Here is a 115,343-nt window from a genome sequence, read left to right on the forward strand (position 1 = left end):
AAGCACACAATCCGGCGTCCAGGATTTACCTGGATGTTAAAAGTCGTTAGTAGTCGTTTGTGTTGTATGGTCAAGCGACTAAGCGTATACGGTGGATGCCTTGGCAGCTGGAGGCGATGAAGGACGTAGGAGCCTGCGAAAAGTCTAGGGGAGCTGGCACACAAGCTTTGATCCTAGAATGTCCGAATGGGGAAACCCACTCCTTTTAGGAGTATCCATAACTGAATACATAGGTTATGGAGGCGAACCCGGGGAACTGAAACATCTAAGTACCCGGAGGAAAAGAAATCAACCGAGATTCCCTTAGTAGCGGCGAGCGAACGGGGATTAGCCCTTAAGCTCTTTATGTTTTAGTGGAAGGTTCTGGAAAGTACCGCGATACAGGGTGATAGCCCCGTACACGAAAAGGCATTTAGAGTGAAATCGAGTAGGTCGGGACACGTGTTATCTTGACTGAATATGGGGGGACCATCCTCCAAGGCTAAATACTCCCAGCTGACCGATAGTGAACCAGTACCGTGAGGGAAAGGCGAAAAGAACCCCGGAGAGGGGAGTGAAATAGAACCTGAAACCGTATACGTACAAGCAGTAGGAGCCCTTCGGGGTGACTGCGTACCTTTTGTATAATGGGTCAGCGACTTATTGTCTGTAGCAAGGTTAACCGCTTAGGGGAGCCGTAGAGAAATCGAGTCTTAATAGGGCGTTTAGTTGCAGGCAATAGACCCGAAACCCGGCGATCTATCCATGGGCAGGTTGAAGGTTGAGTAACATCAACTGGAGGACCGAACCCACTAATGTTGAAAAATTAGGGGATGACCTGTGGATCGGAGTGAAAGGCTAATCAAGCCGGGAGATAGCTGGTTCTCCTCGAAAGCTATTTAGGTAGCGCCTCGCGTCTCACCCTCGGGGGTAGAGCACTGTTTGGGCTAGGGGGTCATCCCGACTTACCAACCCCATGCAAACTCCGAATACCGAGGAGTGCAATCGCGGGAGACACACGGCGGGTGCTAACGTCCGTCGTGGAAAGGGAAACAACCCAGACCGCCAGCTAAGGTCCCAAATATCAGTTAAGTGGGAAACGATGTGGGAAGGCCCAGACAGCTAGGAGGTTGGCTTAGAAGCAGCCATCCTTTAAAGAAAGCGTAATAGCTCACTAGTCGAGTCGGCCTGCGCGGAAGATATACCGGGGCTCAAACTGATAACCGAAGCTGCGGATGCTCTTAGGAGCATGGTAGAGGAGCGTTGTGTAAGCCGTTGAAGGTGGATCGGGAGGTCTGCTGGAGGTATCACAAGTGCGAATGCTGACATGAGTAACGATAAGGGAGGTGAAAAACCTCCCCGCCGGAAGACCAAGGGTTCCTGTCCAACGCTAATCGGGACAGGGTTAGTCGACCCCTAAGGCGAGGGCGAAAGCCGTAGTCGATGGGAAACAGGTTAATATTCCTGTACTCGCTATTACTGCGACGGAGTGACGGAGAAGGCTAGGCCAGCATGGCGATTGGTTGTCCATGTTTAAGGTTGTAGGCTGGGGACTTAGGCAAATCCGGGTCCCTAAGGCTGAGAACTGATGACGAAGCCCACTTAGTGGGTGAAGTGGTTGATGCCCTGCTTCCAGGAAAAACTTCTAAGCTTCAGGTAATAGTGAATCGTACTCTAAACCGACACAGGTGGTCAGGTAGAGAATACCAAGGCGCTTGAGAGAACTCTGGTGAAGGAACTAGGCAAAATGGTACCGTAACTTCGGGAGAAGGTACGCCGGTTTTGGTGATGGGACTTGCTCCCTAAGCTGAGGCCGGTCGAAGTGACCAGGTGGCTGCGACTGTTTATTAAAAACATAGCACTCTGCAAACTCGTAAGAGGACGTATAGGGTGTGACGCCTGCCCGGTGCCGGAAGGTTAATTGATGGGGTTAGCTTCGGCGAAGCTCTTGATCGAAGCCCCGGTAAACGGCGGCCGTAACTATAACGGTCCTAAGGTAGCGAAATTCCTTGTCGGGTAAGTTCCGACCTGCACGAATGGCGTAACGATGGCCACGCTGTCTCCACCAGAGACTCAGTGAAATTGAAATCGCTGTTAAGATGCAGTGTACCCGCGGCTAGACGGAAAGACCCCGTGAACCTTTACTACAGCTTTGCACTGAACTTTGAGCCTATTTGTGTAGGATAGGTGGGAGGCTTTGAAGCAATGACGCTAGTTGTTGTGGAGCCGTCCTTGAAATACCACCCTGGTATGTTTGAGGTTCTAACTCTGGTCCGTTATCCGGATCGAGGACAGTGTATGGTGGGTAGTTTGACTGGGGCGGTCTCCTCCCAAAGAGTAACGGAGGAGTACGAAGGTGCACTCAGCATGGTCGGAAATCATGCAATGAGCATAATGGTATAAGTGCGCTTGACTGCGAGACAGACATGTCGAGCAGGTACGAAAGTAGGTCATAGTGATCCGGTGGTTCTGTATGGAAGGGCCATCGCTCAACGGATAAAAGGTACTCCGGGGATAACAGGCTGATACCGCCCAAGAGTTCACATCGACGGCGGTGTTTGGCACCTCGATGTCGGCTCATCACATCCTGGGGCTGAAGCCGGTCCCAAGGGTATGGCTGTTCGCCATTTAAAGTGGTACGCGAGCTGGGTTTAGAACGTCGTGAGACAGTTCGGTCCCTATCTGCCGTGGGCGTTGGAGATTTGAGAAGAGTTGCTCCTAGTACGAGAGGACCGGAGTGAACGAACCTCTGGTGTTCCGGTTGTCACGCCAGTGGCATTGCCGGGTAGCTATGTTCGGACGGGATAACCGCTGAAAGCATCTAAGCGGGAAGCCTCCTTCAAGATAAGATCTCCCTGAGGCCTTGAGCCTCCTGAAGGGCCGTGGAAGACTACCACGTTGATAGGCTGGGTGTGGAAGCGTTGTGAGGCGTTGAGCTAACCAGTACTAATTGCCCGTGCGGCTTGACCATACAACAGAGATGGTTACTAACGACTAGCTAAGCTAGCGGATTGTGAGTTAGAGACATACGATCGCTTGCGGTGTATTACTACAGATTGTTTTACCGACTTATTTGGGGTTATCGCCGGTCAATAACATGACCGAGGCAAACAGCGATAACGCGGCAGGCCAAGCACATTGCTTATAAGACCAACGCCAACCCAAGCCAGTTTGCCTGACGACAATAGAGTTGTGGAACCACCTGATCCCTTGCCGAACTCAGAAGTGAAACGCAACATCGCCGATGGTAGTGTGGGGCTTCCCCATGTGAGAGTAGGTCATCGTCAGGCTTCTAATCCGAAAAGGGCCACCCAATAGGGTGGCCCTTTTTTTATGGCTAAAAAATATTTTAAAAAAACAAAAATAAAAAAACTAAGAAAGGGAAAGCAGGAATTACTTAGTCGAAATTAAATAGAAAAAATAAAATAGTTCTGAAAAACTTTAGTACTCAACTTTCTATTTAAAAAATCAGTCAGTAATTAAAAAAAGAAAAACCTAAAACTACCTGAGCACCTTAAACAGGCGCTCTCCTAAAAAGCCTATAAAAATAGGTCTTTACCGATCTTCTCTCCAAACGCCTTTGCACTCACTCAAAAAATAATCCAACAAAAATAACCCGCGTAAAAACTAGAAAAGTACCCATACCACTCCCGCCAAAAATTAAAATTAGCCCATAAAAATATCGGTGATTTTTTAGTCTCTGCAGTAATCCCCTGTAACCACGGGGCCTGTAGCCCGTTTATTAAAGTTATGCACAACTCTATCCAGACTTTCTGTTAGTAACACCTGGCTGTGGAAATCCGCGCAAAAAGTGCTGCTTTTTTACCCGCCTTCAATAGAGCCAAGGAAACACGGGGCTGGCAGGGGATATCCCGGAGTTATACACAGCTCTATCCATGGTTTCTGTTGGTAACAAAGACGCCATAAAACGGACATCAGTTATTAACAGTGTTATGAGCGATAAATCTGTGGATTACTGCGGCTGATTGGTACGCCAGTATGCGAGAGAAGAAAAGTTTGGGGATAAAAAAAGCCCCACCAGGCGGGGCTTTAAAAATATCGTCTGTATCTTTTATTTATTCAGAGGCAGTAGGTACTCGCCCCAGGTCTCCTTCCATCTCGGTGGTCAGGAAAGACATTACAACCCAGGCCGCTACATTCTGGCGAAGATTCTCAGGGTCGACTTTATCCAGGGTATCGTTGGGTGTGTGGTGATAATCGAAGTAGTCGGTGCCGTCCTGGTATAGACCAAAGGCTGGTACACCGCGCGCAACAAACACACTGCTATCTGGGCCACCATAAGATTCATTATTTCCGCGCTCAATACCCAGGGGGGCGAGGAGTTGCATCATTTGATCTGCAATATCAAATTTGCTCTCAGGGAGGCGGGTATCGAAACGCCAGACTTTCCCTGCTCCAAAGTCTGATTCGGAGACGGCAATAATATTGTCCAGCTCTTTTACGTGCGCCTCAACATATTGCTTAGCACCTACCAGACCAATTTCCTCTGCACCAAATAGCACGACTCGCAGTGTACGACGGGGGCGCTGTGGTAGCTCAGCAATGAGACGTGCAGTTTCCATAACAATGGCAACCCCAGCTCCGTCGTCCAAGGCCCCGGTGCCTTCATCCCAGGAATCCAGGTGTGCACCAATAATCATGACTTCTTCAGGTTTCTCACGGCCAGTAATTTCACCGATGACATTAAAAGAGGGGCCGTCACTCAGTCGCTCAGTTTCAACATCAAGTTTTACCTGGACTGGCTTGCCGCGTTGGAGCATAGCCTCGAGCAGGTTTGCATCAGGAGCGGAAAGTGCGAGTGCAGGAACTGGGTTTTCCACATTATCAACCGACATCATACCGGTGTGGGCAAATCGGTCTGAGTCGGTTCCTACGGAGCGCAACAGCATGGCAACAGCCCCTTTTTCAGCGGCAGCACGCATTCCCAGCTTGCGACCTTGCGCTGCAGGGCCGTAGCCATCCCCCGTGCGCGCTCTCTCCATACGCTTATTGATAAAAGCGATTTTACCTTTCACTTGGCTGGCCGGGGCCTTCAACAGGGCCTGCACATCGGGAAACTCAATAATTTCCGCTGTTAACCCTCCCTCAGGAGTGGCGGCGCCATAGCCGAGGGAGGAGACAACTAGTGGCTGGGGGAAAGGGGATATGACTTCGGCGTGAGCATGGCCACGAATCCAGCGGGGCACCTCAATTTGCTCGGTATAGACGCGATCAAAGCCAAATGCCTTCATTTTGTCTTGTGCCCAGGCAACGGCTCTTTCATCGCCCTCAGTGCCTGTCCGTCGTGGTCCAACCTCGACGGTCAAAGACTCTACAATACTGTAGGCGTCGGAGCTTTCCAGTGCCCGGTCACGTAATACTTCCGCCACAGATACATCTTCCTGTGACAGAGGGACTGCCTGGGCTATTCCCAGTGCCATGGTAGTGATCAGTCCCCCGGTAAGGGAAAGCAGTGGTTTCAACATCGGTCTATCCTTTGTTAATACTCTTCAGTCTTAAGCTTTTGGCTCGTTATTTGATGAGGCCGCGATCAGTTGCTCGCGAATTTCACGTAACTTACGCAGACCTTTTTCTGTAAATAAGTAGGGCGGTTCGCCAGTATATTCGCTGTCTTCAATATTGAGGCAACGTTGTCGCATCTCTTCAAGCTTTGGGTCGTGTCGCATTGGGCAGGCGAGGAGTGCTCGCCATTCAGTATCGCTGGCTTGCCCGGTGATTACATCTTCAAGGCCCTTAACAAAACTGCCTCGGTCCATTCGAAATCTGGGTCTGCGCAGGTGCATAAGAACCCAAACCACAATAACAAAGGCAATGAAAGAAAGAATAAGCGTTGCCAGCCAGGTCACGATATCAATCCTCCACTAATAGTTTTATTGCCACAGCAATGGTGGCAATAATGATTACCGGTTTGATAATACTGGCACCTCTTGCAATCACGAGGTTGGAGCCGAGACGAGCTCCTACAACCTGGGCAAAAGACATAGCGATAGCGAGCAATAGAAAAATATGGCCTCCAGCGATAAAAATTAGCATAGAGGTCACATTGGTAGCGAGCACAATAGGTTTTGTTGATGCCGTAGCCGCACGCATATTGTAGCCGAGTAGCGCTGCGAAGGCGGCTGCACAGATAGATCCCATCCCAGGGCCAAAGAAGCCCCCGTAAAAGCCGAGCCCACCGCCAACAACTAGATTAAAAGTAACGTTACTGATTCTGGGTTTTGAGTCAATGTCGGAAATGCGAGGGGACAGAATAAAGTAGAGGGCAATAGCAATGAGCAGGATAGGAAGTAAGGTATTGAGACCAGCCTCCCCAAGTGAAGCGACTGTTAAGGTGCCTAGGCAGGAACCGATAATTGCAGCGAGTAGTCCTGGCCAGAGGGGGCGTAAATTCAACTGGCCTTTTTGCAGGAAGTTAATGGTGGATGATAGGGTGCCAAAGACGCTTTGAAACTTATTGGTACCGAGAGCATCGAGTGGGGGAATGCCGGCCCAGAGTAAAGCGGGGAGGGTGATTATTCCCCCTCCCCCGGCGATCGCACTGACAAAGCCTGCGGTAAAGGCGATTACTGTCAGTATCAGGTAGGTATAAGTAGAAAGCTCACTACTTAACTGTATCACGAGTGGACTGGTTACCCCTTTTCAAGAGTACTTTCATTATCGTGGTAATACCCCTGATACTTGCTAAAGCGCTTTTGGATCTCTGCCATATCCTGTTCCAGATCACCGATAGGCTGGTACAGGGAGTCAATGCAAATACGCTTATTGGGAAAGTCCCAGGCAACAAGCAAAATAGGAACTTGAGCGGTATAGGAAATCCTTAAAAAACCGTTCTTCCAGCGCCCTACTTTTTTGCGGGTCCCCTCGGGAGTAATCCCCACCCACATTTTTTCATTTTCCCGGTAACTCGATGCAACTTGTAGAGCGATATTACCTGCGGCGCGCCTATCGGTAGGAACACCTCCAAGCCACATAAATAGTCCTTTAAACGGGAAGAAAAAAGCTTCCTTTTTCATGAGCCAGGAAATTTTAATACCCAATGCCATAATAAATGGCATGGCAACCACAAAATCCCAATTGGATGTGTGGGGAGCCAAAGCCACCATGACTTTTCTTTCTGGAGGGATTTCCCCATCCATTCGCCAGCCGAGCACCTTGATTATCAACTTGCCAATAGCTTTGGTGATGCGATTGCCCAGCCGAGGTACTTCATTGGGTACTTCAGTAGGTATTTCTACAAACTGACTCATTATTTGCCTCTTTCTTACTGCTGTCACACTAAGGTTTCAACAAAGGTGCTTAGCCTTGCTGCTTTAGTGTTCCCGCGTGGCATAAAAGCGAACTTCCGGATAGCGCTCTTCAGCCAATTGTAAATTAACGCGCGTCGGTGCCAGGTAGGTCAGGTGTCCGCTGCCATCGAGTGCCAGGTTGGTACTGGCCTTGCGCTTGAAATTCTCTAGTTCTTTGGCACTTTCACTATCTACCCAGCGCGCAGTGTTCACGTTGACGTTTTCGTAGATGGCTTCAACTTTGTATTCGTCTTTTAATCGGTAAGCGACTACTTCGAACTGTAGTACACCAACTGCGCCCACGATAATGTCGTTGTTATCCAGCGGGAAAAATACCTGGGTGGACCCCTCTTCAGAAAGCTGCTGAAGCCCTTTTTGTAATTGCTTTAATTTGAGAGGGTCTTTTAAACGTATGCGACGGAACAGCTCCGGGGCGAAATTGGGAATGCCGGTAAATTTCAGTGCTTCGCCTTCGGTAAAGGTATCGCCGATCTGGATAGTACCGTGGTTGTGCAAACCAATAATATCGCCGGCAATGGCCTCTTCTACGTGGGTTCGGTCGCCAGCCATAAATGTCACCGCATCGGCAATTTTTACATCCTTGCCAATGCGCACATGCTTCATTTTCATACCGCGATTGTAGGTGCCGGAGCAGACACGCATAAAGGCAATTCTATCGCGGTGTTTGGGATCCATATTCGCTTGGATTTTAAAAACAAAGCCGGAGAATTTATCTTCGCTGGGCTCTACTTTTCTCTCTTTGGTTTCCCGAGATTGGGGTGAGGGCGCCCATTCAACGAAACCATCGAGCATTTCCCTTACGCCAAAGTTACCCAAGGCCGTACCGAAAAATACCGGGGTCAGTTCACCGGCAAGATAAGCTTCCTGGTCAAACTCATGAGTGGCTCCACGAACCAATTCAATCTCTTCCCGAATATCCTCGGCGTACTCGCCAAGTAGTGCGTCAGCCTCAGCGGAGTCCAGACCCTTAATTTGAATATCATCGGGAATTCTGTGGCCCTGACCTTGGGAGAATACATGGATGGTATCGGTGTAGAGGTTATAGACCCCCTTGAAACCTTTTCCTGAACTCAAAGGCCAATTGATAGGGGCAGCCTGGATATTCAGAACTTCTTCAATCTCATCCATTACCTCGATCGGGTCGCGAATATCCCGGTCGAGTTTGTTGATAAATGAGAGAATCGGCGTTGTTCGCAAGCGGCACACATTCATCAACTTGATGGTGCGGTCTTCCACACCTTTGGCCCCGTCAATCACCATCAGTGCGGAGTCGACGGCGGTGAGTACCCGGTAGGTATCTTCAGAGAAGTCTTCGTGCCCCGGTGTATCCAGTAGGTTTACAGTCCTCTCTTTGTAGGGGAACTGCATAACGGAAGAGGTAACAGAAATACCGCGTTCCTGTTCCATCGTCATCCAATCAGAGCGTGCGTGGGGACCTTTTTTCCCCTTAACGGAGCCCGCTTGCTGGATTGCATTCCCGAACAAAAGAAGCTTTTCGGTCACGGTTGTTTTACCGGCGTCCGGGTGGGAAATAATGGCGAAGGTGCGGCGGCCGGCAAAGCCTGCCAGGGAAGAACTTTGACCCATACTTTAAGATTCGATCACTGGATATTCGAAAAAAATAGGGGCGTATTATACACGCAGGCGTTGCTCCGAGGGTGGGGTATACTGCGAAATTAGACTTGTCAGTTTACCAGCTCGGCGAATGGGGTCATGTCAATGGGCTGAGTTGCCAGCGGGACTGGCACACCTGGACAATTTGCTCAAATCCATTTGGATTAACGCTGTACTCTGCTGTGGCCAACAGTCATCGAGGGGCTTTTAGCGGTGCAGTGGCAAACTCAGTTATTGAAGGGGAGAGGTTATGAGCCGGGAGCGTTTACAGGCATTGCGGGAAGAGTTGCAGCGGCAGAGTGTCGATGCTTTCTTGATACCCCGGGCTGATGAGTACCAAAATGAAAGTGTGCCTGCGGCAGATGAGCGACTGCCCTGGCTGACTGGTTTCACTGGTTCCGCAGGAATGGCTGCGGTAGGCAGTCGAGAAGCGGCATTATTTGTTGATGGTCGCTATACCTTGCAGGCGCAGCAACAACTTGGTGATCAACCCATTGAGTTGATGAGCCTCAGTCAAGTCGCGATCATTGAGTGGCTGTGTAGTCAGCTGGATGCCGGTCAGTCTCTGGGGTATGACCCGCGACTGCACACGGAGCCGGGATTGGCCTTGATCAAGAAGCGATTGGCCGAAAGGGATATCCAACTACAGCCGATGGAACAGAGCCCGATTGATGCCATCTGGAATGACCGCCCCGCATCTCCTTGTGGGCCTGCGCGCCCACACCCCTTCATCTTTACTGGTGAGCATTCCAAAGAGAAACGGCAGAGGATTGCCCGACGTCTCGCAGAAAAACGAGCCGATGCTTTATGGCTACCAAATCCTGAAAGCTGTGCTTGGCTTTTTAATATCCGTGGAGAGGATATTCCGCACTTACCAGTGGCCTTGGCCAATGCAGTCCTTTACCGGGATGGCAGTGCCACTCTTTATTTGGGGGAGGGCGCTGTAGGGGATGCGTTGATTGAGCACTTGGATAAAGATGTAAGTCTAGTCGTGGCCAAAGGGGAATTATTTGAAAATATTAAGCGCCGCCACGTCAATAAAATATGGATAGATCCCCTGATTAGCAACAGTTGGACTTTACAGCAATTGCGGGCACTGGATATTGAACTAATGCTGGAAGGTGACCCGGTCACAGAAGCCAAGGCCTGTAAGAATGCGATTGAACTGGCAGGCAGCCAGGCTGCACACGAAAGGGATGGTGCTGCGGTGTGTGAATTCCTGGCGGAAATACCTGAACAGGTTGCCACAGGCCATTTTGACGAATTGTCTGCAGTAAAGCTTTTACGAAGTAAAAGGGAGGCTCGCGAAGGCTTTCAGGGCAACAGTTTTGAGACAATTTCCGGCTATGGTCCGAATGGGGCCATTGTGCACTATCGGGTGAGCCCTGAATCCAGTTTGGCTATAAAGCCAGAAGGGGTATATCTGTGCGATTCTGGAGGCCAATATCCAGATGGCACCACTGATATTACCCGAACTGTTGCTCTGGGTGAGTTCCCGCCCTCGGCAAAAGAAAACTTTACCCGGGTTTTAAAGGGGCATATAGCAATTGCGACTTTGCGATTCCCCAGGGGGACTTGTGGAGAGCAAATTGATGCGCTTGCACGCCGTTCGCTGTGGGAGGTGGGTCTGGATTATGCCCACGGTACCGGTCACGGTGTTGGTAGTTTCTTAAGTGTTCACGAGGGGCCACAGCGGATAGGTAAGGCTGTAACAGGTGTTGCTCTTCAGCCGGGGATGATCGTTTCCAACGAACCGGGGTTTTATCTCACTGGGCAGTACGGCATCCGTATTGAAAATTTGGTGTTTGTGAAAAAGAGCGAAAATTATCCAGATTTTCTAGAATTTGAAGAACTTACGTTAGCTCCGATCGATCGTAATTTGATTGACGTGGCACTACTCACTGAGACTGAACGGGAATGGCTGAATCGCTACCACCAGAGGGTGCGAGATGTGATTACCCCGCTGGTTACTGAAAAAACTGCTGAATGGTTAAAATTGGCTACTGAAGCTTTGTAGTGTGAATCTGGGGGCTGCGTGCCCCCAGGCATAATTAATTTATCTCAAACTTATAGCCAGCACCGTAGACAGAGTGAATTAACTCTTTTTCAGGCATAAGCACTGATATTTTCTTGCGCACTTTTTTGATGTGGCTATCAATAGTTCGGTCGCTGATTACGCGGTAGTCGGAATAGATACGGTCCATGATTTGTTCGCGGGAAAAAATTCGACCGGGCTCACTGTAAAGTAGGTCAAATAGGTGGAACTCCAGCGCAGTAAGATTGGCGTCTTTACCTCCGATTCGCAGTTGCCCGGTATTTCTATCTAGTTCGATGCCACCATTTCCGACTTCGCCCTTTTGTGGTCGACGGCGCAAGACCGCTTTCACCCGTGCGACGAGTTCCCTGGGGCTGTAGGGTTTACAAACATAGTCGTCGGCACCGGATTCCAGGCCGCGCAAACGATCGGGTTCCTCAATTTGCGCAGTCATTATAATAATTGGAACGTCGTTGCCTTTTTGGCGAATCTCTTCGCAAATCTCCATCCCATGCCGCCCAGGTAGCATCAGGTCGAGAAGGATCAAATCCGGTTTCATAGTTTCCACTTTGGGGACAACCTGATTACCATCAGAAATGATCTCGGCTTGATAGTCGGCGGCATGAAGATAATCCAGTAGTAGGTGCGCAAGTTCGGTTTCATCTTCGACTATTAATATTTTGGCGCTCATAACTTCCTACCATTTAATCCTTTGGCTTAGGGGTAAAAAAATACTTATTTCAAGGCCGCCCATAGTGGACGGAGTTGCAGAAATGCTACCCTCGTGTGCTGTAACAATATTTTGGCAAATTGATAGCCCCAAACCCGCACCGCCGGTTTCCCGGCTGCGTGAACTATCTGCTCTATACAGGCGCTCGAACAGGTGTGGTATATCAGCACTGGCAACACCGGGGGCGGAGTCGGCGAAAGTGATAATGGCTGTTCGGGCTTCACAGCGCGCAGTTACTTTGAGTTGTCCCCCACTATCGGTGTAGCGTAGGCTGTTGGTTAACAGGTTGCTAAATAACTGATTGAGGCGTGCTTCATCTGCGTAGACTAACTTATCTTCCGATAGTTGGAGGTCGCTGCCCAAGCGAATACCTTTCTGGTCGAATGGAATTTCAAAGTCTTCGATAACACTTCGTAGGATATTTTCCAGGGAGATGTCGGACTTGCAGTAACTTAGTGCCCCCGCGTCGGAGAGAGACAACTCATAGAGATCATCTATCAGGCGGCTCAATTGTTGAATTTTGCTGTGCAGTATACGCAGGTTCTCTGGTGTGGCAGATCTGATACCGTCTTGAATGGCTTCAATCTGCCCTTTTAATACTGCGAGAGGTGTGCGCAGCTCATGCGAAATATCTGCCATCCATCGGTTTCGAGCATGTTCGTTTGCTTCCAGCGTTGCGGCGAGCCGATTAAAGTCAGCACTTAATTGGCCCAGCTCATCTCGTTGCTCTATATCAATACGGGTTTTAAAGTTGCCGGATGTAAGATGGGATGTTGCTTCGGTCAGCTTACGGATGGGCCTTACCAGCTGCCAGGCAAGGGGGATGGCAATGGCTAGTGCCAGAATGAAGGTGGCAACAGAGATAAGAGCGAAAGTCCGCGATTGCTCTTTAACAAACCCTACGGCCAAATCATCATCTAACACCGGTAGTGGATTGATAGCCAGGTAACCAACGGTTTCTCCATCCACAACCAGAGGCTGCATTACCATGTTCTCAGATCTTGAATAACGACCTATCAGAGGTCTTTTCTCTTTGTTCAACAGGACCAGGCGGGCATTAAGCGACTTGCCCACTGCGTGTTCAGGTGGGGGCTCAGGCGGGCGGCGGGGGCCCCTCGTACCCGGAGGTGGACGATGTGGGGGTGGCATATCCTCAAAGTGACTGGACATCACGCGTCTGTGGAGTCTTTGCCAGCGCCTGCTATTGCCGTCGATAGATTGCCAGCTTCCTTCGCTGGCGTAGATTTCTTGTAACTCATCTACTAAATCGCCGACCTCGCGAAGCTCCTGAGACTGGATATAGGTCATAAAACCATGCTTAAAGCTCCACTGAAAGAATACGAACATTCCGCCAACAGTAATTGCTGTAGTCAATAAGAAAGCGAGGCTTAGTTTATAGCGAATATTTAACGACATAGCCGGTAGCTTGGATTTCAGTAGCCTGTGTTCACAGTGAGCTCAGGTGCATTTTACTCTGTTTCCACTGAGGAAACGCGGCTCAGAAGATCAAGCCTACACTTACTGTAAATATCAGGGCAATCTTTTAACACTCCGAGAGTCTCACGATAAGAGCCCAAGCTAAGGAGCCTCTGAATAACTCCGTAATACCTCTGCGGGTCTTGAAGTCTGCAGATGTTAGGCGCAGCTCGCCGCGAATGGCCGTAGCCCTTTGCAAGAGCTGCAACGCAGCAGATGCGGACTTCAAGGCCCGCCCTTCGGGGCTTGCAGAGCGATTCACACTCCGCGTTGCGACTTCTTGAAAGGTCTAGACATTCCTGCGAAGCCGCGCCTTGATTGTGAACCGTTCTGCATGCCAGAGGCATCACGGAGTTATTCAGAGGCTCCCTAAGTGCCAATAAGCTTAGCTTGGTTATCCAAAGCTGTTCTTGGGGCCTCCATGCCCTGAGCCGGTAGGAGAGATTGAGTCCTTACTGGTAGTTACTTCTATTATTATCCCGGTTTGCCTGTGCTTACTCCCGGCTTTATTGGAGATGTAGAAAAACGATGCAATATCAGATCGGGCTTATCGAGCCGGATAAATAGAGTTGCAAGAATTCTCTTCCCTCCCCGGCTCCAGGTACTGTGGTCATGGGCGTTAAGAGTGACAGTAATTTGGTTGAAGCCCGATTTAAACAGCTTGTCGGGAAGGTGTAAGTCTGGACCATAGATTCGCTGTATTTTCTTACCGTTGATATAGAGATGGGCATGACCTTCCAGATATTGCTTTGAGGCATCATTGGCGTGGCGAGGGGATTCTAATTCGAACCGGTCGTAGTCTATATGTAGGTTATATCCGGACATTTTATCGCGACTAATGTCCAGTTCGATGCGCGGTGCAGCATTGTGTAAAGGGATCTCGACTACTGGGTGTTGGTCGCCGTTATGGCCCGTGTGTGAGTCTGGCTGTGCTGTAGCAAGGTTGGTTATTCCCCAGATAAAAGACCCGATAAGAACGGCTCGAAGAATTTTCATTATTGTCTCACTCCCAGGTTTGGCGATGGGGCAACATACTTCATTCAAACTGCTGTTGCTGTGAATACTTCTGGTTACCAGTGCTTTTAGTCTATCGGGTGCTATTGCTCCAGTTACTTCCATTACCTGGGGTGTCGGTCCCCGTAAAAACAAGGGACCGCAAAGCTTACACTTACTGCGACTCCAGGGAGATTTCCGGCGTATTAGGAAAGTGGCTTGGCCTTCAATGTTAGTGCACCGCTGAACTACTGTGTTGAGCACTCATTGACAATAGTTTGATCATCTAGCTTGCCGTAAAAGCGGGGGCCAAAAGTATATGGGAAGGCGGGGACAAGCTCACCATCATCATCGACAGTGACAGTCAGGTGGTAATGGTATCCCCTTTCGTCATCTGAGTGACCGTTATGCTGGTCCAAATATACTCCGCCTTCATTAGTCAGGTCTTCGTCCCAGTAATAGTCCTCGTAGAAAAAGCCCGCCGCCGTAGTGAACTCATTGCCTGACAGGGAGGTATAAGAGCCACTTGTCGTGGGACCGGTATTCGATGTTGTTTCGACTCCTTGGGAGAGGTCGTATTCATCCACCAAGAGACAGCTTCTCTCGCCTGCTACGCCGCAACCGCTCTCGGAGCTGGGGTCGTCATAATCTCGTACAGCCCAGCTGCTTTCTGCGAGTTCTCCTTCACTCTGCCAGGGGCCATAGATTGCATAGCCGTCGGCGGTATAGCCGTAGATAGGGGAGTGGTCGTCACCTATATCGCCAACAAGATCGGCTAGGCAATTGCTATAAAAGTGATGGTGGTAATCTCCGTTTGCGGCGTGTCCACCACAGATATCCACATCGTAGACCTCAGCAACCGGTGCCAGGGTTTGCCAGGTGCCATCCACTGATTGACCATCACCCCAATCATAAATAGAGACGCCATTTACCCAGTAGCCCTGTACGCCGAGCCCCGTTGCGCACTCCTCCGTTGCGGGCTCGGGTTCGACAGGGATGTATCCGACATGAGAGACATTCTCTGGGCAAACGAGCCCTGGTGGCCAAAATCCATAGCCGGCATCTACATCACAGGTGCCAATACCCGTATAGCCAATATCTTGCCCAAAGCTGACAATATCTCCAACGCTGACAGTGGGGCTGCCGGTTTCGAAATCAGAGGAGGCTAATGGACGTTCAAGTAGTTCGTCTAGAATACTTTGAGTAATTTCAATCTCGTAGTCGGGAACACCGGTTGCTGAGACAACGGTGTATTCCCGGCCATCTACGGTTTCTGATGCTACGCTCTGGACGTTGACCAGAACCTGCTCATTGCTGTTACTTTCATAAATGTAAGGCGCGCGTTCGTCATCAGTATTCATAATCCAGACACCAGAATCAGTGCTGGAATCTGACTCTTCAGAGGAGGTCTCAGAAGAGTCATCGCCATCCTCATCTGAGGAAGAGCCACTATCGCATCCCTGAAGAACTCCGAGAGATATTATCAACGCTAGTGTATAAGAGAGTGTAGGCTGGCCATTCCGGTCAAAAATTTTAATTATTTTCATATCACACCGTGGCATATGGAGGAGTTGCTCCCCGAACCTAGCGCACAAAAGTGAATGAAATGTGGATGGCCTGCTAGCTACATTTTATATCCTCTTTATCGCCTTAATTTTTTTCAGATTTGTGCACTGCGTTCAAAATCGATACTCCGTGAGTCAGGCAAAAATATCTTATTGCTTTATTGTAAATAGCCTAAGTAGCCTTTAATTAGTGGGCCGGCTATTAATTAAATATTTTTTTGGGTATTAGCTCCAATTCTTTCTTTGAAAAATTCCAGGTCTTAATCTAATGATCAGGTCGGCTGACTTTGGCTATTTGTTTGTTGCCCCCGATAGGTGATGTTGAAAAGCGGTGTAATACAAGCTCTTTCTTATCGAGGTGCACAAATAAGGTTGCCAGTATTCGCTTTCCACCGCGGCTCCAGGTGCTGTGGTCGTGTGCATTGAGAGTTACGGTGACTTGGTTAAAACCGGGTTTTAGTAATTTTCCGGGAATATGTAAATCCGAGCCGTAAAGACGTTGGATTTTTTCCCCATTGATGTAAAGGTGGGCGTGCCCCTCCAGAAACTGCTCAGAATCGTCATTGGCAAAGCGAGGGGATTCCAGCTCAAACCGATCGTAGTCAATATGTAGATTATAGCCGGACATATCGTCGCGGCTCATGTCCAGTTCGATTCTGGGAGCGGCAACATGCAGAGGTATCTCTATCACCGGATGCTGATCGCCATTGTGGCCCGCGTGAGGATTTGGCTGTGCCGCATACGCGGTCATAGAGGCTGAAACAATCCAGGCCAAAGACCCAGCGATAAAGAACCTGTGCATTTTCATTTAACTCTTACTCCCAAGCTTGAATATGAGTTAGCGGCCAACGGTGGTTGAGCAGCGATTGACGATAGTTTGGTCATCCAGCTTGCCGGCAAAGCGCGGGCCGAAGGTAAATGGGAAAGCTGGAATTAGTTGGCCATTGTTATCCTGCGTCACTGTCAGGTGGTAGTGATAACCTCTTTCACTGTCAGTGTGTCCATTGTATTGATCCAAGTATTCGCCACCTCGCGCTGTCAGGCTTTCATCCCAGTAATAATCCTCGTAGAAAAAACCTGCCGGAGTTTCAAATTCGTTTCCAGATTGAGAGGTGTAGCTACCGCTGGTAGTGGGGCCGGTGTTATTTGTATTGGATACGCCGCGATCAATATCATATTCATCGACTAGCAGACAGCTGCGTTGCCCGGCAACGCCACAGCCGGTGTCTGAACGGGGATCGTCGTAATCTCGTATTGCCCAGCTGCTTTTAGCTAGCACACCTGTGCTTTCCCATGGACCGTAAATTGCGTAGCCATCGGCGGTATAACCGTAGATAGGGGAGTGGCCATCGGCGGTGTCCCCGGCAATTTCAGCCAGGCAATTACTGTAAAAGTGATGGTGGTAATCGCCGTTAGCTGCATGGCCGCCACAGATATCTACGTCATAGACTTCTGCCATGGGAGCCAGGGTATGCCAAGTGTTATTTACTGACTGCCCGTCACTCCACTGGTAAATTGAGGTTCCATTTACCCAGTAACCCTGTACACCGAGCCCAGTTTCACAGCTGTCAGTGGATGCCTCAGGCTCAGCAGGAATATAGCCTACATGGTCGACGTTTTCGGGGCACACGGGACCTGGGGGCCAGAAGCCATAACCGGCTTCTGAGCCGCAGCTGGAATTACTGCGATAGCCGATATCCTGGCCGAAGCTAACAATCTCACCAGTTTGTACCAAGGGGTAGCCATTGACGAAGTCTGTAGAGGCTTTTGGACGGCTGATGAGTGCGTCTAGTATTTCCTGGGTTATTTCAATCTGGTAGTCCGGGATACCGGTAGCAGATACGCGGGTATATTCTTTTCCGGCAACGGTTACAGATTCAACACTTTGCACATTAACCAGAACCTGCTGATTACTGTTACTTTCGTAAATATAGGGGGCGCGTTCGTTAGTTGAATTGATAATCCAGGTAGTACCGGAGCTCTCTGTTACCGAGCTTTCCTCGTTACCTGAAATGGTCGAATTATCTGAGGAGCCGGAATTCTCTTCGTTAACGTCCGAAGAAGTGTCCTCGTTATTATTCGATGTATTGCTTGTTTCGTCGGTAGTTGTTTCTGTTGGATTATCTATCGTAGTATCTGTTGGACTTTCCTCTTCAACTGTATTGCTGCTTGAGTCGGTGGAGGAATCTGCAGTGTTATTTCTAGTGTTTTCTGAATTTATCGAGTTGTTGTTTTGCCAGTTTCTTCCATTGCTATTGCGAACAGGTACTTCCCTAACCGAACGTTGATCGTTGTTATGCCCAGAGTTGGGATTAGGTTGAGCCACAACACTGGCTGCAGTTAGCCAGGCTAATGAGCCGGCAAGAAAGTACCCGTTAATTTTCACGAGAAGGTTACCTCAATTTATCTTTATTGGTTACCGCCCCACGGTTGTTGAGCATCGGCTGACAACAGTTTGGTCATCCAATTTTCCGTAAAAGCGCGGTCCAAAAGTGAAGGGAAAGGCGGGGATTAATTGTCCATCGCTATCGACAGTGACGGTAAGATGATAATGGTATCCTCGCTCATCATCCGAATGGCCATTGTACTGATCTAAATAGACTCCACCTTGAGCTGTAAGTTCTTCGTCCCAATAATAATCTTCGTAGAAAAAACCAGCAGCTGTTTCAAATTCATTTCCGGAGGCGGAGGTATATGAATCACTTGTAGTTGGGCCAGTATTAGAAGTAGTTTCCACGCCTTGGGAAATATCATATTCATCGATTAATAAGCAGCTGCGCTCGCCGGCGACACCACAGCCACTTTCGGATGAGGCATCATCGTAATCTCGAACAGCCCAACTACTTTCCGCTAATTCACCCTCACTTTCCCAAGGGCCATAAATTGCATAGCCGTCGGCCGTGTAGCCATAGATTGGAGAGTGGTCGTCACCAATATCGCCGACCATCTCTGCGAGGCATTCACTGTAAAAATGGTGGTGATAATCACCGTTTGCCGCGTGACCACCGCAAATATCAACGTCGTAGACTTCAGCTAGGGGGGCGAGTGTATGCCATGTATTATCAACACTCATCCCGTCACTCCATTGATAAATAGAGGTTCCATTTACCCAGTAGCCCTGTACCCCTAAACCAGTTTCACAACTGTCAGTTGCAGGTTCAGGTTCAACGGGAAAATAGCCAACATGGGAAACATTTTCAGGACAGACAGGCCCCGGTGGCCAAAAGCCATAACCAGCTTCTGCACCACAGGACGAATTACTTTTATATCCAATGTCCTGCCCAAAACTGACAATATCGCCAACGCTGACATAGGGGCTGCCGGTTAAAAAGTCAGAGGATGCTTTTGGGCGTTCCAGGAGTGCATCGAGAACAGTTTGCGTAATTTCGATAGTGTAATTTGGAATGCCGGTTGCTGATACAACAGTGTATTCTTTACCGTCGACAGTTTCAGATTCAACGCTCTGAACATTGACCAGTACTTGTTCATTGCTGTTACTTTCATAGATATAGGGTGCGCGCTCATCATCAGTATTTAGAATCCAAACCCCGCTATCGGTGCTCGAGTCTGAGCTGTCACTATCATCTGATGAATCGTCATCGTCATTATCGTCACCGGAATCTGAGCCGCTGTCGCTAGTATCTTCAGATGACGAATCTGAATCAGATGAAGAGCTGCCGCCTCCACCGCATGCCTGGAGTACGCCTGAAAGCAATATCAGAGATATTACATAAGGCAAAATGGACTTTCGATCCGTGTCAAAAATTTCCGTTAATTTCATAGCACACCGTGAATTAGATGGGGGTTAATCCAGAAATTAGCGGATAAAAGTGGATAAAATGTGGATAAATATTAACCTAATTTGCAAAGGGTTAAATTGGCTCTCTATTTCTGCCTAGTTTGTGCGTAAGTTCAAAAGGATAGCTTTTCTTTTGGCATCAACAGTTAAAAAGTTATTTGCTGGAAAATTACTTATCTCGTTAATGACTTTCTTTGTATTTAATTTAAATAAAATATTATTCTTTCGATATTTTTTTGACTAAAAGGTCTAGTAGTTGGTTGGCTGTATCTAGTGAAGCCAGCTACTGAAAGCAGAGGCCTGGATTCTGAGACTGTATTTGGGAGAGTCGCCAGTCTGGAAGCTTTAACCGGTTCCAGGCTGGCGTGGGGCTTTATCAATGATTTATAGGTGATATAGGTAAGCTGTTTTCTGCTGGCCTAGCTACATGGGCGGTGGGCCAGGGGGAAAACCTCCGCCGACTTCATCGGAGCAAACATTCACAATTGTCTGGTCATTGAGTTTGCCGTAAAAGCGGGGCCCAAAGGTGTAGGGGAATGATGATGTCAGCTGCCCTTCATCATTCAGCTCTACCGTTAGGTGGTAGTGATAACCACGCTCGCTGTCACTGTGCCCATTGTATTGATCCAGATAAGCGCCCTCCTGATTGGTCAAATTGGAGTCCCAGTAATAGTCTTCATAAAAAAAACCGCTGGTGGTTTGAAAAAGGTTGCCTGATAGGGACGTAAATGTATCGCTGGTACTGGGGCCGGATTGGGCAAGTGTATTTGTGCCCTGTGATAAATCGTATTCATCTACCAGTAAACAACTGCGCTCACCGGCAATCCCGCAGCCGCTGGTAGAGTCGGCATCGTCATAGTCTCTAGTGACCCAGCTACTTACTACAAGTACACCATCGGCCTCCCAAGGGCCATAAATGGGATAGCCATCAGCGGTAAACCCGTAGATGGGGGAGTGGCTATCTCCAGTGTCTCCAACCAAGTCGGCCAGGCAATCGCTGTAGAAGTGGTGGTGATAGTCTCCCCGAGCAGCGTGTCCACCGCAGATATCAACATCATACATCTCAGCGACCGGTGCCAGAGTATGCCAGGTACCATTCACGGACTGTCCATCGCTCCACTGGTAGATAGAGGTGCCGTTGACCCAATAGCCCTGCGGTCCGAGTCCACTTTCACAAGCTTCTTCTGAGACCTCTGGCTCAGTTGGAAAATAGCTGTTGTGGGAAACATTTTCTGGGCAGACAGGGCCCGGCGGCCAGAATCCAAAACCCGCTTCGGCGTAGCAGGTATGTGGATTGCTGCTAAAGCCGATATCCTGACCAAAACTCACGATATCGCCAATTTGTACCGTGGGGCTGCCGTAGACAAAGTCGGTGCTCGCCTTGGGGCGATTGATTAGCTCGTCGTAGATAGCGGTGGTGATTTCAATTTCATAATCCGGGATGCCGGATGCTGTGACTTGAGTGTATTCCCTGCCGTCGACAGTGATGGTTTCAATGCTTTGCACATTGACCAGGACCTGCTCATTACTATTGCTTTCGTAGATGTAAGGCGCCCGTTCATCGTCGATATTTAGCACCCAGGGGCTGCTGTCATCGCCAGTATCGTCATCTGATGGGGGTGGATCTGAATCGTCATTGTCGCACCCTGTTAAAGGTGTACAAACCAGAAGTATTGTCAGTGCGCTGATTAATTGGGTGCGGGTTTGAAGGGGGGAAATCTCCTGAAGCCTCATCGAATCACCATCCATGTTTCGCAGTAAGAAGAAGGCGGGCTATGCTGCTGTCTGCCGGGGTTTGGAGGAATTTGAAGTTATCGGCAAAAATGGCAAGTAATGTGTACGCTGCCCGTTAAGGCACTGATTTCCTTGTGTTGTGTTTTTAGGGGGGGGGATAGATATGGGCCCAATCAGGAGTGATTCGGCCCATAGATTGATCAGTTGGTTGACAGCTCGGGGCTGGATGTTGTCTCTGCTGTGCGCTGGTGCGTATCGCGGCGCAGCCACCACCAGGAAACAAAGCCGAGAATCAGGTTGGATGCTGCTGTAGCGACAAACAGGCCGGTCATGCCCCACAGGCTGTTCCCAATCCAGGCCAGGGGTAGGTAGAGACCCAGTACCCGCAGGAAAGAAATGACAGTTGCTGGCAGCGGTTTCCCGAGTCCATTGAATGCGGCATTGGCAGACATCACAAAGCCGTACCCGGCATAGCTGAGAGGCACCAGGGTCAGGTAGGCAACAGCGACAGCGAAAACCTCAGTGGAATCACTGAACAGACTTACGATAGGTTTTGCAACAAAGTAGAGAAGCACCGCCAGTCCCGCTCCAAATGCCAGGCAGAACCTTGCCAGTACGCTCACGGTTTCCCGCAGGCGGTCGGTCTTTTCCGCCCCGGCATTCTGTCCCATAAAGGGGCCGACCACAGAGGAAAGTGCGTAAAACACAATGAGTGCCAGGGGTTCTACTCTGAGTGCGACTCCCAGGCCTGCGACGGCGTCTTCGCCGTGCACGGCAACGAGTGCAACGACAACGCCCCCCGAGACGGGAATAATGACATTGGTGAGCACAGCGGGAAGCCCGACAGCCAACACTTTGCGCCAGGATTCGAGTAGGCCGCTCAGCCGCCATTGTGGGGCTGTCATTAGGTGTTCTTTTTTGATGATGAAGTAAAGTGCAGCAATAAAGCTCAGGGCGCGCACGATAATCGTAGCGATAGCTGCTCCCTGGAGCTCAAGCCGGGGAAAGCCGAAAAGCCCAAAAATCAAAATGGGGTCGAGAATCAGGTTCAGTAGGGCTACCGCCACCATGATACGGCCGGTTACCGCGCTGTTACCAATGGCGCGAAGAGCAGCGAGCGCGACGGTCGGAACAATGACAAAGATGGTTCCCAGATACCAGGGGGTCATGTAATCGGCAATAAGCGGAAGCATATCGGGGCCGGCGCCCAGCAGCTCAAATAGAGGGCGCATGGTGGCCAGGCCGACTGCAGTAATCACAATAGCAATCAGCAGTGCCAGTACAGATGCGTCAGTTACCAGGCGGCGAACGTTCTTTATATCTCCAGCGCCGTAAACCCGGGCTACTGCCGAAGAAGTACCTGCGCCGAGACCGATAGCAAAGCTGTTTATGGCCATCACTACCGGGAAGGTGAAACTCATCGCCGCCAGGGGGCCATCGCCCAGCTGGGAGACAAAATAGGTATCGGCGATATTAAAGGACATGGCGGCGAGAATTCCCCAGACCATGGGTAGTGCCAGTCTCTGTAAGTGACTGGAAACTGAACCTTCCAGCAGTGATGGGCTGCTTTTTGATAGAGGCATGTATAACTCTTGTTAATCCAACGAGGGGGTTGGGAAGTCGGGAATAGTGTTACAGAGCAGGAGTGGCTGCCTGCCGTTCAAGGCCTTGTCGGTAAGGCGGGAATTCCGAATGAGAGGCTCATTCTACGACTGAGTGTCATTCAGAGCGAGACTCATGAGTACGGCGTCCTCGCGCATGCCGTTTTGCGCGGGGTAATAATTTTTGCGTATCCCGTCTTCAGAGAAACCCAGTTTGCGATAGAGGGAGCGCGCAGCGAGATTGGATACCCGCACCTCGAGCAAAATTCGCTCAACTTCGCAGGGTAATTCCGTTTTCACGCTGTTCAGCAGTGCCTCAGCGAGGCCCTGTCGGCGTCGCGCTGGCGATACGGCAATGTCCAGGATTTCTGCCTGGTCAAATAGGCTACTGATCACGCAACAGGCGATAATGTCATCGCCTTGGATCAGGACCCAGCAGTAGTGGCCGGCGCTGAGACTCTGCTGGTATTGGGCTTCACTCCACGGATGACTGTGGGCACTTTTTGCCAGCTGGGCCAGAGATGCACAGTCGTCGGCATCGGCGGAGCGCAACTGTAGCTCAGTGTAATTTAAATAGGTCATTCTGCGCGGGTTTCAGTCGGGTAACTAGTGCGCAACAGGTTCCACAGGGGGCGTTTTAGTTCGGGGGCTCGCAGTAGTTGCGAGAGGCTGGGCATACTAATTAAGCGGGCCTTCTGCCATTCGACAACCTGGCTCTCCAAAGGGATTGGAGTGCAAAAATCTTGAGCCTCACTACCCATCAGCCAGATAGATTTAACCGGCATGCGGGAATAAGAGGCCTCTAACCAGCTGGAGAATGTATCGCGAGCCTGTGAGGCGTCTTCGGCTGGACCAAAGCGATTTTCTGTTAAAGGCCATTGCAGGCGCTCCTGTTGCCGGGGGAGCTGGTGCCAGTGCAAGGCGCGGAGAATATTGTTGAACAGGGCTTCCAGGGGGAGAGCTGCACCGGGCTCGTGGCTGTCCACGGCCAGGAGTTCCTCCCCAATACGCCAGCAGTTCAAAACAAAAGGTTTAACACTTTGCTGGGGGGGGGCAACAGGAGCCGGTGTCACTGCCACCGTCTCTTGTGGGCGTTTTGTCTGGTCGGTGAGAGCGCTTATTTCATCTAGCACACGGGCGTTGCGCTCCGGATTCTGCACCGGCTGGGTAATTATCTGATCTGCTGAATGGGGCAGTGGGTTTTGAGCTATTCCACTTGCAACCGGAGGCTGCTGAATCCCAGCAGCCTCTTCGGCGGGAGGCAGTTCGGCCTGGAGAGGATCGGGTGCGAGCGGCAATACGAATCGGGGTACATAGCTTGGAACCCCAAGTACTGATAAATATTCCGCTCGCTGAAGCTCGTTCACTTATACGCCCTGTTTCTTACTCTCACTGCTGGCGAGCAAGTTTAACGCATCCATGTAGGCTTGTGCTGAGGCAATCAGGATATCTGTATCTGCGCCAACGCCGTTGACCAGGCGGCCGTCTTTTTCCAGGCGCACTGTGACGGACCCTTGGGAGTCTGTTCCTTGGGTGACCGCATTTACAGAATAAAGTTTTAAGTCGGCGCCGCTGTTTACCAGCTGTTCAATAGCTTTGAAGGTGGCATCTACGGGGCCGCCACCGCTGGCTTCAGTCTGCCGGAGTTCTCCGTCAATGGTGAGGCTGACAAAGGCCTGTGGGGCTGAGCCGATTTTGGTGCGCACATCCAGGTCGCTCAGTTGGAATCGCTCCACCGGTGACTCACCTCCGCTCACCAGAGAGTGCAGATCTTCGTCAAAGATCTCATGTTTCTTGTCGGCTAGGTCTTTAAAGCGGGCAAATACCTGCTGGAATTCTTCGGTATCGGCGAAATCTACCCCCAGCTCTTCGTAACGGGCGCGGACGGCAGCCCGGCCGGAGTGTTTACCGAGAACCAGACGGTTTTGACCCCAGCCGACATCTTCTGCGCGCATGATTTCGTAGGTCTCGCGGTGCTTCAGAACACCGTCCTGGTGAATACCAGACTCATGGGCAAAGGCGTTGGCGCCGACAATGGCCTTGTTGGGTTGCACTGGGAATCCGGTAATCGACGACACCATTCTCGAAGTGGGCACGATATGGCTGGTATCCAGCCCTGTTTCTACCGGGTAGAGATCCTGGCGGGTTTGTACCGCCATAACGATTTCCTCCAGGGAAGCATTACCGGCGCGCTCTCCCAGGCCGTTGATGGTGCATTCCACTTGGCGCACACCGTTCATCACGGCTGACAGGGAGTTGGCAACGGCGAGGCCCAGGTCGTTGTGACAGTGGGTCGAAAAGATGGCTTTGTCGGAGTTGGGGACGTTCTCGATAACACGGCGGAACATAGCCCCATACTCTTCCGGTTCCCCGTAACCAACGGTGTCGGGAATATTGATAGTGCCGGCCCCTGCCGCGATAACCGCTTCGATGATGCGATACATAAATTCCGGCTCGGAGCGGCTGCCATCCTCGAGGGAGAATTCCACATCGTCGGTAAAGTTGCGCGCTGTTTGAACCGCTTTCACTGCCTGCTGCAACACCGCTTCCGGTTCCATTTGCAGCTTGTATTTCATATGGATTGGAGAAGTGGCAATAAATGTATGGATACGCGAGGCGTTGGCATTCTTCAGGGCTTCGCCAGCGCGCACGATATCGGCATTGACCGCTCGGGCCAGGCTGCAAACCCGTGATTCGGTAACGGCTTCAGCGACGGCCTTGACCGACTCGAAGTCCCCGGGACTGGCAATCGCGAATCCAGCCTCAATGACATCGACACGCATTCTCTCAAGCATGCGGGCGATGCGAATTTTTTCCTCTCTCGTCATAGAGGCGCCAGGACTCTGCTCACCATCGCGCAGAGTGGTATCAAAAATGACTAACTTATCTTTTTTAGTGCTCATTTTCGTTTGTTCTCCTTATTTGCTTTGAGGCTAAACAGGGGGCCTTGCCGCTGTCTATGCATCGCTCAAATAAAGTTTGGAATTCTGTTGGGGGTGGGGGGGAGAAAAATTATATGCCGCGCAGGGGCAGTCGTAGCGAGAAAGCTAGGGCAAGAAAAGACTGGCGCTGAGTGATAAATGGAGTCTTCATATACAACAGTTTCCGCATTAGGTCGGATTCAGGGCATTATGAAGCGGAATCAATCGAGAGGTCAATATATATCCTAATATTGGCGTGCTATTTTCTTATTTTGTTATATTATTTTCGTTGCTGGCTATTTTTTAGTGTTTATATCCTTCTTTTGAAGGGCTGCCCCACTGAGGGTTTCAATGGGGTCCGCTTTTAAGGGGTGGTATCGGTCAATTTATGCAGAAACTGCCACAAGTCTCCGTGTAGTTGCTCTACCTCGCTGCGGCTGATACGGCTGTTGTCCAGCTGTGCTGTCACCCACTCTCTGGCTCTTGGTTTAAGGGCAAGGCCTTCCTCTGTCACAGTGATCAGGGTTATCCGTTCATCCTGATTGCTGCGGCGACGCTTGACCAGGCCGTTTTGCTCCATCCGCTTAAGCAGCGGGGTCAAGGTGCCGGAATCCAGCATCAGCCTCTGCCCCAGAGCACTGACGCTCTGCTCTTCTTCCGATGGCGCCTTGGTGTTGGCCCACTCCCACAGAACCATTAAAACCAGATATTGCGGATAGGTGATCCCCAATTCCTTTAGCATCGGCTGGTAGGCGCGGGTCATGGCTCGGGATGCGGCGTAGAGGGCAAAACATAGCTGGCGGTTCAGTGCCAGCTCGCCGGAATCGTCATCACAGACAACCATCAGAGCATACGCTCGATTTCTGTCTCCAGGGATGCCGGTGCATCCTTTGGCGCGTAGCGTTTAACATTCTCGCCATTCTTACCGATCAAGAACTTAGTGAAATTCCACTTAATGCCCTCGGTTCCCAATAGGCCCGGCGCACGTTTCTTGAGCTCCACAAACAGCGGGTGAGCTTCATCGCCATTGACGTCCAGCTTGGCGTAGACGGGGAAGCTGACTCCAAAGTTCAGTTCACAAAACTCCTGAATTTCCTCATCGCTACCGGGTTCCTGCTTGCCAAATTGATTGCAGGGAAAGCCCAGGACGGTAAATCCACGGTCTTTGTATTTTTTATATAAATCCTCCAGGCCCGCGTATTGCTTGGTGAAGCCACACTTACTGGCCGTGTTAACAACTAGCACTACCTTGTCTTTGTAATCGGCCAGAGTGGTCTTTTGCCCATCAGCGGTTTGCACGGGAATTGAGTAGAGATCGGTCATTGGGAGAGCCTCGACGGTTTGTATTTTGCTAAATTTAGTTGTGCACAATTTTTTTTGCAACCGCTTTATTTGGGAGTAGCCCTTTTGCAGGCTTTATTGTGAGAATGATTACCAATTATATTATGCGCCAGATTGATAAAACCCTTTTGCAATAACAGTAAAGGATTCTCCATGCGCCTCACCTTACACTTGGCCCGCCTGCTAGTGGCGCTACTGGCCATTACGGTTCTACCCGTCCAAGCCCAGGCCTCCGGTCTATCAGAGCAGGAATTGCGCCAGCTGATGCAGATGGCAGAGTACATCGGTGTGGATTATCCGGAAGCGGTGGCAGATGGGGAGATCATTAGTGACGATGAGTTTGCAGAGATGCAGGAGTTCGCCTCGGTACTGATCGATCGCGGCGCACAACTGCAAGAGTCGCCGGAAGCGGTGATGATCCGCACCGAGGCGGATGCGCTGCAAGCGGCGATTCTTCGCAAGGCCAGTGTGCAGGAAGTGCAGGCACATACCGCCAAGTTGCGTCAGGGGCTACTGTCTATCGCCCCCGCGCTATCTTTGCCCACTGCATTGCTGAATGTGGATGAGAGTCGCGCTATCTACCAGGCGCAGTGTGTTACCTGCCATGGTATCGAGGGTAAAGGGGATGGCCCCTTAGCGGCACAGTTGGAGCCGGCGCCTACAAACTTCTACGAGTTGGAGCGCGCTGAGAATCGCTCCCTGCTGGGCCTTTACGATGCTATCAGTAACGGTATCGATGGCACTGCAATGACCGCCTTCAAAAACCTGAATGAGCAGCAGCGCTGGTCCCTGGCATTTTATGTTGGCGGCCTGGCTTTCCAAGGTGAAGTGGGGGAGGGCGAAGGCGTTGAGCCGAGCTTGCAGGATATCGTGATGTACAGCCCCAATGTGCTGCAGAGTGATCGCCCGGAACTGTCCGGCGCGGCAGTTACTTCCCTGCGTGCCGACCCCACACCCTTCTTTGCTGGTGAGGAGAGCCTCGGTACCCAGCCGATTGAGATAGCCCGTGCGCAACTGGAAAAGTCCCTGGTGGCCTACCAGGAAGGTAACTACGATCACGCTCGCACCCTGGCTATTAGTGCCTACCTGGACGGTTTTGAGATGGCGGAGAGCTCTCTGGATTCCCTCGACGCCGATCTGCGTAAAGCCACTGAACGGGAGCTGCTCGGGCTGCGCAGTCAGCTGAATGCCGATAGTAATCCCGAGCAAGTCAGGGCTCAGGTACAGGTAATTCTTGAGCAACTGGGGCGCGCCGAATCTTTAATGCAGGAGACAACTCTCTCTGCGGGTGCACTATTTATTGCCAGCTTGGTGATTCTTCTGCGCGAAGGTCTCGAGGCGCTGCTGGTTGTGATTGCACTGACAACGATCCTGGTAAAAACCGGTCGTCGCGATGCGTTGAAATTTGTTCACTTCGGTTGGATCAGCGCTGCGGTCGCAGGTGTTGTTACTTGGGTTGCCGCACAGAGTTTGATTTCCATCAGTGGCGCCAGCCGGGAAGTTATGGAAGGGGTCGCAGCGCTTCTGGCCGCAGTTGTGCTCTTCTATGTGGGTTTCTGGATGCACAGTAAGACCCAGGCGGATCAGTGGCAGCAATATATCCAGAACAGTATCAACCGCAGCCTTAGCGCTGGCGCCCTGTGGGGCATCGCCGGTCTCGCATTTGTCGCTGTGTACCGCGAAATTTTTGAAACCATCCTGTTCTACCAGGCCCTATTGGTGCAAACAGCTTCCAGCCAGTACAGCGCCCTATGGGGTGGCCTCGCTGCCGGTGCGATATCGCTGGTTGTGTTGGGCGTTGCCTTTGTGCGCTTCTCTGCTCGCTTGCCTATAGGCAAGTTCTTCTCCATGACGACCTATTTACTGTTGGCGTTGTCATTTGTTCTTGCGGGCAAGGCAGTCGCGGCACTGCAAGAAGCGGCGTGGATTGCGATTTCCCCGCTGCCGGTAAATCTCAGCTTCGACTGGTTGGGTATTTACCCGAGTTGGCAAGGTATTGGTATTCAGGGGGCAATACTGGTTGTCGCTCTGTGGTTGCTACTGAAAGGCAGCCGCTCAGATTCTAGTTCCGCTAAAGCGGCCTAAATGGCCTTCGGGTACCCGCAACTCTGTGGGTACCCTATTTCTTCTTCTGGCTCCCATCACATTATTGTTTGGGCTGTTGTGCTCTTACAATTGGTCGCCTCTGAGTTCTGCAATCTTTCTTCTCAAGTTTTCTCTTTTTGCATTGCTGCCGTCGATCGGTTCTCCTGCGATGATATTGACCTTGGGGAAAAATCGACGCTTTTGTTTTTTGGGAAGCCTCGTGTCCTGTGGGCTGAAAATACTTCCCCAAAGTCCTTGAAGAGCTATTGGAATGACCGGAACTGTAGTTCGCTCAAGAATTTCCTCGACGTCTTTTAAAAAGGGTTGAAGGTTGCCGTCGAGTGTGATTTTGCCTTCGGGGAAGATACACATTATTTCTCCTTTTTTCAGCCCGTCCTCTATGGCCTGTAGGGCAGTTTCTCGACTTTTTGGATCATCACCTTTAAGGGGAATGGGAATGGCTGCATTAGTGCGAAATAGAAAGTGGAGCATTGGCATTTGGTAGATCGACTGATGAGTGATGAAGCGAATGGGGCGCTGTACGGCATCGGCGAGCAGTAGAGGATCTAAATAGCTAACATGATTACTGATGATTAATGCCGGCCCTTTAGTGGGAATTTTATCCAGGCCATCCAAACTGATGTGGCAAAGGGTATGGGTGGGAACCCATAGCAACATTCGCGTTGCAAGTTCGGGTTCTCGTGAAAAAATGATTGTCACAATAACAATATTCATTAGTGCGACTATTACGAAAAATTCAGGAATTCCGATATGAATAAAGTCGAGAATGAAAATGTCGAAGAGGGCGGCAACTGCCATAAAGAATGCGTTGACAACGTTGCTAATTGAAATTACCTGCCCTCGGATGGTTTCCGTGGCTCGGTCTTGGATTACGGCGTATAGAGGGACTGAAAAAATGCCCCCAAAAATTCCGAATAATGCGATAGCGATCAAAATAGGGTAGGAATTGGTATTGAGAATAAACTGATGGACTGTAGTATTGGCAGTGGCATCAAAATTAGCTGCAAGATATCCAAGAGCTAAGCCTGAGGCTGTTACTCCGATGGCACCTATAGGAACAATGCCTAGTTCAATACGCCCCTTAGATAAGCTGCTGCATAGCAGGGAACCCGCTGCTGTACCAACCGTCAGGCTGCAAAGTAATAGGGTAATAACTTGCTCATCACCCTTGAGGATATTTTTAGTAAAGCTAGGGACCTGGGCCAGGTAGGCGGTGGTTAGCATCCAAAACCAAGCGACGGCTAATATGGAGTAAAAAACGGCAGGTGTTTGTGTGGTTAGATGCAAAACTTTTAGAGTGTGAGATATTGGATTCCAATTAACCTTCAGGCCTGGTGTTGGTGGTGGCGCAGGAGGAATAGCAAAGCTTGCTAGTAATCCTAGAAAGGCAAAACCAATTAATGCGAGCGCTATATAATATAGGCCATATTGGCCTGGGCCAGTCATTCCAATCAGGAGGATTCCAATAATAGTTCCTATTAGTGTCCCGCTAAAGGAACCCATTTGGACTAAAGCATTGCCACTGAGTAGCTCGTCACGATGTAAATGCTGGGGAAGTAAGGCGTATTTTGTTGCGCTATAGAATGTGGCGTGAATACCATATAGAAGAATGGCCGCTAACCCCAAAGTATAGTTTTTGGTAAATAGCGCAGTGACACCGATAATGGCGAAAATAATTTCACAGATCTTTAGGATACGTATTATGGAGCCTTTATCATATTTATCTGCTATTTGGCCCGCAGATGCGGAGAGCAAAAAAAAAGGAAATATGTATAGGCTTGAAGCGATATTGACTAGAGTGTTTGCTTCTGTAGCGGCTAGTTGATAGACCAATAAAACGATGAGGGCATTTTTATAGAATTTATCATCCAGCATTTCAAATACGTGAGTGATAAACAGCGGGAGAAAGCGACGTTTGGTAAGCAGTTTAAATTGACTGTTCTGAGTCATGAACAGTTGCCACTTATATGATGGATGATCATTCTGAAAGAGTGTTTTTTATACAGGGTACCGTTTTCAAATGGCGCACCGAGAATGCAACAAAAGCTTCTGTTTTTTAATGAATGCAAACAAATTAATGAGTTCTATATTCAATCCTAGCAGATGGTGCTGGTTTATCGGAGATGTCTGTTTGTGTTTGGTTATAAATTACGTAAATATATATCTAATTTGTTATAAGTAGCGGCACCCTATTCGTTATTAGTTTAATGATCGTCTTTTGTCAATTGCAGATGATTTAATAGTGCTTGAAGCGATTGAGGGGTTATGTCGCTTGCTGATATTGACTTTCCAACTCTGACTTCTGCTTTTAATCTTTGTTTGCTGCCAAAAGCACCTCTGATGAAAATTGGTATTATGGAGATGGGATTGTTTTTTAGTGATTCCTTGACCAGGTTTATTTCCTTCATAGCACTAGTTGAAGATTCTTTTTCAATTAAGAAGCATATTAAATCCCCATTGTGCTCTAAGTGAGAAAAAGATTTATCCAGTGTTAAATTTTTTTCTGGGATGTCTCGTTTATGGGTCTCTGAAAGTCGATTACTTTTCCTTAGGATTTTTTTGATTGATTGGTTTTTGTTGAGGGAGTCGCTGGGAATAAAGCAGATTTTTCTTGTGGTTAAGCTGCTGATAATAAACGGAGTAAATGCGTTTGAGTAGGTCGTTAAGATAAGGGCGGGACCTGTGGCGGGAAGATTTTTCAAGTTGTGATGTTGAGTGCGCCTGGGTAAGTGGTAGGTTAGCCAGGCCAGAGTATCGAATAACATCTCTGGCATTTGAAAAAGCAAGAATATCAACATTGCCAAATTTAGTGCGGCCAATAGTGAGAATAACTGAGGGATCGTTATTCCAACCGGACCCAAAAGCCCAATAATGGCAAGAGAGATAATGACAACAAAAAGAGCGTTGAGTACATTGTTTGCAGAAATGACTTGTGCGCGAATTTGTTCTGCTGTTTTGACCTGAATAATTGTGTATAGCGGTACTATAAATATTCCGCCTGCGACGCCGATAAAGGCTGTGATAAATAGGATAGTTAAGCCTCCATCACTCTGTAAAAATTGGATGGGGGAAGCGTTGGATAGCATTTGATAGTTTCCGGAAAGGATTCCCAGCCAAAGTGCGGCTATTGTCATGCCTAGTCCCCCGACTGTGACTAAGCCCAGTTCGGCACGTCCGCGGGATAGGCTTTCACACATTAGTGAGCCGATGGCAACACCAACTGTCAGGCAACAGAGGAGCACGGTGATGATCGGTTCACTAGCACCCAGTACATTCCTAACAAAGCTGGGGACCTGGGTTAGGCATGCTGTGCTAAACAACCAGAACCAGGAGTTGGCAATAATTGCGTAAAATACAGTTGGAGTCTTGACTACCTCTCGCATGATTTTCAGTGTTTGAGTTAGGGGGTTCCAATCTACTTTCAGGTCGGGGTCTGAAGGGGCGGCGAAGGGGATTTCCCTACTGATGAGATAGCTGAGTACAGCGACAACTACCATCACCAAACTCAAGTAAAGCAGCCCGGATTTTCCCTGGCCTACATCGCCGGCGAGTAAAGTTCCGACAATAGTCCCAACTAATAGCCCAGCAAAGGACGCGACCTGGGCCAGGCCATTGCCCCCGAGTAGTTCGGACGGTTTAAGGTGTTGCGGTAAAATGGCATACCTGACGGGGCTAAAGAAAGCTGTGTGAGTGGCATAAAGTATCAGCACAATGAAACTTAATACTCGATCATTAGTAAGTAGGGCAATAGCGCCAAGCAAACTGATGAGAATTTCTGCAGCTTTAATAATTCTTATCACACGTCCTTTTTCATATTTATCTGCCAACTGCCCCGCAGCTAGCGAAAAAAGGAAGTAAGGAACGACATACAGGCTGCTGGCAAGGTTGATTAATGTATTGGCCTCTGCCTTCGCTAAGTGAAATGCGAGTAAGACGAGTAGTGAGTTTTTGAATAAGTTGTCATTAAAAACACTACTTAGTAAGGACAGAAACAGTGGCATAAAGCGGCGACTGGCGAGAAGCTTGAACTGATTGCTTTGAGCCATGGTTAGGCCTTCGTCCCTTTGCCATTCTGGAGTAAAGGAATTTTTCACCAACCCGAAACTGGTAGGTGATATGTGCTGTTGCCAGCAGCAAGGTATTGGGGGTCCCGCTCTCAGAATAGGCGATACGGATGATATCTGGTGGAATGTGGGTGCGGCGAGAGGGGTGAGTAATCTACATGCCTGCCAATGAGGCAGGCATATATTTTAATTTGGTCGGGAATAAGGAAGACTAGCGTTTCTCTCCACGCAAGCCCAGTACTTGGCGGTATAAAGCCTCTGCCTTGGCACCGGCTGCTTCGACAGGCCTGCCGGCAACGACGCTCACCCGCGACCAAAAACGCTTGGGCAATGTAGTGAAGGCATGACCGCCTTTATGACTGAAAAAGCTTCCCCAGAGACCTTGGAGGGCCATAGGGATTACAGGGACAGGGGTTCTCTCCAGAATTTTTTCTATGCCTGCTTTAAATGGCTGTAGTTCTCCGTCTTTAGTCAATTGACCTTCGGGGAATATACAGAGAAGATCTCCATCTTTTAGCCCTTCCTCAATGGCTTGAAAAGCCTGTTCATACCCTTCAGGGTCTTTCTGCTTGGAGCAAATTGGAATTGCCCTGCCTGTTTTGAAGACGAAGTGCAAAATTGGAATTTCATAAATGGGCTTGTACATAATAAAGCGGATAGGGCGGCGGACAGCACCGGCGAGTAATAGTGCGTCGACATAACTCACATGATTACAAGCGATTAGGGCTGGTCCCTCTGTGGGTATCTGTTCAAGCCCTTGGTGCTTTACCCGGTACATGGTGTGGGAAAGGGCCCAGATCAAAAAGCGCATAGCAAATTCTGGCACCTTGGCGAACACAAAAATGGCGACCGCCGCATTCATAAGGGCAATAACAAGAAAGAACTGCGGTATGGTCGCGTCCAGCATATTGAGGAACAGAATTCCAAGTAGCGCCGAAGCCACCATAAAGAGGGCGTTCAAAATATTGTTTACGGAGATAATTTGTGCACGAATTGCCGGGTCGGATCGATCCTGGATCATGGTGTACAGAGGAACGATGTAAAGACCCCCAAACATCCCCAGTAGTACCAGACAACTGAGAAGAGAGTATGCACCATCGGTACTTAGAAATGCGGTAAAGCTGGCTTCATGGAGTTCTGCAAAGTTTCCCCCGACAATACCCAGGGCGATCCCACTTATGGTGAGTCCAGCCGCGCCAACAGGCACCAGGCCAAGTTCAATAAATCCACTGGAGAGGCGCTCGCAGATCAAGGAGCCAATGGCAATACCAATGGTAAAACTGCACAGCAGTAATGTAACCACTGATTCACTGCCACCTAGGACATTCTTGGTAAAACTGGGAATTTGTGTCAGATAGGCCGCCCCCATTAACCAAAACCAAGATATTCCAATAATGGAGTAGAAAATTGAGGGAGTATTCGCGCTGGCACGGAGTATTTTATGGGTTTGAGTAATGGGGTTAGGGTTTATTTTGAGATTGGGTGTGGGGGCTGGCGCTGCGGGGATTGAGCGGCTGGCCAGATATCCCAGGGTAGCTGCACCCATAATTACCAGGCCTAAGTAGAGGATTCCCTGTTGCCCATGACCTGTGAGGCCTGCGAGTAGGCTACCGACAATCGTTCCCGTCAAAATGGCCACAAATGTCCCCATTTCCACCAGAGCATTGCCCCCTATCAGTTCGGAACGCTTCAAGTGTTGAGGGATAATCGCGTACTTCACAGGGCCAAAAAAGGCGGACTGTATGCCCAGGAGAAAGAGCACAGTTAAACAGAGTGCGTTGCTTCCGCTAAAAAGGGCGAAAACACCCAGTGCACCGATTCCGATCTCTCCTAGCTTAATCCAGCGTATTAACCTCCCCTTGTCGTATTTGTCTGCGATCTGACCGGCGGAGGCAGAAAATAAGAAAAAGGGAAGAATAAACAAACCAGCAGCCAGGTTAATTAGTGCGTTCGCTTCACTTTCCACCAGGCGAAAGGCGATCATGACAATTAGGGCATTTTTATAAACATTGTCATTGAAGGCGCCCAGGAACTGGGTGCTGAAGAACGGTAAAAAGCGGCGGCTAGTGAGAAGATGAAACTGAGACTGGTTAGCCATTGGCAACTCTCTTCTTATTTAAGTGAGCTAATGGTAAGTCATACTGCCGACGGGAGGTATCCCCCGTGATAGTGGGTAAATTGGTACGATAGATTAGGGGTTGTTGGGGGAGAGGTAGAATTGGTTGAAGGGAAACCCGGCCGCGTGGGCGGCCAGGTGAGGGTACCGGTTTACCAGACAGTTACCCGTTCCTCTTCAGGCAGGTACATACCGTCGCCTTCCTTAATATCGAATGCTTCGTAGAAAGCATCGATATTTGGTAGCACGCCTTTCACACGATATTCAGCGGGAGAGTGACTATCTACCTTCAAGCGTCCACTGAGGGCTTTATCGCGCATCTTGCTGCGCCACACCTGAGCCCAGCCCATAAACACCCTCTGATCGCCGGTAAAGCCGTCAATAACAGGTGCCTCTTCTCCATCTAGAGACATTTTATAAGCTTTATAGGCAATTCCCAGGCCTGATAAATCGCCGATATTCTCGCCCAGGGTCAGCTCGCCGTTGATGTGTTCACCCTCAAGCGGCTCGTAGGCGTTGTACTGGGATACGAGCTTGCTGGTCAGCTGCTCAAAATTGTTGCGGTCGGAGTCGGTCCACCAGTTGTTGAGATAGCCGCGTCCATCAAATTTACTGCCTTTATCATCGAACCCGTGTCCAATCTCGTGGCCGATTACACCGCCGATACCGCCGTAGTTGACTGCATCATCCGCATTCATATTAAAGAATGGTGGTTGCAGAATCGCTGCAGGGAATACGATTTCATTCATGGCTGGGTTGTAGTAAGCATTCACAGTCTGTGGGCTCATGCCCCACTCATCGCGATCAATCGGCTTGCCCAGCTTATTGCGATCGTATGAGGACTCAAACAAGTTAGCTGCCAGAACGTTGCCAATCAGGTCATCGGATTTAACTGTCAAGTTACTGTAGTCACGCCACTTGTCTGGGTAGCCGATTTTGGTGGAAAAATTGCTTAGCTTAAACAGAGCCTGCTTTTTGGTATCTTCGCCCATCCACTCGAGGGATTCGATGGATTCCCGGTAGGCGGCCTTCAGATTGTCCACAAGTACAACCATTCGCTCTTTAGCTTCAGGCGGGAAGTGCTTTTCTACGTAGCGCTTACCGACCAGCTCGCCTACAGAACCATTGACGAATTGCACGCCGCGCTTCCAGCGGGGTTCCATTTGTTCAATACCGTGAACGGTGGTGCCGTAGAAGTCGAAGCGCAGTTGTGCGATTTCGTCATGCATGTAGGGCGCCATTGCATTAAGCACTTTGACCTTCAGGTAGCGCTTCCAGGTTGCCAGCTCAGTATTGGCAATAATCTCATTAGCCGCTTCCAGGTATTCAGGCTGGCCGACAATAAAACTATCTGCTTTCTTCAATTGGGCTTTGGCTAGGTAGCTGTCCCAATCTACAACGGGCATTAGCTCTTTAAGTTCAGCAACAGTTTTCTTGTTGTAGTACTTTTCCGGGTCCCGGTTATCAACGCGGCTGCGATGGTGTTTTGCCAAACTCTCCTCAAGTTTGAAGATCTTGTTGGCAAAATCTTCAGCCTCTTTAAGTCCTGCGAGGCCTTGAAGATCAGCGAGGTAGGTTATATAGGCTTCGCGGAGTTTCTTACTCTTCTCAGTGTCCTCGAAGTAGTAGTCGCGATCAGGGAGTCCAAGGCCTGCCTGCCACAGGAAAGTCATGTAGTTTTCTACTTGCTTCAGGTCCTGCCAGATGCTTCCACCAAATGGTACATCGTAGCCGACGGTATCCGCATAGGCGAAGAAATCGGTAAGATCCTTGCGGTTTTTAATTGCATCGACTTTGGCGAGTTCGCCGGAAACCGCGGAGAGCCCTTTTTTCTCGATCAGCTTTTTATCCATAAAGCTGTTGTAGAGATCTCCGATTTGCTTGGCATCGGCGCTCTTGGCTCCTTGGCTGGCTTCCATAATCAGAGCTTTGACTTGCTCGGTACTTTGATCTCTCAGAATAGAGAAACCACCCCAGCGGGACTTGTCCGCAGGGATTTCAGTATTCTTCAGCCAAGTGCCGTTTACATAAGCAAAGAAGTCGTCTTGAGGCCGTACACTGGTATCCATAGCGCCCAGGTCGATACCCGAGGAAAGCTGAACCTGCTCAGCGGTAGCTTTACTACCGGTGGAGTGGTCGTGAGCGACAGCAAACAGAGGGAACTGGGTTCCCGCCAGGGTACCGGCAATAGCGAGTGGTAATAGTAACTTTTTCATTTTTGCTCTTTTGGCTGAATATCCGCCGAGCATACTAAAAGCAGGGGGTGAGCTGGGGCAAGAGGGCTGCGCCTAGCTGGGGACAAGTTGCGTTGGAGTGAGTTTAACCAAAAGCCCCGCATCGCGGGGCTTTTGGCACAAGTTGAGTAGCTATTTAATCTGGTAGGCGGAAAGTGATAGGGATAGAAAAGTTATAAGTATCTGTACCTAGCTGCGCAGGGACTCCAGGGTAGGGTCCAGCTCTGCGTACAGCAGCTTGGGCCTCCCGGTTAAGGCTGGCATGACGGGATTCTTGTATCGGCTGGATATCTCGTACCTGGCCTTGAGAATCAATAGTCACATTTAGGCGTACACTGCCTTCATGGCCCCGCTCTTGGGCGCGTTTGGGATAGCGAATGTAGCGGAAGGTGTGACGCAGCAAGCTGGAGTGGTAGATCTGGCGTGCCAGAATCATATCAGCCGTCAGGGGAGCCTCTTCCTCCTCTTCCATCATATCTTCGGCATCTGCAGCCAGGAGCGGGCCATCCTCGGGGGGGACTGTAATAAGCTCAATCTCATCCTCAGCTTGTACTGGAACGGCCCCTTCCGGTTGAGGTCCCTGTTCACTGTCCCCTTGAATGCTATCAGCCTCAGTTACAACCGCTGCTGCGGGAGCGGTTGCGGCTAGGGCTAGAGTTGGAGGCGGAAGATCAGCAATTTCAATAGCCGGTTTAGGTTTAGTGGCTTCAGTTGGCGCCTCTTCGGCGGCAGTGGCCTCTTCCTGGCTTATTTGCTTGAGTTGTAATTCGGCAACTCTCTCGCTTGTTGGGGCCAGGGACTCGAATGTAGTTACCAGGCTACCTGACACTTGGCCGGCGGAAAGCAACCCATCTTTAAAGTCAGTAGAGGGAGGGACAGAACCAATCCAGGCTCGTAGCAAGGTATTGAAGAAGTCGGGGTCAGCAATCTCTCCAAGTCGAATACTGTTGAGGGAGATTGTTGTCGAGCCGGTATCGGCGGCGAACTCGATACTCAATTGATCACCGTGAGCAAAGCGCCCCTTAAACAGGTTGGCAAAGGTCACCATGTTTTCTGCCTGACTGCTGAGCGTATCTCCGCGGTTGTTAATCGCAATGGCTTCCATCCATTGATTGCGGAGTCGCCGTGCCGGCAGACTTTTGGTGATAACACGAACCTCCAAGCGCCGAGGAATATTGTTATCGAGTAGTGTGCTGGAATCCCGGGTTAGATTTTCCGAGTATATTGCAGCGATATAAATGTCTTTATTAAATTGTTTTTCTAGTGCAAGACCGTTTAAAAGTGGTGCAGCTTTCGCAGTGAGAGCAAATGTAAACACCCAAAAAGAGAGGACAATTTTTATCGATTTCATTGTTCTACGGTGTCTCAGTAGCAGGAGCAAAATGTTCCGCTAAGTAAGAATTCAGGGGCCCCAACCCCAATGCACACAAGTCAGATTAAAAAGTGCGCGCCCAAAGCTTGTGAGAGTACAATGTACTACTCACTACACCTAACTCTACTGTAACTGGAACGGAGTTCAAGCCTGATAAGGTCAGACTGTCCTCATTCGCCCAAGATAAGGGGTTGGTACGGAAACGATTGTCACACTTAGAAACAGGTGTGCTAGGTCGATATCGTTTAGAATGGCACTTTGCAGAGTGGCTTAGGCCACTCTTTTCAGGAAAATGGAATAGTTTTCACTAAATTTGAATTGTGCATGGAAATTAAACCTCTTAGCGAGTATCCACGGGATGCTGTGGATCGCCTTCTCAATGTCATCCATCTATTTCGGGATATTCGTGCCTCGAGTGAGTGGCAATACGATGTATTGCTAAAGCGCTCCCGGTTGGTCAGCCTTCAGTCGGGTGAACAGTTGCTGCGTGCAGGGGATGTGGATCAATGGGTCTACTTCTTGTTACGCGGTGAGTTACATGTGAAGGTGAACAGTCCCGCAGCTGAGGAGGCTCCGGGAAATGAACGTCCTTTGGCGGTAATACGTCCAGGAGAGTTATTTGGTGATTTGTCGATGCTATTGGCGGAGCCCCGCAGTGCCGATGTATTTGCCGCGAATAATAGCCAGGATACTCAGGTTCTGGGCGTTGATTGTACGCTGTTTGGTGACCTGGAAGACTTATCACTTTTACAGTTGCCAGCAAAACTGGTTTTCTACCGCAATATGGTGCATTCATTGCGTTGGAAACTGGAGGTCTATAGGTCCAAGTATCCCGGGCATCAGTTGGCGAATAGCCATAGAAAGCTGAAACTTTATACGGGACCAAAAAATAGCCGGGAAGAGTTAATTGCCTTAGCGGAACAGGCGAAAGCTTTGGCTCAAATTCTGCTCGACTGGAATGCGGAGTTTGGTTCTGGTGAGCTGGTTGATGATGAATCCGACATGCTTGGATTTCTGGAATCTATGCTGTCGTAAAGATTTCCCGTTCAAACCAAGGGCGAGAGAATTATTTTCTCGCTCCTGACTGCTCTCCCTCCTCTTTGTACTTATTTTTATTGGCACATGTGTACACCTTTCTTAAGGTGGGACTATCTGCTGATTCCAGTCTAAATTTGTAGATCACTTGGATATTTCATTTGCCCGACATTAACCACGTATTTATTGACAGAATTCGAGTAGGACACAGCGGAGCTTTTTATAAGTCGCTGTGATTGTGTAAAAATCGCTTCGCTTCAGTTGTTATCGCAGATCCCTTCGATTGGATTTAAGACCCGCTTTTGCGATGGCGCATCATTGCCCAACAGGTTTAGAAAGTTATGAATGTATTGGCATCAATCTGGTCAAGGCGCAATTACCGAATGGCAATTATTGTTTCGGTGATCGCTATTTTATGGCTGCTGAGTGGGCAGTTATTCTCCGGTGCAGAGGATGAGCAGTCAGAATCTAAAGAGGTAACTGCCAAGAAGCCAGAGCCTGAATTGCGAATTCAAGCCCAAATCATTGAGTCCAGCCCATACGCCACTCAGATACTAGTGAATGGGCGCACTGAGGCTAACCGGCATGTACGTCTGCGCGCTGAACTGGATGGCATTATTGCTGCACTTCCAGTTGCGGAAGGGCAGACAGTTAGACAAGGGGATGTCATTTGCGAAATCGAGGCTGAAGATCGTATTGAGCAACTGGCATTAGCTGAAGCGGCAAAACGCAAAGCAGAAATAGACTTTGCCGGTGCCGAGAAACTTAAGAAAAAAGGACTGCAGTCGGATACCGCAATGGCCCAGCAGCAAGTTGAGCTTGCCCGAACCAAGGCGGAGTACACACGTGCCAAAGTGACGGTAGAGAAACTACAAATTCGTGCACCATTTGCTGGAGTAGTGAATAGCCGAGCGGTGGAGCTGGGGGATTTTATTCGCCGGGGAGAGGAATGCGCGACCATTCTTGACTTGGATCCCATCCTAATTGTTGGCGAAGTTTCAGAGGATCAAGTGGGGAGCCTTGTTGAGGGCGGGCCGGCGAGAGCCCAATTACAAAGAGGACTGTTAGTAGACGGATACCTTCGTTATATCAGTCAACAGGCGCAGGAAATTACTCGGGCTTACCGAGTGGAGGTAGCAGTAGATAATCCAGGTAATCAACTTCCCGGAGGCTTGAGTGGTCAGCTGGTCCTCCCGACCGGTGAAATTACGGCCCACCATATTAATGCATCTCTACTCACGCTGGATGATAGCGGTGAATTGGGGGTGAGGACTCTCAATGATAAAAACCGAGTGCAATTTATTAATGTTTCACTGGTTGGGGATGGTGATGGCGGCGTCTGGGTTTCTGGACTGCCCGACACAGTGACTCTGATTACTGTGGGACAAGAATATGTCACTACGGGAGATTTGGTTCGTGCAGAAATACTGAAAACTGGGGAGGAGTTTTCCCGGGAGAACCAAGCGAAGGAAGCTTCCCCACTAGATTCCGCTGAGGTGACTCCGGTATCCGAAACTTCAGTGATTCCCGAGGGGGATTCGCGATGAAGCTGTTGGAAAGCGCTATTCAAAGAAATCGCAGTACAATATGCCTGATGCTGCTGATTGTTTTAATTGGCATAGTTGCTCGCGCAGCGATGACAATTGAATCAAGCCCTGAGGTGAACCCCCCATTTGTAATTGTACAGGTCACTCACGAGGGAATTTCCCCAGAGGATGGTGTACGCCTGTTGGTCCGCCCTCTGGAGAAGGAAATTCGTGCGGTAGAAGGGGTTGTCGAGGTGATTGCTGTCGCCCGGGAATCCCTTGCATATATCGTGATTGAATTTGACTCTGCCATTGGTGTAGATGATGCCGTCGATGATATTCGCAATGCTGTAGAGCGGGCCAGGGCTGAGCTGCCCCGGGATGCCGACGAGCCCACCGTGGAGGAAGTATCCGCTCAACCTTTCCCCACCATTGTCGTTACCCTATCCGGCGAGCAAGTGAATGAACGGGTTTTACTGCGCTCGGCTGAATTGCTTAAGCGAAAGATAGAGAGTATCCCTGAGGTGCTCGGTGCAGATCTCCACGGTAATAGGGAGGAGGTTGTAGAGGCAGTGATTGATCCGGTGCGACTGGAGCACTATCAAATCACCAGTGCGGAGTTAATCAATGCGGTATTGGGGAACAATCTCCTAATTCCTGCAGGGGAGCTGGAAACCAATCGGGGCCGTTTTTCAGTGAAAGTCCCTGGGTTGATTGAGACCGCTCAGGATGTTTATGAAATTCCGCTCAAGAAGTCACGCGATGGAGTTGTGACCTTGGGTGCTGTTACAGATATTCGCAGAACCTTCAAAGATGCAGTGAGCTACACCAGTATCAATGGTCGCCCGGGGCTCGCTATTAATGTTGAAAAGCGCAACGATGCCAGCTCTGTCGATGTCGCGGATCGAGTCCGGGAAGTCGTTCAGGCTGAATTTGGTGTTTTGCCGCAGGGAATTACGGTTGAGTTTGTTTTTGACCAATCTGATTTTGCACGGGATATGGTCAGTGAGATGCAGGGAAACATCCTGACCGCGATGCTATTGGTAATGATTATTGTCGTTGCCGCGCTCGGCTTTCGCTCGGGAATTCTGGTGGGACTGGGAGTGCCCTTCTCTTTGCTGTTTGGTTCCATCATCACCTGGTATCTGGGTTATTCGTTTAACTTTATGGTGATGTTCGGAATGTTGCTGGCCCTCGGTATGTTAATTGATGGCTCCATTGTGATCACCGAGTTTGCCGATCGGAAAATGGCTGAAGGCTTGTCAGCAAGGGAGTCCTATATTGCATCAGTCAGTCGGATGTTTTGGCCGGTAGTTGCCTCAACGGCGACTACCCTTGCAGCATTTTTGCCGATTATGCTGTGGCCTGGAGTGGTGGGAGACTTCATGCGTTACCTGCCCGTTACAGTATTTGCAGTATTGGCGGGGTCACTCTTGTACGCCCTGTTTTTTGCTCCTGTGCTGGGTTCACTGTTTGGCAAAAGCGCAATGGATGCCTCTACTCGTAACTACCTGAGTCAGTTAGAGGATGGCTTACCTCGAGCCCTGCCTGGAATTACCGGCTGGTATGCGCGTATTCTTGAGAAAGTTCTGCAGCGCCCATTGGGTGGGTTCTTAACCACTATTGCCATTCTGGTTGCCATCTTTATTGGCTTTGTCAATTTTGGTGCGGGTGTTGAATTTTTCACGGATACGGAAGAGCAATACGGCAATGTAGAAATTAGGGCCCAGGGCAATTTGTCCATGGAGGAGAAAAAAGCCCTGGTGGTGCAAGTGGAAAGAGCCGTGCTTAGTGTGCCTGAGGTCCGAATAGCTCACACTACTATTGGTTCTGGCGGAATTTCTGGAAATTCTGATCGTTCCCCAGATCAAATCGCCAATATGTTAGTGGAGCTTTATCCCGCAGAGGAACGCGAGCGACGGAGCCGCGACATTTTTGCCGATATCCGTTCCCGCACCTCAGATTTTGCCGGAATTAAAGTAACCGCAAATGTAATGGAGGGAGGACCGCCGGTAGGCAAGGATATTGTTCTGGAGTTGCGCAGTCAGAACTATGAGCAGCTACTGCTGGAAACCTGGAGACTACACCGTGCAATGGAGGAAATTGGCGGGTTGCGAGATATTGTAAACACCGCGCCACTACCTGGCATCGAGTGGGAAGTGAAAGTTGATCGAGCCAAGGCTGCTCTATATGGTGCCGATCTAACTGAAGTTGGCAGGGCGGTGCAGTTGGTTACCAATGGCGTCCGGGTTGCAGAATATCGACCCGATGATACGGATGAAGAAGTAGATATACGTATCAGGTACCCCAGAAGTGCCAGAGGTATAGCCGCGCTCGATCAGCTAAAAGTTAATACCGTGCAAGGTACCGTTCCGATTAGCAGTTTTGTGCACACAGAAGCCATGCCCAAGGTCGATAAGATTGAGCGAATCGATGGAATTACTCGCATGCAAATCAAGGCTGATGCGCAAGAGGGGGTTCTGCCGGATGACAAAGTGAAGGAAATAAGGAAGTGGTTGCAGAGTAATCCGGTGGATAACCGGGTTGAGCTGCTATTCCGTGGGGCGGATGAGGAGCAGAATGAGTCTTTTCAATTCCTCGGCATAGCCTTTCTCCTGGCTCTGTTTTTAATGTTTATCCTGTTAGTAACACAGTTCAACAGCTTCTATCAGTCTTTATTAGTACTTTCATCTGTGATTATGTCCACTTTGGGGGTGATGTTTGGTCTGCTAATAACACAAAGCACCTTCAGTGTGATTATGACTGGAGTGGGTATTGTGGCGCTGGCTGGAATCGTGGTGAACAATAATATTGTACTGATAGATACCTATAATTTCGTGCGTAAGAATGAGCCGAGCCTCACACCAACGGAGGCAGCAGTAAAGGCATCGACACAGAGGCTGAGACCGGTCTTTTTGACAACGGCAACAACTATCCTCGGGTTGTTGCCCCTGGCGCTAGGCGTCAGTGTGGATATGGTCGGACGCAATATTGTTGTCGATGGAGTGATAGCCTCTTTTTGGGTGAAGCTAGCCAGTGCAATTGTTTACGGGCTTACCTTTTCCACTTTGCTGACGTTATTGGTTACACCCATTATGTTAGTACTACCGGGCCGCTCCAAGAAGAGGGGTAATCCAGAGGGGGTTATTGAGTCGCTAACGAGTTAGTGACGGCTATATAAGTACTGTAATCATACTTAGTGATCACAAAATTCGGGGGCTTAGGCCCCCGTTTTTATAGCAGGGAATTTATGAATAAGGCTAAATGGCCGAATGAAGTTTTAGAGCGTAGTGGACAGCTTAAGGAGAGTTTATCGGGGCTTTTTAAGGAGCTGTTGCGTGAGCACCAATTACCATGCGATTTCCTCCAGGTACTCGAACAACTTTTTCTTCCCCTCGGAGTTTGGGTACTGACTCGCCATAAGCGCAGTAATCCATTATTAATTGGGGTTAGCGGGGGGCAGGGTACCGGCAAGTCCACCCTGGCAGATGTGTGGCAATGTATTTACCAGGCGATGGGCTATCGCTGCTGTGTTTTGTCTCTGGATGATATCTATTTAACGCTCGAACAGCGCCGCAAGCTGGCTACACAGGTACACCCCTTACTCGAAACTCGTGGTGTGCCGGGAACCCATGATATCGGCTTGGGAATTAGCACGCTCAAGGCCCTGTGTGCAGCCAATACTGATTCCGCTATCGCATTACCTAGGTTTGATAAAGGACGTGATGATCGGATCCCTGAGCACTTGTGGCCCGTATTCAAGGGGCAAGTTGATGTTGTTATCTTCGAAGGATGGTGCCTAGGGGCCAAGCCTTCAGAAGGGCATGAAGGACCGCTCAATGAACTGGAGTGCAGGGAAGATAGTACTGGCGAATGGCGAAATTATGTTAATCAACAGTTGGAAGGTTCTTATCGAGATCTTTTTTCGCTTATCGATGTATGGGTGATGCTCAAAGCGCCGAGTATGGAATGTATTGTTGAGTGGCGTAAGTTACAGGAACATAAACTCAGGGTTCGCTCCGGAATGGGGATGACAGATCAACAAATTGTTCAGTTTGTACAACACTACGAAAGAGTGACGCGGAGCTTACTAGAGGATATGCCGGGTTGGGCAGATTGTGTTATTGAGTTGGGGGAGGAGCATCAGGTGAAGGGCTTGCGGATGCAGTAAGATCTGTTTAAACCCTGGCGAGGCCAGGGTTTAAACTAACTGAATAAATCAGTTTTACTTAAGCGCTGGCTTACTTAGCCTTGGGCGGACGACCGCGACCGCGCTTTACAGGAGCAGCTTCAGTTGCTGCTGCGGCTGTGGCTTCTGCTTTTTTGGGGCGCCCTGGCTTTTTCTTAGCGGCTTCCGCTTTTGCTGGGCGACCGGGCTTCTTTTGTGCGGATTCTGCCTTAGGTGGGCGGCCACGACCGCGTTTTACAGGAGCAGCATCAGTTGCTGCGGCGGCTGCGGTCTCTGCTTTTTTGGGGCGGCCGGGCTTTTTCTTAGCGGCTTCAGTTTTTGCTGGGCGACCGGGCTTCTTTTTGGCTTCAGTGGCGTCTTTTTTGGGACGGCCAGGCTTTTTCTTAGCTTCTTCGGTCTTAGCGGGACGACCAGGCTTCTTCTTGGCTTCTTCAGTTTTAGCTGGGCGGCCGGGCTTTTTCTTAGCTGCGGTGGCTTTCTTCTTGTCAGCAGCAGCGGCTTTTTTAGCGGCAGCAGCAGTTTTCTTCGCTTCGGCAGCGGCTTTTTTCTTTTCAGCAGCAGCCAGTTTCTTAGCTACAGCAGCTTCTTCTTTAGCGACGATCTTAGCTACCTGAGAAGCCAGCTTGTTGGCGGCTTTGATTTCAGCCAGTGCATCTTTGGCTTCAGTTGCGGCAGTTTTGGCTTCAGTTGCAGCAGTTTTAGCTGCAGCGGCGGCTTCACGTGCTTTTTTCAGCTGTTGCTGTTGAGCAGCAGTCTTTTTCTTAGCTCTAACAGTCGCTACTTTATCTTGAGTAGTTTTTGCTTTAGCGGCAGCCTTCTTGGCACTGTTTGCCAATTTCTCGGCTTTGACAGTCAGGTCTTTTTCCTGCTTAAGGCGGGCAGTTTCCAGTTTAGCGGTAAGGGAGCGTAGCTCCGCTTCCATTTTTGCGACGTCGCTGGTAGCGACTTGAGCAGCTTTTTTAGTAGCCATTTAAATATCCCTGCAAAATGAATTGTTTTAGTAAGTGGGGGCATTCCTATCAATTATTCTCAGCCATCTTTAACGGAATTAGGCACCGTCCAAGATGCATGTTTTCGGCAGAAAACAATTGATAGTGAGTCCCCCAAGCTAGCGGCGCTAATTGCAGCTTATTTGTATACCTAATTGCAAGTCCTTTAGATGGTTTTTTTCTATTTAATGTAAAAAAAATGGCTTTTTTTTACATATTTTTCAATTGGGGGCCGTTTGAACTGTGTTTTTGATCTTTTTGGGAACTTGAAAGCACTCATTACTGGTGATTCTTTAACTTCAATATTCTTTGTATCAAGTCAGTATCAGTGGCGTTAAATAGTTGAGTAATTTTGTAAGCTTTATGAACCTGTTGGTTTAGTTGTTTTGGCTTTTATAGTTGGATTTTGATGGTGGCAGATAGTTTCTGTTCATCAATTAACAGAGAGCCGGATTAACAAAACTTAACTGCGAGCTTTTGCCTGCGTCAATTAGCGGGCAACCTCCATAGCTGGTTGTGTAACCTTGCGTATTGAAGTGTGATATTCAAATTGCGGAAAGTTGGCAAGTGTCAAGATGTCAGAGACAGCTTGAGTCCTATTGCCGTACCCTGGTATTTAGTAAGGAATTAAAAACTGGGGGAGAACTCACACTCATGTACGGGATCTAGTGCCCCGTATATAAGTACCAACCGGTTGGGGTATTTGGGGTCTTGGCTGCCGGGATCTGCCATTACTGCTGCGAGGTTTACTTTTACATGGCGGAAAGTAAACCAGTGATAAATCTAGTTATAACCATGTATATAATGGGACGGAACTGTATTAGTTTGTGCTCTTCAGTCGAGGTCTTTTTAATTACCGAGAAAGCGAGCGCTTGGTCTCCAGTCATTTGTTTTGCTATCACGTGACATCCCTGCTAGTCATAAAAGAAGTAGAGGGCAGTTGTTCAGAGGCAAGTAATACCAGAAGCTATTTGAATGCAGTCCTGATTATCCGTGCGTTGATCAACAATCTTAATGATATTTTTATGGGCAATGCTTCTGCTTTGGAGTGGCTGCTCTTACCAAAGGCAACCTTATGAGTTTTGCAATGGGAGAGGGAGAGGGGGAGAGGACTGCCCCAGTAACAGAATATCTCTGTCACTGGGGTGATATGGAGTCAATCGTGTAGCTTTATAGTGGCCCGTAGGGCAAATAACGATTGTTGGAATTCTGGCGAATCCATAACAGTTGTCCTTTTGTTAATGGCGTCGAGCGTTGCTTGAGTACTTTGGCGAGGGGAATTACTGCAGACTCAGCGCCGGCGTCCCAGCCTGGCAGATTCATTTCTGCCAAAGTAAAGAAGCGGATCAGTTGCCATAGCTGGGCACTGTTCCAATGTTCGCTCTCTTCAATCCAGTGTTGGAAGGGAAGGCGAATAAGTGTGGAGGGTACTTTTTCAAACGCTCCTACTGATTCTGTAAAAGGTTTATCTGACTCTGCAATTTCGATAAGTCTGAGCAACTGCTCCCGGTTGAATTCTTCACTGGTTTCATTTTGTGGGCCACTTACCTGTGGCTCCCAGGCTCCTACGCTCATACTTACTCCTTATAAAGGTCCGGTTTCTTGCTGTTGCATTATAGCGAGGGGGGCTGTGTTCAGGGGGATCTTACTCTAGATAACAATGAATAAAGAGGTCTTTGAATTAATCCACATTACTTCTTCGAATCTAATGAATCGTTTTGTAGTAATTTTGGAAGTCTTTATATAGGAGTTGGGTTGCGATAACAGGGACTAAACCTACGGGAAAATCAAATCTGTCGGTGCTTATTTGAGATACTATAGAAGAGACTCTTGATATTGAGGTTCAAATGGAATTTATTGCTAAAGCACTGCCGGCGACAAAGCGAGTGGCTCTGGTAGCCCATGACAACCGTAAAGATGCCATGATTCAGTGGTGTCTCAGACATCACAATCTGCTCAAACGACACCAGTTATTGGCTACGGGGACTACTGGTGGAAAAATTGAAGATGCGACGGGTTTAAGTGTCGAAAAGCTCTTAAGTGGCCCTCTGGGAGGTGATCAGCAGCTCGGAGCGAGGATTAGCGAGGGGCAGGTGGACTTACTGATATTCTTCTGGGACCCCTTTGAGCCCATGCCCCATGACCCAGACGTCAAGGCACTACTGCGTATTGCTGCAGCGTGGAATATCCCAGTGGCTTGCAACCAGAGCAGTGCAGATATGGTGGTACAGTCACCATTGATGGACCAATCCTTCGAGCATGAGGTGCCTGACTATCACAGCTATCTAGCAGGGCGTTAGTCGGAATTTTTGCTTAAAATTTGATCTTTTCTGTCGGCTCGATTCTGTAACTTATTGATTTTTAAAGTTTATTTATCTCTGTTATCGCTCGCACTTGCAATGCTTGCGAAATCGCGGCAATCTTGCCCACCAGATTAGACCGGTCAATCCGGCACCCCTGATATTTGAAAATTGCACGGTGTTTTATGAGTAGACGACGCGGAAAGGCCGTAGAAGAAGAAAAGGCAGATATCGACCTGACGCCCATGTTGGACGTTGTGTTTATCATGTTGATCTTCTTTATCGTGACTGCTTCATTTGTTAAAGAGAAGGCGCTGGATGTGAATGTGCCTGATCCGAATGAGACCAGCAATGCTGAGCCAGATCCTACCAAGCAGAATATTCTGTTGATGGTTAGCGCAAATGATGAAATCACCATGGCGGATGGCAGCCGTATTGACAGCCGTGCTGTACGGGCCCGTATCGCCCAGATGTATGCGGAGAACCCGCAGGCAATGGTGATTGTGCGTGCACACAACAAGTCTAGTGCGGATACTTACGTACAGATTGCGGATGCCGCGAAGGAAGTGAGCCTGGGTATTCAGGTCTCCCTGGTACCTTACGAGGACTAAGTTCCCGGTGAGTTACCCGCGCTTAAAAAGCCAGCATATTGCTGGCTTTTTTCATTTGTGAATTATGGTTTTGAACTGGTCACAAATTGGGGGTGCTCAAGTACCCCTCAAATGAAATCCGATATCAGAATTCTGAACGAATTGCCCAGAGGTCGGGGAAAACCGGTCTAAATAGGGTTCCCTGTAAATAACCTACTCCACTCGATCCACCAGTCCCCATTTTCCTGCCAATTGTTCGCTCGACCATTTTTACATGTCGGTAACGCCACTGTTGTAACGAAGTATCGATGTCCACCAAAGCCTCACAGATTTCACTTACCAGTGGATCATTGCGATAGATATCGATCAGTATTTTCTGGACGGCTGAAGAAGGCTCTGCAACTTGGCTAAAATCCCTTTCAAGCTCATTAGCGGGTACCTTATGCCCTTCGTGAACCAAAAAGTTTAGGAAAGCATCCCAAAGGGTCGGCGCCTCAAGGCGCTTCATCAAGCGCTGGTAGTGCTCTGAGCCAGGGGTATAGTTTTCCAGTTTTTTCGGGTCCTTGGCTCCGTAAAGAAATTCCAACTCGCGAAACTGGTACGACTGAAAACCACTAGCCGTGGATAGTCGATCGCGGAAAGACATAAACTCCAGTGGGGTTAGGGTTTCCAGGATATCGACCTGTTGAATCAAAGTACGATAAATCGTGTCGACACGTTTAAGTGTATGCAATGCGCGATTGCGTTCACCTGCGTTGAACAGTCGCACCAGGAAATCCAGTTCATGCAACATTTGCTTGAACCAGAGCTCGTAGCTTTGATGAATAGTAATGAAAAGTAGTTCGTCGTGCTCGGGACCATCGGAAAGGGGTTTCTGGCACTGCAAAAGCTCGTCTACTTTTAGGTAAGAGCTATAAGTTATTGTCATAGTCAGCTGCTTCCTGAGTGTGTTTTGACCAGTTACAAAATAATGCTCTCTTTAGCCGGTGTGGATCAAAACAAAAATTACGGCAAAGTGATTTATATTGGACCCATTATAAAGCCCGGAGCTCTTTGAATGGAAAACCCAGCGCAAAACCTACGTGTCAATGGCTCTCGCCTTTGGGATAGCCTGATGGAAATTGCTGAGATAGGCGCGACCCCAGCGGGTGGATGTAATCGACAAGCCCTGACAGATGAAGACCGTGAAGGGCGTGACCTTTTCGTGCGCTGGTGCCGAGATATAGGCTGTGAGGTCAGAGTGGACCAGATGGGCAACATTTTTGCCCGCCGACCGGGAGCAGATAACAGCTTGCCTGCGGTAGTGACTGGTTCTCATTTGGATACCCAGCCCACGGGTGGCAAATTTGACGGTGTATATGGCGTACTTGCCGGCCTGGAAGTTCTGCGCACTCTAGAGGATCAAGGTATCAGGACCAAGGCCCCATTAGAGGTGGTTGTATGGACTAATGAGGAGGGTGCGCGCTTTTCCCCTGCAATGGTGGGCTCCGGAGTTTGGGCAGGTGAATTTAGCTTAGAGTATGGGCACAGCCGCGCGGATAAATCGGGTATCACCATCGGTGAAGAGTTGGAGCGGATCGGCTATCTCGGTACTGAGCCCGCTCAGCCGAGGGCTATTAGAGCTTCATTTGAAGCGCATATCGAGCAGGGCCCGATCCTCGAAAAACAGGATCAGGTAATTGGTGTTGTCACTGGTGTACAGGGTATTCGCTGGTATGACGTAACTTTTTACGGAACGCCTTGCCATGCGGGTCCAACTCCGATGGAGGACCGCCGTGATCCGGTCCAAGCAATGTCCATTCTTTGCGAGCGCATGTATCGCGAAGTCCGGGAGTATTCAGAAGATGCGCGTATGACCTGTGGGGATTTAAGGGCGGCGCCGGGCAGCCGAAATACAGTTCCTGAAGAGGTTGTGCTGGCACTGGACCTCCGTCACCCGTTACCTGAAGGGTTAAACCATCTGCATAAAGCCTTGTATAAGGCGGCTGAAAGAGTACAGGAAGAGACAGGTACCAGAGTCGATATTCGTGAAGAGTGGTACTCACCTCCCGTCGCCTTTGATAAGCATTGCATTGATTCGGTTAGCAGTGCCGTGCAGACCTTGGGATATAGCAATCGCAAGATGGTTTCAGGTGCTGGGCACGATTCCGTATATGTTTCCCGAGTCGCCCCTGTCTCTATGATCTTTGTGCCCTGTGAAGGAGGGCTGTCGCACAATGAAGCAGAATCGGCGGAGCCGGATCATCTTGAGGCGGGTTGTAATGTGTTGCTTCACGCAATGCTAAACAGTGCGGAGCAGGCTTAAGTAGCAGTAAAACAAGTGCTTCTGTCAACTGTCGGCGTTGCACTGTCTTTGTTTTGGCATAGTTGATAACAAGTTGGAATTTAGGCGAATGAGTAATTTTACTTTGAAGCACCGTCAGGATAACGGCGGTACGGCACCCCTGAGTGAATGGGGGATGGATTCAGAATACGGTGTACTGAGGGATGTTCTAATTGGGCCTGTGGATAACTTCAGCTGGCGCACTGGTAATGCGAGTGCGCGACGTGCCGAGCGCCTCGGAATGAAGTTTGATCACAAGGTGGCAGTGGCACAGCATGGAGAGATGCTCGATGCCTACCGCCACGCAGGAGTGAATACGCACCTAATCCCAGCGGACAGCACATTGCCCTACCAAATTTACGGTCGCGATTCCTCAGTAATGACCCCTTGGGGGCCTATCGTGACACAGATGTTCAGCCCTTGGCGCCGTGGTGAGTGGGCGCCCATAGTGAAGAAGTATGCAGAGCTGGATATCCCTATTTACGACATTATTACCGCAGGCTCTCTGGAGGGCGGTGATTTTATGGTGTTAGAGCCCGGCGTTATTCTGTGTGGCTACTCTGGCGAACGCACCAGCCCGCAGGGGTTTGAGCAGATGAAAAGTTGGGTGGAAAAAGAGGGTTGGGAAGTTAAAGGCTACCAGTTCGATCCGTTCTTCCTGCATATTGATGTGATGGTAGCCATGCTTGCGGAAAAGCTGGCAGCAATTTGTGTTGATGCTGTTGAGCCGGAGCTGGTGCAGTGGTTTAAAAGCCGAAATATAGAGATTATCGATATTCCCTTCCCGCAGGTATTGGAACTTGGAGTGAATGTCGTTGCCCTGGGGAACGATCGAGTGATGCTACCTAAGGCCAATACCGGACTGGCAGAGAAGTGTCGCGCACATGGCCTGGAAGTTATCGACCCGGATATTTCAATGATTACTCCGGGGGGCGGTGGCGTTCATTGCATGTGCCAACCTCTGCGCCGGGATTCAGCCAATAAAGTTTGATTACTGTTGCTGGTTACCTAGAGGGCCCGGTCACTGGTGACCGGGTTAATCCCGTCAACGAAAGTGGTTGATTAGGAACTCGAACCTCTGGGAGTAGCGGTTAATATGAATCTCCTAAATAGATGGCCTACAGCGGATTAAAAGTGGCTTCCGTTGGGGTTCCATAATTAGGCTACTGAGAGTAGCCCAATCTACTTCTTACCCCGGAGAACAATATGCAAAGCGAATGCGCTGAAATTCAGGCTCAGCTTAAGGACCGCATCCTCGAGATTACGATTAATCGACCCGGGCGCAAAAATGCCCTGACTATGGCCATGTATACCGCGATGGCAGGGTTATTGAATAGCGCAGCTACAAACCCGGATGTTCGCGTCGCGATTATTACCGGTGCTGAGGGCATATTCACCAGTGGTAACGACCTGACAGATTTCCTGGGCGGCTCTGCCGAAGGGGAGGAGTCTCCGGTTTTCCAGTTTATGAGTGCTCTTTACCACTTCCCCAAGCCGGTAGTTGCAGCCGTTAATGGCCCCGCAGTAGGTATTGGTACGACCATGCTGTTGCATTGCGACCTGTCTTTTGCTGGAGACGACGCCATGTTCCAGATGCCGTTTGTGGACCTGGGGCTGTGTCCAGAGTATGGCTCCAGCTACTTATTGCCCAGGATCGCCGGCCATGCCAAAGCTTCTGAACTGTTATTGTTGAGCAAGCGTTTTAGTGCTCAGGAAGCCGTTGAGATTGGTATCTGTAATGCCGCAGTGGCGCCAGAACAGGCCATAGTTCGCGCACGTGAAGCCGCAGCTGAGTTAGCGAGGAAAGCTCCGGCCGCCCTGCGTTTAACTAAGCAGCTTTTGCGCAGAGCAACTCAAGAGAAAGGGTTAGAGTTTATTCAAGACGAAGGCCGTTACTTTAAGGAGCGCCTCGCATCTGATGAGTTTAAAGAGGCTGCTATGGCCTTTATGGAGAAGAGACCAGCGGACTTCTCCAAGTTTGATTAAGTAAAAAAGGCCGCGCTATGCGGCCTTTTTTTTGATTTCATTTTTAACGATCCCTATTTCCCCGGGAAAGATAATTAACGGCTCTGTCGGGGTGGTCGGTAAAGAGACCGTCAATGCGCAGCTGATATACAGCGAAATGCAGGAAATCCTCGAAGCTTTCAAATTCTTCGGGAATCTTGCCTGTATCGGCGCGGAAAGTGTAGGGGTGAACTTCAAGTTGTCTGCGGTGTGCCCGGCGGACAACACTGTTAGCTCTTGGTTGGCCATCAGTTACTTCCATTAACATAGGATACCAGGGGCCAATCCCATCTGCGTAGGTGGCGATTTTGCGCAAGCCCCCCTGTTGCAGCATCCAGTCAAAATTGTACTTTTCAATTTCTCCATTCACTTCGACCAATTTTTCCCCCCAGTCGGTGGCGGCGATCAATTGAACTAATGATAGATCCATCTCCATGGAGGGCATCAGTTCAAATTTAACTCGCTGGAGCTCTTCTGCGTCAAAGCACTGGAAGAAAACTTTGTGATTGCGATCGGTATAGCCGTATTTCTTGAGTGATTGCAAAGCTATAGAGGCAATATCTTTTCCTTCCCAGTGATGGAAGTAGGGTTTTTTAATCTCCGGGTAGATGCCAATATCGTAGCCCAGAGATCGGTTAAGCCCCTGAATTAATTCCAGTTCTTCCTCAAAGGTGGACAGCTTAAAGCTAGATTTCCATATTGGAAATCTCTCGGGATATTTTGCTTGAAGTCCATCCTCACTATCTATGAAGGGCTCTGATACCTGAAGCTGTTTAAGTTCGGTCAGGGTAAAATCGATAGTGTAAAAGTGACCATCATCGCGGGCGCGCTGGGGAAAAACGTCGGCGACATTAGTTACGCTATCTAGATAAATATCGTGCATTACGATCAAGTGATCATCTTTGCTGAGTACCAAATCTTGCTCGATATAGTCTGGACGCATACCGTAAGCCAGCGCTTTGGATTCGAGGGTGTGTTCAGGTAGGTAGGCTGAGGCACCTCTATGAGCTACCACAATAGTTTGTTTATTTCTCTGATCAAAGTTATCCGCGCAGGTTAGTGTTGCGGCTATAGAAAAGCCAATCAACACTACTGATAGAATGTTTTTTAACATGTGATAAAGGCCCGTGATGAATTGTGGGGCACTTTCTAGCAGAGAAATATGACAGGGATATAACTGAATACGAGAGCCCCGCCAGGGCGAGGCTTTCGCAGAGCTATTCAGCGCGGCTTCGTCTATCTGATAGGCATTATGAACCCTGGAGACTCTAATTTCTTCTCTCTTGAAGCTTGGCTTTGAAGGCTGCTCGATTTTCTTCTTGAAGTTTTTTGAACTCTGCTAATTGTTGATCCGTCAGTACGGTGGACATTTCACTGAGCGTAGATTTTCTGATAGCGGCCATTTCTTTACCTAACTGGCGCTTCTCACGAAAGCTCATCTTTTGGATAGCGCCAGAGGGACTTTCTATGTTAACGCCGTATTTTGCAAGTACTTGGCGGCGCTGTTCATTGGCTGATTCCAGGATAGGCTTTACTTTTTCTACCTGCTCATCAGAGAGGTTAAGCTTGGCTTTAGTTGCCTCTAAACGCTCCGCAAGTTGTGCGGCCTGGTCATTATCTGCCCAAACTAGGGTATTTGCAGAAATGGCAATTATTGCAGCGATTACCAAACTGAATAATTTCTTCATTGTGACTTCCTCGTTAATGAGTAAATGCCGTTGCTGTGAGGAGTATGATAATGGCTAGATTGTAAGCCAGTGCCATCCAACGCAAGGAAGTGTAAATTCCCTATTCCCTCTCACATGGACTGAGATATTCCAGAATATCCACAGTCAGATACTTCTACTCAAGATAATTCTAGATAATTCTGGATGGCTAGTGTGCCTAGGTAAGTCAATAGAAGATAAACCGATATCCAGTCAGCTCGGAAACCATGAATCGATGAGGGTTAATAGTCAGCAAGCAAAGATTGTCGCCTATAGAGGAACCGGTGGAATAGAGGGTAAGAAGCAGCACTCTATAAGGGGCTTTCTTATAAATTGGTGTATCGTCTTGGACCGCTGGTTTAGGTATTAGTAGAAAGTTAAGCATTCTAAAACGGCGCTATTTCAGCGCCGTTAAAATTTAATCAAGACTTGAGGCAGGTTAAATTGCGTTATTACAGTGCAACGCTTTGCTATGTCGCGATGATGCCTGCCAAAAGCGTCTTAATCCCCTTCACACAGTGGCTTCGTGAGACCATAGATAGTCGGCATAGATTTCCCGAAGGTCTTTTTTGCTGACTTTGCCTGTAGCCGTATGGGGGATTTCCTTGGCAATGACACAGTCATCGGGAATCCACCAGTTGGCAAAATGCCCTTTAAAGGATGCCAGAATCTCCTCAGTTTTTAGTGTTTTGCCTTCAGCGGGAACAATGATCAGGAGAGGTCGCTCAGCCCACTTTTCATGGGAAACCCCAATAACAGCGGCTTCGGCTACTCCCGCCTGTGTCATAGCAAAATTCTCCAGCTCAATAGAGGAAATCCACTCGCCGCCGGACTTGATAACATCCTTAGTGCGATCAGTGATTGTCAGATAGCCGTCAGTATCGATCGTGGCAACGTCGCCAGTATCAAACCAGCCGTCTTCGGTAAGTGCTGACTCTTTGGATTGGTAGTAGCGCTCACAGACCCAGGGACCACGCACTTGTAGGGCTCCAAAAGCCAGCCCGTCTTGTGCCAAGGTATTTCCCTCTGGGTCTACAATACGCATCTCGACCCCAAAGCCCGCTCGGCCCTGCTTGAGCCTGAGGGTCTGTGCTTCGTCTTTAGAGAGGTTCTCAGGTATGCGGGCATTGTAGGTTCCCAGTGGACTCATCTCAGTCATGCCCCAGGCGTGATGGGTATATACCCCATGCTTTTGCTCGAATTCCTCCATAATACTCCAGGGGCAAGCCGATCCACCCACGACTACTCGATTCAAGCTGGGTAGGGTCTCTTCACTTTCCCGCAGGTATTTGAGCAGGGCGAGCCAAACGGTTGGAACGCCGGCAGCGATAGTAACTGCTTCCTTTTGAATTAATTGACTGAGCGTTTCTCCACACCCCATTTTGGGGCCAGGTAACACGAGTTTTGCTCCAACAGCCGGTGCCGCATAGGGTATTGACCAGGCGTTGACGTGAAACATGGGAACAACAGGCAATATGGCTTCGTCCCTTCTAATCGCAAAGACATCTGGCATCAATACGCCGTAGGTATGCAGCATCAGAGAGCGATGGGAATAAAGCACCCCTTTGGGATTGCCTGTTGTGCCTGATGTATAACAGAGTGCTGCTGCACTCTCTTCCTCTAATTCAGGCCATTGAAACTCAGTGGGCTCTGCTGCAATCAATGTTTCATAGCAGTAAACATTGCTCAGGCTTGTGGTGGGCATATGTGCTTTATCAGTTAGCACAATGATGCCTTCAATCGAATCTAGATATTCTGCCAGGGATTCGATTAGGGGCATAAATAGTGGATCAATAAACAGCCATCGATCTGCGGCATGCTCAATAATGTAAGATATTTGCTCAGGGAAAAGCCGGGGGTTAATGGTATGGCAAACGAGCCCGCTGCAAGAAGTTGCGTAGTAGAGTTCAAAATGTCGGTGATCGTTCCAGGCAAGAGTACCAATTCGATCTCCATCATTGGCTCCAAGCTTTTGTAGTGCATTTGCCAATTGCGAGACTCGCTCAAAAGCTTGTTGATAGCTATAACGAAAATCGGGGTTATCCAAGGTAACTGAAACAATCTCACCATCCGGTGAGTTGCTTAGAGCATGCTTCATAATACCGGTGAGGATGAGCTGGGATTGCATCATCATGCCATTCATCACTTACTCCTTATTATTATCTTTTATTTTCAGATAGACACTAACCCTCCAAAATTTTGGGGGGTGATAGAAAAAGGATTAGGGGCTGATTCTTATAAAATTATTGAACGATCTTTATCCATTCTCCGGGCTTGGGTTCTCCTCGGGGATAATAACCATTTAAGAGGCGTAATTGCTCCTCTGCATATTCGCCGATTTCCATATGTTTTGCCAGGGAGGCAAAAGTAGTTTTTTCATTAGCCTGGACGTAGCGCAAGCGTTTGATGTCCTTCTCTTCTACAATGTCAGTTTGTCGTAGCGGCCTGAAGCTTCTAATGCTGGTCAGGAATAAATTGTCATATTTATCAATAGCTTCTGGATCTGAGTCTTCATCATTTGTGACTTTTCCCTGCAGTACAAATTGTCTGCTACCATAAAAAATTACCGCAATTCTGTCTGGATCTGCATCCTCTTTTTCAAGCGGTGGAATTTTTCCGGTATGGCCTTCAAGTCGATATTGATTGAGTTTCTCCCCTTTCTCCAGTTGTCGTAGATCGAACTCTGAGCGCAGAGCCATGTCAGCGGGCTGGTTGCCATCGCGTTGGGTAACTGTAATGGTAATTTGTGCACTTTTATCAGGTGCAGAGCCGACAATGGCTGAACGTTGATTTTCTACCAACCAGCCATCGGGAAATAGAAGGGAGAAACCCAGCCGCTTGTGATTGTAGCGATTTTTAGTGGACTGCTGTGTGTTCTGTCCGTACACAAGGCCATCTGTTTTTTCCCGATAGTATTCTACTTTGGTTTCTTTGTTATCTTCGGGAAGCTGGCCTGCAGCGTTTACAACTTCCTGTAGGCGAAGGTCATTTCTAGGGTGAGATGCAAAAACCCCGTGGTAAGTTTGCGGTTTCTTGCCCTCAATACGGGCACGGCGTCGGGCAAATGTCTCCTGATCCTTTAATAGCCCAATAACATTGATCATGGCCTGGGGGTCATAACCAGCGTTGAACATATATTGGGCTCCGAAGCGATCCGCTTCCAGTTCCATCTCGCGGCCGTAACCCTTCACTGCAGCGGTGCTATATAAATTTGCAACATCTCCGACTACACCACTACCGGTAACCAAAACTGACAATACTGATACAACGCTGGCTCCGGTCGCAGCTGTTTTTTGCCTTACCGCATGGCGGGCGGTGATATGGCCAATCTCATGAGCTAGTACAGCGGCCATTTCAGCTTCTGAGTGCAGGTAAGTTAGAAGGCCTCGGTTGATGTAGATATACCCACCGGGAAGGGCAAATGCGTTGATATCCTGGCTGTCGATGATCGTAAATTGGTACTTGATATCCGGTCTGTCGCTGGCGGCGGCAACTTTTTGCCCGACATGATTAACATAAGCAGTTAGGACTGGGTCTTTATAGATTGGAGTGCTCTCTATCAGCTTTTCATGCATCTCCCGACCGATGGAGATCTCCTTGTCCTCAGACATTAGAACCAGGTCAGGCTTATTGGTGGCAGGGTTAAATGCACAGCCTGCACTGAGTATTAGGATAGCGCTGGCAAAAACACGCTCGATAAATTTCATTACCCCTGGCCTCCCGTAGCGTCTTAATTTTTATGAACTGGGTGTTACTGCTGGCATCAAGAATTGTTGGAGCTGCAGCGCCATTCCTTTACAGGCATTATTCTGGACTCTGGCGATTAGTGGTATTGGAACCACGATTGCGGGCATATAGGAGGTTCCTTTGGCATCTGCGCTAAGTTTCCCAGACAGTTCGCGGTCCCTGAAATCCCATACTGCTGCTTCGTAGTCAGATTCTTTATCCCAGGTCCCAAAGCCAAAGCACCCTGCACCCCCGGTACTGATGGTACAGCTGATAGAGCCGGCACTGGCTGTGGTCTCCGTCGAACCATCAATCCAGACGATGTACTTCACTCCATAGGTTTCCATTCGCTCACGGACACTTTCATTTTCCATCAGGCGATCTAGGGAGCGAACATGCATAGGTGCTGTCCTGGGTTCAAACCAGGGGTACATAAGATCGACAAAGTCTTGCTCTGGAATAATGTTTACACCTAACTCAGGGTTGTGTAGTTCTCTACCAACACAGGCAATTAAATCAGGCTCTGTTTCATATTCACTGGAGTGACGGCGGCCCAGGATGACGACGGAATCTCCTTCGGCAAGCTCACCGTCGGAGCGCCGATACTCATCAATTACGACAGTGGTACAACCGCTAATAAAGATTATCGCTGCAACTAGAAGTGGCTTGAACACGATTTACTCCTCTTATTCAGCCTTTTTGGCTTTCACCTTGATTTCTCTCAGTGATAGCGATCGGCGTTTCCCTGAGAGAAAGGCCTGTAGTTCAGGAACTTTCCCAAACCCGGTATAGAGATTTGCTCCGGCATCGCGCAGGGCGATATTTATCGCCTGAGTTAATGCCTGTTCCTGGGACTGTAAAAATGCGGTAGGGGTTTTTCCGTAAGCGGTTATTACCCAGTTAGCAACCTGTCCGCCACTGGGGTCAAATGCGGTCATGTTGTATTTAATCCATACCTCAAAAATATTGACCCTTGTCTCTCTGGGCATTGTGAACTGCAGCTCTCGCACTTCTGGAACTATCACCAGTTCGACATTGGCGGGGACTTCTTGTGGATAACTGGATAGAGATACGGTATCGGTAAACATGGAACCCAATACTGTTTCAAACAGATTTTTTTGTGCTCTGCCTGTGCTTATATTCCATTCTTCACGATCTTCACTGTCTTCTTTATAAGTGAAACTTTTAAAGTCCTCACTGAGGTAGAAGCCTACTGTTATTGGCAATTGATCGCCTATTGGGACAGGGTAATTGCCATCCACCTGTACTGTATGACTGCAAGCACCCAGGAAGAAACTTACAAGAATAAGTACCTTTAGGTGTCCAAAGGAAGTCGACCTATACCTCATATGTTCCTCCTTGAATCATTTAACTAGCGAAAGTCATTCAATCCCACGAAAGTGCCGCCGTTTCGATAGGTGAGTTCGCGCATAAGGGCCGCAAAGCGCAGTCCTGTGGTTTGTAGGTGTGGAGGGCGAGAGAACTGTACAGGGAATCCTACTGCATGGATTCTGATATTTCGTTTTCCCTCACCGTGTTTAGCATTTACCCGTTCGACAGCTAACATAACCCTTCGGATTGATTTTCCGGTGAATTCATCGCCAAGCACATAAATACTGATTTTCTTACTGGGATCATAAAAGCTGCGGACAGCTTTCTGGATACCTTCAACAGGGCTGGAGTTACTAAAAGGATTCCAGGACTTCAACCGCTTTAGTATCGCTTGGCGGCGCCCAGGGGTATCTGGTATCCACTTGTTTCGATAATTGAAGAACATATAGTCCCCCATATCATTCATGACCTGTATACCTTTAACATTGGGATAAAGGTCTAGAGTATTGACCATCTCCGCCATCATTCGGTCCCAGCCGTAATTAAACATACTGCCGGAGGTGTCGATAATGAAGAGAATGTATTCGCTGTCGACAGGGATTCCGCCAATAACATTGTTTTTACGCTGGTAGTTCTCGCCCAGTAGGCGACGCATTTCATCAGTGATGGATTGTAGTGCAATGGTCAGCTCACCTTTGAGTTTGCCATCTTCACTTTGCCCTTCGGTTTTACTGGCAAATTCCGCTTGAAGTGCTTCCAACTCACCGCGTAGGTTGGCAATTCTCTTGCGCTCGATATCGATTTGTTCTCGCTTTGAATTTAGATCCCGGTTGATAACTGTGGTCTCACCACGGATTTCTGCCAGCTGTTGCTGTAGTTCCAATACCTGCCCTTCGAGGTCTACTTCAGCTTCCTCTAATACAATCGGTTCTGCAGTCTTGGCGATCATCAGCAGCAAAACAATTGCGCCAAATCCGCAGCAGATAACATCCAGGAAGGAAATGCTGAACTCCTCCTGGCGACGCTTTTTTTGCGCTCCTATCATGGCCAGTCCCTCGAAGGTGCAAGGAAAGAGCCTTTGCTTTGCATCGCCAGCTTCCAAAATTCACTAGCCGCAAATGGGTCCCCCTCCATAGGGGCAAGAATTACATTGATGGGGATATTCTTGGGGAGCACTTTGACCGCACGCTTGAATAGACTGCGCCTGTCTCTACCAGAAATAGTGGGTTTTCTGGGCGCACTCATCCCTTGGGTCGGTAACCCATCGGTAATGAGAATAATGTTGTCGGGTAGTGGCGTCATAGCGTTAATGGCGTTAAATACTCTCTCTAGACTGGTACCATTTTCCGGCACTACTTCATCTAGTCCCTTGATAGCCTGGTCCAACTGGTCGCGGTCATCCACATTGAGCCAGCGATCTTCTGTACCGGCGATTGCGGCACGAAAAGAGGTATTAAAAGTATAGATCTGGTATTGGCTATCCCTGGGAAACTGAGCAGTAAGCCAGGAGACTGTGCTGACGGCCCTGCGCCATTTTTCAGTTTTGCGTTTTACCGGTGAAGACATGTTACGGGCGCGTATTATTTTAATAAGCTCGTCGCCGAGCATAGACGCCGATGAATCCAATAGAATCAGGATACGATTGCCGCCTAGGCGCAGACCGGTGAGATATTGACGGTCCCCATCACCGACAAACTTGCGAACGTTATTTCCTAGCTTTTTATTTTCTTCTTCAAGATTCTTTTTCGCCTGCTCCAGTTTTTTGAGTTTATCTTGTAGCCTCTTGATATCCTCTTCTTCATCGATACTATCGATTTCAGCGATATTGCCTTTGGTTTCCTTTATTTGCTCCAAAATGCGCCTGGCAAGCCCTTGAGCCTCAACCAGTTCATCACTAACGACATCCAGAGTATTTCTAGCTTGAACTAAGTGTTCCTGTCCAAACTCCACCTCCTCTTCCAGAAGGTTCACCTCGGCAGTGAGATCTTCAGTCTCTACTTCAACTTGGTGATCGGAGCCGTGTTTGATAATAAGAAAAATTAACGCTACCGCCCCAAAACCACAGGACATGATATCGAGGAAGGACAGGCTAAATGTGGAAAAACGACGCTTTTTACGCCCCATATCGCTCCACGCTAATCGCAGTTATCACATCTTGATAATCTGCAACTCCAATTGTATCGCCGGCGTTGAGATTAACGGGTGACTCAATCTCTTTTCCATTGAGTGTGAGCTGAATTCCAGCATCCACCCGCAAAGCAAGTCTGCCGGCATGATTTGTGACTGTTGCGGCAGGGTGCTCCGGTGGTGTTGGGGTGACTTGAAATTTCTCGTCATGCCAGAAAACGAATAGAGGTTCCTGGGCGGCCAGTGCCTTGTGGCCAAAAAGTAAATGTGTCGCTACGGTTTCTGAGGATTTCTCTACATGCACCTTGACCTCGTTGGGGGGGAGGGCAGTGACAGAGTTGATCAGTTTCAATGTACTGCTATCACTGCGTAATTCTTTCCAGCGATGATTTATGGCATGTGCAATGGAGTCTCTTGAGAGAAGATGTACACGTTGGGCCAATTGAATTCCCCCTGGGATATCAGCCCAGCGATGGGAGATAAAACTCACACTTTGACTTTCCTCCAGGTTTTCAATCAGTGCCCGTATACGAGAAAGGAGAGGGGTTGTTGCATCTTGAAGCTGCCGCAGGCTGATCTTTGCTGTTCGATCATCAAGTTCAGCTAGAACTTCTCCGTGACGCATCGCTCGATCAGTCCACTGGGGCATCAAATCATAGAGTTGCTGTTCTGATTCAGCTGAATGGAGAGGGTCAAATCGGCACTGCATAATAAATGCATCGGTAAATACGCGAGCCCAGGATTCCTGGAAGTTGTGTAGTCCTGCGTCGGCAACAGTTTCTACCGTTTTCACCGTGGCTTGCTTATCCACAGCAATCTTTGTTACCAGTGTCTGGTGGAGTTGTAGGTCGATATGCAGTTGGATTCCTGCAGGAGCCAAATTACCCAGGCACGCGGTTGCTGCATCAACAATGCCTACGATATTGATATCGCTGACTTTAATAACTCCCAGAAGTAAGGCCAGTTGTTCGTGGGTAAAATTGCCGGGAACAGCGAGAACAATTTCATCGGGAAGGTCACAGTGCTCCGCTATTTCCTGAAGGTGGCAGTAGACCAAGTCGGCATGGTGGCGGCAACGTTGATTTTCTGACTTTAGCGACTCGAGGCTCAGTCTTCTCCAAAACTGGTTGTTAACCTGAGTCGGGTGGCTCCTGGCACGCATTTGAGCTGAGGTACCAATATGAATTTTATTGTGTTCAATAACTGCAATTCCAGGACTTTCCAGTACTTCGTTAGTATTTGAAAATACACGTAATCCGCAGTCATTTATTTCCAGGACGCCTTGTCCCATGGGTTTATTCCTCGCTACGACTTATTCAGGTAAAACCGCTAGCTGATTTTCAGAAAACGCAGTAAGCGGTTGTCACAGTAACTTTGTGTATCCAACACCAGGCGCTCCTGCATGAGTTGTAGCTGGTGAGTGAAAAACATAATGACGATACTAATTACCAGGGCGATAAAGGTAGAGTTAAACGCGACCCCCAGACTTACCGTCACGCCAGCTATATCCCCCTCTACGGCTCTATGCGCCTGTGATAATGCTTCGCCGATACCTCGTACCGTGCCAATAAAGCCGATAGATGGAATAGCCCAGGTAATATAGCGAACCATTGCCAGTTCAGAATCGAGTCTGTCTCCCTCAGTTTCGCAAACCTCTTTTACAGAGTTGGAAACGGCGGCGACATTCTTGGTAGAACCGAATCGCTGCAGGGCGGTGAGTAGTGCCCTGGGAACTAAATATCGTCGTTCCTCTTCAGGAAGGGCTTGTATCGGGCGGGATAAATCACGGGTATCCTCTGGAAGAATAGGAGTTCCCTCGCTGATATTAAGTAGAGCTTTGTCCAGTAATTTTCGCTCGCGAATGCTTCTCTGTGCCTTTAGTCCCATAATGGCCATTGCCCACAACATCAGAACAAAGCAGGCCTCTTGCTCATAGTCGCGCATCACAATGTAGATAGAGCGTTGTTGAACGTAGGTTTCCCCAGCGGCTTCTCTCGCCAGTTGCTCCTCAATTAGCGCATCTGCATTAGGGCGAATAATGGCGACATAAATCGCATGGACCAAAATAATAGACCCCAGAAGAGCAAAGACCTGGAAGACAAAATCTGATGATTTAAATTTCATGGCAATACTCGCTAGAAGCTATTTCTATATATCTACGGGAAAGGAAACTGATAAGTCTTCGGAGATTTCTTCCGAGGCTTTATAGTCATCTGAATTACTTTTATTCCTAGTTATTGGTGCTTCTTTTTTGGGGATTACTGCCGCTGTTTGTTGGTTCTCTTCCGGCTTGTTTTCATCTTCTGCGTACGCGAAGTTGATAAATAGAAGCAGTAAAGTAAGTAATAAAAATTTCACACTAGTCTCCTAATTCACCCAGCGGGCAAGGCGAAAGCCAATATCATTACGAGCGGATTCTCCGTAATCACGGTAGGAGAGGCGTAACTCAGTCAACCCCGAATGACGCCAACTGGAACCACGGATTACATGGAAGTCTCCATCCTCTGGACCGACAGGGTTTTCTTCGATACGTCGGGATAACCCGGTCCCTATCGTGTATAGATCGTGAATCCATTCAGAGACATTTCCACCTAAGTCATAAATACCAAAAGCATTAGGACTGTAGCTACCTACCGGTGAGGTAGCTGCGTAACGATCACTGTAGGTGCGAAGGACTGCAGGAACTAGTTTTGTGGCAGTAGTATCTGCGTAGTTTCCGGAATTGTTCTTTATTGGTAGCTCATTTCCCCAAGGGAATTTTTTCATGGTGCCTTGATCGTATCGTGCAACCCAGGCCCATTCGGCTTCAGTCGGTAAACGATAACCGTTGGCTGCGCCATCAAAGCCAACAACACGCCCGGCTTCCGTCAAATAGACCGGTGTGAGGCCGTCTCTTTCACTGAGCCAATTGCAAAATAGCACTGCCTCTACCCAACTGACATTTACAACTGGCAGATTGTCATTGTCGAGACTGACACCATTGACATGGCTTGAGGTATGCAGGCGCTTGAAACGCCGATATTCCCGGTTGGTAACTTCAGTGGCCCCAATATAGAAAGGCCGATTTAGAGATACCTGACGCATAACCTCGTTTGCCCGCCGCCCCTGTTCTCGCCGGGATGATCCCATGGTAAATACGGCGTTGGGGCGCATGAGTTTCATGGTGCCGCCAGCTGCGTGACGCAAAGTTGATGGGGTTTCTCTCCAGCGCGCTTGTTCGGATGTAAGCAGTACCGCCCTGACAGTTTGCTCCAGTTTGGTGCTGGGAATGACGCGAGTGTCAAATTCCTGGTAGCCCTGTTTGCGTACGACAATGTTATGGCTGCGAGCTGGTAGGTTAAAAGTTTGTCCACTGTTCCCGGCGTATTGACCATCAATGTAAACTTCAGCATCTGGAGGGACGCTACTGACGTGAACCCTGCCGTACACAGCATTTAGGTTTATATTCAGGTCCCGCTGTGTTCCAGCACCGAGGTCAACTGTGTGCTCAATAGAGGCGTAGCCATCCTTGAAGAAGCGAAGTCTATGCCTGTGGCCGGAGGCCAATTCCAGTTCCAGTGGGGTATGACCGCGAAACTCTCCGTTGACTGTCACTCCCGCTCCCTCTGGGGTGGTAACAACGCGTAAAAGTCCATCAGCGGGTCCCAGGCTGACGGTTGCTAGCGTTTGATCGACACCGGCTGTAACAGCGACAGGGATATCGACAGTTTTATGTTCCGGCAGTGAAATGGACACGGTTCTGTCGCCCTGAACTAATTCAGTGGTCAGTGGTGTTCTGCCGAGAACTTTTCCTTCAACCGTGACCGTGGCCCCGGGAGGGTTGCTGCTGACGGTGATATTGGCCCAGGCCGGTCGAAGCGCGGCCTCCAGTGTGTGGGTATTGTCTAGCCCCTCAACATTGATTTCACGGGTGAACGGCAAGTACCGGTCTGATAGGACAGTCACACGCATAGGACCTGCGTTGATTGCTTCCACAAGACCATTTCTATTGGGTACTTCCCGTCCATTAATAAGGATTTTTACTGGTACAGGGGGCGTTGTTTTAACCTGTAGGTGGCCTGGAAGTTTTTCCAGGGAAACAGAGTGGCGACTGTGCCCGTCACGTTTTACTTCGATTTCGCCGCTCTGGGGCAAATAGCCTTCAGCACTGATCGTGAATTGATAATTACCAGGTAAAACCAAATGTCCATCGCCCAGAGGAATGGCGAACCCACTGACCTTGATACGGGCATCAACCGGGTTGGTATCAAAGATTAATGACCGCGCCATAATCAGATAGCTGAGTGCAAAAATAGCGAGTAAAAGGCAACCTGCGACAATCAATGCTCGCTTAGAAAGAAAGAGTCGCGCGCGGGTAGATTTTATTTGTACCGGGGTGAATCCAACTGGCTCAATCAGGCTTTGTTCCTGAACTGGCGGCTTTTCATCCTGGACAGGTACTGCTTCCTTCACTGTCATTTATGTTTCCCTATTGCTGGTACTTATAGATTTTTCGCAATGGCATTGGTTTGGCACGCATCGCTTTATGCTCAGTCAGCCTGACCAAAGGTGGGTACACAATTTTCTATCTGCAGAAAGCTTAGCTTGCTGGCGTAATCTGCATGGGGATTTATAGGGTGTTTGTCACAGAACACCTCGTTTCGCTCAGCTCAACGAGGTGTCTGTTGTCATCGCAGCTCATTACGGAAAATCTTATTTTTAGAGTTTATGCTGCTGTCTGGGTTCTCTCATTTAACTATTATTGGCACCATTTATCCTTTCGGCACATTGGATAACAACTTCCGTTGTGGGCTTACCTGGTTTTACAACAAACTCTTGGCGAACGTCTCGGTAACCTTCTCTGGTACCAATGGCGATATAGCGCCCAGGTTTCAGCGCGATTTCCCTTTGGTCAAAATTACCTAATTTCCCTACATGGTAAATGGTGACACTGGTGGTTCGATCCGACTTGAATTTAACCGGCAAGGGGATCAGGGCTTGTGTCAGGGCATTTTCAAGGTCTTCAATTTGTCTTTGCAGCCTTGGGGTTTTAGTATTGAGTTTGCGAGCGTCTGTTAGTACTTGTCGGGCAAAATAGTTCCTTTTACCTTCGCCAAGGGTTAATGGATCTTGAATTAAATCTTTTAACTGGTCATCCAGCTTTGCTCTGGCAGCAGCTCTAGCCTTGCCTGTTATTGCGTCCACCAGGCTAGAGTCCTTCTTGACCAGGTCTGTATAACTTTTTAGGGCTCTGTGCCATTCTTCCTTGGTTTCTTCCATGCGGGCTTGTTGGAGGAGTTTTTCTATCTGCACTCTGTCAGCTTCATTTTGTGCCTGTGCTAAGCCGATATCGGGGGCTTTTGCTGTTGGCTTTAAGTTCTTTGCTCGATGAAAATAGGATTTTGCCGATTCAAATTTTTCTTCGGCAATTGCACCGTAGCCAGATGACATTGCGCTTTGATAATCCCTTTCTGTAATTGCACCCTCAACCTTTGTCAATAGATCCAGAGCATCGGCTGTTTCTGAGTCGATCGCGAGAGATTTCTTGAGCTGTTCCTGAGCCAAATCCAATTTGGCCTGTTTAAATGCCTTTGTTCCTTGAGTTAAGTGCCACCAAGCGAGGGGGAGTTTGTCGGCTCGCTCAATACCCTTAATACCTCTTGGATGGTTATTGGATATAGTTAATACCATCTTGAAAGCATCGCTGGCGGAATCCTTATCCCCCTGACTCAGAGCTCGATTACCTTCACTAATATGTGTCTCAATGCGCTCGGGAATACTATCTTTCAGGTACTCTAATGCCTGGAGTGATTCCCGGTATTTTTCGAGCGCTGCCATAAAATTGCGTTTGCGATAAATTTCATCAGCTTTTAGAGCCAAGTCTTCGGCAGAGTAGAATTCTTCAAAAGCCCATACTTCTACCTTTCGATCTTTGAGCTCTTCTTTGATTTCAAGAATTTCCTGGAGAACCTTTTGAACCTCCCTGCGCTGCTGCATTATTTCTGCATCGCTATAAGGAGATTTTTGGTTGCTCTCTATAGCTGCACTGTTTCCAGGCTGTACGGAGACAATTGTATCGGCTGAACGCTTTGGTGGTTTTACAACTTGAGGAAGCCCCCAAAATACACCGACCAGTGCGCTTACCATTATCACCCCAAGAACGGCGGGCCAGTAGGACCTTTGCTCCCGTTGATGAATAGCGTTGGCAGTCGTTGACTTAGGGGATTTAGAGCTTTCCTCTCCGCCGAATGTGAATTCTGCGGGCTCTATATGAACTGTATCTTCCTTGGAGTTATCGCGGTGCTGCATAGTGATTCCGCCGTGTTATTCAATGACCCAGTGAAGATGTTGGGTATTCAGTAATAACTAATCACATTGATTAGCGTGTTTTTTGGGTACCTCTAACGTAATTTAAATGCTGTTACTGACTGCGCCAGTTTCGGCTTCATAGATTTCCTTTAGAATTTCCCGCCATTGCCGATACTGATTTTCAACAGTACCTGTGAGGGTAATAGTGCGATCTTCCAGCTCAACAATTTGCGGTTCTACCTCTGCCTCGATGGAGTCTCCTAATTCTTGCAGAGCTTCCAAATGCATCTTGGCATCGGATTTTCGGTCAAATGCACTTTTAACAAGATAGCCCCCGGCACCGATTCCAACCTGCCCAGCTGCCTGGGCGCTTCCAGTGCCAGCGCCAGCAGCAGCGATACCTCCAATAATGGCTGCTGCCCCCATAATTGTGTGATTGCGGGCTTTGCGCTTTAACTCTCGCATCTCCCTTACTTCTTCATAGCTGCGGGCTCGCCATTCCTGATAGGGAACTTCCATACTTTTGGCGAAGGTGCCGTAGTACTCCTGCAGAGTGTCGACAAACAGATAATCTCTTTCCCGTATTTTTCTTACCCTCTGTAACATGGGGTCATTCTCTGCGGGTAAAGCACTTAAAAAATAGACACCCTCAGCGCTTTGAGTTAAATAGCGATTGAATGCCTGGGGAGAAAAATCCCGTGCAAACCGCATCTCAGAAATTGTGCGCAGCTCTACGATTTGCTGATTTGAAAGCTTTTGTCGGTAATTCAGCATATCGTTAGCAATACGGTTATAGATTCCCTGAAAAGCATCTCCTTCAGTAGGGTGCTTACGGTCGTAGGCATAGTGGGATGCGTTCTCTGAATATTGCTTGGTAAACCACAACTGCCCCCGGGAATCGGATACGGTGATTTCCACCGTCAGTTTTTCTCCATCAGATTGCAAAATACGCCCGGATACGGTCACATCAATATTGGTGCGGCTCGATGGAATAACCCTTACAGCTCCCCACCCCAGGCTGGACTGCAATGAATCGGCAAGGGTGACAGCCATATAGCGGGATTCAGCTTGACGAAGCTCGGGAAAAACAAGCTCATCTTCATCTGCTTGTGCTGTATCGAGACCTGGATTGAATTGAATAACGCCGACATCTAGCAGTCTCTCTTCGGGAACATTGTTATCTTCGATTGTTAGCGGAGTAAATGCGGTAGTTCTGACTTCGGTAGTGGTACAACCATTGATAACAACAAGAGTTAGAAAAAATGCTGCGACTCTTGTTATGAACTGATACTTAACCGGTCGGGTTTTTTGGTTGGTCGACATATCGGCGTTCTCCAAGACTACTGCGTTGCACTTTTATACTTGCGATACTCTTCCCAAAGCTTTTCGCGCAATTCGGGGTCAGTCTCGCGTGTGGCAGCTTCACGAATCTGTCGAGCTACGACGTCATCATCTGTACCACTGGGTATATCGGCGGGCACAACTGCCTGTGAACCACCGTGATTAAAATCACCTTTACGTCCAGAGGCGGGCAGTCCGGGACCGGTTATTTGTCCACTGGAGTTATTATTTTTGGGGCCGTTACCTGATGTTGGGCCTGCATTGGGGGGAGGTGGAATTTCGGCTTCTGCAGATTGAATTAAGTCTTCTAGGGATTCCCCTGCTGGTGGTGCCTCATCCATCGCCTCTTCTTTATTTTCTTCGGAGGCTGACCCCGGTCTGTTTCTTACAAAGTCGCGCTCCCGCAAAATCATGCCATCATAGCTGACCATAGTGGATTCAAACTGGCCCTCAAGTTCTGCAACGCGATCTGCTGATGAAGTGGGGGCTTCATTGGGAGCACTGCCGGAACGTGGCGAACCACCGCCGGGTTGCCCAGAAGCTGAACTGCTGGCAGGTGCGCCGCTGGCCGCTGAACTACTACTGGATGAGCTGCTACTAGAAGCTGAACTACTAGATGATGCGCTGGAAGACGAAGATGATTGCTCCTCCTCAGAAAAATCAATTTCTTCGGGAGGCGTTCCATCTTCACCAGACGATGGATCAGTGGGTTTCTCTCCATTTTGGCTGGTTTGTTCGGGATCCGTATAAATTGGTGACGATGGATCATTTGAACCGTTTGGGTCCGGCATTTGATCCCCAGGTGAACTTTGATCCCTCGACTCTGATCCGCTACTTCCACTACTGGAGGGCTGGCTCTGTTCTGATCTTGCTGTAGGCATATTCGCACTGGGCTGGCTGGAAGAGCTGCTACTAGGCTGCCCACTGCTCGAAGCCGTTGATTGGCCTGATCTTTGCGAACTACTGCTGCTACTAGATTGCGATTGTGATTGTGATTGCGATGCAGAACTGGAAGATGAACTGGAGGATGGTAGAGATGGCATTGCTGGTGGCTGTGACTGAGTTTGTTGGCTCTTGCACCCACCGGTTAAGATCGCCGCCAACGCAATTGGTACCAGTACATTTGACAAACAGCTGTGGCGGTGAATTTTTTCTACCGCTGCTCGAGGTGTCATCTCTTTCTCTCCTAGACTGTTTGCCGGTGTGACCGCGTGAGACACATGAAGTGTTTTTCCGGTACTAGCAAATGCTCAATGTGGAACTTTAAAAATAGTTGTTATTTGATTATTTGCGTAGATTCCACATCGAGCTGGTGTCAGTGGTGATAGGTTTCTCAGTCGAATATAAAGCGTTGCACAATTCCGCGGGTTTCCACCGCCTCTCCATCTTCAAACCTTGGTCTGAATTTAGCGCGTTTTAGAATGTTTCTAACTTTTGAGCGTATCTTCACTTTATCTGAAGGGTAAGCCCTGAGTATTTTTATATTCCTCGCCTTGCCAAAAGCCGTGACATCATAGGAGACCGTAATCCGGGAATTGGCTAGGGCTTTGCTGTCCGACTCCAAAACGGGGAGCGCGGGTAAAGCCACGGGCCGTCCAAATATGTCCTCAATTTCATCGTTAGAGGCACCGTTATCCCAAAGTGCCTTGTAGGCCTCGCCGTAGGTTTGGCGCGCGGAGTGCCACTTGTTAAACATCATGTACCAGTCGCCGAGTTCAACTTTGGCTTTGGCTGAGGCTGCCGGGGGGGACTTGGGGTTCCTTTGGTAGACATCAACGATACGGGTAATGGCTTTTTTCCCGGTGTTAAAACTCTTCATCCGGTAGTGATCTAATTTGGTTCGCTGATGTGAGTCGGGGCCACTACCACCAAAGCTGGCGTTAACAAAAACTGGAGAGTTGGGTTCACCCTTATAGGTGGCCAGATAATAGTTAGTTGCTTTTAATCCGCGCAGGGCATCAACAAGGCGAAGGTCGGTGGAGCCAAAGTTTTTTGTAATAATATCTACCGCCAAACTGTAAAGATTGGTTGCACTAATTAGATGCTCAAATAGCGTGTCTCCTTTTTCCTCCACATAAGCCTGTAAATGCCAACGACTCAAGTTGTTGATTACTGGCAGCATACGGGGGTCTTTTTCGCCGTAATTTTTCTGGTAGAGCCAGTAGAGGTACTGCTGGTTGTCGTTAGCTTCTTCCCACTGATTGAGCGCTATTTGACTCTCGATCAAGCGCTTGATCATAGGGATTTGGCTTAGGGAATAGAGCCCCTCATTGACTCTGCTAATCAGCATTGCACGACGAAATTCAGTGACAGCCTGCTCATGATCGCCAGCTTTCTGTAATGCGGTGGCCAGCCCCAAAAGCTGTTCATCAATACCGGCACCATAAGCACCATATTGGGCTTCGAGCTCCTCTATACGTTCACGGTAATTTTCTACAGCCTCGGAGGGCCTTAGCTGTCGAGGTGTTTTCTTGAGTGGTTTCGAGGCGGCTTCAATAAAGGCTTTTGGAGGTGCATTAGTTTGGACTGCCACAGGTGCGCCATCGTCGGCCAGGGCGCCATTACACAGCAGTGCTGTGGCTGTAAACATCAAGCCGATAGCAAAGGAATTGCTGGTATCTATCTGTGTCACGATTGAACCACTTCCGTTTCATATTTGGCTTCACCGAATACCAAACAGCTGAGGTTGGAACCTGCACCTGTCAGTTTTCGGGTCTTATTTCCGCTCGCCCACTGCAACAGCGAATACGGCGGAAGTTCTCTCCTGAATGTGGTTCTCTCGACCCTGAGCGCATTGAGGGGGTATCCTCAAGCTCACAGTGACGGCGCGACTGGATGCTTATAAATGCCTGCCTGGCCGCGTATTAGTCAGTATAGCTAGCACTATGTGCCAAGAAGGAAGCTGCGGCGGGTACTTCAGCCACTTAATGCCCATTGCGCCAGCATGCCTGTGACCACCCTTTTGGTTTAGCAGTTGGGAGTGCAAATTAGGGGTGAGGGACTGTAAGTAGATGCCAAAAATTTGTTGATTACGTCCGATATCGCGACTTGGCAGCGAAGTGTAGCGAGTGGCTTGGTTGGCACTGGTGCCACATCAGGATGGCGGAAGCTAAATAGGTGGATCATCGTCCTAACAAGTAGGCTGAATTTGGGGTTAGATTACTGCTGTTGCTGTATCAGAGGTTGATCTATTTGGATTGCAGCGTAACAAGCGCCATAATCAGCTGATTCGAATTCAGAGGAGAGCTCAGTGAGTATCTATATCGATCCAGAGATCGCGGTAAGCCTTCGGGGCTATGAAGCACCCGAGAAGCTGGGCTTTGGAACCGCCATGGCCCCAGTAATGTTTCGCGCCATTTGGCAGGATGGTTGCTGGAGTAGTGGAGAGTTGATCCCCTATGCGCCTCTGACCGTCGACCCTGCTGCTAAGGTACTTCACTACGCGCAGTCATGCTTTGAAGGAATGAAGGCCTATCGAACTTCCGAGGGGGGAGCTGCACTGTTCCGGCCCGAAATGAATGCTGCACGAATGGCATATTCAGCTAAGCGCTTATGTATGCCTCCGGTTCCTGAGTCCCTGTTCCTGGATGGCGTTCGTGTTGTGACTGCTTACTGCGCTGGCCTGCTCCCGAGCAACAGCGGTGAGTCCCTGTACCTGCGTCCTTTCCTAATGGGAACCCAGCCGGACCTAACGGTTTCAGCCAGTAATGCCTATGAATTTTATGTAATAGCTAGTCCCTCGGAAGCCTACCATTCCGGCAATATGCGTTTGTGGGTTGAGAGAGAAGATGCTCGAGCTGCAGTAGGGGGAACTGGGGATGCCAAAGTTGGCGGAAATTATGCCAGCTCTCTACTTAGTATCGGCCGCCTTAAAGAGCGAGGTTATGATCAGTCGCTTTGGTTGAGCCCCTCTAATCGGCAGAGTATCGATGAGCTGTCAGGGATGAATTTTTTTGCGGTCATTGATGGCGCTATATATACCCCAGCGTTGAACGGCTCAATTCTCGAAGGCATCACCCGATATTCTCTGATCCAGCTTGCGGAGGGATTGGGGTACAAGGTTGTTGAGCGGGCGATCCCCATTGATGAACTGTTAGAGCAGGTAGTTTCTGGAGACTGTAGCGAAGCTTTTGCTTGTGGTACTGCTGCAATAATCAGTCCTATCAGCGTAATCGGTGATGGCGATAAGGAGTACGAACTAGCCGATGCCCCAGGTCCTGTTGCAGAGCGTTTGCGACAAGCACTGCTGGATATTCAGGAGGGGCGTTCTGAGGATGCTTACGGGTGGATGCACTCTGTTGAGCCTGTAGTTTAAGTACTAAATCTTCGTACCCGGGCAGTTTCCAAGGCTGCCTGGGTCTAGTAACCAGCTTTTCCCCACCGTAAATCCTGCTTTATCCTTCGCGGGTTTTTTTGTAGCAGTGTTTTCTATTTACTTGTTTCCAAGCGAAACGCTCGCGTAAATATTCCCGCCAATTTAATTGAGTTTGTTGACTTGTGCGACCTTAACACCTAAAAGTGAAGGGGTTAAATAAGAAATAAATTGGAGCTTGAGAGTGGCCTGATTGCGGTACACCTCATTTTGACCAGCAGTTCCAAGATCAATTTGAGCTAATAGGTCTCGCTTATAGTTCCTTGCACAGTTGAGGATAACGAGATGTTGACCCATATGCTTGGCCTTATGCTGCAACCACGTAGACAGTGGCAGCTTATTGGCAGTCTCTCTGAACGTAATCTGCGTAGACAGGTTCCTTATGTCATCGTTCTGGCATTACTTCCTGCAGCTGCGTGGTATTTTGGCACGACACAAGTTGGCTGGACGATTGGCACTGGTGCCCCGGTGAGAATTACGGGACAAAGTGCTTTGGAATTGGTCGCCGTATTTTATTGCACAATGGTTTTGGCTGTCACTGCTATTGGTTATTTCATCCATTGGATGGCCAAGACTTACGGAGCTGAAACTCACCCCCTTAAAGGCGTTGTTGTAGCGGGTTTCACTGCCACGCCTATTTTTATTGTGGGTATTGCAGGGATTTACCCTGTGTTGTGGTTGGACATACTGCTCGCAACTCTGGCGGTTGCTTACGCCGTCTATCTGCTTTATTTGGGAATTCCTATTGTGATGGGTGTTTCTGAAGAGCGTGGCTTCCTTTTTGCCAGTGCAATTATTACGGTGTCACTCGTCATGGCAGTCATTATTATGGTTGCTACAGTTCTATTCTGGAGTTATGTATCCGCACCGGTCTTTTACTCCTCTTGAGTAGTTTGGGCTCGTAGCTATCACTAGATGAAATGTCGTTTCAGGCATTTTCGCCAGGAGATTTAGGGCTGTTGTTGTGGTGGGGATACAAGCTATCGACGTCGTACCCGGTGAAGGGGCTCATATTCACGGGTACGGCGAAGTCTCTTCTATCCTGGCTGTAACGACAATGCGTAAAGTAAATGACCGCCTCTCGGGGTTTCTCGAAGAATTCAACAGCTCTATGAAAGAGCTCTACTCGAAGGGCTTTGAGTTCAACCCCATCAATGTTCGGGAATCGACCACAAAGTTTATAGATAAGTATGTGACCGATATTCCAGATGTTGCCTCGGTACAAGATGGCATTATCTATGCCTCTGGATATGACGTACCTGTAAGAGTCTTTGTCCCCTATCCCGATGAAGTTCTACCTGTTCTTGTCTATTTTCATGGCGGTGGTCATGTAGCTGGAAACGTTTATTCATTTGACCCGATTTGCAGAAAGATTGCCCGGGAGGCTCGACATATTGTTGTTGCGCCTGAGTACCGGTTGGCCCCTGAGAATCGCTATCCGAGCGCAGTAACAGATTGCTATGCCGCAGTTGTTGGGGTTTGGGCGGCACTGGATAGATTGGGCTTATATTATCAACCGAGTTTGTCGGTCGCTGGGGACTCTGCAGGTGGCGCTCTGGCCGCCACAATGTCTCACCTGGCTCAATTTGACTACAGCGTTAAGATTAAAAAGCAGGTTTTAATTTATCCGGTTCTCGATTACACCATGCATTTACGGTCCCATGAAGAGAATGCGGTAGGCTATTTTTTAGAGGCACGAAAATCAATTTGGTACTTGGGGCAATATTTTGCTGAGGGGCAGTGTAGAAAAAAAGCATCCCCTCTTTTTATGGATTTTACGGCAGCTCTTCCTGAAACCTTAGTTTTTACCGTGGAGTTTTGCCCGCACCGGGATACTGGGGATATTTACTACCGGAAAGTGGAAGAGGTGGGTGTTAGGTCTGAAAATGTTCATTTTTCCGATATGATTCATCCATTTTTGATTCTTGAAGATTTAGTGAAAGGGGAGTGCGCAAAAGTTTATGCCGGCATGAATAGTTTCCTGAATGACTAAACTTACGGCTTTCCTTTTGTAATTGAGTACTGGTAAGATAATTTATACCCGTTATCAAACTCTAGTATTTCTTCTGAATTTATTGATCTTTCGATCACTATCTCCGCTATTGATTTAATAACTTGTTTAGGTTCTGCGTCCATGCAATGTATGCTCATGGAGTTAATGGCTATGTCAGCGCTAATTACTCGGTGTTCAACAACCTGAATGAGCAGCTGCTTATCACTTTGGTAGAGCTTGAAACCAGGCCCCTCCGTCATCCATTTTTTGTACTTTGTAGCGCCCCACGGCCCTTTGCACTTTATTGCTTGATATTGAGTTGATGATATTTTGATATAGATAGGCTCGCTTCCTTTGATATCTGTACTTTTATCGATAGGTTGTTCTGTGTAGAGGTTTGATCCATTAGGAGCAGAAATCTGTATCGCTATCATTTCGGCAGCAGCGTCAAGTGAGCAGAATACGTAAATAAGAAAACACAAAAACTGATATTTTTTGATTGAAGTGCTGACCATCTTGATTTCAATAAGTGGTTTTTGTTTTTGGGAGTATGGCGCTTAAATGCATTTCTAGGGTTGTCTTTTGTATTAATAATAGCGCCTTGATAACGAGGTGTTGGTTGGATAGTATCAAAGTGTGTATTTAGTCCTGTTTTCACCTTTAAATTGGTACAGAAGTACCAATTTGAGGTTTTAGTAGCTCAATTGACAATAATTTATATAAAAGGTGTGGCTATGAAGACTTTAGCGTATATGGGAGTAATTCTGGCTTTAATAGTATCCGTTGGATGTTCTGAACGGCCTGAATCCAGAGTTGAGGACAGTTCCAGTAAGGTTGATTTTCAAAAGCAACTATTAAAAAAACTGATATCTGCAAAGACCGGGGATGTTATTACTATTCCTGAGGGTAAATTCCATATTAATCGTAGTTTATCCCTGAATATTGATGGGGTAACGCTACGTGGAGCTGGCATGGATAAATCTGTCCTCTCCTTTGAGGGGCAAATTCAGGGTGCTGAGGGGATATTAGTTAATGCCAGTAACTTTACTATTGAGGGATTGGCTATTGAGGATACCATAGGCGATGCCCTGAAAATTAATGAAGGCAAAAACATTATCATCAGGGATGTTCGTGTTGAATGGACCAATGGCCCGTCTACCCAGAATGGTGCCTATGGTATTTATCCTGTACAGACTGAAAATACTTTAATCGATGGTGTGGTAGCTATTGGTGCTTCAGATGCAGGGATTTATGTCGGTCAGTCGCGGAATGTTATTGTTCGTAATAGCCGTGCAGAATTTAATGTGGCGGGTATTGAGGTAGAGAATACGATCGGTGCAGATGTTTACAACAATATTGCTGTGAATAATACTGGGGGAATTCTTGTTTTTAATATGCCTAATCTTCCGCAGCCAGGGCACAGTACACGTATCTACAATAACCAGATAAAGAATAATAATACTAAAAATTTTGGTCATGAGGGCACGCCAGTTGCTGCCGTGCCAGCAGGATCTGGGGTGGTTATTAACTCGAATGATCGGGTGGAGATTTTTGAAAATGATATTTCTGATAATGATACTGCTAACATATTGATCAGCAGCTATTTTACGGCTGGATACTATAGTGATAAGTCTACGCAGGCTGATTTTGACCCATACCCAGAGGGGATCTATATCTATGCTAATAACTTTTCTGGCGGTGGTACATCGCCAGATCATCTTAAGTTAAAAGCCCTGAAGTTAGCTATGTTTGGAATATCAGGTACATTGCCGGATATTCTTTGGGATGGGGTTGTTGATCAAAGTAAACTGGTGGATGGTCAAATACCTGAGGCATTAAAGTTATGTATTGATAACGAACCTGCAGGAATTCTCAATATAGATTTTGGAAATGAGTATAAGAATATATCCACGGATATAGCACCTCATCAGTGTCATTTGGAAAAGCTTGCCAAAGTAGTTTTAGACTTTGATTCAAAGCTGGAAAATGAAGACCATTTGGCAGTGATAGAGGTAACTAATGAAGAATAATAATCAAATAAGTAGGAAGCTTATCTACTCTATTTGGAGCCTTATATTATTGATTGGCCTTGCGGGGTGTGAATCATACAAAAAGGATGTTCATTTATTCCCAGCAGAAGAGGTGCCCGAAAAACTCAGTGCATGGAATTTATTGAGGATGGAGAAAGGTGTGCTCTTTCCTGCAGAAAGAGCATTACCCTATGATTTGAATACGGGGTTATTTACCGATTATGCTCATAAGTTCAGGACCGTCTGGCTGCCTGAGGGGGCTTTTGCAACCTACGGAGAAGAACAGTTTAATTACCCTGTCGGAACTATCTTAAGCAAGACATTTTACTATCCACAGGAGAGTAGTGGTGTAGTTCGTCGTACCGATGACTTCTCTACGGATTATGTTGAGGGGCGCTTTGGGCAGGCACTTGATTTAAATCGTGTCCGTCTCGTTGAGACACGGCTTTTAATCCGCAGGCAGGAAAATTGGCAGGCGCTGCCCTATGTCTGGAATAAAGAGCAGACTGAGGCAACTCTTGAGATTGCTGGAGATGTGAAAAATTTTCAGTTGGTTAGCCTGAACGGACAGCAGGAAAACCTTAGTTATGTAGTACCTGACGCCAATCAATGTGCTGGTTGTCATGCAGAAAAGTTTACTGAAAAAGCCATTTCTCCTCTCGGCCCTAAGGCTCGACATCTGAATAAAGACTTTCCCTACCGTAGTGGAGTAGAAAATCAATTGCTGTTTTGGCAAAAGGCCGGCTATTTACGTGGACTGCCTGATCTGAAAAGTTTGCCGAGAAATGCCAATATTTACGATGCGACTGTGTCGCTGGAAGATCGCGCCAGGGCATATTTGGATATCAATTGTGGCCACTGTCACAATCCCACTGGGCCGGCAGATACCTCAGGGCTTATGTTGCATCATAGCGAAACTGATTGGCGCAAACTTGGGCTATGTAAACCGCCTATTGCTGCGGGTACAGGCAGTGGAGAGCATTTATTCGCAATAGTACCGGGAGAGCCTGAAAATTCTATTTTGAATTTTCGTGTAGAGTCTACCGCGCCTGGGGCCATGATGCCTGAATTAGGTAGAAGCATGGTGCATACAGAGGGCGTTGAATTACTAAAGCAGTGGGTAAGCTCCCTACCGGGAAGCTGCACTTAATCTTTATTGGAAGCTATCTGGAAAGAGCTATATGAAGAGGAGTTGGGTATGGAGGGGACAACTCCATACCCGTTTCCTGGAGACGAGTAATTCAGAAAGATTCAGCCGTATGCTGCAGTTTCAGCAACAACTGTTGCCGCTGGAATTAATCCGTTGATCATCAAGGTGACGGTGCGTTCCAACAGCGGTGAGTCGATAGCAATAGCACCACTCAAAATTTCATACTCAAGGTTCAGGATCGTACCGTGAGCAATTTGTGCAGCCGCTTCAGAATCAGCCAGACCCAGTAATTGGAAGAATTCCTTGATCATTGACTCTCTGGCGTGATTGGCCATCCGCACCGCGCGGGTCAGCTGCTCATTGCGAAGCGCTTCATTGCGGAATGCCAGTTCAACCAATCTGCGATCCCGGTCTTCAGCCTGGGTGCGGACATGAGTAAGAATAAAACGGGTCAATTGTTGAATCAGCAGTTTACGACTGCTATGTGACGCCCGTTCTTGTGCGGATAAATTCCGTGCCGCACTAAAACTCTCTTCATGCAGTTGGCGTGTAGCCTCGAGTCCCTGCTCAACAAAATAAGTAAATGAATCGCTGATCAGGTCATTCAGGTCTTTGAAATAATAAGTAGTAGCCGCGAGAGGAACGTTAGCTTCGCGGGCGACTGCACGGTGCCTGATGCCGCGGATACCTTCTTTAACGATCAGTCTCAGGGTGGCCTCTAGAATCGCCTTGCGCCGCAGACGGCTATCTGCGCGTTGGGCCCGGCGGCCGTGGTAGACCAATTCAGACTTTCCAGTGTCTACAGTCATAGCATTATCCCTGTCTTATTGCGTTGGCGCCGATAGCAAGGTGAAGCTGGTCGGCCGTGCCATTCTAGCCAAACAAAATTAAAAAAAGGGAATAAAGCTATTACATTCGATTACACGAATATTGCACTGGTACAGCGCAATTAATGTAAAAAAGTGGGGATTTGATGATGTATCTCATCATACTGAAAAAGTGAAAGATGAAAAATCCGCAAGATACAGATTAGTGAGGGGGTTCACATTTTGGCTTTTGGTGAAAAAGTTAAGTTCTGCAATCGATTGGTAGGACAAATAGCCATTCAATTGCAGAATTAAATTGGTTAGCTGCTGCTTATCTTAAGAGATTTTTCCGGTAACACGTACGCGCTTTGAGCCTGGAATGATCTTAACTTTCTGGCTTTTATGCCTTTCAATACCGATATCAATGGCGTTTTTTGCTGCGATCAATAAGCCGGCGACAAGGAACGCACCGGGAGGAAGCACGGCAACAAGAAAGCCTGGATAGTCACTGCCAAAAATTGAAATACCCCAATCTTTTGCCATTGAACCAAATAACAAGTCCATATCTGAAAATAGCGTGCCTTGGCCAAGAATTTCTCGGACTGCGCCAATGGCGATGAGTACTGCAGTGAAACCTATACCCATCATAAATCCATCTGCCAGGGACGGAAGCACGGGGTTTTTACTGGCAAAAGCATCTGCTCGCCCGAGGATCGCACAGTTGGTTACGATTAGCGGGATAAAAATACCTAGCACCAAGTAAAGCTCGTAGGTATAAGCCTTCATCAATAGCTCAACGCAGGTAACGAAGGTGGCGATGATCATAACGGAGGCTGGTAAACGGACAGTATCCGGAATTTGTCGTCGGATCAGGGAGACCGCAAGGTTGGAGCAGGTGAGAACTCCGGTAGTGGCCAAACCGAGGCCGATGCCGTTCACCACGGAACCGGTGACTGCCAGCAGGGGACAGAGGCCAAGTAATTGCACCAGCGCGGGGTTATTTTTCCACAGCCCATTTTGGGCGATTTCTGTGTAGCCGGGAGTTGCCATTAGTTCTGCTCCTCAACCGCCGCAGGTACTTGTTCCGAGTCGATTTCAGAGTTCTCAATCTCTACTGCTCGCTTGGACATTGGCGCATTAAATATTTGTTCGTGGTGCTGGGCTACAAACTCAAGCACCTGGTGTACTTCATTGACGACAGCGCGAGGAGTAATTGTAGCGCCAGTAAATTCATCAAAAACGCCGCCATCCTTTTGTACCTTCCAATCGGCTGAGGGCGGATTTTTTAGTGACAGGCCGTCAAACTGGAGCACCCAGTTACTTTTTTTCAGCTCGACTTTATCGCCCAGCCCCGGAGTTTCTGTGTGGCTTGTCACCCTGACGCCAGCAATGGTGCCATCGCGATTCACACCAACGAGTATTTTTATTGGGCCGGAATATCCATCTGGTGTGACTGCGGGCACAATGACTGCGGAGACTTTTCCGTCCTCTTCCCGCGCGAGATTGATATCTCCACCTTGTTGTAGGCCTAGCTGATTCCAGTAAGGTTTTGGAATTGGATAGGTGTCTACCAACATGTCATTACTGTGGCGTTCCAATGGGATAATTTCCAGTAGCGCTTTCGCCGAAGCTTCCCGGATAGCTCTCTCAATCGGCTCTTTAGTCGTAATCTGGGTCACTGCGAGTGTACCTGCAGTGACCAGGGCGATAAGAGTGAGAACAGCGGCATTGGAGGCCATTGACTGTTTAAGCATCAGCTCTCCTCCAGGTCGGTAGCGCGGCGGGAGCCCTTGTGGCCATAGGTCCGTGGAAGCGTGTAGTTATCAATGGTTGGTGTTGCAAAGTTCATCAGCAATACAGCAAAAGCCACCGCATCGGGGTAAGTGCCCCAGGCCCGGATTACATAAGTGAGCAGCCCCACACCGGCCCCAAAAATCAGGCGGCCCCGGTTACTGGTGGCACCGCTGACAGGGTCGGTAATAATAAAGAAGGCCCCAAACATGGTGGCTCCAGAAAATAAATGCAGTACGGGGGATCCCTCTGACAAGGAACTGCCGCTGTCGTAGAAAAACAGGGAAATCAGAGTGAGGGTGGCGAGCATGGCAACCGGTGCATGCCAGGTAATAATGCCGCGAAATAATAAGAACAGCCCACCTAACAGGAATCCGAAGCTGACGGTTTCCCAACCGACTCCAGCAAATGTGCCTTTATTGAGGACCGGCTCCATTTCATAGAGCTGGGAGAGAAGCACTGACTCATTTAATCGCACGATTTCCAGCGGTGTAGCGCGGGTAAAACCATCGACATTGTAGCTACCGATTACCAGAGAGAAGGCTTCCTCCAGGCTGGGTGTCCCGCCGATAACCTCTGCAGCTCCCACCCAGCGGGTCATATCTACCGGGAAACTAATCAGCAGGACAACATAGCCCACCATTGCGGGGTTAAATGGGTTGTACCCCATACCGCCATAAAGATGCTTGGCCAGGACAATAGCCACCGCAGTGCCCACTATCGGCAGCCACCAGGCACAGTAGGCCGGAAGCGCGATACCGAGCAGCAGTGCAGTTACAAAAGCACTGCAATCCCGCAGATAGAATGCTGCCGGCCTGCCGCGCAATCTCATTACCGCTGCTTCACACAGAAGCGCTGTGATTGTGCACAGGGCAATATTGATCAGTACGCCGATACCGAAATAAATCACCATCGCCAGCACACCGGGTATGGTGGCCGCAGCGACTTGTAGCATGACTTTGGTGGTGTCATTGCCGGAACGGGCGTGAGGGGAGGTGGCGCGCATCAGAGACATTATTGCTTTCCGTCCTGTGCTGCTTGTTGTTCGCGCATTTTGTCTTCCAGTTTCTTTTGTAGCTTCTCCAGGGCACTTTCGAATGCGCCCAGATTGGCATCATCTTCATCCCGAGCCTTTTGCAGGCGAGTCTCAGCTTTGGCGACGCGCTTGCGCAGTGCTTCGATATCTGCAGCAAGTCTGTCGGCGTCACTCATCTGGGCCCGCGCCTCTGCGGAGGCACGGGCTTTGGTAATTGCCCGCACAGCTGCATTGGTTTCTTCCTGGTTGGGCTCCCGGGTGGTATCCCTATCGGCGCGTCGTTCGGCAAGGGTCAACTTGTGTTGTGCTTCCTGCAATTTCACTTCAGCAGCTTTGAGTTGCGCTGCCAATTGGTCGCGCTGGCTCTCATCGGCAGCTTCCAGTTTATTACGCATGCGTTCCACCCGGCTCTCGGCACTGGAGAAAGTACGCTGGGCGCGGGCCAAAAGCTGCTTGGGGTCCTCCTGGCGGGACTTAACGCGCGCCAGGGCGGCGGCGACAACATCTGCTTCCTGCTTCTCAGCTTTGGCTGTCGGAGATTCAGGGTTTTGTTCCCTTTGCTGGCGAGCTTGTTCAGCGGCTTTGCGCCGGGCTTCGCGTTTCGCTTCTTTCTCTTTTTCAGCTTTTTCAAGGCGCAACTTGCGGAATTCGAAACGATCGCGTGCGCGATCGGACTTTTCTTTTTCCGCTTCAGCAGTGCGAATTGCACCTTTGGCAGCGCGGTAGTACTGAACCAGGGGAATCGTACTGGGGCAGACGTAAGAGCAGGCACCGCACTCGATACAGTCAAATAGGTTATAGGCCTGTAACTTCTCTCGTTCGTCGGCGCGGGCATACCAATAGAGTTGTTGCGGTAGCAGGGAAGCCGGGCATGCCTCTGCGCAAAAACCGCAGCGAATACAAGCTTGGGCCACCGGTGCTGGCGGTAGCTCCTCACGGGTCGGTACCAGCAGGCAGTTGGTGGTTTTCACGATTGGGGCGCGTTGATCGTCAATCGTATAACCCATCATCGGACCGCCGATGATCACCTTTTGCATCAGGCCCCGATGGACACCGTGATATTTGAGGATATGTTCTATGGGAGTGCCGATAGGTACGTCGATATTGCGCTGCTGCTCCAGCGCTTTGCCGACAACAGTCGTCACTCGGCTGATCAGGGGTTCGCCAAACCGAATCGCGCGATATACCGCGCGAGCAGTGCCGACATTCTGGCATACAATCCCCACGTTAGCCGGTAGCCCTTTGTTGGGCACTTCTCGGCCGGTAAGAATTTGAATCAGCTGTTTTTCGCCGCCGGACGGATACTTTGTGGGGAATACCACGATATCGAAACGGGTGCCTTCGACAGCTTTGCGCATCGCGCGGATAGCTTTGGGCTTATTGTCTTCAATACCAATCAATACCCGTTCGGGCTGGTCGAGGATATGGGCAAGAATTTCCACGCCAGCGATAATTTCGTCGGCACGCTCCCGCATAAGCATATCGTCGGCAGTGATATAGGGTTCACACTCTGTGCCATTGATAATCAAAGTATCAATTTCGGCGCCGCCGTGAGGGTCTAGCTTCACAGCGGTTGGAAATCCTGCACCGCCCATGCCGGCAATACCGCAGTCGCGGATCTTGTCCAGAAGCTCTATCGGTGAAACCTGGAGGTAATCTTCGCAGGGGGTGAGATCGCACCAGGCATCGTCGCCGTCTGTGCGAATGACAATGCAGTCCTCCAGCAGACCCGAAGGGTGGGGCACTGGATAGGGTTCAATGGCCATAACCCTGCCGGAGCTGGGAGCATGCACTGGACAGCTAATGAAACCGTCGGCCTCGGCAATCTTTTGTCCCTTTAATACCTTATCACCGAGGTTCACCAGCGGTATGGCGGTGGTACCAGAGTGCTGTAGCAGTGGTACGATCAAGTCCTCGGCGAGGGGGATCACTCCTATAGGCTCACCGGTACTCTGGTGTTTGTTCTCGGGAGGGTGCACTCCGCCGGGGAAGTCGTTGGGGCGCAGCTCGCGCGCTTTTTCACTGGCAATCAGTTGTGCCTCGCGGGCTGCGCGTCTCTCCTGAACGGCCTCTCTTTGCTTGGTCTTGCTATCTACGGGGTTCAAACCGCGCCTCCCCCGGTATGTTCTTGAATAGTGCGGCGATCGCTGGCAATCAGCACCGAGCTATCGCTGGGCTTGTGTGGGTGCCAATCCTGTAAAGCGGTTTCCAGGGGAACCATATCGATACAGTCAACGGGGCAAGGTTCGACACAAAGGTCACATCCTGTGCACTCATCGGTGATCACCGTGTGCATATATTTGGCGGCGCCCGCAATGGCATCTACCGGACAGGCCTGAATACATTTGGTGCAACCGATGCACTCTGCCTCGCGGATAAATGCCACTTTTTTTACATCTTCAATACCGTGCTCGGCGTCCAACGGCATGGGCTCTATATCCAGCAGATTGGCCAACTCATTGATAGTGGCCTGCCCGCCGGGGGGGCACTTGTTGATGGTATCGCCGTGCACTATCGCTTCTGCGTAGGGGCGACAGCCGGGGTAGCCACACTGGCCACACTGAGTCTGTGGCAACAGGGCATCGACCTGCTCAACGAGTGGGTCACCCTCCACCCGGAAGCGAACGGCGGCGAAACCCAGCAGGGCACCGAATACCAATGCCATGCCACCAAGCACCAGCAGGGGAGAAGAAATTTGTGAAATCCAGTCCAGCATTTCGAAACCCTATACCAGACCGCTAAAGCCCATAAATGCCAGTGACATCAGTCCGGCAGTGACCATACCGATTGCGGCGCCGCGAAATGGCAGCGGGACATCGGCGGCAAAGAGGCGCTCGCGCATCGAGGAAAACAAGATTAATACCAGGGAGAAACCCACTGCTGCGCCAAACCCGTAAAGAGTGGATTGTATAAAAGTATGCGCTTTCATAGTGTTCTGTAGGGCGACACCCAACACGGCACAGTTGGTAGTGATCAGCGGTAGAAAAACGCCTAACACCTTGTACATCAAGGGGCTGGTCTTCTGGATAAACATCTGCGTGAACTGTACGACAACAGCAATCACCAGAATAAATGAGATGGTGCGAAGATCTTCAATACCAAAGGGGGCCAACAGATAGGTGTTGACCAGGTATGAACAAATAGAGGCCAAAGTAAGTACAAAGGTGGTAGCGCCGGCCATACCCACAGCGGTCTCCAGTTTATTGGAAACTCCCATAAACGGGCACAGGCCGAGAAACTGCACTAACACATAATTATTGACCAAGATGGTGCTGAGCAGAATGACGGCAAATTCGGTCATAACAGGTCCGGTTAAAGCCCGAGGGCGGAGTGGCGCGAACAGCGGCAATGGCGTCGGCAGGGTTAAGGTGAGACTAGCACCTTCCTTGTGAGCACCGTCGAATGCCGCGCAGGGCGGCTATTATGGTTGAGTCGCTTGGGGGCTTCAACTCGTGAGGAGGGTGGCAGGGGAAAAGGGCCGACAAAGGGCCACCTCTGGATCAAAAGGCCTCCACTTGGAGTAAAGGTGGAGGCCTTTGTGGATACTATTTGCAGTACCTTTGCCAATTTGAAACGATAGGTACAAGATGGGTGCCCCAGTTTGGTACTTGGTGTTAAGCGTGGGGTAGAGGCAATACAGTATATTGACTCGGCATGCGTGTTTTTGCTTGAGAGCAACCTTAAATTCAGTTGGAGCAGTTTAATGTCGAACGAAACCTACACTCCCCCCAAGGTTTGGCAGTGGGATAAGGAAAGCGGGGGCGCTTTTGCCAGTATCAATCGGCCGGTAGCGGGTGCGACCCATGATAAAGCGCTGCCGCAGGGGCAGCACCCGATGCAGCTCTATTCTTTGGCCACGCCGAACGGGGTTAAGGCGACGGTGATGTTAGAGGAGTTATTGGAACTCGGGTTTGAGGGAGCAGAATACGATGCCCATTTAGTCCGTATCACTGAAGGAGAGCAGTTTGGCAGTGGTTTTGTTGAGGCAAACCCAAATTCCAAGATTCCGGTCTTAGTGGATCACAGCACTACGCCACCAATCCGGGTATTTGAAAGTGGCTCCATACTGCTCTACCTGGCAGAAAAGTTTAATGTCCTCTTGCCTCATACGCCCGAGCAGCGCACCGAGGCTTTGAATTGGCTCTTCTGGCAGATGGGCTCGGCCCCTTACCTGGGGGGAGGCTTTGGACACTTTTATGCCTATGCACCGGAAAAATATGAATATCCGATCAACCGATTTGCTATGGAAGTAAAGCGCCAGTTGGACGTATTGGACCAACAGCTGGCGAAGCATCCGTATGTGGCGGGAAGGACTTATACCATCGCCGATATTGCGATCTGGCCCTGGTATGGGGCTCTGGTGCGCAATGAAGCTTATAGTGCGGCGGAATTTCTCGATACCCAGAGTTATAAAAATCTCAATCGTTGGGTGGGGGAAATTGCAGAGCGGCCAGCAGTAAAGCGCGGACGAATGGTCAATCGAACCTGGGGTGAGCCCAGCGAACAACTACATGAGCGCCACAGCGCCGGTGATTTTGACAATAACACCCAAGATAAAGTGACTGATAAGGATGTTGATTAATACAGGGTATTAATAGGTAAGGCTGGCACAAGGATGTGTCAGTATCTATTTTCTAAGGTTATTTTCCGTTGCCCCTCTTTTTAGAAGTGGCCGTTAATTAATATTTATATAAAGAGTAGCGTCGGCTAAAAAGCCCTCATAGACAGCATAAACTGAACCACCTGTGAGGTGCGGGGCAATTGCCATAATTTTTCCGCCGCGAAGCCGGCGATTAAAGCGAGGCCTAAAACCAATGGCAGGGGAATTCCCTGTAAACGCTGCTGAACATCTTGCTGTTGCTGATTTACGATTGCCAATACACTGAGCCGCTGTCGCTCCGTATCCCGGCTGCATTGTTCGATCTGTTTATTTAAAGACTTCAGTGACATCGTTTAAAGCCTCTTTAACTTGTCGCTTGGTCTCTTCAAAACCCAGTAGGGGCACCAGCTTCTTTTGATAAACGATAGCTCCCGCCAAAATAGCGACCTGGATAAGAATAAATACCAGAAATGCCAAATAAATAGACTGGGAAAAATAGTAGGCAATCAGCCCAACGCCTCCACAGAGACTGACGATGAGGGCCGCACTTAGAGGCAGTAACATCAGTTGCAGGGCAACAATACGCTTGCCGGCTGCAATCGTTCTATCCAACTCCAACTGGAATAGCTTTTGAATATTAGCCAACCAGGCAGTCAGTAGGGTCAGTGTTGCCTCGGCGCGAGCAAGGGTAGCTTCAAGGCTATTTTCACCTTCTCCATCAGAGTCTTTCCCTGAGGGAGAAGGTGAAGACTGACCCGGGCTGCGCTCCTGCGCAGCGGAATCGGCATTCTCGCCAGACGCTTGGGACTTTTTTTCATTGCCCATCGGGGGGTGTCCTTACCAGTCGAAAAAAAGAGAGAAGCGTTACTTAAAGAGCTTCGCAATTGCCCAGCCAACAACAAATGCACAGCCAACAGCGAGAATGGGGCGCTCCCGAAGTGAGGACTCCGCTTTTTCCATTACATCGGTGGCACGTTGTCTCTGGGACTCTACAGAGGTCCGGGCCCTCTCTTTCAAGCTGCCAGCAGCTTGTGAAGCGGCCTCTCCAGCAAGATTATAGGCCTGTTGCAGCTTCTCCCTACTGGAGTTCGTATGTGGAGATCTTGCGGTTGCCATCAGGTTTCTCCTCTCGGGGTTTAATTGCCGAGGAAGTCTATAGTCCCGCGTGGTAATTCCCACTTGAAAAAGGGGTTTTTTTCACTCGATTTTTGCAGGAAAAAGTCCCTGTCTCTGCTACTGATCTTGGACTATGGCTGATAGTTGTTCGGGCTCAGTCGTGGTTTCAAACGGCAAAAGTCGGCCTGAGTTCACAGAGGGGCTTAGCCCCCGGGCCGGCAGATGCCTGAGATGGCTTGGGTTAGATAAAAGCGAGCTGTTTATGGATAGCTGGTACTCTCACTTTTCCAGGTTTCAATATTCTCTACGACCCCATTGAGTAGGCGCTGGCGAGATTCATGGCTGATCCAGGCGTTGTGGGGGGTGATAATCAAATTGGGGATATCTCTGTCCAGTAGTGGGTGACTGGCGGGTGGGGGCTCCTGGCTGAGGACATCCAGCGCCGCCCCCCCAAGGTGTCCACTGCGCAAAGCATCCGCCAGTGCCTGTTCATTGACCAGCCCGCCCCGAGCCGTATTGACCAGGAGTGCGCCGGGTTTCATCGCGGCGATGAATTGCTCGTCTACCAGCTGATCGGTTTCTTCTGTGAGCGGGCAGTGCAGGCTGATGACATCGGACTCTGCACACAATTGTTGCAGTGGCGTCCTGCCTTCAGCGGGTGTGCCGCTAAATGATTCAGCCACCAGTACCCGCATGTCCAGGGCTTCCCCCAGTTTTGCCACCTTCTGCCCGAGTGCACCAAAGCCAATGATACCGAGTGTTTTTCCTGCGAGTTCAACCACTGGGTGATCGAGCAGGCAAAAAATTGTAGATTGGCTCCAGCGTCCGGCAAAAACATCGTTGTGATAGCGGTGCCACTTGGAAGCAAGAGCCAGGATCAGGGCAAGAGTGTGCTGTGGTACAGAAGCCCCCGCATAACCTTTAACGTTGTACACCGGAATATTTAATTCCTGTGCGGCGGCGAGATCGATGTTATTTGTACCGGTTGCACAAACACAAACCATTTTTAATTTGCTGGCCTGCTCCAATAATGTGCGGCTTATTATGACTTTATTGGTTATTACCACCTCGGCCTCGGCGATTCGCTCCGCGACTTTTTCGGCGGGAGTCGTTTCATAGAAGTCCCACTGGTCTAGACTATTTGTTAGGGCCGAGGTATCCAGCTCCTCAAGCTTCATTGTCAAAGTGTCCAGAAATACGCCGCGCATGACATCTCCTCGATAGATTTGCAGTGTGGTGGACATGCTACGGCAGTGAAGAAGGAATGCAAAACTTTGCTGGCCAGCGGCCTTAACTGCGCATATTCGTGGCTACGGTTGGTTTGTCGGGGCCTTTCTGTCGCAATTGAAGAGGGCCTCTATGGGAATATCGTTTACCGCTGCCAGTCTTGTTTTAATTTCTGCATTTCTACACGCGGGTTGGAATTTACTGGGGAAGTCCCGCACACCAACTCCCGCCTTTTTTTGTATCGCGACTCTCAGTGTTGGAATTTTTCTTTTACCGCTAAATTTTTGGTTGCTATATCAGGTTGATTCACTCCCGCGAAGTTTTTGGATCCTCCTTATCGGTAGTGGTTTTTTTCAAATGATTTATATGGGGGGCTTATCCCTCGCCTACCAGCGAGCCAATATGGGGTTGGTTTATCCCATTGCACGGGCATTACCAGTGCTATTGGTTGCACTGGCAACAGTATTGCTGGGGCAATCATTGCCCCCACTCGCCTGGGTGGGAATGCTGTTGGTGACAATTGGCTGCCTGCTGGTACCGTTGGTGTACTTTCGTGAGTGGCATTGGAGGGCTTATTGGCGCGCAGACTGCGCCTGGGCACTGGTCGCTGCCATTGGCACTGTCGGCTATTCACTGGCAGATAAAGGGGCGCTGATCTACCTGGGGGATGCTGCGGGAGGCACTATCCCTGCGCTTGTTCTGGCGTACAGCTACTTGGGAATGCAGTTTCTCGCGTGTGGTTTGTGGCTGCTTCTGGGGTGCCTGGGTCAGAGTGGCACTGCGCCTTTGATACAAAGTTTTCGGGATTTGAAGGTAGGGGCGCTGACCGGTGCCATGATGGGAGCGACTTACGGCTTGGTACTGCTGGCGATGACAATGACTGAAAATGTGAGTTATGTAGTCGCCCTAAGGCAGTTGAGTATTCCCCTTGGCGTGGGTTTGGCGGTCTGGTTACTCAAGGAGCCGGCACACAGGCCCCAGCTGCTGGGAGTGGGGCTGGTGTGTGCCGGCTTGATTGCAGTTTCCCTGCGTTAGCGCAGGGAAATTACATTACGCGCATACCGGGTTTGGCGCCCTCGTGGGGCTCCAGTATCCACAGGTCCTTACCTCCGGGACCCGCTGCCAGAACCATACCCTCACTGACACCAAAGCGCATTTTACGCGGCGCCAGGTTAGCGACCATAACGGTGTGCTTACCTTCCAGGTCTTCAGGGGCGTAGGCGCTTTTAATACCGGCAAATACCTGGCGGGTTTCGCCGCCCAGGTCCAGGGTTAAGCGCAGCAGTTTACCGGCGCCTTCAACATGCTCAGCTTTGGCGATCAGGGCGATCCTCAAGTCTACTTTGGCGAAGTCATCAAACTGGATTTCCTCAGCAATGGGGTCCTCCGCCAGAGGGCCGGTAGCAGCTTTGGTTTCCGCTTGTAGCTGGGCCAGGGATTCCGCAGCCGCATCCATAACCGCATCTACCTGGGTTTTCTCCACCCGTTGCAGCAGCGGCTTGAACTTCTTGATTTCGTGATCTGTCAGCGGTTTGGTTGCGCTGTTCCAGTCCAGCTCACTGTTGAGGAACTCCGCCGCTTTTTGTGCAGTGTTGGGCAATACCGGGGCGAGCCAGGTGATCAGGGCGCGGAACATATTCACACCCTGGGAGCAAATAGCCAGAACCTCAGCTTCGGTGCCCTCCTGCTTGGCCAGGGACCAGGGAGCCTTGTCGGCGATCCAGGCGTTGGCGGCGTCGGCCAGAGCCATAATGTCGCGCATGGCGCGCGCATATTCCCGCTGCTCGTAATACTCGGCAATTCGTGGAGCTGCTTCTACAAACTGGTTCCACAATTGTTTGTCGGCCAGTCCGTCGGCCAGCTTGCCACCGGACTTGCTGACAAACTTGGCGGTGCGAGAGGCGATATTGACTACTTTACCCACCAGATCAGAGTTCACCTTGGCGATAAAATCGTCCAGGTTCAGATCCAGGTCATCGACGCCACCGGTCAGTTTGGCGGCGAAGTAGTAGCGCAAATACTCAGGGCTCAAGTGATCCAGGTAGTTGCGGGCATTGATAAAGGTGCCGCGGGACTTGGACATCTTCTTGCCGTTTACGGTAAGGAAGCCGTGTACGCAAACTTTGTTGGGGGTGCGGAAGTCCGCCGAGTCCAGCATGGCCGGCCAGAAGAGTGCGTGGAAGTTGACGATATCCTTACCGATAAAGTGATACACCTCGGCATCGCTGTCTTTTTTCCAGTAGGCCTGCCAATCCAGCCCGTTGCTGTCGCAGTAGTTTTTGAGACTGGCCATATAGCCAATGGGAGCGTCGAGCCACACGTAGAAATATTTGCCCGGCGCATCGGGAATTTCGAAACCGAAGTAAGGGGCGTCGCGGGAAATATCCCACTCTTGCAGGCCCTCTTCCAGCCATTCGGCCAGCTTGTTGGCTACTTCATCCTGGAGAGTGCCGGAGCGGGTCCACTCGCGCAGGTATTCGGTGAATGCGGGCAGGGTAAAGAAGAAGTGCTCTGACTCCTTTTCTATCGGAGTGGCGCCGGAGATTGCTGATACCGGATCGATCAGTTCGGTAGGGCTGTAGGTGGCGCCACAGGCTTCACAGTTATCACCATACTGGTCGGGCGTGCTGCAGCGGGGGCAGGTTCCCTTGATATAGCGATCCGCCAGGAAAAGCTGTTTCTCTGGATCGAAAGCCTGGGTAATAGTGCGCGATGCGATGTGGCCGTTTTCGCTGAGGCGGCGGTAGATCATTGCCGACAGCTCGCGGTTTTCCTCTGAATGGGTGGAGTGGTAGTTGTCTACACCAATTAGGAAGTCGGCGAAGTCGCGCTCGTGTTCTGCCTGCATATTGGCGATATGCTGTTCCGGGGTCAGGCCCAGTTGTTCAGCCTTCAGCATAATTGCAGTGCCGTGAGCATCGTCGGCACAGATATACAGGCAGTTATTACCGCGCGCACGCTGGAAGCGGGCCCAAATATCGGTTTGGATATATTCGAGCACATGGCCCAGATGTAGGGAGCCATTGGCATAGGGCAGTGCGCTGGTGACGAGAATGTTGCGCGTATCGGACATCGGTTTTTCCATCGCTGTGGGGTTGCGGCCAGGGACTCACGGAGAGTGGGCCGAAGATCGTCAAAAGACCGCGGAATATAGCAGATTTGCACTATGTCGTGGAGGGATCAAGCTGGCTTATGTGAATCCTTGTTTGGCTGCTGTGGCTGGTGTTAGGCCGCGTCATCCGACACAATGCGAGCCAATCTAGAAGCGCTGAGAGGGAGATACCGTGAGCGATCATCATCACGATCATGACGAGCTGTCACAGGAAGTTCAGGCTGAACTGGAGCGACTGGCGGAGTGCCTCGGCCAGTTGCATGATCCTGCCAGTGGCTTGCCGCTGGATGATTTGGACGCAGAAATTGAAGTTGGGTATGAGGACGAAACTGTTTTCGCCGGGATTACCCTGGGATATCCGTGTGCGAGCCAGGAGGCAGATTGGCTCCAGCGGGTGGAGGAGAGCTGTCAGCCGCTGTTGAAAGCCGGGCCCCTCAAAGGCTCCAAGTTGCAGTTTGAGCTGTTCAGCGATATTCCCGCTACGCCGACTTCCGGGGCGCCGGAAACTCTGGCGAAGGTAAAAAACATTGTTGCTGTGGCGTCGGGCAAAGGCGGGGTTGGCAAGTCCACGACTGCGGTCAATCTGGCCCTGGCCCTGGCGGCGGAAGGTGCCCGGGTTGGTTTGTTGGATGCTGATATCTACGGCCCGAGCCTGCCCACCATGCTGGGAACTGAAGACCAGCGCCCGCATGTGAAAGAACAGAAATTCTTTGTGCCGGTAGAGGCCCATGGAATAGAGACAATGTCTCTGGGGTACCTGATGACCGAGGAGACCCCAGCGGTATGGCGCGGGCCTATGGCCAGCGGCGCGCTCAACCAGATTCTCAGTCAAACCCTGTGGGGGGAAAGTCGGGATGGGCTTGATTACCTGGTTGTGGATATGCCCCCGGGTACTGGGGATATTCAATTGACGCTGGCACAGAAAACTACCTTGGCCGGTGCGGTAATTGTAACTACCCCTCAAGACCTGGCACTAAAAGATGCCATTAAGGGCGTGGAGATGTTCCGCAAGGTATCGGTACCTGTGTTGGGTATTGTGGAAAATATGGCGCTGCATACTTGTTCCAAGTGTGGTCACAGCGAGCCAATTTTCGGTACCGGTGGCGGTGAGCGAATCGCTGCAGAGTACGATACCCATTTACTGGGTGAGCTTCCGCTGGCACAGAAAATCCGCGCCGATGTGGATAGCGGACAGCCCAGTGTTATTTCCGATCCAGATAGTGAAATTGCTGGTTTTTATTGCGAAATTGCCCGCAAGGCTGCTGCCCAGATCTGGTTAAACAGCAGTGATGACAGCGATATGCCGGAAATCGAAATAAGTTGAACCCATTCGCGATATTGATCACAAAGAAATAATTTTCTTTGTTTTTCTGTTTTTACCGGGCTCCAATATTTTTATATTGATGCAGCCCGGTGTCCCTCATTGAAGTAAGCCGTACTAGTTTGTTCCTTGTTTTATGGTACAGATTTCCTTTTAGCGATAGTCCATTTCTGTCGCGCCCTGGGTAAATTAGAAGTTTCAAAATATTTCACAGAATTACCTGGTAAAAAACAGGGGTATTTTGATCGTACTAGTTACTTATTGTTTTAAAAATCATAAAGCCGATATTTTTTTGCGATATAGACCGCTTATGATTTTTAGGTGGCAGTATTTGCAGGTTTTTTGTCGCTTATTAAATCCAGTTGGGGCTGAGGGTATTAAAACGGGTTTACAGGTGCAGTATTTTCGCCGACAAACGTCAAACCCTTTATACGGATGTTGGATTGCCGTTGAGATAGAAGTAAATATCAGGAGTGTACGAGAAAAAAGTCTGCCTTATTTCGCGTTTTCAATACAGGTAAGACAATAAAAAGAGGCATTGCGGAAGCTGTAGTCGATAAAAATAAAAAAGACAAGCGCACGGGTGCTGTTATCAATGAATTTTCATATTAGCTATCGGCCGGCGGGTGGAATAGCGCGTGTGCTTTTTTTTGGTCCGGTGGGGTATAAGGACAAAATAGAAGCCATTGCACTACTGGTGGAAAAGTATCGCCACCGAAAGCCCCTACGTGTACTACTCGACCTGCGTTATGCGCGCAGCAAAACCACACTGGAGGAGCACCAGAAATTTATTCACTTTATTGCTGAGAACCCTGTGCTGCGACGGGCATTTATCGCGGTGTTACATCCGCGAGGGCGCTGGACCTGTCCGCTGCCCAGCCATGGCTCCTGCCTGTGCAGGCTCAGTTCTAGGGAGTTCGTTGTGGAGGCTGAGGCAGAGGCCTGGCTAGCCCAGATAAAGGTCGTACCTCAGCCTCTTGCTCTCTAGGGGAGGAGTTAGGCCTGCTGGTTGCGCGCCTGTTGGGCTTCAGCCTGGCGGCGGCGCTCCTCTCTCTTTTGCTCGCGGCGGGAGACGGTTTGCGCGCGGGCGTCCTGGCCAATGTGTACTTCACCGCGCTGTTTGGCCAGCTGAATTTGCTTTTCGCGCTCGCGGAAACGGGCTCGGTCAGCTTCAGGCACCTTGTCGTGGCAGTGCGGGCAGCTTACACCCTGCTCGAACAGGGGAGATTGCTGGTCTTCCTCAGTGATGGGCATGCGGCATGCATTGCATTGATCGTATTTGCCGCGTTCCAGGTTGTGGTTGACTGTCACCCGCTCATCGAAAACAAAGCACTCGCCTTCCCACAGGGATTCTTCTGCTGGGACTTCTTCCAGGTATTTCAAAATACCGCCGTGGAGGTGATATACCTCTTCAAAGCCCTGCTCTTTCATATAGGCTGTGGACTTCTCGCAGCGGATACCGCCGGTGCAGAACATGGCGACCTTCTTGTGCTTGGCCGGGTCCATATTCTCTTTTACGTACTGCGGGAACTCGCGGAAAGTTTCAGTTTCTGGGTTGATGGAATTCTTGAAAGTACCAACCTGGAATTCATAGTCATTGCGGGTGTCCACGACAACAACCTCTGGGTCGCTGATCAGGGCATTCCAGTCTTTGGGTTTGACATAGGTGCCGACGGTGCGCAGTGGATCAATGCCCTCTACACCCATGGTGACAATTTCTTTCTTTAGCTTCACTTTGCTGCGCAGGAAGGGCATTGCCTGGGTGATGGACTCTTTGTAGTCCAGGTTGGCGAGGCGCTCGTCTGACTTCAAATGGGCTAATACCGCGTCGATACCTTCGCGGGAGCCGGCTACAGTGCCATTGATGCCCTCTTGGGCCAACAGCAGGGTGCCGCGAACACTGTTTTCTTGCATCACCTCCAGCAGTGGGGCGCGAAGCGTTTCAAAGTTCTCAAGGGTAACGAACTTATACAGTGCACAGACAACAAATTGGTTCATGGTACTTCCTCAGTTGCGGGCCGGATCGCAAATCCGGAGCAGAAAAAATCGCCGCGCATTTTATCGCAAAAAAAGGAGCTTGTCGTACAGTAAGCAGGCGGTCCGCATCTGCAAGAAAAGGGATTTGTAGTTGACCGTCGGGCCGCAAGTTGTCAAAGTTCTGGCCGAAATTTCAAGGTCACAGCGAGGCGAATCCCATGGGCGAAGAGTTTGCACCGAAAGAGTCGGAGTTGAGCCAGATCTATCGGGAGGGCGAGGTTTCCGTCCAGATCGATATTTATGAAGATGGTGAGGGCGGCTGGCTGCTTGAAATCGTCGATGAACACAACAACTCAACCGTTTGGGAAGACGCGTTTGAGACTGAGCGGGAAGCGCTGGATGAAGCGCTCGATGCTCTTAAAGAGGAGGGGATCGCTACCTTTGTTGGGCCAGTTCAGGAAGCCGATGGCAGCTGGTAAGCCCTCTTCAGAATGAATCGGCTGACTGGCAATTCCCAGCGGGAGTTGTGGCAAAAGTCGGCTGACATTTGTTCAAACTGCTATGGTTAATGTGAGAAGGGAATCGCGACTGTGTAACAGCACACCCAATCACAGTGCCGCCGCGAGACAATGGTGGAATCCAGGTCTCCGGCGGTACTACCTAACCTGCGGTTACCCTCCCCATGAACCTGCGCTGCCTTATTCTGCTGGTGACTGTATTAAGTCCACTGGTATCCGCAGAGAGCATCCGCCTTTCCAATCGACAGCTGCTCACCACTGACCTAAAAGAAGCCCGACTTATCTCCGAATTGAGTGGCTATGCCATTGTTGCCGGGCGCCATTGTCTCGATTGCGACGAGAACCTGGCAATTTATATACAGAGAGTTGGCCGCGCCGATATGGGGATAAACCCAGAGAAAATTGGTATTGAGGCTGATCGCTATACCTATCCCGGCCGCTATCTAGATTACATGACCAAGAAACTGGTGGAAAAAACCCGCATGTTTTATGGGCTCTGTCACGAGGGGCAGCCATCGCTTTTATGGCTAACGGAATACAGGGAGGGTGAGCGCTGGGTAAAATCAGAATACTTAATATTAATTGGCGAGGATGGATTAAAACATCGCTATACCGAGAACCAGCAGCCGAGCTTGTTTTATATCGGAAATTCAAATTGTACAGAGCTAGAAGGGTTTTTAATGGAGATGGAACCCTGATTGCTTTTTGGTGGATTGGATATAAATTCTTTTAACAATAAAAAAACCCCGCTGGAGGGCGGGGTCACAAGCTCTGTTGAAATTAGGTCTAATTACTTTACGGGTTCAAAAACAATCTTCAGTTTTTTCTTGCCCCAGGCGCGGGCTTTCTTAATGTCTTTCTCCATCCAAACATCGATTCGGTTAGTAAAACGCTTGTTCATACGGTCGCGCACGGTATAGGTGCCAGGCAGACCTTCAATTTTAACTTTGGCGCCGTTAGTCAGACCGTGTTTTTCCAGGTCACGGGATACGGCGATAATTTTGTCACCGGGGCGCAGGCGGTTGTTCCAAGCTGCTACCCAGGGATCACTGTCAGTTTGTCCGGGTACAGAGTTGTAAGCAGTTGCGTCAACAATCATGGTTTTCTTAAGTGCTGCTGAGGCATTAACGCTTACACCGATAGCGAGCAAGGCAGCAATAAAAAAGGCAGTATTTCGCAGAGTCTGTTTCATCATGTCCCATTACCTCCAGGTCATAAATGGTCACAAGCCAAGGGCTGCTTGTGAAATTTCCAAGTTTGTTTGGAAATCGTTGATCAATATTTAATCAACGCTGGCTATATTACCGGCGATTCCTGAGGTATCAACTTTTTCCTGCAAAGCGAGAAAAAGCCGTATGAATTGGCGGGTTATTTACAGAAAATAAAAAAATGGCTTAATTTTCAGATATAAAGAACAATAAAATTGCGCTGTATATATTTTGTACAGAAGGAAATGGCCGGATAGAACCCAGCTCCTTGGTAAATGGTTTCAAAAGAGAAAAATTGCGTGACAGCGATGTCATTCTAAAGAGTCGTGCTAGGAGTGGTGGAGGACATTGCTTAGCATGACTGGAACAGTAAAAAATTCCTTATAAATTATTTGTGACTTATTCTCCATATATTGCTGATATGACAAAAAACAGCAGGTTTTAGCGGAAAAACCGGTGCGTCACATTAAAAAGTGCAGGGAATCCCCAGTACTTACAGCGCGGTTTCGGGGTTTTCCAGTATCGGTTCCACCTGGCTGCGCAGTGCGGATAAGTAGTCACTGTCTTCCTGGAGGTCCGGCAGCTTGTGCTGCATGTCCAGCTTCACCGTTTTTTCCAACCAGATGATGGCTTCCTCCAGGTTTCCCTGCCATTCACAGACTTGCCCCAGGTTGAAATAGGTGATGGCAAGGTTCTGCCATTCCGCCTGTTCGCGCAGGCCTTGGATTGCACTCTTATATAGAAGGTAAGCCGAGCGTAAAAGATGAGCTCGCTGAGTGTGCTCTTTCTCCGTTGCTGCTTGCTGATGGTAAGTGTGTGCCATGGCCGACCGCACTCTTGCGGTGGACTGCGGTAGCACCGCGCCGGCATCCAGGTAATTGAGGACCGATTCGAACTGTGCGCGGGCAAGGGGGTAGAGGTCAGGTCGCGCTTGGGCGCTAAATGCATTGAGCACAATGCCGTAGCGGTAGCGCAGGGCCTGTTGTTGATCCGGATAGTCGGACAGTGAGGAGATGGCCTTTTCGTAAAGTGGCAGTGCGTCGGCGTAGTTGCCCGTGCGGGCGTAGGTTTCAGCCTCAGTAACCAATGCCAGGGAGTGTTGGGCCTGGGATAGATGGTGCCCTAATTGTTGTTTCCCGGAGTTTGAGCTTATGGATATTGCTGCTAGCAATACGGCGATGCCAAGCAGTGCGTAAAACAGCATGAGCAGGTTTGAGAGATGTTTGTGCATAGGCACTTCCCGCAGGCTACTTTGGGTGGACAGTAAGAGACCCGGAGATATGGGCCCCTTACGTCAGTAAATGCCTATTTATCCAGTTGTGCCAGTAGCCCCTGTAGCGGATGGCGCAAGGATACGCCTGCAAAGCGATTGGCCTGGCAACGACAGGAATAGCCGGTGGCCAACTGGTTTTCGCTACTGTTCAATCGGGGCGCCCAGGATTGCTGGAAAATGACTCGTGAGGTCTCTTTGTGATCTGCTTCGTGGCCATAGGTACCGGCCATACCGCAACAGCCGAGGCTTTCGGTAGCGAGTTCCAGGCCCAGGGCAGTGAAAACATTTTTCCAGTCTTTCACCGAGGCGGTGGCATTGGTTTGTTCACTGCAATGGGGTAGAAGCTGGAAGCTGGCGGGCGCTATGCGGTGGCGCTGTTGTTCCAGGTGCTCCCGCTGGGAAGCCAGCCATTCCTGTAACAACTGGACCTTGGGGGCCTCATCGCCCATCAGCTTTTTATATTCCGAGCGATAAGTCAGGGTCATTGAGGGGTCGATGCCCACAAGGGGTATACCGCTGGCGGCGAGGTCGTTAAGCATCTGGCTGTTTAATTCAGCGACCCTCTGGAACTGGCGCAGGAAACCGTGCACATGCAGGGGTTTGCCGTTGGCGCGGTAGGGCGCCAGCATGGGGACAAAATCGAGCTGCTTTAACAAGCGCACGATGTCGGCAACCACTTGGGCATCGAAGTAACTGGTAAAAGCATCCTGCACTATCACCACTGCGCGACTGCGCTGTGCCGGACCCAGGGACTCCAGGCAGGCCGCACTGGCGACAGGCACACCCAGCTCCGCCATAGTCGCTTTCAAGGTTTTTTCCGATAACAGCGGGCTGTCCACCATGCCGAACAGGCGCTCCATCAGGAAGGAAACTGGCTTGAGTTTTAGTGGCCAGTTGTATAACTGGGGTAGCTTGGCCAGGTGTGGCATCAGGAATTCCAGCCCACCGACGGCGTAATCTTTTAGCGGACGCAAATAGCGGCTGTAGTAGAGTTCAAGGAATTTGCTGCGAAACTCCGGCACATCCACTTTTATCGGGCACTGCCCTACACAGGATTTACAGGCCAGGCAGCCTTGCATCGCCTCGTTAACTTCGTGGTTGAAATCGTACTCACCCCGGGTTTTTGCCAGGGAATTGATGATGCGCTTGGGGAGTCCGACAAAAAAGGAGCGTTCCCGCAGGCGCTGGGCACTGGAGACCGCATCAACATTTTTTTCGCTGAGCAATCGCAGCCATTCGCGCATTAAAGAGGCGCGCCCTTTGGGAGAGTGAATACGGTTGCGAGTGGCCTTGTAGGAAGGGCACATGGCATCGTCGGGGTTCCAGTTAAAGCAAGCGCCATTGCCGTTGCAGTGCACACCTTCCTCATAGCCCTCCCAGACCTGGGCGGGAATTTGCCGGTCCCGCTCGCCTCGGGTGGATACCTCGTCAATTTTCAGCAGCTGGCTGTCATCACTGGGGGTAGCTATTTTCCCCGGATTGAGTTGGTTGCGAGGATCGAAGGCGGCTTTGATTTTTTGCAGCTCTGGGTAGAGCTCGCCAAAAAATTCTGGTGCGTATTCAGACCTGACACCTTTCCCATGCTCCCCCCACAAAAGGCCCTTATATTTCTGTGTGAGGGAGACTACCTGATCGGTGATCGGACGAATTTGTGCGGCTTGCTGGGGGTCTTTCATATCAATTGCCGGACGCACGTGCAGCACGCCCGCATCGACATGGCCAAACATACCGTAGTCGAGATTGGCCTCATCCAATACCGCGCGGAACTCAGCGATAAAATCCGCCAGGTTTTCCGGTGGTACTGCCGTGTCCTCGACAAAGGGAATTGGGCGTTTTTCTCCCTGGGCATTCCCCAGTAAGCCCACGGCCCGTTTGCGCATGGCCCAGATTCGATTAACCTCGGCGTGCCCTCGGGCAATGGAATAACCGAAACTTTTACCTGCTTGGCCAATAGCTTCATCAATATGAGCGGTAAATTGGGCTAGTGCCTGCTCCAATTCCTCTTCGCTATCGGCGGCGTACTCGACTAAATTAATGCCCTTGACCGGGCGATCGTCCGCTGGGAAAAATTCACTGACGCTGTGCCAGACGATATCTTCCATCGCCAGCTGCAACACTTTGCTGTCCACTGTCTCGATAGACATGGGACCGGCCAGCATCAGGTCTTTGGCGTCGCGTAGCGCCTCTTGAAAATGGTCGTACTTTAAATTGACCAGAGCGACACATTTGGGAATTGGCAACAGGTTGAGTTTTGCCTCGGCGATAAAACCCAGGGTTCCCTCTGAGCCACAGAGAACACTATTGAGGTTAAAGCCTTTGTCGTCGCGAATATGAGCCAGGTCGTAGCCGGTGAGGCAGCGGTTCAGCTTGGGAAACTTTGCTGTGATTAATTCTGCTTTTGTACGCGCGATAGAATCACAGACTTGGTGAACCTGCGCAGAGCGTTTATCCCCGACACTAACTTGTGCCAGCTCCTCATCGTCGATCGGGGCCGAGTGCCAAACCTCACCGCCCAATAATACCGTGTGTAACTCCAGCACGTGATCGCGGGTTTTGCCGTAGACACATGAACCCTGGCCCGAGGCATCGGTATTGATCATGCCGCCAATGGTGGCTCGGTTACTGGTGGAAAGCTCCGGAGCAAAAAAGAGGCCGTGGGGTTTGAGTGCTGCATTCAGTTGATCTTTGACCACTCCGGCCTGTACCCGGACCCAGCGCTTCTCAACATTGATTTCGAGGATCTGGTTCATATGGCGGGAGATATCCACAACCAGTCCATCGGTCAGGGACTGGCCGTTTGTGCCGGTACCACCGCCACGGGGGGATAGCACTACCGAGTGAAACTCCTCCCTGTCAGCCAGCTCGGCGAGCAGCTGCAAGTCGCGATTGTCGCGGGGATAGACAACAGCCTGAGGGAGGACCTGGTATATCGAATTATCGGTAGCCAGAACCGTGCGGCTGGCATAACTGGGGGTGGTATCGCCACGGAAACCTGCGTCCTTCAGTTCCTGCAAGAACTGCAAATAGAGCGCCTGAACCTCGTCGACTTCGCGCAATGCTGGAATCATGAGCTAATCCGTACTTTCCGGGAGGTATGGGCCGCATCGCAGACCGGGGACTGGCGATAAGAGTGCGCGCAGCGCTAAAACTCGGAATGAACGCGGCTTTGCATTGTAGCTTTGGTTTGTATTTGCGCAAGCCACGGTTACCTTGCAAGAGACTTCCAAAAACTTATACAAGAGCAGATCTTGTATAAGTTTTAGTGACAGGCTATAAAAAAGGTAGGCCATTACCTGCACACTTTGTGACTATGAATATTCAATTCCTGCCGCATAAGATTCCCGTTGGTATCAGCCGCTGTGCCGTGGGTGATCCCGTTCGATATAACGGTAGCCATAAGCACAGCAAAGTCTGCACTCAGCTGCTGGGTAATTGCTTTGATCTGCAAGCTTACTGCCCGGAAGTGGCAATAGGCTTGGGAGTGCCCCGCCCACCAATTCACCTGATTGTCAGTGATCGCTTGCGTGCAGTTGGGCGCGATGACACCAATATCGATGTGACAGAGGATCTTGAGGCTTACGCAGATGAGATAAGCCCGGAGGTTGAGCAGTTGCGCGGTTTTATCCTGATGCAAAAGTCTCCCAGCTGCGGTGTGCGTACTACCCCCCATTACAAAGAAGATGGTCGCGGTGTACTGGCGCATTCGGCAGGTCTATTTGCTGCGCGTGTGAGAGAGAATTTCCCCCACCTCCCTATGGAGGAAGTAGGGCGACTGAATGCCAGCGATATTCGCGAGAACTTTTTAACCCGAGTATTTGCTTACGATGCCTGGCATCGCTATGTATCGCCGGATCCTCGACCCGCTAAAGTTATTGAGTTTTACACCGCTTATAAGTACCTCTTGCTAGCCCATAGCCAGCCTCTGACCCGTGCCTTGGGTCAGTTTGTTTCCAACTCTCGTGCGGTGACCCCCGAAGAGTTCGCTTATGAAATTCGTGGGCGGATTATGGATATTCTCTCCCAACATGCATCGCGCAAGGATCGAACCAATGCACTGATGCACAGCCAGGGGCATTTAAAGGGCTATTTAAGCCGGGAAGAGCGGGCTGAATTAGCCCAGCTTATCGAGGAGTACCGGCAAGGGCATAAACCGATTTCGGCGGTGCTTACTATGCTCCGTCATTACTTGCCGAGAAGCCCACACCACTTTATCCACAGTCAGGTCTTACTCGCTGCCGAGCCGGCAGAGTTGGGTTTGTGTGAATTTCGATAATGAGCGTCATGTCCGACCCAGAAGTTGTTGAAAAAAACTATTTTCCGATTCGTGAGATAGCTCGGAGGACAGGGGTGCATCCCGTGACCTTACGGGCCTGGGAGCGCCGCTATGGTTTACTAAAACCCATGCGCACCAGCAAAGGGCATCGACTTTATAGTGAAGAGGAAGTCGAGCAGATTGAAAAGGTCCTGCAATGCCTAGCCAGGGGCGTTTCCATTGGTCAAGTGCGAGACCTGTTGGCGCGAGAGCAGGACAATTTAGGGGTGCCAGCGACTGCAGGCGATGGAAAAAACAATTGGCAGGCGATGCTGGATGAAACCTCCAGTCTTCTCAGAGACTTTGCAGAACCCCAGCTGCGCCGCCGTCTCGATCAGTGGTTTTCCTCATTCCCTGCAGCTTTGCTGTTGGAGCATTGGCTGAAACCTTTGCATGTGCGGCTTGAGCGATTTCGCCTACCTGAAGCCCATGGAGCGCAGACATTTTTCTGGCCTCTGTTAAATGAACAGCTACTTCTGACTAATGGTATGGCCAGGAAAAACCTGGACAAAGACAAGTCCCAGGCGAAGCCCCGTATTCTTTTACTGGAAATTGGCTTTCAGGGCCAACAGGCATTTATACAGATGTTTATTGCGGTACTCCTTGCCGCAGGAATAGAGGTCGTTACCCTGGCTTATCCTGCGGGATTATTGGAGCTGGGAAGTACAGTCAAAAAACTGGGTGCTCAGGGAGTGCTTTGCTATAGCCACAAGGCTATGCCGAAAAATATTCTTGAACGTGAGCTACCAAGTGCTGTTCAGGGGATGACTGATCCTCTGTGGCTTGCGGGTGATTTTATTGAGGTGCAGCGTTTGGCTTTGACTGAACTGAACCGACTCCCTTTAACAAAAGTACTTGCCGGAAATACAGAGAGTGCAGTTACACAATTGCGGGAGTCTTTAAAGCTATGAGTCGCCCAGTGACTTTGCCGCGTGGCCTGGTATGGCTACGCAGTGACTTACGCCTCAATGATAATTCAGCACTTTACCAAGCCAGTGTGCAATGTAAGGAGGTGGCTGCTGTATTTATTGCCTGTCCGGATACCTGGCAGAGCCAGGATGAAGGCAATCCGCTGGTGACTTTTCGTATCGCCTGTTTGCGTGAATTACAAGATGGATTAGAGGAGCGCAATATACCGCTGTACTTCGTTGAAGTTCCTACTTTTGCTCAGGTTCCAGGGGTTCTTCAGCAAATAGTTGAGCGCCTGAATATCAATGCACTCTATGCGAATGCTGAATATCCACTCAATGAGTTGCGCCGTGATAATGCAGTAAAAGATTTACTGACAAATGAGGGGGTTCAGGTTCAATTCTATAGTGACCGCACCCTGCTTCCACCGGGAGCAGTAAGAACCGGCGGAGGGGAACCCTACAAGGTGTTTACCCCCTTCAAGCGTGCACTGATTCAATTGTGTGCCGATAGTGAAGTAAAAACCTTGCCTAAGCCTCGGAAAATTTCTACCCGGGAAAATGAAGCACATTGGCCAAAGTGGCTTTCTTTATCTGAAGGGCAGAAATTGAGCCAAAAGATTCCAACGCAACTGTCGACATACTCGATAGATAAGATCGACGATGCAGGCCTGATTAAAGGTTGGCAAGCAGGAGAAAAGGCGGCACTGAAACGGCTCAAGAAGTTCGGTGGAAAAATATCTGCTTATCAGGCAGAGAGAGACTTTCCAGCACTTGATAGTACCTCCTGCTTATCCCCCTACCTAAATAGTGGTGCTGTTTCGATTCGCCAATGTATAGCAATGGCGTTGGATATGAATGAGGGGCGTTGGCTGGGTGGAGATGATGGGGCGGCCTGTTGGATTAGCGAATTAATCTGGCGGGAGTTTTATACCCATTTGTTGGTGGACTTTCCCCGTCTGAGTAAAGGGAGGCCATTCAAGCAGGAAACTGACCAAATCCCCTGGTCCTACAATAAGGATCAGTTTGAGCGTTGGACTTTGGGGGAGACTGGGGTTCCGATAGTTGATGCAGCGATGCGACAGTTAAATGAGACTGCCTGGATGCATAATCGATTGCGTATGATAGTAGCTTCATTTCTCAGTAAAAATATGCTGATAGATTGGCGCTGGGGTGAGCGCTACTTTATGCAGCGCTTAATTGATGCAGACTTTGCTTCCAACAATGGGGGCTGGCAGTGGACTGCCTCCACGGGTACTGATGCTGCACCCTATTTTCGTGTATTTAATCCTTATAGTCAGTCGCAACGTTTTGATCCCAATGGAGATTTTATCCGCAAGTTTATACCTGAGCTAAAGGAGCTGAGCGACAAAGCCATACACGATCCACCGCCGACTCAAGGCTATCCTCAAGTGATTTGCGATGTGGGGGCTGGACGGAAGCGAGCGATTGAAGTTTTTGCCAATTTGAAGTGAATTTGAGTGCGACAATGCGACTTAGAACGCTTCATCCTCAGTATGAGCCACGATAGATAGCTCACCATTTAAATCGAGTTCCACAGAGAAAACGATAGGCCTACAGCAAACTTGGCAGTCCTCAGTGTACTGTTGAGGCAAAACTGATGAATCAACCAGTATTTTTATGATTTCACCGCAATAAGGGCAGTAAATACTTCTCTCCACTATTACCTCTGGCATAGGATAACTCCGTTTGGTGATTATCATATTCCCTTATTTAGTCAATGCGAATTAATAACATAACTATACTTCAACCTTTAGTCAGCCCCTCTAATTACAGAGTTACTCAGAAACTCATCAAAATAGGAAGTGGTAGCCATGAAAATTGCTATGGCGCTATTGGTTGTCGTATTTATTGTCTTTTCATCTGAGATGTATGCAAGCTCGCGCAGTGAAGTCTCTGATCTTATAAAAAATTTTTACAGCACATTTAATAGTTCATCTCCGCCGAGTAGTTTGAAGAAGTACTTTGCTCAATCCCCTTTGTTTTTTATCGGTGAGCAGCCGGGGTTGTCTAATCATCCCGATTTAATCCCCGTAATTATCGGCCAGCTGCGTAAAACTATGGATCTAGAGACATATCCATTTTCCGGATTATATATAGAGAAAATTTATGTTTCAGAAGATGGCTCAGCAACATCGCTTGTTGTTTTTCAGCGATCCAAATTAAAAGAAAGGAGTAGGAAAGCTGCCTGCAATATCTTGTCGATAGCAAAACTGGAAGGTGGCTGGAGGATTATGGGGTGGACATTGATTCCTTCTTCAAGTGAGAGGATCTGTACTTGGGGCTAAGTTAGTCTTGGTAAGGTAAAATGCGTTAACAAGGGTGAATAAAAAAGTAGAGGCTTGTGGCTAGTATCGCCCATCATTGATGAAGGGGTTTATTGGGAAGTCCTCCTTTTTCGATTATAGTGGCGCAATTATAAGTATAGATAGAAGGAATGCCGAGTTTAGCTAGGTATGAGTCGTCATTATGGGGTACTTTCTTGAGTTTGGATTTTTGGGGCTTTTCGTATCAGCATTCCTGGCAGCGACCATTCTGCCGTTAAGTTCAGAAATTGTAATGACTGGCCTATTACTCCAGGGGCTCTCCCCTTGGGCCCTGATAATAGTCGCCACTACTGGGAATGTAGCGGGCTCTCTTCTCAATTATGCATTAGGCTACTGGGCCAGTTTGGGCGTGATCAAGAAATGGTTGAGGATGTCTGAAGGGGAATTTGTAAAGGCTGAACAGAGATTTAAAAAATATGGGATATTCTCCCTGTTTTTTTCCTGGGTACCTATTATTGGTGATCCCCTTACTGTAATGGCTGGTATTCTAAGGATTCGCTTGGTTTGGTTTTTGTTGTTGGTTGCCACGGGTAAATGTCTACGCTATCTGGTGGTTTATTATATGGTCTTGCAAGCATCTTGATGCGGATATTAAGTTAATAAAAGATCTTGGTTTGGTATTTTGAGAGGATTTGAAGTTTGATTTAGGCGGTCATCTTTTTAAACTTGAAAAAATTCTTTGGGATCTGGTTTGGGTAAGCTTCATGTTTTCATGTGGTGTTTCTATCGTTATGTAATGTAATTACCACAACATCCCTTAAAGCCTCCCCGGGAAAAAGAGGAGTGATGGGGCTTACGTAGTGTTTGAACGACCTGTCGTTCAAAACCAAAGCTTTTCCAGGGGTTAGTGTGCCATGAAATATAATTTCATTTTCATCCAAGTTGCTGATGAATGATTCGCCTCCATTGACATTATTTCTATTAATACAATTAATCGCTACATAGTCAAACCCATCTTGGTGAAAACCCTCAGGGGTGGGGTAAGCGTTGAATCCATCTGTAGCACGAACTCTTATCTGGTGGCACCCGACCTGATATTTTTTTGCCGGTATATATTGTTGGGAAATTAAGTGTCTTACAATATTTTGTGAGAATATTCTAGCGGTTGCTCCTAATGAGGGGTAGTGACGCTCTATATCCCCAAGGTACGTGTTAATTAACACATAGGTAAACCACCGCCTCTGGCGGTGAGACTTGACAGGGCTCTGCCGTTCCGGCGTGCAGAGTAAAAATATGGCCTCCATGAACCGGCAAGTTCTATAAGGAGGCCATATACGAGATTGGCAGTGCCAAGCTCACGTGAAACATTATTGCAGGTACCACGTGGTGTTTGTGCCCAAGTATCGAAAGAAAGCGTTATTTGGGACATTAAGGCGGGAGATTGGAGCAATATTTCGAGACTTATGTCGTCAAAAGGGCATTGAGTTGGTCGAGGGGTACGCAATGAAGGATCACATCCATATGTTGTTAATGATTCCTCCGAAGTTCAGTGTTTCCAATACGATTGGGTTTCTGAAAGGGAAATCTGCGATCCAGATATTTCGGAAGTACAAGCATGTACAGAGAAATTTCACAGGAAGACACTTTTGGGCTCGGGGCTACTGCGTGAGTACAGAGGGGCTTGATGAGCGGGTGATTCGAGAGTACATCAAAAATCAAGAGGTTGAAGAGCGCCGCCAAGAGCAGATGCGACTGGCAGGGTTGTAACTAGCCCCCTCTGGGGGCTTTCACCATACCACCCGCTATGCGGGTGGTTGCTGATTGTTTTACTCTGTATGAAGATGGTATTGTTGCTCCACTCAATTGAATTGCCGCTATAGAGTCCTGAACTATATGTTCGGTAGCGATATGGATTTTGGGATTTTAGATATTCATCTGGAGGGAGGTGAACAAAGCTGTCCGCAAGTTCTTCAGGAATGTACTTTAGGATTTGAGTAAATTGAAACATCCAATTCGCCCTGCTACACGAATAAGATAAGGGAGTGATGTTAGGTTAATGTGAGTGAAAGATTTTTACAATTATTAAGGGCTGTTTTTTTATTTATGGGGTGTTGAATTGATCTGGGAGGGGTGACTAATAACTAGGACCCCTTCCTGAAGTAGTAGTCTGAAAAGTTATTGAAAGGGGTTAAGGTATTTTAAAGGCTATCGAAATCCTGCAGTTTTTGTTGAATCTCTTTTAAATGTTCCGGGTGTGCAGTAGAGATTTTGGCCTCTTGTAAAGCGAGTCTATAGGCTGTTGAAAATGCTTTCTCCCGAGATGTCTCGATATCTGGTTTTAGACCAGTCCCCTCCCAGTTAGTTTTGGTAATCGGATTAACTGCCTTGGCGATAGGGATTGCTATTTTAAAGCCATTCTCAAGGGAGAAGTACTGCCAGGGATTTGCCCCACCTTTGGTAGCCTCTCCAATAATGGTTGCACGGTCCAGGTGCTTTAAATAGTACGCAAAGGCCTCTGCTGCTGAGAAGGTATCGCTACTGGTTAATATATATCGGGGTGCTTGCTACCTTTTTACCCTTAACCTTTTTCTGACTCCATATCTCTGTAGTATTGTCCGCGGGCTTCCAGTGGATGCTATTGAGGTGGGTGGGTTTATCAAAAAGATAACCGCTGATAAGGCCGCCCATAAAGCCATTACCACCACCATTCTTTCTCAGGTCAAAAATAATAGCGCTAGTATCTTGGATTAATGCCATAGCTGCAGCCACTCGACCTTGGGACTCCTCGTTAACATGGTCAAACCCCCAGAAATCAATATAGCCGATGTTACCCTCTAAAACTTCGACTCGGGTAAATCCAGAATTTTTTCTACTGAGCTTACTAAACCAATCCTCGTGTTTCGGCTGCTGTTGGGGAGATTCTGGATCATCCCAGCTTACGCCAAAATGTTTATCATGCTTTGTTAAGGCGGATTTAATAATTCCAGCTACTGACTCTGTATCAGTGGCTTGTCTGAATGCCTCTGACTCTGCAACTTTATTTAATGAGGAGTGAATCGCTTCCAGGTTTTCTTGCAGGACATAGTTGGAGGCAATCTTTTTCTCGATAGAATTAATAAGCTCCAACTTCCTTTCCTGAGAAATTTCAGTGCCGATTGCCGTAAGTGAACAGGAGAGCAAAAGTAAGGTTAGTAATTGTTTCATCTTATCCATGATTTAAATTTACTTATTGATTTTCAGGTGTTAACGATAACACGCAATCAAGCCGTAATAGATAGTCTCGGAAGACCAAGGCTGGTTAACACTAAGTATATCCAGAGGCGCTAAGGGGCCAGTTTCGCACCTATACCGGGATTGGAGTTTTGAAGATTAAAGTTAATCTAAATACAGTGAAAACTTGAGGGAGATTGCTGCGAGTCAGGTGAAAGGGGCATGGGGAGCGGACGGGATGTCAAAAAAGAATATCGCGATGAAGCTTTGCCCATAGCCCTGGGTTTTTCCTGGCTCCGGTTAATAGTGTTCAATTGCAGTGGGATGGGGTGATACCTTGCTTAAGTTTTACTCATTACTCGCTCTCTTTGGGGCGCCAGGATCGACCTGAGTAACTGAGACTAAAAATCTATTTCTAGTCGCGATCCACGCGAACACACTGGCCCCCGCATTATCTGCGGGAATACCTGAGAAAAGCTCCCTCTAATGCGAAATTGACGGTCATATAGCGGCACCGATTACCCAGATGGTTGTTACCTTAGCCCCTATAAATGGCTGCTAAATAGTGAAAAACGTGACAAATTTTACCCCCAGGTTCAGCTTGCAAAGTGAGGCTTTGAATGGTGAGGACGCCAATGTTTGGGCTGTGAGTGACCGGGCTCACGATCTCGCCAATAAAGGGGAGGATGTCATCTTTCTCTGTGTAGGTGATCCCAACTTTGACACCCCCGAGCCGATCCTCGACTTTGCCCGCGCTCGCCTGGGAGTGGGGCGCACCCACTATTCCCCTGCCGCCGGGGAGCCAATGTTGCGCAGGGCTATCGCGTACATCGAGAGCAAGGTCTCTCCCCACCCTTGTAACCCGGATGATGTTGTTGTTTTCCCCGGTGGAACCAACGCGATCTACGCAGTACTTGCCTGCCTGCTAAACCCCGGTGAGGAGATAGTAATTCCCGAGCCGATGTATATCGGCTATGTCCCCATTTGTGATGCCTTGCGCCTCTCCGTAAAACGGGTGACCTGCCCGGCGGAGACTAATTTCGCTTTTGATGTCGACGCTATCAAGGCCTCCATCAGCGAGCAGACCAAGGTCGTTATGATCAATACGCCGGTAAACCCGACTGGCGCGATGGCTACCCCTGAACAATTGCGCGAGTTGGCGGCATACTGCCGCGAGCGCAATATTTGGCTGGTATGTGATGAAGTTTATTCAATGATCACCTTTGCCCGCCGCCACACCTCTCTGCGTACGGCTGCGGAGTCGCTGGATAATATTGTTGTGGTTGATGGCTTGTCCAAATCCCACGCCATGAGTGGCTGGCGCCTGGGCTGGGCAGTGGCTCGTGGTCCCCTGGTAGATCGTTTGATTGCTTTTGCAGGGGCGACAATTTTTGGCTGCCCTCAGTTCATCCAGGAGGCTGCAGCCTTTGCCCTGGAGTTTGATAGCTACTTCGTGAAGCAGATGCGGGATGCCTATCAGCAGCGTCGAGACCTGATTGTTGAGAGGATTGGTCAGATACCAGGCTTGAGTTGCTACAGTCCTGAGGCTGGGATGTTTGTTATGGTGGATGTCTCCAAGGTATCCAGCTCCGGGCAAACCTTCGCTGAAGCCCTTTTGGATGCTGAGCGGGTCTCGGTACTGCCTGGCGCGCCCTTTGGTAGCAGTTCAGTGAATCATGTTCGCCTCACCCTGGCGGCTGATGAGGCTGAGTTGTCGCGGGCCTTGGATCGCATTGAACAGTTCGTCACCAGTGGTAACCGCCAGGCCGGTTAGGCCTTTGCCGGGAGGCTGGTTGTCGCCAAATTCGCCTTTGAAGTGATGACAAGTTTCCCATGCCGGTGGCTGTAATGTTTATGCCACCGGCGAATACCGCTATCCTTGCCCCCTTTCAGATTCAAAAGAAAATAGCTCCGTGAAAATTGACCGGCATAATTTGCGTATTTTGCAGGCCCTGCAATCAAACGCACGTACAAGTAACCTGAATTTGAGTGAAAAAATTGGATTATCGGAAAGTGCTTGCCTGGCCCGGGTTAAACGCCTGACCAGTGAGCGCTATATCCGCGAGTTCTTTGCCGAGATAAACCTGGATAAAGTTCGGCATGCAGAGTTTTATGTAAACGTTGCGCTTAAGCGGCAGGATGCCCGTACCAGTGAGAACTTTCGCCGCATTATTAGCGATATTCCACAGATTGTTTCCTGTGTGAAAATGTCTGGTGAATTCGACTATATGCTGCATTTCGTCTGCCCGGACGCAGCAGATTTTAATCGAGTCTCAGAGCAGTTGTTGGCCAATGAAGAGGCGGCGATTTCCCGTATGACTTCTCATTTGGTGATTGAGAAAACCAAGCCTTTTACCGGCTACCCACTGGAACTCTTGTTTCAGGACTGAGCCTTAAATTAACCGGTGCCCGTGATTTGCAGGGCGCCGGTTAATGTTCTCTGTTATGGGAAAACAATAAGCAGGCTGCGCTCAATCACCCAATAGCAGGCAATGCCCCCCAGCGTATACGCGACCACCGTAGCGACTGGTATTCCGATACCTCCACCCTCCCCGAAAGAGTATTGTTCGCGATTCCGAATGGCATACCCTAGCCAGAGTTTAAGGAGCTTTTGATACAAGTTGATTGCTGTAAGAACAGCAGTGATAAATACTAATTGCCCCACTTCCACACCGAGATTAAAAGTCAGTAATGCCTGGGGAATAGCCCCCAGGGGAAGTCCAATTTCCCCCAGTACACCGGCAAAACCCAAACCGTGTAAAAGTCCAAAAGCAAAGGCAATTGCCCATGGGTAGCGACTGGTCAAACTAAAAACACCATGCCTCTGGCGTACAGCCTCTCTGGCTGCCAGTAAAATACTGAGGGCGATAATCGCCTCCACTGGCGCTGATGGCAGATGGATATAGCCCAGTACGGCAGCTGCCAAGGTAATACTGTGGGCGATAGTGAAAGCAGTGATAGTGCCGATCAGCTGGCGAAGGCTTTGTTTGAGTAAGATCAGGGCCAAAACGAACAGCAAGTGATCGACACCGAGAAGAATATGTTCAACGCCCAGCACAAAGTAAGTTTGGGCGACTTGGAACTCGCTGGCGGGTTGGTCAAGGGTCCATTCTGGCTGGTCTGGTGTCAGTCGGATAACTTGTTCACGCCCATCTAACCAGGAGATCCGCACTAGCGCATCGGTCATAGTGCTCTGTAGGCCATCGATATGAATCGACAGCTGTTGTAGCTCCCCGGGGTGATGGAAGGTCCAGTGCTCTGTGTAGTAGCCCTTACTTATTTGCGCTCTGGGTTGGCTTAGGGGAGAGGCAGCTTGGTTCAAATGGACATTCAGAGCGAGGCGAAGATCGCCTTGTGCGGGCAATCGCCAAAGTACTTTAAATAATTGCGCATCAACTTGAGTAATGCCCAGGTAAGCCGGGCGCAGTTCGTGGGCAGATAGTATTGGAGTAAAGCTGAGGAGCAGAATGAACAGGAGTGGCCGTATGTGCATCACTTGACGGCAACCTCGGCTGAGAGGTTATCCGGCTTGTGGACAGTGACCTCGTAGTTTTTACGGTACTGGAGATACTGTTCCTGCAGAATCTTCTTTTGCGTCTGGAATTGCCAATCATTTAGTACGCGGCTGCGTATTTCAGCCAATGCCGGTAGCTGGGTGGACTTGATTTCCTCAAGGAGGACCAAGTGATCGCCGAAGGTCGAGCGGACTGGACCACTCCACTTGCCAATAGGCAACTTGGACAATTGAGCGGAAAATCCCAGCCCAAATTGCCTGTCTATTCGTGGCTCTGAAGTGTCGATAAAAGCAGCTGGCAGTAGGGTTGAGTCTCCAATCATTGGTGAAGCCTGACCGCTGTTTAGCTGCATGAGTAAGTCGTTAAAATCACGTGAATCTGATGAGGCCAGATCCACTGAGAAAAATCGTTGTTGGAAAGATAGGGTGGGGGGGACCCAGTATTTATCAGCCTGACCTTGAAGGAATTTCTCCAATACGCGATCGCCTGGGTCTTGAGTGTCAGCGAAATTACGCGCCGTAAGTTCCATTTTCATTCGTAGGCGGCGGCGGATTACCGTATCGTTCTCGGCTAATCCCAGGGCAAGCGCTTCCCTGTAAAGTATTTCCTCTCTTAGGTAATTCTCAATAAGTTGCTCCAGCTCGCTATCAGTGGGGTACCTGTGCCACTTGCGCTCAAACACCGAACGTAGATGTTCGACGCGCCCCTCGCTGATAACAATCTCTTGTGCAGGCGGTTCCAGGATTTCTCCCAATCCCAATAGGATTAGGGCGATCGCAATAAAATACAGCAGGGGCTCTTTCGCCAATGACTTGAGGAAGGTAGTGGTATTCAAAAGCGCGGCCCTTATTTTGGAGTGGGTCGGAGTTGCGCTGTGGATTCTAATTATGGAAAGACATTCTCAGTTTGCCAGTAAGAAAATATTGATAAATCCATCGCTTTGTACCAAATTGGTGAATTGTTCCGGCGTATGGCGGGGTGTGGCTCATATATACTGTGACAGTACTCCAAAGCGGTGTTCCCCTTGTTTAGGGGTGAGTAACAGAAATTAGAGGGGAGAATCGATTGAAATATTTGGGAAGAGTCTATTTGACAC

General features: G+C 49.4%; 97 protein-coding genes and 2 rRNA genes (1 of these 99 only partly in view). 33 read left to right on the forward strand and 66 right to left on the reverse strand.

Annotation, left to right across the window (positions count from 1 at the left end):
- The first annotated feature begins 68 nt into the window (after nt 1–68).
- Nucleotides 69–2,950: ribosomal RNA gene (locus tag ACJJI8_RS09175) — 23S ribosomal RNA — on the forward strand.
- Between the two features lie 203 nt (nt 2,951–3,153).
- Nucleotides 3,154–3,269: ribosomal RNA gene (gene rrf, locus ACJJI8_RS09180) — 5S ribosomal RNA — on the forward strand.
- Nucleotides 3,270–4,055: 786 nt separating this feature from the next.
- Here the strand turns inward: rrf and ACJJI8_RS09185 are convergent.
- The 5 genes from ACJJI8_RS09185 to ACJJI8_RS09205 form a co-directional block, all read right to left on the reverse strand.
- Nucleotides 4,056–5,465 (reverse strand): M20/M25/M40 family metallo-hydrolase, encoded by a 1,410-nt coding sequence (locus ACJJI8_RS09185; RefSeq protein ID WP_444934847.1) that lies wholly within the window; start codon nt 5,463–5,465, stop codon nt 4,056–4,058.
- Between the two features lie 30 nt (nt 5,466–5,495).
- The gene (locus ACJJI8_RS09190; RefSeq protein ID WP_282934336.1) at nt 5,496–5,846 is read right to left on the reverse strand and encodes a hypothetical protein; all 351 of its coding nucleotides are present in this window, start codon (nt 5,844–5,846) and stop codon (nt 5,496–5,498) included.
- A 4-nt stretch (nt 5,847–5,850) separates the two neighbouring features.
- Nucleotides 5,851–6,618: a TSUP family transporter gene (locus tag ACJJI8_RS09195; RefSeq protein WP_444892752.1), complete on the reverse strand. Its 768-nt coding sequence runs from the start codon at nt 6,616–6,618 to the stop codon at nt 5,851–5,853.
- Nucleotides 6,619–6,629: 11 nt separating this feature from the next.
- Nucleotides 6,630–7,247, reverse strand: coding sequence for a 1-acyl-sn-glycerol-3-phosphate acyltransferase (locus tag ACJJI8_RS09200; RefSeq protein WP_444906448.1), 618 nt, complete (start codon nt 7,245–7,247; stop codon nt 6,630–6,632).
- 63 nt (nt 7,248–7,310) lie between these two features.
- Nucleotides 7,311–8,894 carry a peptide chain release factor 3 gene (locus tag ACJJI8_RS09205; RefSeq protein ID WP_413664332.1) on the reverse strand — a complete coding sequence of 528 codons (1,584 nt, stop codon included), beginning with the start codon at nt 8,892–8,894 and terminating at the stop codon, nt 7,311–7,313.
- 277 nt (nt 8,895–9,171) lie between these two features.
- On the opposite strand from ACJJI8_RS09205, the gene ACJJI8_RS09210 reads away from it, so the two are divergent.
- On the forward strand, nt 9,172–10,938 hold the full coding sequence (locus ACJJI8_RS09210; RefSeq protein ID WP_444934848.1) for an aminopeptidase P family protein: 1,767 nt from the start codon (nt 9,172–9,174) through the stop codon (nt 10,936–10,938).
- Between the two features lie 34 nt (nt 10,939–10,972).
- Here ACJJI8_RS09210 and ACJJI8_RS09215 read toward each other — a convergent pair whose 3' ends face one another.
- The 14 genes from ACJJI8_RS09215 to ACJJI8_RS09280 all read right to left on the reverse strand — a co-directional run bounded on the left by ACJJI8_RS09215 (nt 10,973) and on the right by ACJJI8_RS09280 (nt 27,098).
- Nucleotides 10,973–11,647, reverse strand: a complete 675-nt coding sequence (locus ACJJI8_RS09215) for a response regulator (protein ID WP_444895235.1) — start codon at nt 11,645–11,647, stop codon at nt 10,973–10,975.
- A gap of 6 nt (nt 11,648–11,653) precedes the next feature.
- Nucleotides 11,654–13,102, reverse strand: a complete 1,449-nt coding sequence (locus tag ACJJI8_RS09220) for an ATP-binding protein (protein ID WP_413664335.1) — start codon at nt 13,100–13,102, stop codon at nt 11,654–11,656.
- A gap of 534 nt (nt 13,103–13,636) precedes the next feature.
- Complete coding sequence (locus ACJJI8_RS09225) at nt 13,637–14,158, reverse strand: hypothetical protein (protein WP_444912090.1); 522 nt, start codon at nt 14,156–14,158, stop codon at nt 13,637–13,639.
- Between the two features lie 245 nt (nt 14,159–14,403).
- Nucleotides 14,404–15,702: a YHYH protein gene (locus tag ACJJI8_RS09230; RefSeq protein ID WP_444934849.1), complete on the reverse strand. Its 1,299-nt coding sequence runs from the start codon at nt 15,700–15,702 to the stop codon at nt 14,404–14,406.
- A gap of 283 nt (nt 15,703–15,985) precedes the next feature.
- Nucleotides 15,986–16,528, reverse strand: a complete 543-nt coding sequence (locus ACJJI8_RS09235) for a hypothetical protein (protein ID WP_444934850.1) — start codon at nt 16,526–16,528, stop codon at nt 15,986–15,988.
- A gap of 30 nt (nt 16,529–16,558) precedes the next feature.
- Nucleotides 16,559–18,106: a YHYH protein gene (locus ACJJI8_RS09240; protein WP_444934851.1), complete on the reverse strand. Its 1,548-nt coding sequence runs from the start codon at nt 18,104–18,106 to the stop codon at nt 16,559–16,561.
- Nucleotides 18,107–18,136: 30 nt separating this feature from the next.
- Nucleotides 18,137–19,501: a YHYH protein gene (locus ACJJI8_RS09245; protein WP_444934852.1), complete on the reverse strand. Its 1,365-nt coding sequence runs from the start codon at nt 19,499–19,501 to the stop codon at nt 18,137–18,139.
- Between the two features lie 441 nt (nt 19,502–19,942).
- A complete protein-coding gene (locus tag ACJJI8_RS09250) occupies nt 19,943–21,253 on the reverse strand; it encodes a YHYH protein (protein WP_444934853.1) in 1,311 nt (436 codons plus the stop codon).
- A gap of 200 nt (nt 21,254–21,453) precedes the next feature.
- Nucleotides 21,454–22,836, reverse strand: coding sequence for an MATE family efflux transporter (locus ACJJI8_RS09255; RefSeq protein WP_444934854.1), 1,383 nt, complete (start codon nt 22,834–22,836; stop codon nt 21,454–21,456).
- Between the two features lie 123 nt (nt 22,837–22,959).
- Nucleotides 22,960–23,436: a ribosomal protein S18-alanine N-acetyltransferase gene (gene rimI, locus ACJJI8_RS09260; RefSeq protein ID WP_444934855.1), complete on the reverse strand. Its 477-nt coding sequence runs from the start codon at nt 23,434–23,436 to the stop codon at nt 22,960–22,962.
- Nucleotides 23,433–24,221 (reverse strand): uracil-DNA glycosylase family protein, encoded by a 789-nt coding sequence (locus ACJJI8_RS09265; protein ID WP_444934856.1) that lies wholly within the window; start codon nt 24,219–24,221, stop codon nt 23,433–23,435. Before ACJJI8_RS09265 ends, rimI begins: the two co-directional genes overlap by 4 nt.
- Entirely contained in the window at nt 24,222–25,757 is a 1,536-nt protein-coding gene (locus tag ACJJI8_RS09270; RefSeq protein WP_444906436.1) for a 2-isopropylmalate synthase, read from the reverse strand.
- Nucleotides 25,758–26,139: 382 nt separating this feature from the next.
- Nucleotides 26,140–26,619: a MarR family winged helix-turn-helix transcriptional regulator gene (locus ACJJI8_RS09275; RefSeq protein ID WP_444934857.1), complete on the reverse strand. Its 480-nt coding sequence runs from the start codon at nt 26,617–26,619 to the stop codon at nt 26,140–26,142.
- Nucleotides 26,619–27,098: a glutathione peroxidase gene (locus tag ACJJI8_RS09280; protein ID WP_282934317.1), complete on the reverse strand. Its 480-nt coding sequence runs from the start codon at nt 27,096–27,098 to the stop codon at nt 26,619–26,621. The genes ACJJI8_RS09275 and ACJJI8_RS09280 overlap by 1 nt, the downstream gene beginning before the upstream one ends.
- A 171-nt stretch (nt 27,099–27,269) precedes the next feature.
- Between ACJJI8_RS09280 and ACJJI8_RS09285 the strand changes: the two genes are divergently transcribed.
- Nucleotides 27,270–29,201 (forward strand): cytochrome c/FTR1 family iron permease, encoded by a 1,932-nt coding sequence (locus ACJJI8_RS09285; protein ID WP_444934858.1) that lies wholly within the window; start codon nt 27,270–27,272, stop codon nt 29,199–29,201.
- Between the two features lie 84 nt (nt 29,202–29,285).
- Here ACJJI8_RS09285 and ACJJI8_RS09290 read toward each other — a convergent pair whose 3' ends face one another.
- The 5 genes from ACJJI8_RS09290 to ACJJI8_RS09310 form a co-directional block, all read right to left on the reverse strand.
- A complete protein-coding gene (locus ACJJI8_RS09290) occupies nt 29,286–31,172 on the reverse strand; it encodes an MFS transporter (RefSeq protein WP_444934859.1) in 1,887 nt (628 codons plus the stop codon).
- A 254-nt stretch (nt 31,173–31,426) separates the two neighbouring features.
- Nucleotides 31,427–33,316, reverse strand: coding sequence for an MFS transporter (locus ACJJI8_RS09295; protein WP_444934860.1), 1,890 nt, complete (start codon nt 33,314–33,316; stop codon nt 31,427–31,429).
- 181 nt (nt 33,317–33,497) lie between these two features.
- The gene (locus ACJJI8_RS09300) at nt 33,498–35,384 is read right to left on the reverse strand and encodes an MFS transporter (RefSeq protein ID WP_444934861.1); all 1,887 of its coding nucleotides are present in this window, start codon (nt 35,382–35,384) and stop codon (nt 33,498–33,500) included.
- A 170-nt stretch (nt 35,385–35,554) separates the two neighbouring features.
- Nucleotides 35,555–37,618 carry a M13 family metallopeptidase gene (locus ACJJI8_RS09305; RefSeq protein ID WP_444934862.1) on the reverse strand — a complete coding sequence of 688 codons (2,064 nt, stop codon included), beginning with the start codon at nt 37,616–37,618 and terminating at the stop codon, nt 35,555–35,557.
- A gap of 154 nt (nt 37,619–37,772) precedes the next feature.
- A complete protein-coding gene (locus ACJJI8_RS09310; RefSeq protein ID WP_444934863.1) occupies nt 37,773–38,987 on the reverse strand; it encodes a TonB family protein in 1,215 nt (404 codons plus the stop codon).
- Between the two features lie 345 nt (nt 38,988–39,332).
- On the opposite strand from ACJJI8_RS09310, the gene ACJJI8_RS09315 reads away from it, so the two are divergent.
- The 4 genes from ACJJI8_RS09315 (at nt 39,333) to ACJJI8_RS09330 (ending at nt 45,740) form a co-directional block, all read left to right on the forward strand.
- Entirely contained in the window at nt 39,333–40,043 is a 711-nt protein-coding gene (locus ACJJI8_RS09315) for a Crp/Fnr family transcriptional regulator (RefSeq protein WP_413664353.1), read from the forward strand.
- A gap of 383 nt (nt 40,044–40,426) precedes the next feature.
- A complete protein-coding gene (locus tag ACJJI8_RS09320) occupies nt 40,427–41,590 on the forward strand; it encodes an efflux RND transporter periplasmic adaptor subunit (protein ID WP_444914783.1) in 1,164 nt (387 codons plus the stop codon).
- Nucleotides 41,587–44,736 (forward strand): efflux RND transporter permease subunit, encoded by a 3,150-nt coding sequence (locus tag ACJJI8_RS09325; protein WP_444934864.1) that lies wholly within the window; start codon nt 41,587–41,589, stop codon nt 44,734–44,736. Before ACJJI8_RS09320 ends, ACJJI8_RS09325 begins: the two co-directional genes overlap by 4 nt.
- Before the next feature lie 83 nt (nt 44,737–44,819).
- The gene (locus tag ACJJI8_RS09330) at nt 44,820–45,740 is read left to right on the forward strand and encodes a phosphoribulokinase (RefSeq protein ID WP_444934865.1); all 921 of its coding nucleotides are present in this window, start codon (nt 44,820–44,822) and stop codon (nt 45,738–45,740) included.
- Nucleotides 45,741–45,810: 70 nt separating this feature from the next.
- Here the strand turns inward: ACJJI8_RS09330 and ACJJI8_RS09335 are convergent, their stop codons facing one another.
- Entirely contained in the window at nt 45,811–46,728 is a 918-nt protein-coding gene (locus tag ACJJI8_RS09335) for a hypothetical protein (RefSeq protein ID WP_413664357.1), read from the reverse strand.
- Nucleotides 46,729–47,917: 1,189 nt separating this feature from the next.
- Nucleotides 47,918–48,322, reverse strand: coding sequence for a hypothetical protein (locus tag ACJJI8_RS09340; RefSeq protein ID WP_444934866.1), 405 nt, complete (start codon nt 48,320–48,322; stop codon nt 47,918–47,920).
- A 272-nt stretch (nt 48,323–48,594) separates the two neighbouring features.
- On the opposite strand from ACJJI8_RS09340, the gene ACJJI8_RS09345 reads away from it, so the two are divergent.
- Together ACJJI8_RS09345 and ACJJI8_RS09350 are read left to right on the forward strand one after the other, a co-directional pair.
- Nucleotides 48,595–49,047 (forward strand): methylglyoxal synthase, encoded by a 453-nt coding sequence (locus ACJJI8_RS09345; protein ID WP_413664359.1) that lies wholly within the window; start codon nt 48,595–48,597, stop codon nt 49,045–49,047.
- 185 nt (nt 49,048–49,232) lie between these two features.
- Nucleotides 49,233–49,658, forward strand: coding sequence for an ExbD/TolR family protein (locus ACJJI8_RS09350; protein WP_413664360.1), 426 nt, complete (start codon nt 49,233–49,235; stop codon nt 49,656–49,658).
- 124 nt (nt 49,659–49,782) lie between these two features.
- Here ACJJI8_RS09350 and ACJJI8_RS09355 read toward each other — a convergent pair whose 3' ends face one another.
- Entirely contained in the window at nt 49,783–50,565 is a 783-nt protein-coding gene (locus ACJJI8_RS09355) for a tryptophan 2,3-dioxygenase (protein ID WP_413664361.1), read from the reverse strand.
- A gap of 129 nt (nt 50,566–50,694) precedes the next feature.
- Here ACJJI8_RS09355 and ACJJI8_RS09360 point away from each other — a divergent pair, with 129 nt between their 5' ends.
- The 3 genes from ACJJI8_RS09360 to ACJJI8_RS09370 all read left to right on the forward strand — a co-directional run bounded on the left by ACJJI8_RS09360 (nt 50,695) and on the right by ACJJI8_RS09370 (nt 53,946).
- Nucleotides 50,695–51,942: a Zn-dependent hydrolase gene (locus ACJJI8_RS09360; RefSeq protein WP_444934867.1), complete on the forward strand. Its 1,248-nt coding sequence runs from the start codon at nt 50,695–50,697 to the stop codon at nt 51,940–51,942.
- An 88-nt stretch (nt 51,943–52,030) separates the two neighbouring features.
- A complete protein-coding gene (locus ACJJI8_RS09365; protein WP_444914776.1) occupies nt 52,031–52,951 on the forward strand; it encodes a dimethylarginine dimethylaminohydrolase family protein in 921 nt (306 codons plus the stop codon).
- A gap of 215 nt (nt 52,952–53,166) precedes the next feature.
- Nucleotides 53,167–53,946, forward strand: coding sequence for an enoyl-CoA hydratase (locus ACJJI8_RS09370; RefSeq protein ID WP_444892773.1), 780 nt, complete (start codon nt 53,167–53,169; stop codon nt 53,944–53,946).
- A gap of 43 nt (nt 53,947–53,989) precedes the next feature.
- Here the strand turns inward: ACJJI8_RS09370 and glpQ are convergent, their stop codons facing one another.
- The 16 genes from glpQ to ACJJI8_RS09450 form a co-directional block, all read right to left on the reverse strand.
- A complete protein-coding gene (gene glpQ / locus ACJJI8_RS09375) occupies nt 53,990–55,078 on the reverse strand; it encodes a glycerophosphodiester phosphodiesterase (RefSeq protein ID WP_444934868.1) in 1,089 nt (362 codons plus the stop codon).
- Between the two features lie 154 nt (nt 55,079–55,232).
- Entirely contained in the window at nt 55,233–55,652 is a 420-nt protein-coding gene (locus ACJJI8_RS09380; protein WP_444934869.1) for a hypothetical protein, read from the reverse strand.
- 529 nt (nt 55,653–56,181) lie between these two features.
- On the reverse strand, nt 56,182–57,813 hold the full coding sequence (locus ACJJI8_RS09385; RefSeq protein WP_444934870.1) for a long-chain fatty acid--CoA ligase: 1,632 nt from the start codon (nt 57,811–57,813) through the stop codon (nt 56,182–56,184).
- 100 nt (nt 57,814–57,913) lie between these two features.
- Nucleotides 57,914–59,377 (reverse strand): M48 family metalloprotease, encoded by a 1,464-nt coding sequence (locus ACJJI8_RS09390; protein WP_444892777.1) that lies wholly within the window; start codon nt 59,375–59,377, stop codon nt 57,914–57,916.
- 30 nt (nt 59,378–59,407) lie between these two features.
- Nucleotides 59,408–60,070, reverse strand: coding sequence for a hypothetical protein (locus ACJJI8_RS09395; protein WP_413664369.1), 663 nt, complete (start codon nt 60,068–60,070; stop codon nt 59,408–59,410).
- 12 nt (nt 60,071–60,082) lie between these two features.
- Entirely contained in the window at nt 60,083–60,745 is a 663-nt protein-coding gene (locus ACJJI8_RS09400; RefSeq protein ID WP_444934871.1) for a hypothetical protein, read from the reverse strand.
- 23 nt (nt 60,746–60,768) lie between these two features.
- Complete coding sequence (locus ACJJI8_RS09405; RefSeq protein ID WP_413664370.1) at nt 60,769–61,773, reverse strand: VWA domain-containing protein; 1,005 nt, start codon at nt 61,771–61,773, stop codon at nt 60,769–60,771.
- The gene (locus tag ACJJI8_RS09410; protein ID WP_444934872.1) at nt 61,770–62,852 is read right to left on the reverse strand and encodes a vWA domain-containing protein; all 1,083 of its coding nucleotides are present in this window, start codon (nt 62,850–62,852) and stop codon (nt 61,770–61,772) included. The genes ACJJI8_RS09405 and ACJJI8_RS09410 overlap by 4 nt, the downstream gene beginning before the upstream one ends.
- A complete protein-coding gene (locus ACJJI8_RS09415) occupies nt 62,842–64,146 on the reverse strand; it encodes a hypothetical protein (protein ID WP_444914768.1) in 1,305 nt (434 codons plus the stop codon). Before ACJJI8_RS09415 ends, ACJJI8_RS09410 begins: the two co-directional genes overlap by 11 nt.
- A gap of 38 nt (nt 64,147–64,184) precedes the next feature.
- A complete protein-coding gene (locus ACJJI8_RS09420; RefSeq protein ID WP_282934287.1) occupies nt 64,185–64,979 on the reverse strand; it encodes a MotA/TolQ/ExbB proton channel family protein in 795 nt (264 codons plus the stop codon).
- A gap of 24 nt (nt 64,980–65,003) precedes the next feature.
- Complete coding sequence (locus ACJJI8_RS09425) at nt 65,004–65,213, reverse strand: hypothetical protein (RefSeq protein ID WP_413664372.1); 210 nt, start codon at nt 65,211–65,213, stop codon at nt 65,004–65,006.
- 9 nt (nt 65,214–65,222) lie between these two features.
- Nucleotides 65,223–67,313 (reverse strand): PEGA domain-containing protein, encoded by a 2,091-nt coding sequence (locus tag ACJJI8_RS09430; RefSeq protein ID WP_444934873.1) that lies wholly within the window; start codon nt 67,311–67,313, stop codon nt 65,223–65,225.
- Between the two features lie 273 nt (nt 67,314–67,586).
- Nucleotides 67,587–69,143: an ABC transporter permease gene (locus ACJJI8_RS09435; protein ID WP_444934874.1), complete on the reverse strand. Its 1,557-nt coding sequence runs from the start codon at nt 69,141–69,143 to the stop codon at nt 67,587–67,589.
- A gap of 102 nt (nt 69,144–69,245) precedes the next feature.
- Complete coding sequence (locus ACJJI8_RS09440) at nt 69,246–70,466, reverse strand: hypothetical protein (protein WP_444892784.1); 1,221 nt, start codon at nt 70,464–70,466, stop codon at nt 69,246–69,248.
- A 17-nt stretch (nt 70,467–70,483) separates the two neighbouring features.
- On the reverse strand, nt 70,484–71,275 hold the full coding sequence (locus ACJJI8_RS09445) for a hypothetical protein (protein ID WP_444934875.1): 792 nt from the start codon (nt 71,273–71,275) through the stop codon (nt 70,484–70,486).
- A gap of 542 nt (nt 71,276–71,817) precedes the next feature.
- Nucleotides 71,818–73,116, reverse strand: coding sequence for a hypothetical protein (locus ACJJI8_RS09450; RefSeq protein ID WP_413664377.1), 1,299 nt, complete (start codon nt 73,114–73,116; stop codon nt 71,818–71,820).
- A gap of 618 nt (nt 73,117–73,734) precedes the next feature.
- Here ACJJI8_RS09450 and ACJJI8_RS09455 point away from each other — a divergent pair.
- The 3 genes from ACJJI8_RS09455 (at nt 73,735) to ACJJI8_RS09465 (ending at nt 76,849) form a co-directional block, all read left to right on the forward strand.
- Entirely contained in the window at nt 73,735–74,799 is a 1,065-nt protein-coding gene (locus ACJJI8_RS09455; RefSeq protein WP_444934876.1) for a branched-chain amino acid aminotransferase, read from the forward strand.
- Nucleotides 74,800–75,141: 342 nt separating this feature from the next.
- A complete protein-coding gene (locus tag ACJJI8_RS09460; protein WP_444895205.1) occupies nt 75,142–75,744 on the forward strand; it encodes a Yip1 family protein in 603 nt (200 codons plus the stop codon).
- A 76-nt stretch (nt 75,745–75,820) separates the two neighbouring features.
- Nucleotides 75,821–76,849, forward strand: a complete 1,029-nt coding sequence (locus ACJJI8_RS09465; protein ID WP_444934877.1) for an alpha/beta hydrolase — start codon at nt 75,821–75,823, stop codon at nt 76,847–76,849.
- 2 nt (nt 76,850–76,851) lie between these two features.
- On the opposite strand, the gene ACJJI8_RS09470 is transcribed toward ACJJI8_RS09465, so the two are convergent.
- A complete protein-coding gene (locus ACJJI8_RS09470; protein ID WP_444895203.1) occupies nt 76,852–77,364 on the reverse strand; it encodes a hypothetical protein in 513 nt (170 codons plus the stop codon).
- A gap of 219 nt (nt 77,365–77,583) precedes the next feature.
- Between ACJJI8_RS09470 and ACJJI8_RS09475 the strand changes: the two genes are divergently transcribed.
- On the forward strand, nt 77,584–78,879 hold the full coding sequence (locus ACJJI8_RS09475; protein ID WP_444926673.1) for a parallel beta-helix domain-containing protein: 1,296 nt from the start codon (nt 77,584–77,586) through the stop codon (nt 78,877–78,879).
- Nucleotides 78,869–80,029, forward strand: a complete 1,161-nt coding sequence (locus ACJJI8_RS09480) for an SO2930 family diheme c-type cytochrome (protein ID WP_444934878.1) — start codon at nt 78,869–78,871, stop codon at nt 80,027–80,029. The genes ACJJI8_RS09475 and ACJJI8_RS09480 overlap by 11 nt, the downstream gene beginning before the upstream one ends.
- A 101-nt stretch (nt 80,030–80,130) precedes the next feature.
- Here ACJJI8_RS09480 and ACJJI8_RS09485 read toward each other — a convergent pair whose 3' ends face one another.
- From ACJJI8_RS09485 to rsxA, 7 genes are all read right to left on the reverse strand, one after another.
- Nucleotides 80,131–80,838, reverse strand: a complete 708-nt coding sequence (locus tag ACJJI8_RS09485; protein ID WP_282934272.1) for a TetR/AcrR family transcriptional regulator — start codon at nt 80,836–80,838, stop codon at nt 80,131–80,133.
- Between the two features lie 333 nt (nt 80,839–81,171).
- Nucleotides 81,172–81,885, reverse strand: coding sequence for an electron transport complex subunit E (locus tag ACJJI8_RS09490; RefSeq protein ID WP_444934879.1), 714 nt, complete (start codon nt 81,883–81,885; stop codon nt 81,172–81,174).
- Entirely contained in the window at nt 81,885–82,589 is a 705-nt protein-coding gene (rsxG, locus tag ACJJI8_RS09495; RefSeq protein ID WP_413664384.1) for an electron transport complex subunit RsxG, read from the reverse strand. The genes ACJJI8_RS09490 and rsxG overlap by 1 nt, the downstream gene beginning before the upstream one ends.
- Nucleotides 82,589–83,641 (reverse strand): RnfABCDGE type electron transport complex subunit D, encoded by a 1,053-nt coding sequence (locus ACJJI8_RS09500; protein WP_282934269.1) that lies wholly within the window; start codon nt 83,639–83,641, stop codon nt 82,589–82,591. Before ACJJI8_RS09500 ends, rsxG begins: the two co-directional genes overlap by 1 nt.
- Entirely contained in the window at nt 83,641–85,692 is a 2,052-nt protein-coding gene (gene rsxC, locus ACJJI8_RS09505; RefSeq protein WP_444935160.1) for an electron transport complex subunit RsxC, read from the reverse strand. Before rsxC ends, ACJJI8_RS09500 begins: the two co-directional genes overlap by 1 nt.
- A 71-nt stretch (nt 85,693–85,763) precedes the next feature.
- Nucleotides 85,764–86,378, reverse strand: coding sequence for an electron transport complex subunit RsxB (gene rsxB / locus ACJJI8_RS09510; RefSeq protein WP_444934880.1), 615 nt, complete (start codon nt 86,376–86,378; stop codon nt 85,764–85,766).
- 9 nt (nt 86,379–86,387) lie between these two features.
- Entirely contained in the window at nt 86,388–86,963 is a 576-nt protein-coding gene (rsxA, locus tag ACJJI8_RS09515; RefSeq protein WP_108731788.1) for an electron transport complex subunit RsxA, read from the reverse strand.
- A gap of 402 nt (nt 86,964–87,365) precedes the next feature.
- On the opposite strand from rsxA, the gene yghU reads away from it, so the two are divergent.
- Complete coding sequence (gene yghU, locus ACJJI8_RS09520; RefSeq protein ID WP_444895198.1) at nt 87,366–88,244, forward strand: glutathione-dependent disulfide-bond oxidoreductase; 879 nt, start codon at nt 87,366–87,368, stop codon at nt 88,242–88,244.
- Between the two features lie 125 nt (nt 88,245–88,369).
- On the opposite strand, the gene ACJJI8_RS09525 is transcribed toward yghU, so the two are convergent.
- The 4 genes from ACJJI8_RS09525 to ACJJI8_RS09540 all read right to left on the reverse strand — a co-directional run bounded on the left by ACJJI8_RS09525 (nt 88,370) and on the right by ACJJI8_RS09540 (nt 90,586).
- The gene (locus ACJJI8_RS09525; RefSeq protein WP_413664387.1) at nt 88,370–88,612 is read right to left on the reverse strand and encodes a hypothetical protein; all 243 of its coding nucleotides are present in this window, start codon (nt 88,610–88,612) and stop codon (nt 88,370–88,372) included.
- A complete protein-coding gene (locus ACJJI8_RS09530; RefSeq protein ID WP_413664388.1) occupies nt 88,590–89,087 on the reverse strand; it encodes a hypothetical protein in 498 nt (165 codons plus the stop codon). The genes ACJJI8_RS09525 and ACJJI8_RS09530 overlap by 23 nt, the downstream gene beginning before the upstream one ends.
- A gap of 39 nt (nt 89,088–89,126) precedes the next feature.
- Nucleotides 89,127–89,378: a hypothetical protein gene (locus tag ACJJI8_RS09535; protein ID WP_282934265.1), complete on the reverse strand. Its 252-nt coding sequence runs from the start codon at nt 89,376–89,378 to the stop codon at nt 89,127–89,129.
- Nucleotides 89,379–89,638: 260 nt separating this feature from the next.
- Nucleotides 89,639–90,586: a D-2-hydroxyacid dehydrogenase gene (locus ACJJI8_RS09540; RefSeq protein WP_444934881.1), complete on the reverse strand. Its 948-nt coding sequence runs from the start codon at nt 90,584–90,586 to the stop codon at nt 89,639–89,641.
- A 151-nt stretch (nt 90,587–90,737) separates the two neighbouring features.
- Here ACJJI8_RS09540 and ACJJI8_RS09545 point away from each other — a divergent pair, with 151 nt between their 5' ends.
- Nucleotides 90,738–91,640 carry an EamA family transporter gene (locus tag ACJJI8_RS09545; protein ID WP_444934882.1) on the forward strand — a complete coding sequence of 301 codons (903 nt, stop codon included), beginning with the start codon at nt 90,738–90,740 and terminating at the stop codon, nt 91,638–91,640.
- Between the two features lie 10 nt (nt 91,641–91,650).
- On the opposite strand, the gene metG is transcribed toward ACJJI8_RS09545, so the two are convergent.
- A complete protein-coding gene (metG, locus tag ACJJI8_RS09550; RefSeq protein WP_444934883.1) occupies nt 91,651–93,678 on the reverse strand; it encodes a methionine--tRNA ligase in 2,028 nt (675 codons plus the stop codon).
- 211 nt (nt 93,679–93,889) lie between these two features.
- Here metG and apbC point away from each other — a divergent pair, with 211 nt between their 5' ends.
- Complete coding sequence (apbC, locus tag ACJJI8_RS09555; protein WP_444914753.1) at nt 93,890–95,041, forward strand: iron-sulfur cluster carrier protein ApbC; 1,152 nt, start codon at nt 93,890–93,892, stop codon at nt 95,039–95,041.
- A gap of 592 nt (nt 95,042–95,633) precedes the next feature.
- Nucleotides 95,634–96,026, forward strand: a complete 393-nt coding sequence (locus ACJJI8_RS09560) for a hypothetical protein (protein WP_282934259.1) — start codon at nt 95,634–95,636, stop codon at nt 96,024–96,026.
- Nucleotides 96,027–96,034: 8 nt separating this feature from the next.
- Here ACJJI8_RS09560 and trhO read toward each other — a convergent pair whose 3' ends face one another.
- A complete protein-coding gene (gene trhO / locus ACJJI8_RS09565; protein ID WP_444892795.1) occupies nt 96,035–97,036 on the reverse strand; it encodes an oxygen-dependent tRNA uridine(34) hydroxylase TrhO in 1,002 nt (333 codons plus the stop codon).
- A 197-nt stretch (nt 97,037–97,233) separates the two neighbouring features.
- Here trhO and ACJJI8_RS09570 point away from each other — a divergent pair, with 197 nt between their 5' ends.
- Together ACJJI8_RS09570 and ACJJI8_RS09575 are read left to right on the forward strand one after the other, a co-directional pair.
- Nucleotides 97,234–97,494 carry a hypothetical protein gene (locus ACJJI8_RS09570; RefSeq protein WP_108731798.1) on the forward strand — a complete coding sequence of 87 codons (261 nt, stop codon included), beginning with the start codon at nt 97,234–97,236 and terminating at the stop codon, nt 97,492–97,494.
- 203 nt (nt 97,495–97,697) lie between these two features.
- On the forward strand, nt 97,698–98,231 hold the full coding sequence (locus ACJJI8_RS09575) for a hypothetical protein (RefSeq protein WP_444934884.1): 534 nt from the start codon (nt 97,698–97,700) through the stop codon (nt 98,229–98,231).
- Nucleotides 98,232–98,323: 92 nt separating this feature from the next.
- Here ACJJI8_RS09575 and ACJJI8_RS09580 read toward each other — a convergent pair whose 3' ends face one another.
- The 3 genes from ACJJI8_RS09580 to ydiJ form a co-directional block, all read right to left on the reverse strand.
- Entirely contained in the window at nt 98,324–98,728 is a 405-nt protein-coding gene (locus tag ACJJI8_RS09580) for a 3D domain-containing protein (protein ID WP_238152122.1), read from the reverse strand.
- Nucleotides 98,729–99,234: 506 nt separating this feature from the next.
- Entirely contained in the window at nt 99,235–99,972 is a 738-nt protein-coding gene (locus ACJJI8_RS09585; RefSeq protein ID WP_444934885.1) for a tetratricopeptide repeat protein, read from the reverse strand.
- Between the two features lie 74 nt (nt 99,973–100,046).
- Nucleotides 100,047–103,082 carry a D-2-hydroxyglutarate dehydrogenase YdiJ gene (ydiJ, locus tag ACJJI8_RS09590; RefSeq protein WP_444934886.1) on the reverse strand — a complete coding sequence of 1,012 codons (3,036 nt, stop codon included), beginning with the start codon at nt 103,080–103,082 and terminating at the stop codon, nt 100,047–100,049.
- A gap of 242 nt (nt 103,083–103,324) precedes the next feature.
- On the opposite strand from ydiJ, the gene ACJJI8_RS09595 reads away from it, so the two are divergent.
- From ACJJI8_RS09595 to ACJJI8_RS09605, 3 genes are read left to right on the forward strand one after another with little or no spacing between them, the layout of a single operon-like run.
- Complete coding sequence (locus tag ACJJI8_RS09595) at nt 103,325–104,287, forward strand: YbgA family protein (RefSeq protein ID WP_108731802.1); 963 nt, start codon at nt 103,325–103,327, stop codon at nt 104,285–104,287.
- An 8-nt stretch (nt 104,288–104,295) separates the two neighbouring features.
- On the forward strand, nt 104,296–105,237 hold the full coding sequence (locus tag ACJJI8_RS09600; RefSeq protein ID WP_444912126.1) for a MerR family transcriptional regulator: 942 nt from the start codon (nt 104,296–104,298) through the stop codon (nt 105,235–105,237).
- Nucleotides 105,234–106,709, forward strand: coding sequence for a cryptochrome/photolyase family protein (locus ACJJI8_RS09605; protein WP_444912127.1), 1,476 nt, complete (start codon nt 105,234–105,236; stop codon nt 106,707–106,709). Before ACJJI8_RS09600 ends, ACJJI8_RS09605 begins: the two co-directional genes overlap by 4 nt.
- 21 nt (nt 106,710–106,730) lie before the next feature.
- On the opposite strand, the gene ACJJI8_RS09610 is transcribed toward ACJJI8_RS09605, so the two are convergent.
- Nucleotides 106,731–106,931 (reverse strand): CPXCG motif-containing cysteine-rich protein, encoded by a 201-nt coding sequence (locus ACJJI8_RS09610; RefSeq protein WP_413664399.1) that lies wholly within the window; start codon nt 106,929–106,931, stop codon nt 106,731–106,733.
- A 138-nt stretch (nt 106,932–107,069) separates the two neighbouring features.
- On the opposite strand from ACJJI8_RS09610, the gene ACJJI8_RS09615 reads away from it, so the two are divergent.
- Nucleotides 107,070–107,543: a hypothetical protein gene (locus tag ACJJI8_RS09615; protein WP_444934887.1), complete on the forward strand. Its 474-nt coding sequence runs from the start codon at nt 107,070–107,072 to the stop codon at nt 107,541–107,543.
- A gap of 181 nt (nt 107,544–107,724) precedes the next feature.
- Nucleotides 107,725–108,165 (forward strand): YqaA family protein, encoded by a 441-nt coding sequence (locus ACJJI8_RS09620; protein ID WP_444934888.1) that lies wholly within the window; start codon nt 107,725–107,727, stop codon nt 108,163–108,165.
- A 127-nt stretch (nt 108,166–108,292) separates the two neighbouring features.
- Here the strand turns inward: ACJJI8_RS09620 and ACJJI8_RS09625 are convergent, their stop codons facing one another.
- Nucleotides 108,293–108,856 carry a 2OG-Fe dioxygenase family protein gene (locus ACJJI8_RS09625; protein WP_444935161.1) on the reverse strand — a complete coding sequence of 188 codons (564 nt, stop codon included), beginning with the start codon at nt 108,854–108,856 and terminating at the stop codon, nt 108,293–108,295.
- Here ACJJI8_RS09625 and tnpA point away from each other — a divergent pair.
- Nucleotides 108,855–109,289: an IS200/IS605 family transposase gene (gene tnpA / locus ACJJI8_RS09630; protein ID WP_444935136.1), complete on the forward strand. Its 435-nt coding sequence runs from the start codon at nt 108,855–108,857 to the stop codon at nt 109,287–109,289. The two genes, ACJJI8_RS09625 and tnpA, sit on opposite strands and share 2 nt — an antisense overlap.
- Nucleotides 109,290–109,720: 431 nt before the next feature.
- On the opposite strand, the gene ACJJI8_RS09635 is transcribed toward tnpA, so the two are convergent.
- Together ACJJI8_RS09635 and ACJJI8_RS09640 are read right to left on the reverse strand one after the other, a co-directional pair.
- Nucleotides 109,721–110,071: a S41 family peptidase gene (locus ACJJI8_RS09635; RefSeq protein WP_444935162.1), complete on the reverse strand. Its 351-nt coding sequence runs from the start codon at nt 110,069–110,071 to the stop codon at nt 109,721–109,723.
- A complete protein-coding gene (locus ACJJI8_RS09640) occupies nt 110,058–110,726 on the reverse strand; it encodes a S41 family peptidase (protein WP_444934889.1) in 669 nt (222 codons plus the stop codon). The genes ACJJI8_RS09635 and ACJJI8_RS09640 overlap by 14 nt, the downstream gene beginning before the upstream one ends.
- 580 nt (nt 110,727–111,306) lie before the next feature.
- On the opposite strand from ACJJI8_RS09640, the gene ACJJI8_RS09645 reads away from it, so the two are divergent.
- On the forward strand, nt 111,307–112,506 hold the full coding sequence (locus ACJJI8_RS09645; RefSeq protein ID WP_444934890.1) for a pyridoxal phosphate-dependent aminotransferase: 1,200 nt from the start codon (nt 111,307–111,309) through the stop codon (nt 112,504–112,506).
- A 139-nt stretch (nt 112,507–112,645) separates the two neighbouring features.
- On the forward strand, nt 112,646–113,122 hold the full coding sequence (locus ACJJI8_RS09650) for an Lrp/AsnC family transcriptional regulator (protein ID WP_108731811.1): 477 nt from the start codon (nt 112,646–112,648) through the stop codon (nt 113,120–113,122).
- 53 nt (nt 113,123–113,175) lie between these two features.
- On the opposite strand, the gene ACJJI8_RS09655 is transcribed toward ACJJI8_RS09650, so the two are convergent.
- Nucleotides 113,176–114,225 (reverse strand): HupE/UreJ family protein, encoded by a 1,050-nt coding sequence (locus tag ACJJI8_RS09655; RefSeq protein WP_444935163.1) that lies wholly within the window; start codon nt 114,223–114,225, stop codon nt 113,176–113,178.
- A complete protein-coding gene (locus tag ACJJI8_RS09660) occupies nt 114,225–115,082 on the reverse strand; it encodes a peptidylprolyl isomerase (RefSeq protein ID WP_444934891.1) in 858 nt (285 codons plus the stop codon). The genes ACJJI8_RS09655 and ACJJI8_RS09660 overlap by 1 nt, the downstream gene beginning before the upstream one ends.
- Nucleotides 115,083–115,312: 230 nt before the next feature.
- On the opposite strand from ACJJI8_RS09660, the gene ACJJI8_RS09665 reads away from it, so the two are divergent.
- Nucleotides 115,313–115,343, forward strand: the beginning of a protein-coding gene (locus ACJJI8_RS09665; RefSeq protein WP_444934892.1) for a DUF4345 domain-containing protein. Its footprint extends 374 nt past the window's final position; 31 of the gene's 405 nt are visible here — the first part of the coding sequence; its start codon is at nt 115,313–115,315; its stop codon lies beyond the right edge, outside the window.

Source organism: Microbulbifer maximicatervae (SeqCode) (assembly GCF_052467695.1).

What these genes read in the sequence shown, in the direction of transcription:
- ACJJI8_RS09185 (WP_444934847.1), bottom strand. Translation starts at nt 5,465, where the DNA reads ATGTTGAAACCACTGCTTTCCCTTACCGGGGGACTGATCACTACCATG.
- ACJJI8_RS09200 (WP_444906448.1), bottom strand. Translation starts at nt 7,247, where the DNA reads ATGAGTCAGTTTGTAGAAATACCTACTGAAGTACCCAATGAAGTACCT.
- ACJJI8_RS09205 (WP_413664332.1), bottom strand. Translation starts at nt 8,894, where the DNA reads ATGGGTCAAAGTTCTTCCCTGGCAGGCTTTGCCGGCCGCCGCACCTTC.
- ACJJI8_RS09210 (WP_444934848.1), top strand. Translation starts at nt 9,172, where the DNA reads ATGAGCCGGGAGCGTTTACAGGCATTGCGGGAAGAGTTGCAGCGGCAG.
- ACJJI8_RS09215 (WP_444895235.1), bottom strand. Translation starts at nt 11,647, where the DNA reads ATGAGCGCCAAAATATTAATAGTCGAAGATGAAACCGAACTTGCGCAC.
- ACJJI8_RS09220 (WP_413664335.1), bottom strand. Translation starts at nt 13,102, where the DNA reads ATGTCGTTAAATATTCGCTATAAACTAAGCCTCGCTTTCTTATTGACT.
- ACJJI8_RS09225 (WP_444912090.1), bottom strand. Translation starts at nt 14,158, where the DNA reads ATGAAAATTCTTCGAGCCGTTCTTATCGGGTCTTTTATCTGGGGAATA.
- ACJJI8_RS09230 (WP_444934849.1), bottom strand. Translation starts at nt 15,702, where the DNA reads ATGAAAATAATTAAAATTTTTGACCGGAATGGCCAGCCTACACTCTCT.
- ACJJI8_RS09235 (WP_444934850.1), bottom strand. Translation starts at nt 16,528, where the DNA reads ATGAAAATGCACAGGTTCTTTATCGCTGGGTCTTTGGCCTGGATTGTT.
- ACJJI8_RS09245 (WP_444934852.1), bottom strand. Translation starts at nt 19,501, where the DNA reads ATGAAATTAACGGAAATTTTTGACACGGATCGAAAGTCCATTTTGCCT.
- ACJJI8_RS09250 (WP_444934853.1), bottom strand. Translation starts at nt 21,253, where the DNA reads ATGAGGCTTCAGGAGATTTCCCCCCTTCAAACCCGCACCCAATTAATC.
- ACJJI8_RS09255 (WP_444934854.1), bottom strand. Translation starts at nt 22,836, where the DNA reads ATGCCTCTATCAAAAAGCAGCCCATCACTGCTGGAAGGTTCAGTTTCC.
- rimI (WP_444934855.1), bottom strand. Translation starts at nt 23,436, where the DNA reads ATGACCTATTTAAATTACACTGAGCTACAGTTGCGCTCCGCCGATGCC.
- ACJJI8_RS09270 (WP_444906436.1), bottom strand. Translation starts at nt 25,757, where the DNA reads ATGAGCACTAAAAAAGATAAGTTAGTCATTTTTGATACCACTCTGCGC.
- ACJJI8_RS09275 (WP_444934857.1), bottom strand. Translation starts at nt 26,619, where the DNA reads ATGGTTGTCTGTGATGACGATTCCGGCGAGCTGGCACTGAACCGCCAG.
- ACJJI8_RS09280 (WP_282934317.1), bottom strand. Translation starts at nt 27,098, where the DNA reads ATGACCGATCTCTACTCAATTCCCGTGCAAACCGCTGATGGGCAAAAG.
- ACJJI8_RS09285 (WP_444934858.1), top strand. Translation starts at nt 27,270, where the DNA reads ATGCGCCTCACCTTACACTTGGCCCGCCTGCTAGTGGCGCTACTGGCC.
- ACJJI8_RS09290 (WP_444934859.1), bottom strand. Translation starts at nt 31,172, where the DNA reads ATGACTCAGAACAGTCAATTTAAACTGCTTACCAAACGTCGCTTTCTC.
- ACJJI8_RS09300 (WP_444934861.1), bottom strand. Translation starts at nt 35,384, where the DNA reads ATGGCTAACCAGTCTCAGTTTCATCTTCTCACTAGCCGCCGCTTTTTA.
- ACJJI8_RS09305 (WP_444934862.1), bottom strand. Translation starts at nt 37,618, where the DNA reads ATGAAAAAGTTACTATTACCACTCGCTATTGCCGGTACCCTGGCGGGA.
- ACJJI8_RS09310 (WP_444934863.1), bottom strand. Translation starts at nt 38,987, where the DNA reads ATGAAATCGATAAAAATTGTCCTCTCTTTTTGGGTGTTTACATTTGCT.
- ACJJI8_RS09315 (WP_413664353.1), top strand. Translation starts at nt 39,333, where the DNA reads ATGGAAATTAAACCTCTTAGCGAGTATCCACGGGATGCTGTGGATCGC.
- ACJJI8_RS09320 (WP_444914783.1), top strand. Translation starts at nt 40,427, where the DNA reads ATGGCAATTATTGTTTCGGTGATCGCTATTTTATGGCTGCTGAGTGGG.
- ACJJI8_RS09325 (WP_444934864.1), top strand. Translation starts at nt 41,587, where the DNA reads ATGAAGCTGTTGGAAAGCGCTATTCAAAGAAATCGCAGTACAATATGC.
- ACJJI8_RS09330 (WP_444934865.1), top strand. Translation starts at nt 44,820, where the DNA reads ATGAATAAGGCTAAATGGCCGAATGAAGTTTTAGAGCGTAGTGGACAG.
- ACJJI8_RS09335 (WP_413664357.1), bottom strand. Translation starts at nt 46,728, where the DNA reads ATGGCTACTAAAAAAGCTGCTCAAGTCGCTACCAGCGACGTCGCAAAA.
- ACJJI8_RS09340 (WP_444934866.1), bottom strand. Translation starts at nt 48,322, where the DNA reads ATGAGCGTAGGAGCCTGGGAGCCACAGGTAAGTGGCCCACAAAATGAA.
- ACJJI8_RS09345 (WP_413664359.1), top strand. Translation starts at nt 48,595, where the DNA reads ATGGAATTTATTGCTAAAGCACTGCCGGCGACAAAGCGAGTGGCTCTG.
- ACJJI8_RS09350 (WP_413664360.1), top strand. Translation starts at nt 49,233, where the DNA reads ATGAGTAGACGACGCGGAAAGGCCGTAGAAGAAGAAAAGGCAGATATC.
- ACJJI8_RS09355 (WP_413664361.1), bottom strand. Translation starts at nt 50,565, where the DNA reads ATGACAATAACTTATAGCTCTTACCTAAAAGTAGACGAGCTTTTGCAG.
- ACJJI8_RS09360 (WP_444934867.1), top strand. Translation starts at nt 50,695, where the DNA reads ATGGAAAACCCAGCGCAAAACCTACGTGTCAATGGCTCTCGCCTTTGG.
- ACJJI8_RS09365 (WP_444914776.1), top strand. Translation starts at nt 52,031, where the DNA reads ATGAGTAATTTTACTTTGAAGCACCGTCAGGATAACGGCGGTACGGCA.
- ACJJI8_RS09370 (WP_444892773.1), top strand. Translation starts at nt 53,167, where the DNA reads ATGCAAAGCGAATGCGCTGAAATTCAGGCTCAGCTTAAGGACCGCATC.
- glpQ (WP_444934868.1), bottom strand. Translation starts at nt 55,078, where the DNA reads ATGTTAAAAAACATTCTATCAGTAGTGTTGATTGGCTTTTCTATAGCC.
- ACJJI8_RS09380 (WP_444934869.1), bottom strand. Translation starts at nt 55,652, where the DNA reads ATGAAGAAATTATTCAGTTTGGTAATCGCTGCAATAATTGCCATTTCT.
- ACJJI8_RS09385 (WP_444934870.1), bottom strand. Translation starts at nt 57,813, where the DNA reads ATGAATGGCATGATGATGCAATCCCAGCTCATCCTCACCGGTATTATG.
- ACJJI8_RS09390 (WP_444892777.1), bottom strand. Translation starts at nt 59,377, where the DNA reads ATGAAATTTATCGAGCGTGTTTTTGCCAGCGCTATCCTAATACTCAGT.
- ACJJI8_RS09400 (WP_444934871.1), bottom strand. Translation starts at nt 60,745, where the DNA reads ATGAGGTATAGGTCGACTTCCTTTGGACACCTAAAGGTACTTATTCTT.
- ACJJI8_RS09405 (WP_413664370.1), bottom strand. Translation starts at nt 61,773, where the DNA reads ATGATAGGAGCGCAAAAAAAGCGTCGCCAGGAGGAGTTCAGCATTTCC.
- ACJJI8_RS09410 (WP_444934872.1), bottom strand. Translation starts at nt 62,852, where the DNA reads ATGGGGCGTAAAAAGCGTCGTTTTTCCACATTTAGCCTGTCCTTCCTC.
- ACJJI8_RS09415 (WP_444914768.1), bottom strand. Translation starts at nt 64,146, where the DNA reads ATGGGACAAGGCGTCCTGGAAATAAATGACTGCGGATTACGTGTATTT.
- ACJJI8_RS09420 (WP_282934287.1), bottom strand. Translation starts at nt 64,979, where the DNA reads ATGAAATTTAAATCATCAGATTTTGTCTTCCAGGTCTTTGCTCTTCTG.
- ACJJI8_RS09430 (WP_444934873.1), bottom strand. Translation starts at nt 67,313, where the DNA reads ATGACAGTGAAGGAAGCAGTACCTGTCCAGGATGAAAAGCCGCCAGTT.
- ACJJI8_RS09435 (WP_444934874.1), bottom strand. Translation starts at nt 69,143, where the DNA reads ATGCAGCACCGCGATAACTCCAAGGAAGATACAGTTCATATAGAGCCC.
- ACJJI8_RS09440 (WP_444892784.1), bottom strand. Translation starts at nt 70,466, where the DNA reads ATGTCGACCAACCAAAAAACCCGACCGGTTAAGTATCAGTTCATAACA.
- ACJJI8_RS09445 (WP_444934875.1), bottom strand. Translation starts at nt 71,275, where the DNA reads ATGCCGGACCCAAACGGTTCAAATGATCCATCGTCACCAATTTATACG.
- ACJJI8_RS09460 (WP_444895205.1), top strand. Translation starts at nt 75,142, where the DNA reads ATGTTGACCCATATGCTTGGCCTTATGCTGCAACCACGTAGACAGTGG.
- ACJJI8_RS09470 (WP_444895203.1), bottom strand. Translation starts at nt 77,364, where the DNA reads ATGGTCAGCACTTCAATCAAAAAATATCAGTTTTTGTGTTTTCTTATT.
- ACJJI8_RS09475 (WP_444926673.1), top strand. Translation starts at nt 77,584, where the DNA reads ATGAAGACTTTAGCGTATATGGGAGTAATTCTGGCTTTAATAGTATCC.
- ACJJI8_RS09480 (WP_444934878.1), top strand. Translation starts at nt 78,869, where the DNA reads ATGAAGAATAATAATCAAATAAGTAGGAAGCTTATCTACTCTATTTGG.
- ACJJI8_RS09485 (WP_282934272.1), bottom strand. Translation starts at nt 80,838, where the DNA reads ATGACTGTAGACACTGGAAAGTCTGAATTGGTCTACCACGGCCGCCGG.
- ACJJI8_RS09490 (WP_444934879.1), bottom strand. Translation starts at nt 81,885, where the DNA reads ATGGCAACTCCCGGCTACACAGAAATCGCCCAAAATGGGCTGTGGAAA.
- rsxG (WP_413664384.1), bottom strand. Translation starts at nt 82,589, where the DNA reads ATGCTTAAACAGTCAATGGCCTCCAATGCCGCTGTTCTCACTCTTATC.
- ACJJI8_RS09500 (WP_282934269.1), bottom strand. Translation starts at nt 83,641, where the DNA reads ATGTCTCTGATGCGCGCCACCTCCCCTCACGCCCGTTCCGGCAATGAC.
- rsxB (WP_444934880.1), bottom strand. Translation starts at nt 86,378, where the DNA reads ATGCTGGACTGGATTTCACAAATTTCTTCTCCCCTGCTGGTGCTTGGT.
- rsxA (WP_108731788.1), bottom strand. Translation starts at nt 86,963, where the DNA reads ATGACCGAATTTGCCGTCATTCTGCTCAGCACCATCTTGGTCAATAAT.
- yghU (WP_444895198.1), top strand. Translation starts at nt 87,366, where the DNA reads ATGTCGAACGAAACCTACACTCCCCCCAAGGTTTGGCAGTGGGATAAG.
- ACJJI8_RS09525 (WP_413664387.1), bottom strand. Translation starts at nt 88,612, where the DNA reads ATGTCACTGAAGTCTTTAAATAAACAGATCGAACAATGCAGCCGGGAT.
- ACJJI8_RS09530 (WP_413664388.1), bottom strand. Translation starts at nt 89,087, where the DNA reads ATGGGCAATGAAAAAAAGTCCCAAGCGTCTGGCGAGAATGCCGATTCC.
- ACJJI8_RS09535 (WP_282934265.1), bottom strand. Translation starts at nt 89,378, where the DNA reads ATGGCAACCGCAAGATCTCCACATACGAACTCCAGTAGGGAGAAGCTG.
- ACJJI8_RS09540 (WP_444934881.1), bottom strand. Translation starts at nt 90,586, where the DNA reads ATGCGCGGCGTATTTCTGGACACTTTGACAATGAAGCTTGAGGAGCTG.
- ACJJI8_RS09545 (WP_444934882.1), top strand. Translation starts at nt 90,738, where the DNA reads ATGGGAATATCGTTTACCGCTGCCAGTCTTGTTTTAATTTCTGCATTT.
- metG (WP_444934883.1), bottom strand. Translation starts at nt 93,678, where the DNA reads ATGTCCGATACGCGCAACATTCTCGTCACCAGCGCACTGCCCTATGCC.
- ACJJI8_RS09560 (WP_282934259.1), top strand. Translation starts at nt 95,634, where the DNA reads ATGAATTTTCATATTAGCTATCGGCCGGCGGGTGGAATAGCGCGTGTG.
- trhO (WP_444892795.1), bottom strand. Translation starts at nt 97,036, where the DNA reads ATGAACCAATTTGTTGTCTGTGCACTGTATAAGTTCGTTACCCTTGAG.
- ACJJI8_RS09570 (WP_108731798.1), top strand. Translation starts at nt 97,234, where the DNA reads ATGGGCGAAGAGTTTGCACCGAAAGAGTCGGAGTTGAGCCAGATCTAT.
- ACJJI8_RS09575 (WP_444934884.1), top strand. Translation starts at nt 97,698, where the DNA reads ATGAACCTGCGCTGCCTTATTCTGCTGGTGACTGTATTAAGTCCACTG.
- ACJJI8_RS09580 (WP_238152122.1), bottom strand. Translation starts at nt 98,728, where the DNA reads ATGATGAAACAGACTCTGCGAAATACTGCCTTTTTTATTGCTGCCTTG.
- ACJJI8_RS09585 (WP_444934885.1), bottom strand. Translation starts at nt 99,972, where the DNA reads ATGCACAAACATCTCTCAAACCTGCTCATGCTGTTTTACGCACTGCTT.
- ydiJ (WP_444934886.1), bottom strand. Translation starts at nt 103,082, where the DNA reads ATGATTCCAGCATTGCGCGAAGTCGACGAGGTTCAGGCGCTCTATTTG.
- ACJJI8_RS09595 (WP_108731802.1), top strand. Translation starts at nt 103,325, where the DNA reads ATGAATATTCAATTCCTGCCGCATAAGATTCCCGTTGGTATCAGCCGC.
- ACJJI8_RS09600 (WP_444912126.1), top strand. Translation starts at nt 104,296, where the DNA reads ATGTCCGACCCAGAAGTTGTTGAAAAAAACTATTTTCCGATTCGTGAG.
- ACJJI8_RS09605 (WP_444912127.1), top strand. Translation starts at nt 105,234, where the DNA reads ATGAGTCGCCCAGTGACTTTGCCGCGTGGCCTGGTATGGCTACGCAGT.
- ACJJI8_RS09610 (WP_413664399.1), bottom strand. Translation starts at nt 106,931, where the DNA reads ATGCCAGAGGTAATAGTGGAGAGAAGTATTTACTGCCCTTATTGCGGT.
- ACJJI8_RS09615 (WP_444934887.1), top strand. Translation starts at nt 107,070, where the DNA reads ATGAAAATTGCTATGGCGCTATTGGTTGTCGTATTTATTGTCTTTTCA.
- ACJJI8_RS09620 (WP_444934888.1), top strand. Translation starts at nt 107,725, where the DNA reads ATGGGGTACTTTCTTGAGTTTGGATTTTTGGGGCTTTTCGTATCAGCA.
- ACJJI8_RS09640 (WP_444934889.1), bottom strand. Translation starts at nt 110,726, where the DNA reads ATGAAACAATTACTAACCTTACTTTTGCTCTCCTGTTCACTTACGGCA.
- ACJJI8_RS09655 (WP_444935163.1), bottom strand. Translation starts at nt 114,225, where the DNA reads ATGCACATACGGCCACTCCTGTTCATTCTGCTCCTCAGCTTTACTCCA.